This is a genomic window from Flavobacterium anseongense (assembly GCF_021608185.1).
In the GTDB taxonomy this organism is placed as follows: Bacteria; Bacteroidota; Bacteroidia; order Flavobacteriales; family Flavobacteriaceae; genus Flavobacterium; species Flavobacterium anseongense.
In genome coordinates this window covers 1-114576 of the sequence record NZ_JAKIHN010000010.1, presented here as the reverse complement: position 1 = coordinate 114576, position 114576 = coordinate 1, and the positions used below count along the sequence as shown (strand labels likewise).

At 35.6% G+C, this 114576-nt stretch carries 84 protein-coding genes; 44 read left to right on the top strand and 40 right to left on the bottom strand.

What is annotated here, in order from left to right:
• A partial coding sequence (locus tag L1S35_RS12480) for a T9SS type A sorting domain-containing protein (RefSeq protein ID WP_236401191.1) occupies nt 1-1655 on the top strand: 1655 nt, incomplete at its 5' end.
• 192 nt (nt 1656-1847) lie between these two features.
• On the opposite strand, the gene L1S35_RS12475 is transcribed toward L1S35_RS12480, so the two are convergent.
• Both L1S35_RS12475 and L1S35_RS12470 read right to left on the bottom strand, forming a co-directional pair.
• Complete coding sequence (locus L1S35_RS12475; RefSeq protein ID WP_236401189.1) at nt 1848-2792, bottom strand: TerC/Alx family metal homeostasis membrane protein; 945 nt, start codon at nt 2790-2792, stop codon at nt 1848-1850.
• A 146-nt stretch (nt 2793-2938) separates the two neighbouring features.
• A complete protein-coding gene (locus tag L1S35_RS12470) occupies nt 2939-3958 on the bottom strand; it encodes a glutamine synthetase beta-grasp domain-containing protein (protein WP_236401187.1) in 1020 nt (339 codons plus the stop codon).
• A gap of 264 nt (nt 3959-4222) precedes the next feature.
• Between L1S35_RS12470 and L1S35_RS12465 the strand changes: the two genes are divergently transcribed.
• The 5 genes from L1S35_RS12465 (at nt 4223) to L1S35_RS12445 (ending at nt 10450) form a co-directional block, all read left to right on the top strand.
• A complete protein-coding gene (locus L1S35_RS12465) occupies nt 4223-6412 on the top strand; it encodes a glutamine synthetase III family protein (protein WP_236401185.1) in 2190 nt (729 codons plus the stop codon).
• A 199-nt stretch (nt 6413-6611) separates the two neighbouring features.
• The gene (locus L1S35_RS12460) at nt 6612-7499 is read left to right on the top strand and encodes an OmpA family protein (RefSeq protein WP_236401183.1); all 888 of its coding nucleotides are present in this window, start codon (nt 6612-6614) and stop codon (nt 7497-7499) included.
• A 1-nt stretch (nt 7500) separates the two neighbouring features.
• Complete coding sequence (locus L1S35_RS12455) at nt 7501-8406, top strand: OmpA family protein (protein ID WP_236401182.1); 906 nt, start codon at nt 7501-7503, stop codon at nt 8404-8406.
• A complete protein-coding gene (locus L1S35_RS12450; protein ID WP_236401180.1) occupies nt 8406-9176 on the top strand; it encodes an OmpA family protein in 771 nt (256 codons plus the stop codon). The genes L1S35_RS12455 and L1S35_RS12450 overlap by 1 nt, the downstream gene beginning before the upstream one ends.
• A gap of 95 nt (nt 9177-9271) precedes the next feature.
• Nucleotides 9272-10450, top strand: coding sequence for an AIR synthase related protein (locus L1S35_RS12445; protein ID WP_236401178.1), 1179 nt, complete (start codon nt 9272-9274; stop codon nt 10448-10450).
• A gap of 146 nt (nt 10451-10596) precedes the next feature.
• Here the strand turns inward: L1S35_RS12445 and L1S35_RS12440 are convergent, their stop codons facing one another.
• The 5 genes from L1S35_RS12440 to L1S35_RS12420 all read right to left on the bottom strand — a co-directional run bounded on the left by L1S35_RS12440 (nt 10597) and on the right by L1S35_RS12420 (nt 13786).
• Nucleotides 10597-10947 carry a DUF8817 family protein gene (locus tag L1S35_RS12440; protein ID WP_236401176.1) on the bottom strand — a complete coding sequence of 117 codons (351 nt, stop codon included), beginning with the start codon at nt 10945-10947 and terminating at the stop codon, nt 10597-10599.
• Nucleotides 10948-11141: 194 nt separating this feature from the next.
• Nucleotides 11142-11636: a hypothetical protein gene (locus tag L1S35_RS12435; protein ID WP_236401174.1), complete on the bottom strand. Its 495-nt coding sequence runs from the start codon at nt 11634-11636 to the stop codon at nt 11142-11144.
• Between the two features lie 161 nt (nt 11637-11797).
• On the bottom strand, nt 11798-12274 hold the full coding sequence (locus L1S35_RS12430; protein ID WP_236401173.1) for a nuclear transport factor 2 family protein: 477 nt from the start codon (nt 12272-12274) through the stop codon (nt 11798-11800).
• A gap of 122 nt (nt 12275-12396) precedes the next feature.
• Complete coding sequence (ygiD, locus tag L1S35_RS12425) at nt 12397-13227, bottom strand: 4,5-DOPA-extradiol-dioxygenase (RefSeq protein ID WP_236401171.1); 831 nt, start codon at nt 13225-13227, stop codon at nt 12397-12399.
• A gap of 76 nt (nt 13228-13303) precedes the next feature.
• Complete coding sequence (locus tag L1S35_RS12420) at nt 13304-13786, bottom strand: hypothetical protein (protein WP_236401169.1); 483 nt, start codon at nt 13784-13786, stop codon at nt 13304-13306.
• 108 nt (nt 13787-13894) lie between these two features.
• Here L1S35_RS12420 and L1S35_RS12415 point away from each other — a divergent pair, with 108 nt between their 5' ends.
• On the top strand, nt 13895-14320 hold the full coding sequence (locus L1S35_RS12415; protein WP_236401167.1) for a hypothetical protein: 426 nt from the start codon (nt 13895-13897) through the stop codon (nt 14318-14320).
• On the opposite strand, the gene L1S35_RS12410 is transcribed toward L1S35_RS12415, so the two are convergent.
• The 8 genes from L1S35_RS12410 to L1S35_RS12375 form a co-directional block, all read right to left on the bottom strand.
• Nucleotides 14313-14588, bottom strand: a complete 276-nt coding sequence (locus tag L1S35_RS12410; RefSeq protein ID WP_236401165.1) for an ATP-dependent Clp protease adaptor ClpS — start codon at nt 14586-14588, stop codon at nt 14313-14315. The two genes, L1S35_RS12415 and L1S35_RS12410, sit on opposite strands and share 8 nt — an antisense overlap.
• A 36-nt stretch (nt 14589-14624) precedes the next feature.
• A complete protein-coding gene (gene prmA, locus L1S35_RS12405; RefSeq protein ID WP_236401163.1) occupies nt 14625-15458 on the bottom strand; it encodes a 50S ribosomal protein L11 methyltransferase in 834 nt (277 codons plus the stop codon).
• 59 nt (nt 15459-15517) lie between these two features.
• Complete coding sequence (locus L1S35_RS12400) at nt 15518-15988, bottom strand: hypothetical protein (protein WP_236401160.1); 471 nt, start codon at nt 15986-15988, stop codon at nt 15518-15520.
• Between the two features lie 144 nt (nt 15989-16132).
• Nucleotides 16133-16885, bottom strand: coding sequence for a triose-phosphate isomerase (gene tpiA / locus L1S35_RS12395; protein ID WP_236401158.1), 753 nt, complete (start codon nt 16883-16885; stop codon nt 16133-16135).
• Complete coding sequence (locus L1S35_RS12390) at nt 16885-17382, bottom strand: TlpA family protein disulfide reductase (RefSeq protein ID WP_236401156.1); 498 nt, start codon at nt 17380-17382, stop codon at nt 16885-16887. Before L1S35_RS12390 ends, tpiA begins: the two co-directional genes overlap by 1 nt.
• Nucleotides 17383-17411: 29 nt before the next feature.
• On the bottom strand, nt 17412-17717 hold the full coding sequence (locus tag L1S35_RS12385; RefSeq protein ID WP_236401154.1) for a hypothetical protein: 306 nt from the start codon (nt 17715-17717) through the stop codon (nt 17412-17414).
• Between the two features lie 50 nt (nt 17718-17767).
• Nucleotides 17768-18871, bottom strand: a complete 1104-nt coding sequence (locus L1S35_RS12380) for a MauE/DoxX family redox-associated membrane protein (RefSeq protein ID WP_236401151.1) — start codon at nt 18869-18871, stop codon at nt 17768-17770.
• Between the two features lie 36 nt (nt 18872-18907).
• The gene (locus L1S35_RS12375; protein ID WP_236401149.1) at nt 18908-19450 is read right to left on the bottom strand and encodes a DUF1599 domain-containing protein; all 543 of its coding nucleotides are present in this window, start codon (nt 19448-19450) and stop codon (nt 18908-18910) included.
• Between the two features lie 92 nt (nt 19451-19542).
• On the opposite strand from L1S35_RS12375, the gene folP reads away from it, so the two are divergent.
• Both folP and L1S35_RS12365 read left to right on the top strand, forming a co-directional pair.
• Nucleotides 19543-20373 carry a dihydropteroate synthase gene (folP, locus tag L1S35_RS12370; protein ID WP_236401148.1) on the top strand — a complete coding sequence of 277 codons (831 nt, stop codon included), beginning with the start codon at nt 19543-19545 and terminating at the stop codon, nt 20371-20373.
• 18 nt (nt 20374-20391) lie between these two features.
• Nucleotides 20392-21021 carry a hypothetical protein gene (locus L1S35_RS12365; RefSeq protein ID WP_236401146.1) on the top strand — a complete coding sequence of 210 codons (630 nt, stop codon included), beginning with the start codon at nt 20392-20394 and terminating at the stop codon, nt 21019-21021.
• 23 nt (nt 21022-21044) lie between these two features.
• On the opposite strand, the gene rlmH is transcribed toward L1S35_RS12365, so the two are convergent.
• From rlmH to L1S35_RS12340, 5 genes are all read right to left on the bottom strand, one after another.
• Entirely contained in the window at nt 21045-21518 is a 474-nt protein-coding gene (rlmH, locus tag L1S35_RS12360) for a 23S rRNA (pseudouridine(1915)-N(3))-methyltransferase RlmH (RefSeq protein ID WP_236401144.1), read from the bottom strand.
• Between the two features lie 8 nt (nt 21519-21526).
• On the bottom strand, nt 21527-22267 hold the full coding sequence (locus tag L1S35_RS12355) for a shikimate dehydrogenase family protein (protein WP_236401142.1): 741 nt from the start codon (nt 22265-22267) through the stop codon (nt 21527-21529).
• Complete coding sequence (locus L1S35_RS12350; RefSeq protein ID WP_236401140.1) at nt 22268-23668, bottom strand: tetratricopeptide repeat protein; 1401 nt, start codon at nt 23666-23668, stop codon at nt 22268-22270.
• Between the two features lie 88 nt (nt 23669-23756).
• A complete protein-coding gene (locus L1S35_RS12345; RefSeq protein WP_236401195.1) occupies nt 23757-24953 on the bottom strand; it encodes an aspartate aminotransferase family protein in 1197 nt (398 codons plus the stop codon).
• A 90-nt stretch (nt 24954-25043) separates the two neighbouring features.
• Nucleotides 25044-26717 carry an OstA-like protein gene (locus tag L1S35_RS12340; protein ID WP_236401138.1) on the bottom strand — a complete coding sequence of 558 codons (1674 nt, stop codon included), beginning with the start codon at nt 26715-26717 and terminating at the stop codon, nt 25044-25046.
• Between the two features lie 130 nt (nt 26718-26847).
• Between L1S35_RS12340 and L1S35_RS12335 the strand changes: the two genes are divergently transcribed.
• Nucleotides 26848-28719 (top strand): alpha-amylase family protein, encoded by a 1872-nt coding sequence (locus L1S35_RS12335; RefSeq protein WP_370641067.1) that lies wholly within the window; start codon nt 26848-26850, stop codon nt 28717-28719.
• 84 nt (nt 28720-28803) lie between these two features.
• Here the strand turns inward: L1S35_RS12335 and L1S35_RS12330 are convergent, their stop codons facing one another.
• From L1S35_RS12330 to L1S35_RS12290, 9 genes are all read right to left on the bottom strand, one after another.
• Nucleotides 28804-29220 carry a DUF3788 domain-containing protein gene (locus tag L1S35_RS12330; RefSeq protein WP_236401136.1) on the bottom strand — a complete coding sequence of 139 codons (417 nt, stop codon included), beginning with the start codon at nt 29218-29220 and terminating at the stop codon, nt 28804-28806.
• A 34-nt stretch (nt 29221-29254) separates the two neighbouring features.
• Nucleotides 29255-29632: a nuclear transport factor 2 family protein gene (locus L1S35_RS12325; RefSeq protein WP_236401134.1), complete on the bottom strand. Its 378-nt coding sequence runs from the start codon at nt 29630-29632 to the stop codon at nt 29255-29257.
• Nucleotides 29633-29727: 95 nt separating this feature from the next.
• Complete coding sequence (locus L1S35_RS12320; protein ID WP_236401132.1) at nt 29728-30999, bottom strand: adenylosuccinate synthase; 1272 nt, start codon at nt 30997-30999, stop codon at nt 29728-29730.
• 19 nt (nt 31000-31018) lie between these two features.
• On the bottom strand, nt 31019-31903 hold the full coding sequence (locus tag L1S35_RS12315; RefSeq protein WP_236401130.1) for a T9SS type A sorting domain-containing protein: 885 nt from the start codon (nt 31901-31903) through the stop codon (nt 31019-31021).
• 16 nt (nt 31904-31919) lie between these two features.
• Nucleotides 31920-32372 (bottom strand): Fur family transcriptional regulator, encoded by a 453-nt coding sequence (locus L1S35_RS12310; RefSeq protein ID WP_236401128.1) that lies wholly within the window; start codon nt 32370-32372, stop codon nt 31920-31922.
• 58 nt (nt 32373-32430) lie between these two features.
• On the bottom strand, nt 32431-34650 hold the full coding sequence (locus tag L1S35_RS12305) for a RelA/SpoT family protein (protein ID WP_236401126.1): 2220 nt from the start codon (nt 34648-34650) through the stop codon (nt 32431-32433).
• A 60-nt stretch (nt 34651-34710) separates the two neighbouring features.
• Nucleotides 34711-35154 carry a DoxX family protein gene (locus tag L1S35_RS12300; protein ID WP_236401125.1) on the bottom strand — a complete coding sequence of 148 codons (444 nt, stop codon included), beginning with the start codon at nt 35152-35154 and terminating at the stop codon, nt 34711-34713.
• A 39-nt stretch (nt 35155-35193) separates the two neighbouring features.
• Nucleotides 35194-35973 carry a TrmH family RNA methyltransferase gene (locus L1S35_RS12295; RefSeq protein WP_236401123.1) on the bottom strand — a complete coding sequence of 260 codons (780 nt, stop codon included), beginning with the start codon at nt 35971-35973 and terminating at the stop codon, nt 35194-35196.
• 35 nt (nt 35974-36008) lie between these two features.
• Nucleotides 36009-37727 (bottom strand): T9SS type B sorting domain-containing protein, encoded by a 1719-nt coding sequence (locus L1S35_RS12290; RefSeq protein WP_236401121.1) that lies wholly within the window; start codon nt 37725-37727, stop codon nt 36009-36011.
• Nucleotides 37728-37910: 183 nt separating this feature from the next.
• Here L1S35_RS12290 and L1S35_RS12285 point away from each other — a divergent pair, with 183 nt between their 5' ends.
• The 3 genes from L1S35_RS12285 to L1S35_RS12275 are packed head-to-tail and all read left to right on the top strand — an operon-like array spanning nt 37911 to nt 40747.
• Complete coding sequence (locus L1S35_RS12285; RefSeq protein WP_236401119.1) at nt 37911-38888, top strand: GNAT family N-acetyltransferase; 978 nt, start codon at nt 37911-37913, stop codon at nt 38886-38888.
• 10 nt (nt 38889-38898) lie between these two features.
• Nucleotides 38899-39468: an acyltransferase gene (locus L1S35_RS12280; protein ID WP_236401117.1), complete on the top strand. Its 570-nt coding sequence runs from the start codon at nt 38899-38901 to the stop codon at nt 39466-39468.
• A 1-nt stretch (nt 39469) separates the two neighbouring features.
• Nucleotides 39470-40747 carry an O-antigen translocase gene (locus tag L1S35_RS12275; protein ID WP_236401115.1) on the top strand — a complete coding sequence of 426 codons (1278 nt, stop codon included), beginning with the start codon at nt 39470-39472 and terminating at the stop codon, nt 40745-40747.
• Here the strand turns inward: L1S35_RS12275 and L1S35_RS12270 are convergent.
• On the bottom strand, nt 40744-42093 hold the full coding sequence (locus L1S35_RS12270) for a glycosyltransferase family protein (protein ID WP_236401113.1): 1350 nt from the start codon (nt 42091-42093) through the stop codon (nt 40744-40746). The two genes, L1S35_RS12275 and L1S35_RS12270, sit on opposite strands and share 4 nt — an antisense overlap.
• Nucleotides 42090-43220, bottom strand: coding sequence for a glycosyltransferase (locus tag L1S35_RS12265; RefSeq protein WP_236401111.1), 1131 nt, complete (start codon nt 43218-43220; stop codon nt 42090-42092). Before L1S35_RS12265 ends, L1S35_RS12270 begins: the two co-directional genes overlap by 4 nt.
• Before the next feature lie 33 nt (nt 43221-43253).
• On the opposite strand from L1S35_RS12265, the gene L1S35_RS12260 reads away from it, so the two are divergent.
• The gene (locus tag L1S35_RS12260) at nt 43254-44336 is read left to right on the top strand and encodes a glycosyltransferase (RefSeq protein WP_236401108.1); all 1083 of its coding nucleotides are present in this window, start codon (nt 43254-43256) and stop codon (nt 44334-44336) included.
• Nucleotides 44312-44749: a sugar 3,4-ketoisomerase gene (locus L1S35_RS12255; RefSeq protein WP_236401107.1), complete on the top strand. Its 438-nt coding sequence runs from the start codon at nt 44312-44314 to the stop codon at nt 44747-44749. Before L1S35_RS12260 ends, L1S35_RS12255 begins: the two co-directional genes overlap by 25 nt.
• On the opposite strand, the gene L1S35_RS12250 is transcribed toward L1S35_RS12255, so the two are convergent.
• Entirely contained in the window at nt 44726-45652 is a 927-nt protein-coding gene (locus L1S35_RS12250; RefSeq protein ID WP_236401105.1) for a glycosyltransferase family 2 protein, read from the bottom strand. The two genes, L1S35_RS12255 and L1S35_RS12250, sit on opposite strands and share 24 nt — an antisense overlap.
• Before the next feature lie 75 nt (nt 45653-45727).
• Between L1S35_RS12250 and L1S35_RS12245 the strand changes: the two genes are divergently transcribed.
• Genes L1S35_RS12245 through L1S35_RS12235 form a run of 3 tightly spaced genes read left to right on the top strand, consistent with a single transcriptional unit; the run spans nt 45728 to nt 48926 of the window.
• Nucleotides 45728-46846 (top strand): hypothetical protein, encoded by a 1119-nt coding sequence (locus L1S35_RS12245; protein WP_236401103.1) that lies wholly within the window; start codon nt 45728-45730, stop codon nt 46844-46846.
• The gene (locus L1S35_RS12240; protein WP_236401101.1) at nt 46846-47667 is read left to right on the top strand and encodes a 2OG-Fe(II) oxygenase; all 822 of its coding nucleotides are present in this window, start codon (nt 46846-46848) and stop codon (nt 47665-47667) included. The genes L1S35_RS12245 and L1S35_RS12240 overlap by 1 nt, the downstream gene beginning before the upstream one ends.
• Nucleotides 47667-48926 (top strand): glycosyltransferase family protein, encoded by a 1260-nt coding sequence (locus tag L1S35_RS12235; RefSeq protein WP_236401099.1) that lies wholly within the window; start codon nt 47667-47669, stop codon nt 48924-48926. Before L1S35_RS12240 ends, L1S35_RS12235 begins: the two co-directional genes overlap by 1 nt.
• Here L1S35_RS12235 and L1S35_RS12230 read toward each other — a convergent pair.
• Nucleotides 48895-49578: a cell division ATP-binding protein FtsE gene (locus L1S35_RS12230; RefSeq protein WP_236401097.1), complete on the bottom strand. Its 684-nt coding sequence runs from the start codon at nt 49576-49578 to the stop codon at nt 48895-48897. The two genes, L1S35_RS12235 and L1S35_RS12230, sit on opposite strands and share 32 nt — an antisense overlap.
• Before the next feature lie 230 nt (nt 49579-49808).
• On the opposite strand from L1S35_RS12230, the gene L1S35_RS12225 reads away from it, so the two are divergent.
• The 8 genes from L1S35_RS12225 to L1S35_RS12190 all read left to right on the top strand — a co-directional run bounded on the left by L1S35_RS12225 (nt 49809) and on the right by L1S35_RS12190 (nt 63841).
• On the top strand, nt 49809-52823 hold the full coding sequence (locus tag L1S35_RS12225; protein WP_236401095.1) for a tetratricopeptide repeat protein: 3015 nt from the start codon (nt 49809-49811) through the stop codon (nt 52821-52823).
• A 6-nt stretch (nt 52824-52829) separates the two neighbouring features.
• The gene (locus L1S35_RS12220) at nt 52830-54566 is read left to right on the top strand and encodes a TonB-dependent receptor (RefSeq protein ID WP_236401094.1); all 1737 of its coding nucleotides are present in this window, start codon (nt 52830-52832) and stop codon (nt 54564-54566) included.
• 8 nt (nt 54567-54574) lie between these two features.
• Nucleotides 54575-55024, top strand: a complete 450-nt coding sequence (locus L1S35_RS12215; protein WP_236401091.1) for a hypothetical protein — start codon at nt 54575-54577, stop codon at nt 55022-55024.
• Nucleotides 55025-55240: 216 nt separating this feature from the next.
• Nucleotides 55241-56914, top strand: a complete 1674-nt coding sequence (asnB, locus tag L1S35_RS12210; protein ID WP_236401089.1) for an asparagine synthase B — start codon at nt 55241-55243, stop codon at nt 56912-56914.
• A gap of 243 nt (nt 56915-57157) precedes the next feature.
• Nucleotides 57158-59098, top strand: coding sequence for a DNA topoisomerase (ATP-hydrolyzing) subunit B (gyrB, locus tag L1S35_RS12205; protein WP_236401088.1), 1941 nt, complete (start codon nt 57158-57160; stop codon nt 59096-59098).
• Nucleotides 59099-59230: 132 nt separating this feature from the next.
• Nucleotides 59231-60166: a malate dehydrogenase gene (locus tag L1S35_RS12200; RefSeq protein ID WP_236401086.1), complete on the top strand. Its 936-nt coding sequence runs from the start codon at nt 59231-59233 to the stop codon at nt 60164-60166.
• 213 nt (nt 60167-60379) lie between these two features.
• Nucleotides 60380-63346 carry a protein translocase subunit SecDF gene (gene secDF / locus L1S35_RS12195; protein ID WP_236401084.1) on the top strand — a complete coding sequence of 989 codons (2967 nt, stop codon included), beginning with the start codon at nt 60380-60382 and terminating at the stop codon, nt 63344-63346.
• 93 nt (nt 63347-63439) lie between these two features.
• Nucleotides 63440-63841 carry a hypothetical protein gene (locus L1S35_RS12190; protein ID WP_236401082.1) on the top strand — a complete coding sequence of 134 codons (402 nt, stop codon included), beginning with the start codon at nt 63440-63442 and terminating at the stop codon, nt 63839-63841.
• A gap of 202 nt (nt 63842-64043) precedes the next feature.
• On the opposite strand, the gene L1S35_RS12185 is transcribed toward L1S35_RS12190, so the two are convergent.
• The 4 genes from L1S35_RS12185 to porX form a co-directional block, all read right to left on the bottom strand.
• Entirely contained in the window at nt 64044-64430 is a 387-nt protein-coding gene (locus L1S35_RS12185) for a DUF4258 domain-containing protein (RefSeq protein WP_236401080.1), read from the bottom strand.
• Between the two features lie 120 nt (nt 64431-64550).
• Nucleotides 64551-65744, bottom strand: a complete 1194-nt coding sequence (locus L1S35_RS12180) for an alanine dehydrogenase (protein WP_236401078.1) — start codon at nt 65742-65744, stop codon at nt 64551-64553.
• A 45-nt stretch (nt 65745-65789) separates the two neighbouring features.
• A complete protein-coding gene (gene tsaE / locus L1S35_RS12175) occupies nt 65790-66197 on the bottom strand; it encodes a tRNA (adenosine(37)-N6)-threonylcarbamoyltransferase complex ATPase subunit type 1 TsaE (RefSeq protein ID WP_236401075.1) in 408 nt (135 codons plus the stop codon).
• 83 nt (nt 66198-66280) lie between these two features.
• Complete coding sequence (gene porX / locus L1S35_RS12170; protein WP_236401074.1) at nt 66281-67834, bottom strand: T9SS response regulator signal transducer PorX; 1554 nt, start codon at nt 67832-67834, stop codon at nt 66281-66283.
• A 200-nt stretch (nt 67835-68034) separates the two neighbouring features.
• Between porX and L1S35_RS12165 the strand changes: the two genes are divergently transcribed.
• From L1S35_RS12165 to ctlX, 8 genes are all read left to right on the top strand, one after another.
• Nucleotides 68035-68328, top strand: a complete 294-nt coding sequence (locus L1S35_RS12165; protein WP_236401072.1) for a hypothetical protein — start codon at nt 68035-68037, stop codon at nt 68326-68328.
• Nucleotides 68329-68386: 58 nt separating this feature from the next.
• Complete coding sequence (locus tag L1S35_RS12160; RefSeq protein ID WP_236401070.1) at nt 68387-68578, top strand: hypothetical protein; 192 nt, start codon at nt 68387-68389, stop codon at nt 68576-68578.
• Nucleotides 68579-68719: 141 nt separating this feature from the next.
• Nucleotides 68720-70759: a M13 family metallopeptidase gene (locus L1S35_RS12155; protein WP_236401068.1), complete on the top strand. Its 2040-nt coding sequence runs from the start codon at nt 68720-68722 to the stop codon at nt 70757-70759.
• A 371-nt stretch (nt 70760-71130) separates the two neighbouring features.
• Entirely contained in the window at nt 71131-73479 is a 2349-nt protein-coding gene (locus tag L1S35_RS12150) for a hypothetical protein (protein WP_236401065.1), read from the top strand.
• A 58-nt stretch (nt 73480-73537) separates the two neighbouring features.
• Nucleotides 73538-75454: a T9SS type A sorting domain-containing protein gene (locus L1S35_RS12145; protein WP_236401063.1), complete on the top strand. Its 1917-nt coding sequence runs from the start codon at nt 73538-73540 to the stop codon at nt 75452-75454.
• A gap of 148 nt (nt 75455-75602) precedes the next feature.
• Entirely contained in the window at nt 75603-76517 is a 915-nt protein-coding gene (locus L1S35_RS12140) for a dimethylarginine dimethylaminohydrolase family protein (RefSeq protein ID WP_236401061.1), read from the top strand.
• Nucleotides 76518-76560: 43 nt separating this feature from the next.
• Nucleotides 76561-76929 carry a four helix bundle protein gene (locus L1S35_RS12135; protein WP_236401060.1) on the top strand — a complete coding sequence of 123 codons (369 nt, stop codon included), beginning with the start codon at nt 76561-76563 and terminating at the stop codon, nt 76927-76929.
• Between the two features lie 51 nt (nt 76930-76980).
• Nucleotides 76981-77916: a citrulline utilization hydrolase CtlX gene (ctlX, locus tag L1S35_RS12130; RefSeq protein WP_236401058.1), complete on the top strand. Its 936-nt coding sequence runs from the start codon at nt 76981-76983 to the stop codon at nt 77914-77916.
• Between the two features lie 85 nt (nt 77917-78001).
• Here the strand turns inward: ctlX and L1S35_RS12125 are convergent, their stop codons facing one another.
• Nucleotides 78002-78625: a chromophore lyase CpcT/CpeT gene (locus tag L1S35_RS12125; protein ID WP_236401056.1), complete on the bottom strand. Its 624-nt coding sequence runs from the start codon at nt 78623-78625 to the stop codon at nt 78002-78004.
• A gap of 11 nt (nt 78626-78636) precedes the next feature.
• Nucleotides 78637-79260: a MarC family NAAT transporter gene (locus tag L1S35_RS12120; protein ID WP_236401054.1), complete on the bottom strand. Its 624-nt coding sequence runs from the start codon at nt 79258-79260 to the stop codon at nt 78637-78639.
• 111 nt (nt 79261-79371) lie between these two features.
• Here L1S35_RS12120 and L1S35_RS12115 point away from each other — a divergent pair, with 111 nt between their 5' ends.
• Nucleotides 79372-79737 carry a CoA-binding protein gene (locus L1S35_RS12115; protein WP_236401052.1) on the top strand — a complete coding sequence of 122 codons (366 nt, stop codon included), beginning with the start codon at nt 79372-79374 and terminating at the stop codon, nt 79735-79737.
• Here L1S35_RS12115 and L1S35_RS12110 read toward each other — a convergent pair.
• Nucleotides 79734-81230, bottom strand: a complete 1497-nt coding sequence (locus L1S35_RS12110; protein WP_236401050.1) for a sodium:solute symporter — start codon at nt 81228-81230, stop codon at nt 79734-79736. The two genes, L1S35_RS12115 and L1S35_RS12110, sit on opposite strands and share 4 nt — an antisense overlap.
• A gap of 156 nt (nt 81231-81386) precedes the next feature.
• Here L1S35_RS12110 and recR point away from each other — a divergent pair, with 156 nt between their 5' ends.
• From recR to L1S35_RS12065, 9 genes are all read left to right on the top strand, one after another.
• Nucleotides 81387-82007, top strand: a complete 621-nt coding sequence (gene recR, locus L1S35_RS12105; protein WP_236401047.1) for a recombination mediator RecR — start codon at nt 81387-81389, stop codon at nt 82005-82007.
• 77 nt (nt 82008-82084) lie between these two features.
• Entirely contained in the window at nt 82085-82873 is a 789-nt protein-coding gene (locus L1S35_RS12100; RefSeq protein WP_236401045.1) for a polysaccharide biosynthesis/export family protein, read from the top strand.
• 11 nt (nt 82874-82884) lie between these two features.
• A complete protein-coding gene (locus L1S35_RS12095) occupies nt 82885-85365 on the top strand; it encodes a polysaccharide biosynthesis tyrosine autokinase (RefSeq protein ID WP_236401043.1) in 2481 nt (826 codons plus the stop codon).
• Nucleotides 85352-86332, top strand: a complete 981-nt coding sequence (locus L1S35_RS12090) for an SDR family oxidoreductase (protein ID WP_236401041.1) — start codon at nt 85352-85354, stop codon at nt 86330-86332. Before L1S35_RS12095 ends, L1S35_RS12090 begins: the two co-directional genes overlap by 14 nt.
• A gap of 7 nt (nt 86333-86339) precedes the next feature.
• Nucleotides 86340-87731: a UDP-glucose 6-dehydrogenase gene (locus L1S35_RS12085; RefSeq protein ID WP_236401039.1), complete on the top strand. Its 1392-nt coding sequence runs from the start codon at nt 86340-86342 to the stop codon at nt 87729-87731.
• Nucleotides 87732-87786: 55 nt separating this feature from the next.
• On the top strand, nt 87787-89064 hold the full coding sequence (locus L1S35_RS12080) for a nucleotide sugar dehydrogenase (RefSeq protein ID WP_236401036.1): 1278 nt from the start codon (nt 87787-87789) through the stop codon (nt 89062-89064).
• Between the two features lie 46 nt (nt 89065-89110).
• A complete protein-coding gene (rfbB, locus tag L1S35_RS12075; protein WP_236401034.1) occupies nt 89111-90157 on the top strand; it encodes a dTDP-glucose 4,6-dehydratase in 1047 nt (348 codons plus the stop codon).
• 407 nt (nt 90158-90564) lie between these two features.
• Entirely contained in the window at nt 90565-108966 is an 18402-nt protein-coding gene (locus L1S35_RS12070) for an NIDO-like domain-containing protein (protein WP_236401032.1), read from the top strand.
• A gap of 436 nt (nt 108967-109402) precedes the next feature.
• Nucleotides 109403-114576: beta strand repeat-containing protein (locus L1S35_RS12065; RefSeq protein WP_236401030.1), on the top strand; the 5174-nt coding region annotated here is incomplete at its 3' end.

Below are 114576 nucleotides of genomic sequence, written 5' to 3'. Positions count from 1 at the left end.
CAATCACGTTCAGCGCAACAGGCGGAACAGGAGCTAAAACCTATACTGTAAACGGAAACGCAGCTACTTCACCGGCAACGGGATTGGCAGCAGGAGTTTACACTATCGTAGCTACTGACGCTAACGGATGTACTGATACAGAACAAGTAACTATTACCGTTCCAACAGCAGTTAACTTAACCGCTCAAGGAACTAACCCATTATGTTTCGGAGGTACAGGTTCAATCACGTTCAGCGCAACAGGCGGAACAGGAGCTAAAACCTATACTGTAAACGGAAACGCAGCTACTTCACCGGCAACGGGATTGGCAGCAGGAGTTTACACTATCGTGGCTACTGACGCTAACGGATGTACTGATACAGAACAAGTAACTATTACGGTTCCAACAGAAGTTGTATTGTCATTAACATCACAACCTGAAGAATGTGCTGATAGTGGTAATGGTAGTATTGAAGCTACTTTCTCAGGAGGAACAGGTGCATTTACGGTAAGTATAGATGCTGGACCATTTACAGAACAAAGCTCTCCATACACTTTCGCAAATTTAAACAGTGGTTCACATACAGTTACTGTTAGAGATGCAAATGAATGTGAAGCTAGTGCACAAATTAATGTTGAATTAATCCCTTGTGATCAGTTTTGTACTTATACTCAAGGTGCTTATGGTACCGAAGGTGGTGCAATGTGTGATGGAACAACTGGAGGTTATACAACTGCTGGATTTATTGCACAAGTCTTGACTAATTTAGGAGGTACAGTTACTATTGGTAGACCTGGCCGTTCAGTTGTAATGAATTCACCAAGTGCTGTAGATTGTATTATAGACAGATTGCCAGGTGGAGGTAGTGCAAAAGAGCTTAAAGTAGGTGATGTTAATATATGTTCATTACCAGCATCTTATTTACATTCTGGAAGAATTAATAATGTATTACTTTCTCAAACAATTACTTTGGTATTGAATGCAGGTATAGCCTCTGAAGACGCTTCAGACTTAAGTGATTTTGTTCTACAAGCAGGTACTTTTGCAACAGCTGAACCTGAAGGTGGTTGTGGTTCTACTGTAGCTACAGAGAGAGTTTGTGGTCATTATGATGAGTTCGGTGTGTGGATAAATACTACTAACGAATACACTTACAAAACAATTAGTGCTGCTGTAGTCAATGCTATCACTCCAAATGGTAATGGTGACAAAACAGTAGACGGATTGATTGACTTAGCAAACCGTGCTTTAGGAAATGCCGATGGTGTTATAGGTTCAGAAGGTGGGGCAGGTCTTTCAGCTATTAATTCTGCTGTAGATGCAATAAATAGAGGTTTTGATGAATGTAAAATATTCATTGGTTGGGATGTGGCACCTTGCCCAGCTAGACCTGCAGCTTCTAGTAAAAATGAATCTGTAATGATAAGCGGTTTGTCAGTGAAAGCATATCCAAATCCATTTGCAAACAACTTCAAGATTGATGTTAAAACAAGCAATGTTAATGACTTGAATGTGAAAGTTTACGACATGCTAGGAAGATTGTTGCAAACCGATAATGTTAAAGTTACAGATGTTGAAACATTCGAGATAGGTAGTAATTATCCTGTGGGGGTTTACAATGTGATTGTTACACAAGGAACAGAAGTAAAAACTCAAAGAGTAATTAAAAGATAACCAGTAATTTAATTTTAAATAAAAACCCTTTCCATTATTGGAAAGGGTTTTTTGCTTATAATAGTTTTATGAAAATCATCAATTAAACACTGCCAAGTAAATTATTAGAGAAATGGTTTGTATGCTATGGAAAATAATTCAGGCTTAGCTTAAAATGGTTTTTTATCGATTATGATTTCAGATAAAATTTTCTTAATCCTCTACTTGACTTTTCCTAATAGAAATTACTACGCCTATTAAAAGTGATAAAGCAATAAAGCCTAACGAAACCCATTCAGGGAATTTGTAATGATGAACTACCAACATTTTAATTCCAACAAAAGTAAGGATGGCAATTAAGCTATATTCAAGATAGCTAAATTTCTCCAACATATTGGCCAAAAAGAAATACATGGAGCGCAATCCAAGAATCGCAAAAATATTAGAACTAAAGACTAAGAAAGGATCGGATGTAATAGCTAAGATAGCAGGAACACTATCTAAAGCAAATAACATATCCATTACTTCAATTACCAACAAAGCAACAAAAAGAGGCGTTGCGTGATTTACATTATTAATTTTTGTAAAAAAATGTTCTTTCTCCGTATGGCTTGTTATTGGGATAACTTTGCCTATTACTCTGTAAACTACTGATTTTTTTGGATCATATTCTCCTTCGTCTTTTTTGAATAACATTTTAAAAGCAGTGAAGAGTAAGAACGCTCCAAATAAATAAGTCATCCAACTAAATTTATTTATCAATATAACACCAAAGAAAATCATCAATCCTCTAAAACCAATAGCACCCAATATTCCCCAAAACAAAATACGATGCTGGTATTTTTGTGGAATTCTAAACGAAGCAAAAATGATAGCTATAATAAATATGTTATCAATGCTCAATGACAATTCAATAAGATAACCGGTTATGAATTTTATAGTTGCTACAGCCGGTTTAATTTCGGTTGGATTTGCAACGTATTCATTACTGTATAACCAATGTACAACTCCCGAAAAAGCAAAAGAAAGCGTGACCCAGACTCCGGTCCAAATTCCAGCTTCTTTTGAGCTAATAATATGCGGTGTTTTGTTAAATACACCTAAATCTAAAGCAAGAAAAATAAAAATAGCGGTTAAGAACAATATCCAAACAATCATAAAATAAAATATTTATATATTGTCAAAGATACTTTTTTGCTTTTTAGAATTTGAAAGAAATTTAAAGAAAGATATGTTTTAGGTTTTAAGCAAAAAAAAAGTGCCCTCTTTTACGACGGCACTTTTTCATTAAAACTAAACAAATATTATAATGCAGATTTAACAGTTTTTATAATTCTTGAGGCAATTTTGTATGGGTCACCGTTAGATGCAGGTCTTCTGTCTTCAAGATATCCTTTCCATCCTCTTTGAACCGTGGCAATTGGAATTCTAATTGAAGCTCCTCTGTCTGATACACCATAAGAGAAATCGTGAATTGAAGCCGTTTCGTGCTTACCTGTTAATCTTTGATCATTGTAGGCGCCATAAACTGCGATATGCTCTTCAACTACTGGTCTGAAAGCTTCACATATTTTTTCGTAAGTTGCTTTATCTCCACAAGTTCTTAATACAGAATTAGAGAAGTTAGCGTGCATACCGGAACCATTCCAATCCATGTCTTTTCCTAGAGGTTTTGGATGATACTCTATATAATATCCGTATTTTTCAGTCAAACGATCTAACATATATCGTGCAACCCAAATTTCATCTCCTGCTTTTTTGGCTCCTTTAGCAAATAATTGAAACTCCCATTGTCCGCAAGCAACCTCTTGGTTGATACCTTCAAAGTTGATGCCGGCAGCGATACACAAATCAGCGTGCTCTTCAACTAATTTTCTTCCGTGAGTATTTTTTCCGCCAACTGAGCAGTAATACATACCTTGGGGAGCAGGATAGCCTCCAATAGGGAATCCTAATGGTAATTGAGTTTTAGTATCCATAATGAAATACTCTTGTTCGAATCCAAACCAGAAATCATCATTGTCATCATCAATTGTTGCTCTACCGTTAGAAGGGTGTGGCGTTCCATCAGCATTCAGTACTTCACACATCACCAAGTATCCGTTTAGTCGGGTAGGATCAGGATATATAGCTACAGGTACTAAAACACAATCTGATGAACCCCCATCAGCTTGTTTTGTTGATGACCCGTCAAAAGACCAATTCCCAAGTTCTGCTAAAGTTCCTTTAAAATTTTCATGCTCTTCAACTTTAGTCTTGCTTCTTAAATTTTGCGTTGGCTCGTAACCATCTAACCAAAGATATTCTAATTTTATTTTAGCCATATTATATAAATTTATTTGTAATTATAACTCAATAGCAAAAATAGAATAATTTTTTATTCGTCAATTATTGGAGGGTATTTATTATTATAATGGTAATTACTTTTGTTATAACGGTATTTTTTATGGGGGTAAATTATTAAAAAATCAATTTTTTTAGCAAAAAAATATAATTTAATAATGTTGAAGATTTATTTTTAGGAATAGTTTGACTACTTTTGTGCCATAATTTTATAACTATAGTAAAACGATTTAAAATTTTAATTTATGGCAACATTACGTTTTCAAGCATTAAAAGATGCCTCAGGCAGAAAACCAGTAAAATTTGAAGAATCCGGAAGAAAATCAGATCTTTTTGGTTCAAATGTGTTTAATGATAAAGCAATGAAACAGTTCTTAACTGCAGATGCTCACAAAGCTGTAAAAGACGCAGTACAGCACGGAACTAAAATTGATAGAAAACTAGCCGATTACATAGCAATGGGAATGAAAGAATGGGCTTTATCAAAAGGTGTAACGCATTACACACATTGGTTTCAGCCATTGACCGGAACAACTGCTGAAAAACATGATGCCTTTTTTGAAACCTCTTATGATGGTTCTGAAGTTTTTGAAAAATTCGGAGGCGGACAATTAGTACAACAAGAACCGGATGCATCCTCTTTCCCAAATGGCGGAATCAGAAACACATTCGAAGCTCGAGGATATACGGCTTGGGATCCAACTTCTCCGGCATTTATTTTTGGAACAACTTTATGTATTCCAACTGTTTTCATTTCTTATACAGGTGAAGCTTTAGATTATAAAACACCACTTTTACGTGCATTAAATGCTGTGGATGAAGCAGCAACTGATGTGTGCAAATATTTTGATAAGAATGTAAAAAAAGTAACCGCGACTTTAGGTTGGGAACAAGAGTATTTTTTGGTTGATGCATCTTTGGCAAATTCTCGTCCCGATTTGGTTATGACGGGAAGAACTTTACTTGGACATACATCAGCAAAAGGACAACAATTAGACGATCATTATTTTGGTTCAATTCCGTCTCGTGCACTTAATTTTATGAGAGAGTTGGAAGAAGAGTGTATGTTACTCGGAATTCCGGTAAAAACACGCCACAATGAAGTAGCTCCAAACCAATTTGAGTTGGCTCCGATTTTTGAAGAAACCAATTTAGCGGTTGACCATAATTCATTATTAATGGATGTAATGTCAAAAGTAGGTGAGCGTCACGATTTCAAAGTGTTATTCCACGAAAAACCTTTTCAAGGTGTAAATGGTTCAGGAAAACACAACAACTGGTCAATGGCAACGGATACCGGAGTAAACTTGCTTTCTCCGGGAAAAACGCCAATGAGCAACTTACAATTCTTATCGTTTTTTATCAATACAATAAAAGCTGTTCAGGAATACGAAGAATTACTTCGTGCGTCTATTGCAACAGCAAGTAACGATCATAGATTAGGTGCAAATGAAGCACCGCCAGCCATCATTTCAGTTTTCATTGGGCAACAATTAACCAAAGTTTTAGCTGAATTAGAAAGCGTAACCAAAGGCAAATTATCTCCGGAAGAAAAAACCGATTTAAAACTGAATGTTGTTGGTAAAATTCCGGAAGTAATTTTGGATAATACCGACAGAAACAGAACATCGCCTTTTGCCTTTACCGGAAATAAATTTGAGTTCCGCGCTGTAGGTTCATCTGCAAACTGCGCTAATGCGATGACAACTCTGAATTCTATTGTGGCCAAACAATTAATAGATTTCAAAAAAGAAGTAGATGCCTTAATTGAGAAAAAAGATTTAAAGAAAGACGAAGCGATTTTCAATGTATTGAGAGAATATATTAAAGAGACAAAAAATATCCTTTTTGAAGGTGATGGTTATAGCGAAGCTTGGGAAAAAGAAGCCAAGAAACGTGGATTGAGCAATCATAAAACAACACCAACAGCTTTGAAAGCAAAAGTTTCTAAAAAAGCATTGGATTTATTCAAAGATTTGAATGTAATGAATCACGTTGAAGTAGAAGCGCGTTACGAAATCGAATTGGAAGAATACACTAAGAAAATCCAAATAGAAGGAAGAGTTCTTGGAGATATTGCCCGTAATCACGTTATTCCAACAGCCATTCGCTACCAAAATACGTTAATCGAAAATGTTCGTGGATTGAAAGAAATATTCGGAAAAGATTTCGAAAAAACAGCTAAAGAACAAATCTCACTAATCAAAGAAATCTCGGCTCACATCGAAGGAATTAATTCTAATGTTGAAGCCATGACCGAAGCTCGTAAAAAAGCAAATGCCTTAACCGATGCTCAAAAAATGGCAGAATCCTATTGCGACAAAGTAAAACCATACTTTGATGTAATCAGAGCACACTGCGATAAACTGGAACTTTTGGTTGATGACGAAATTTGGACATTGACCAAATACAGAGAGTTATTGTTTACACGATAATTGAATTGGGGCGTTACCCTTCGGGTCAGGCTTTCCGCAGTACACGGTACTCGCTCCAATCCTTAACGCAAAAAAATCCCGTTCATTGAGCGGGATTTTTTTTCATCGTTACTAAATGTAATTTTTTTCTACATATTCTTGGTCTTATTTTTGATTACTCCAAACAATTTTGCGTAACTTTCGATTGTTTTTTTAACCTATGAAAACATATTTTAGCTTCTTTTTCTTTTTAATTTCATTAGTCACTTGTTTTGCTCAGGAGAAATTCACTGTATATTTTGAGAGTAATAAATTTGAATTAAATTCGAAAGAAAACACAAAACTAAGTGACTGGATTTCCGAAAACAAGAACAATAAAATAGTAGCCATCCATGGATTTACAGATGAAGACGGAACGACTGGTTTCAACGATACTTTAGCCCAAAAACGCGTAAATTGTATTTTTAATACGGTTAAAAATCAAATCAAAATCAGAGAAGATTTTAAAACTAGGAGTTTTGGAGAAAGCTTTGTACAATCTAAAAACAAAGCGGAAAATCGTAGAGTTGTCATTTATTATATACTCGAAAAAGATTTACCGCGAGAAGATGAAATCCTCGGAATTAAAAAAGAAATCGTCGAAGAAAAGCCCAAGCCTGAAATAGTTTACCCCGAAAAATTAGTCTTCGAAAATCCAAACGGAACCAAATCTGAATTCAAACTCGACCGCGCTTTTATGAAGAAAGTTGGTGAAGCCAAATCAGGAGAAAAACTCAAAATCGAAAACCTAAATTTTGTAATCAACACCTTTGCCGTTGTTAATGAATCTCGCGGAAAAATGTATGAGTTGCTTTTAGTGCTTCAAAAAAATCCAAATTTAAAAATCGAAATTCATGGACATTTGTGCTGCATGCCTGTTGATAGAGCTGATTTGTCAACACAACGCGCTAAAGCTATTTATAATTTTTTAGTACATAACGAAATCCAAAAAGAACGACTGGCATATAAAGGTTTTGGAAGCTCACAGCCCATTTATCCATTGCCCGAAAAAAATGAAGAAGAACGCGCTGCCAATCGCAGAGTAGAAATTTTAATTGTAGAAAATTAACATGCAAAAGATTTTTATACTTTGTATTTCGCTATTTTCGTTATACGGTTTTGGACAAAATAAGCTTGATGTTTTTTTTGATTTCAATAAAGATGTTCCAAATGAAGCTTCACAAATTAAAATTAATCAGTGGGTTTTGGATAATAAATCAGCTGAAATTATAAAAGTTCTTGGCTATACTGATAGTGTTGATGATAGTAAATATAACAAAGACTTAGCCATGAGAAGAGTAAATTCGATGGTGGAGTTTTTTAATAAAAACAGTATAAAAGTTTCGGATAAAGTAGCACTAAAATCATTTGGCGAGGATTTTAAATATTCCAAAAATCAAAGTGAGAACAGGAAAGTAGAAGTATTTTACAATCTGATAAAAGAAAAAAATCCGGATACGAAAAATGTTCAAACAATACCTGATGGTCCTTTTGGAAGAGGAAGAGTTAAAGAAGCAACAGCTCTGGAAACAAAGGAAGAAGAGGACATATTAGAGGTTGCCGATAAGGTCACACTCGTTGAAGAAGAAAGGTCGGCATTAGAATCAAAATTTGATAAAGCCAAAAAAGGAGATATAGTTAGAATAAATAACATCAATTTTTATTTTAATTCAGAAAGAGTGATGGATGAATCGCTGCCGCTTTTGGATGAATTGCTCGATATTATGATGAATAATCCAAAGCTGAGTATCGAAATTCATGGACATATTTGCTGTAATCCAAACCCTAATGATACCAAGTTATCTTATAGAAGAGCTTTGGTCATTCTGAAATATTTGACAAAATACGGGGTTGATGTAAAAAGATTAGCGTTTAGAGGTTACGGAAGCAGCGATCCGATTTATAAGATTCCCGAAAGAAATTTAAAAGAAAGAGCTGCCAATCGCAGAGTAGAAATCTTAATTGTAAATAAATAATGAAATCAAAAATTGTCATATTGTTTTTTCTGATTTCTCTCAAATCGTTGGGACAAAAACAAGTTGAAGTCTTTTTTGATTTCAATAAAGATTTTCCAAATCCAACTTCTATTTTGTCACTCAACGAATGGATTGCCAAAAGCAAAGAGGTTGAAATCACCAAATTGTTGGGCTTTTGCGATAGTATTGATACCAAAAATTATAACAAACTTTTAGCCGAAAGACGTATCGAGAGTGTGCGCGAACTATTGGAAAAGAGCGGTTTAAAGTTCAGCAGAAACTTAGATAAGATAGCTTACGGTAAAGATTTTAAGCAATCTAAAATTCAGGCAGAAAACAGAAAGGTGACTATTTTTTATTCAGAAATCGCTCCAAAAATTGTCGAAAGCGAATTCACCAAACAAATTCGAAATTCGAAAGTAGGCGAAACCGTTAAGTTACCTAATATTTATTTCTTCAATAATTCGGCGCGTATTGTGCCTAAGTCAGCATCAAGTTTATATGATTTACTTTGTGCTATGCAGGAAAACCCTAAACTTAAAATTGAAATACAAGGCCATATTTGTTGTCAAATGGTTAATGATTTAAACAATATTTCCACGGCTCGAGCCCGGGCAATCTATAATTATCTGTTGCGGAATAAAATCGACAGAAAAAGGATGAAGTTTGTGGGTTATGGTGTGTTGCGACCTATTCATAAAATTCCAGAGCAAAACCAGGCAGAAGAAGATGAAAACCGTCGCGTAGAAATTCTAATCGTTGAGAAATAAAATCGTACTTCGTACTTCGTATTTCGTACTTCAATCCTTATCTTTGCGGCACAACATTTACCCTGAGCTTGTCGAAGGGCAACTAACTACAACACATGAGTTCCGATAACAGTCAACGTTACAATCTTCGTGGGGTTTCGGCTTCCAAAGAAGATGTCCACAATGCTATTAAAAACATCGATAAAGGATTATTCCCCAAAGCCTTCTGCAAAATTGTTCCCGATTATTTGACTAATGATGACAATTACTGTCTCATTATGCATGCCGATGGCGCCGGAACAAAATCGTCTTTAGCGTATATGTATTGGAAAGAAACCGGCGATATTTCCGTTTGGAAAGGCATTGCGCAGGATGCGTTGATTATGAATATTGACGATTTACTTTGCGTTGGCGCTACTGATAATATCATGCTTTCCTCTACCATCGGAAGAAACAAAAACCTGATTCCGGGTGAAGTACTTTCTGCGATTATCAACGGAACCGAAGAATTGATTGCCGAGCTAAAGACTTTTGGTGTAACCATTCATTCAACTGGTGGTGAAACTGCCGATGTTGGCGATTTGGTCAGAACCATAATTGTAGATTCAACCGTTACTGCCCGAATGAAGCGAAGTGATGTGATTGACAATGCCAATATAAAAGCCGGAGATGTGATTGTTGGTTTGGCTTCTTTCGGTCAGGCCAAATATGAAAAAAGTTATAATGGCGGAATGGGAAGCAACGGATTAACATCGGCACGTCATGATGTTTTTGCCAAATATTTAGCTGATAAATATCCGGAAAGTTTTGACAGTTCGGTGCCAACTGATTTGGTGTATTCCGGAAATACAAAACTTACCGAAGAAGTAAAAAATTCCCCAATTGATGCCGGAAAATTAGTGTTATCTCCAACGAGAACTTACGCGCCGATTATCAAAGCGATTTTAAGCAAATACTCTCCAAATGACATTCACGGTATGGTACATTGTTCCGGTGGAGCACAAACCAAAGTGCTGCATTTTGTGGATAATGTTCATGTGATAAAAGACAATTTATTTCCGGTGCCACCACTTTTTAAATTGATACAGGAACAATCAAAAACCGATTGGAAAGAAATGTATCAGGTTTTCAATTGCGGTCACCGAATGGAAATCTATGTTCCAAACGAAATTGCCCAGGACATAATCGAAATCTCAAAATCTTTTAGTGTTGATGCCCAAATTGTGGGTAGAGTAGAAGCCAGTGAAAATAAAAAACTCACTATTGAAAGTGAGTTTGGGAAGTTTGAGTATTAATTCTCCTTAGTCTTGTCATTCGGACAAAGGAGGACACGAGGGCATTGCCCGACCGGCGAAGCAATCTCATAATCTAGTCACAGAATGCAATTCCACGCTATCTGGTGCAATTGTGACAAACTGCTGTTAGCGGTTGTTGCGTTTTTCTATATACTTTGTCCAAAAGTTAATAAATTATTATCTAAATCTAATAGAGAAAATTCTCTTTGTCCCCAAGGTTTGCTTTCTAAATGTCCATTTTGATGAATATTTACTTTTTTGCTTATTAGTTCGTTGTACAAATTTTCAATATTATCTGTTCTTATATATACTTGTCCATAATTATCTTTAGGATTGAGTTCTTTAAACTCAAAAAAATGAATTTCAATATCATCTTTCTCGATTATTAAATAATTTCCATAATCAGCAAGTTCATTAAAATTTAGGTTTTCCAAGTAAAATTTCTTTGTTAAATCCTTATTTCTCATGGGCAATTTTGGATTGATTTTGATAAGCATAATTTAGTTTATTACGTTAAGATTATGATATGGATTAAGTTGGCGAGCAATTACCGCTAATGTGCCGTTGCTTGGCGGCAGTGGTGACAATCTTAACGGTTAGGTGTAAAGATATGTAAATTTCCGCCTTTGATTTTCCATTTTGGGAAATCGATACCAGCCATTGCGACAAACGGCTTTTAGCAGTAGGCATTTTACCAATTTGGTTCAACTTCTGTCAAATTAGCATTTTTTTTAATTTCATATTCTAATTCTGATTTTTTGTTTTTCAAAGCTCCATTTTTGATTACAAATTCCCATATAACTCTGTAGCTTGGTGTATTCAAATTTCCGGTTGGAGTTTCTAATTTCAAAATATTGTCTTCAACAATATAATAGCCAACATAATTAGCTTTATTAAGTTCGTTCAAATTAATATTATCTTCATTACTTGTAAAATATGCATATTGCCCATTTTTAAATAGCTTCAGGTATGAATGTATTTTTCTTTGTGAGTATTCGGAATAATTGTAATAGCAATTTTTGAAGTCAATTTTTTTGTTCATCTCAGGAACGAATTTTTCTTTGAACTTTTTCTTCTTCAGTTCTTTTCTGGCAAAACTATTTTCAGTTACAGAATTTTTATAGCTGTTTAATATTCCACAAGAATTTAAACTAAGAATTATTAATACTAAAATTGCTTTTTTCAAGAGATGGTGTTTGATGTTTACTCCTAGCGTGTTGCTGCTTGTGGTCAGTGGCGACTCTTTTAATAATTTGTTCTAAAGACAACCAAAATTTCAGCTTAATAATTTCCGGCTAATAAAGACAAAACCAGTCATTGCGCCAAACGGCTGTTGTAGTCAGGCGTTTATCTTCTTGTTGAAGCAATACAATCCAAACTCCATCGACCGCTCTGTTTTTTAAAAACTGAAAGCCATGCAAAATTAGTTGTATCAATAACTTTATTTCCCTTCTCATCATTAAATTTTACAATTACTAGTTTGTCGACAGCAACGTACGCAATCGATCCGTCGTCAGAAAATCGGACAATTGGCGGCAAATTGTTATCCCATTTTATAAATTCTACACTCTTAAAGTAAGAATCAAATTTTTTGAAACTTTCGTCGTATGTCGGTTTTTCAATTTTGCCGTTGTTAATTGATATAAAATCTTTAGAAAAGCCGCCTAAGAGTGCTTTTACATTTTTCTTAAAATGATATTCCCTAGCTTTCGCTTCAGCTTTTAGTATTTCCTTAGTTTCACTTTCCAAATCAAATTTATCAGAGTTCTGACATGAAATTGCCAATGCGAATATTAATAAACCTAATGTAATTTTAATTTTCATGATACACATTTTGAAATAAAAGTAAATAATTTTTTTGCAAAGGTTTTTTGCGTAATCTTGGCAGCTTGCTTGTAACTAGAGTATAGCCACTAATCAAAAATATAAAAAATCTAATAAACAGTTCAATCAATCTTCACCGAAGTCATACTCAAACTACCAGCTAAAAGCTTATCATTAAACAACGATAGTTCTTCGTTTTTTTGTTTTAATCCTAAAGTATAAATCAAAGGCAAATAGTGATCTGGTGTTGGAATAGCTAATTGTATTGCTCTCGATTCTTTTTGGTAATCAATCAACGATTGGAAATCACCATCTAAAAGATAATGGTTGAACTTAGCCCGAGCTTCAATCGCCCAATCAAAACCATAATCATCTTTGTGGAAATTATGAAAATCAACCAAACCCAAATTGTGCACAATGTTACCGCTTCCAATAATCAGAATTCCCTTGTTACGCAGTTTACTTAGTTTTTGTGCTAAGTCAAAATGATATTGTGCAGGTTTAGTGTAATCAATACTCAACTGAATTACCGGAATGTCTGCCTTTGGATATAAATGTTTTAAAACCGACCAGGCGCCATGATCCAAACCCCATTTTTCATCAAGTTCAACTAAAGTTGGTTCTAATAATAATCTGGTAGCTTCAGCCAATTCGGGGTTTCCTTTAGCAGGATATTGAACCTCATAAAGTGCTTTTGGAAATCCGCCAAAATCATGAATCGTTTGTGGCATTTCCATAGCCGTAACTTTGGTTCCATTAGTAAACCAATGCGCCGAAATACAAATTATTGCGGTTGGCTTTGGCAGTGTTTTGGCAACGTTTCTAAAACCGGCAACAAACTCATTTTCTTCAATAGCATTCATCGGACTTCCATGACCGAGAAATAACAAAGGCATTCGTTCCTTATTGGGTAAATTGTCTGAAAACTGCTGTAAATTGTTGAGGTTTTGCATAACGTAAAAATAACGAATCTGTTTTCAAATTTGTTTTGGAAATCAATTCATTTTCAATAAAAAAAACTCACTTGTTTTAGTGAGTTTGATTAATGATTCTGTGATGATGACCGCCATCATGATGCGTTTTTCTTTTGCTTCTGTGTCTGAAAAAGATAAATATTCCTGTTGTCAATATGATTATACTTGAAACCCAAAGATAATATCCTAACTCAAAGTGAATTATTTTGGCAGAAATTCCTTTTTCGTCAACCCGAATTTCTTCCCAAGTAGAAAAAATAACAGCTAAAAATGAAGCTAAAAAAGAAGTAATCATTGATAGTTTATAGTGTTTAACAAATAAGATTATAGAAATTATATACAAAGGATTGGCCAACCAGATTAACCATTCTAATACACCACCACCAAAAACAGCGACACTTCCAATGGTTAAATATTGCCAGGAACTTACTGATTCAATGATATCGTAATCAATGGTAACTACAAATTGAGTAAGTGAAATAATGAACACAATCACACTCAACACAATAGTTAATGTTAGTATTTGAATAGATTTCATAAATAAATTATTTAATATAATTTAACTTTGCAAAAGCAACGTAAGTACTAATTTATGAATTTTTTCTAATTCTTTAACATTTACGATTTTTATTATTAAAACGGGACTATGACAATAAATTTAAAAAACGGTGTAGATAAATTGCTTTTTGGAATGAAACAGAAAGATGTTGAGCTACTTTACGGCAAACCAAATAAGCAATATCACGATGAAGATGGCAACGTTATTTGTTTGTATAATAATGAAAAACTGAGTTTAACTTTTTATGAAGATGAAGATTTTCGTTTGGGTTACATCATTTGTTCTCATCACGAGGCAACGATTTTAGATAAAAAAATCATAGGTAGAAATATAGAAGTTGTTAAAAACGAATTGCCATTCAATTCCTGGACAAAAGAAGATTTTGATACAACCGAAAATCATTTCAATGAAAGTAATTGGCTGATTCTGCAATCAGAATACGATGATATTATTCGAATTGAAATTGGCGCCATTATCAACGATAACGACGAGTTTGATTGGAAGTTTAAATAATCTCCGCGCTCAAACCAGCTTCCAAAAGTTGGGTACATTGTGGTTTTAATTCATCAAACGAACCTGTTTTCACGGTACATTTTCCTTTATAGTGAACTAAAATTGCGCATTGTTCGGCTTGTTCAGAAGTATGGTTACAAACACGAATCAGTGTGTCAATCACATGATCAAAAGTGTTGACATCATCGTTATACAATACAATTTCATTGTTGGTTCCGACTTGTTCATCAACTAAAACGTCTTCCTGTATTTTTTCTATCGTACTCATTTTCATTTCGTTTTACAAGTGTAAAATTTTTAGCTGCTAATTTACATATTTAAGCGACGTCCAATTATTCCTTTCAAACTTTTTGACATATGTCAAACCTTTCTCAGTACAAGAAGCATCAATAGCCGGAATATCTTCGGTATAAAATCCGCTTAACAAAAGAATACCGTTTTTGTTTAAACAATCAACGTATTGCTGCATATCGTTTAGCAAAATATTGCGATTAATATTGGCAATTATCAAATCGTATGTTTTGTTTCTCAGTAAAGAAGCATCACCTTCATAAACGGAGATTTCATGGCATTTATTGCGCTCTGCATTTTCAATTGAATTCAAATAACACCAATTGTCAATGTCTATGGCATCAATAGGTTTGGCGCCTTTCATTTCGGCAAGAATAGCTAAAATAGCTGTTCCGCAACCCATGTCTAAGGTTTTCATGTTGGTTACATCTGTTTCTAAAAGATGCTGAATCATCATATGAGTGGTTTCATGATGACCCGTTCCAAAACTCATTTTAGGTTCTATAACAATATCAAATTCGGCGTTAGTTTTTGGGTGAAAAGGTGCGCGAACATGACATTTTCCGTCTACATCAATTGGCTCGAAGTTTTTTTCCCATTCCTCATTCCAATTGACTTGCTCAATTTCTTCGATTGTGTGGGAAATAACGAATTCAGGAGAATGTAACAAATAAATATCATCTAATACATTTTTAGTCCAAAGGTCTTTTTGAATAAAGGCGCTAAATCCGTTTTCGGTTTCTATAAAACTTTCAAAAGGTTTTTCGCCAAGTTCTGCGATTAAAATTTCGGAACCCAATTCTTTTGGTTCAACCGAAAAATGATATGCTAAATAGATGTTTGACATTCTTTTTTTTGCAAAGGTAACAATCGATACCCTTACTGCGAAGTCATTTCATCAAAAAATTAATCATCGGTTTTGGCAACAGTTTTTAGGCTTGCATTTGGGATTTCATCAGGAGTTACACTAAAAATCATCAATTTGCTGTAGCGCTTTCCTTCAGCATCATAAAGATAGGTAATGGTATTTTCTTTTGGATTGTAGATCAATTTTGCTCTCATAAATTTGGAGCGTATCAACCATGTTCCTTCCTCTTCACTGGTTTGGGTAAACTCAAAAATAGAACCGTGATGCAATCGGACTTGCCCATTATCATACATGCTGATTACGATATAACCATTAGTTTTTGAGCCTATTTCACGAATATCGATAATGGTGTTTTCGTATTCGGTTTCCTTGAGTTCGTATTTTTCAAACTCTTTATTCCAAATATAATATTTCCTCGTATCGGATTGAAACCGCTTTTGAATATCGACTTGGGCATTCATATTCCAACCGAATATGAACAAAAATAGTAGGATAAATTTTGTTTTCATTTGTTTTTGACTTTAGGGCGAAGTAAAAATAGTAGAATAATTCGATTAAAAGCAAATAAAATCGATAAAATGCAAATTAAAATTTAAAATATAAAAAAAACCTTTCAAATTAATGAAAGGTTTGTAAATTAAATATTATTTTTCTTATATCGAACTAACGATTGCGGCAAAGTCGGTTGCTTTTAAAGCAGCACCACCAATTAGTCCGCCATCGACATCAGGTTTTGAGAAAATTTCTTTAGCATTTTCAGGTTTAACGCTGCCTCCGTAAAGTATAGAAACATCTTCGGCAACATTACTTCCATAACGCTGTCTTACTGTTTCTCTAATGAATCGATGCATTTCCTGAGCCTGTTCCGGTGAAGCAGTTTCACCGGTTCCGATGGCCCAAACAGGTTCGTATGCCAAAACTATTTGTTCCCAATCTTTGTCTTTAATATGAAACAGACCATCACGAAGTTGGTTTTCGACTACATTGAAATGTTGGTTGTTTTGTCTGTCTTTCAATTCTTCGCCAAAGCAAAAAATTACAGTCATATTGTGAGATAATGCAGTAGTTACTTTATCTGCTAAAATAAAATCGGTTTCATGAAAATAGGCACGTCTTTCAGAATGGCCAATGATAACAATATTTACTCCGACACTTTTAAGCATATCTGCCGAAATTTCACCTGTGTAGGCACCACTTTCAAACTGACTCATATTTTGTGCAGCTACGGCGATATTGGTAAACTCTAAATGATCTACAGCTGAGGCAAGGTTTATAAATGTTGGTGCTACAATGACTTGTGCTTCTACATCATATGGTAATTTATCAATTAATTCATTTAATAAATCTTCTGTTTCTTCTGCATTTTTGTGCATTTTCCAATTGCCTGCAACAATTTTTTGTCTCATTATTCTAGTTTTTTTAATTGCTCGTTAATTTTATCAAAATCGGTTTCAATGGCACGATAAATTACAATTTTACCTTTTTTATCAATAATTATGTATCTCGGAATCCAATCTAAATCTATCGATTTTCCAAATTCACCTTTCATACCATCCGTTGCCCAATAATGGTCGCCTTTTAGTTCATGTTTTTCAATTCCCGCTTGCCATTTATCAAAGGCTTTATCCATTGAAATGAATACATAGTCAACATTCGGATTGTTGGTCTGCATTTCTTTTACTTTTGGCATTGCTTTTACACAATCGCCACACCAAGAAGCCCAAACTTCAATCACGGTAACTTTTCCGTAGTGTTTTTTTAGAATTTCCTTAAATGAAATTTCTTTATTTTCGGTAGTAATTAATTTTTTTGATAATGCTTTTTTCGAAAATTTATCACTCTGAGCAGTAGAAAATGCAAAAGCGACGACTATTATTACTAAAAGCAGAACAGTTTTTTTCATATTTTTTATTGAATTTGGAGCTAAATGAATTATTCAGATTTTTTATCCTTCTGGTCTTTCAGAAAAAATAATTTATGTTTTTTTCTTTTACGTTCTCGTCTTTCTTTTTTCTTTTTATAATCATAAAGATACTTTATAATTAAAATGATGCCTAAGCCTGAAGAAAACACAAGAGCGCTTCCGAGTAGTATGTATATAGTGTTTCCTAATGGTGGATCTTCCATTGTAGAGATATGCTCCAAAACGTAATAACCTATTAAAAAAACTACAACACAAGCGCCAATACCTATGAGCGCACGCTGATGTAATCTTCTAGACATTATATATTTAATCATTACTCTTAATTTTAAGATTTAAAAATAGTAAAAAGATACCTAAAAACTAATTATTTCTTTAGTTCGGAGAAAGGTTTGTTAATTAATTTTTGATAATCAACAGGATCAAATTTATTATCAGTGATTCCCCAATAGTATTTATATTCATTTCCATTCCATAAATACTTTACGCCCGGAGTATCTTTCCCTGATCCCAATACTTTCCAAAAAGGAATAACTTCAATTATTTTATAAGGATATTCAGCTCCGGCGAATTTAAAAAAGTCCGGAATCAAATCGGCTTCCTCATTCATAAAGATAATCGAAATTTCCGGAAAATTTTTATCTTTTTGTTTCAATTCTGTTAATTCTTTTGCCGCTACACGACAATGATCACAACCAGGCACAAAAAAGCAAAGTGTTTTTCTTCCGGTATCAATTTTAGAAAAATAGGATGCATAACCTGATTTGTGTTTTTCAGGTTCATTGATTTCTTGTTTTGCAACCTCTTTTATGGCTTCAACTTTCTTAATCGTATCTTTAGGAACTATAGCTGCAGTGGTATCAATAAGTGCTTCCTGAATGGTGTCATTAATTACTTCTTCCGGTGCCGAAACTTCAAAATTACCTGCCGGCGGTTGTATTGGAGCCAACATAAAAATACCCAAAATTGTAGCAAACAGCACTGTGGTCAAAACCCAAAAGTTTCCGTCTTTAGCTCCTTTAGGTAACAATATGAATAGGTAACCCAAAAGTCCAACTGCGACTATATTTTTAATGATGGCTTCTATTGGAGTCATTGGTAAAAGTTCTCCAAAGCAACCACAGTTTCCACTATTTCCACCACTTAAGAAAGTCACATAACTTAAATGTCCGATGAACACCAGTAACAAAAGGGTTGTAACCGGCACAATGAATTTGCGTAACCAATTGTTTTGTAAAAGCAAAAATCCTAACGCCAATTCAATTCCGATAAGTGTTCGGGAAAAGAATGGCGCAAAACCTTCCGAAAATCCCATAGGATACAATTGCTTAACTTCAAAAGTTGAAATCGCAAAATAGGGTGAGTCTAATAAATGTCCTTTAGACAGTTTTGCTAATGCAGAAAGTATAAACAAAACTGCTACGATAATTCTTAATGACCATGCGATGTAATTTTTAGCTGATGTTGTCATAGTATATTTTTTGTCACCCTGAGCGCATTCGAAGGGTTATTGTCCAAATTTCATTAAAATCAAAGCAAAAACAGAGTAGTTTATCATGTCCTGATAATTGGCATCGATACCTTCAGAAACTAAAGTTTTTCCTTTATTGTCTTCAATTTGCTTTACGCGAAGTAACTTTTGCAGAATCAAATCGGTCAACGAACTCACACGCATCTCACGCCAGGCTTCACCATAATCATGGTTTTTGTCTTCCATTAGTTTTTTGGTTGCTGCTATTTTTTCATCATAAAGCTGTATAGCTCTGGCCGCATCTAAATCAGGTTGGTCCACAACGCCCAAATCCAATTGAATTAAAGCCATTATGGAATAATTGATAATCCCTATGAATTCACCCGTTTCGTCTTCGTCAACTTTACGAACTTCATTTTGTTGCAAACTTCTAATACGTTGGGCTTTGATGAATATTTGATCGGTTAATGATGGCAATCTCAAGATTCTCCAGGCACTTCCATAATCTGTCATTTTATTGGCGTAAAGTTGTCGGCAAATTGCGATAACCTTATCATATTCTTGAGAAGTTTTACTCATTTCAGTGTATATTTGTATCAAATTTGTCCAAAAGTAAAGAATAAAGATTGAAGTACAAAGTGCTAAATCTTATAACTCTATTAAGATTATCAATGACCATTAATTGTCTCGGAAAACTAATCGATTTATCATCTCCTAAAGTGATGGGAATATTGAATGTTACTCCAAATTCGTTCTACGATGGAGGCAAACATTCCGATGTAAAGAGTGTGCTTTTTCAAGTTGAAAAAATGCTTATTGAAGGCGCAACTTTTATCGATATTGGAGCCTATTCCAGCAAGCCAAGTGCTGAATTTGTTTCGGAAGAAGAAGAGATTGAACGATTAATTCCGGTTATACAATTAGTGCTGAAACACTTTCCGGAAACCTTGATTTCTGTTGATACTTTTCGTGCCAAAGTCGCGAAAGCCGGAATTGAAAATGGTGCTTGCATTATCAATGATATTTCGGCAGGAAGTTTGGATGCAGTAATGATGGAAACCGTTGCAAAACTTCAGGTTCCGTATGTTATGATGCACATGAAAGGCAATCCGCAAACGATGCAAAGTATGGCGAACTATGAAAATATTACTAAAGAAATGCTGCTTTACTTTTCTGAAAAAGTGTCACTGGCACGGAGTTTGGGAATCAGCGATTTGCTGATTGATCCCGGTTTTGGCTTTGCTAAAAACAAAGAACAGAATTTTGAAGTTATGAATAATTTAGAGTTGTTTCAAATGCTTGAATTGCCAATATTGGTTGGTGTTTCCAGAAAATCAATGATATACAAAACGCTCGAGACTTCAGCAGATGCCGCACTAAACGGGACAACAGTTTTGAATACGATTGCGTTGCAAAAAGGTGCTAATATTATCAGAGTGCATGATGTAAAAGAAGCTATGGAATGCGTTAAACTATTTGAAAGCTTAAATTCCAAAAATTAAATCCCAAATTCCAAAAAAATGAAAAAAATTGTAGCTGCTTTGTTATTTTCGGTGCTAATTTCCTGCCATGACAAAGAAGTACTATTGTCTCAAGCCAATGAGACAGTTGTGGCTGATGTGAAAGATCATTCTCCGATTTATTTCTTTTTCAAGACCGAAGAAAAAGACACTTTAGTTGATGTGAATAGAAATAATTCAATTAGCTCTACCAATTGGCTTTTTAATATTGATAAGCGTTTGCCGTTGCGAAAAGTAATTTTAGAAATTAAAAAGTTGCAAAGCAAAAAAGCATCAAGCATGCACAAAAGCGAAACATCTGAAAACTATTTTGCTTATACAGATACGGTCAAGAAAACGATGGCTTTTTTACCTTTTACCAAAATTCATTACAAACTGGAAAAGCCAGATTTTAACATAGTATATTTTCATTTAGACCGAAATGATTTGGTGCATTATAATGAATTGGTTTTCTCCAAAAATCAATTGCAGGAGTTTGTAGATAAGTTGCCAATGCATTCCAGAATTTATTTTTCTTTTGATAAAGGCATGTCTTTTGGGAAGTATATTGAATATAAATTCTTTATCAAAAAGCTCGAGATTAAGCAGAAAGGCGTTTCGATAAATAAGAAAAGAGAATACATCTATTAACTGAAAACTGCGACTGTTAACTATTACTGATGATGATACGGTTCATTTCTCAGAATTGTAAATCCACGATACAATTGTTCTATAAAAAATAAACGCACCATTTGATGCGAAAATGTCATCAGTGAAAGCGAAATTTTACCCTGTGCTTTTTGATAGACTTCATCGCTAAAACCATAAGGTCCGCCAATAACAAACACCAAAGTCTTTACGCCGGAATTCATTTTCTTCTGCAGATAATCCGAAAACTTGACGCTTGAAAATGTCGTTCCGTTTTCATCCAATAAAATCAATTGGTCCGTTGGTGTGAGTTTGGATAAAATCAGTTCCCCTTCTTTTTCTTTTTGCTGACTTTCTGAAAGATTTTTGACATTTTTAATATCCGGAATAATTTCCAAATCAAACTTGATATAAAAAGACAAACGCTTCGTGTAATCATCAATTAGTGATTGCAAGGCTTTGTTATCGGTTTTGCCAATAGCTAAAAGTTTGATATTCATAAAACAATTTATTTATTCCAAATCTTCCAGGCTTTTTCCGCCTGAAGCACTAACATTTCATAACCGTTTTTGGTAATTGCGCCTTTCTTTTTGGCTTTTTTTAAAAACTGTGTTTCTTCCGGATTGTATATCAAATCGAAAGCAATATGTTTTTGGGTAAAGAAATTATAAGGAATTGGAGGAAATTCTTTGATATTTGGACTTGTGCCAACAGGTGTACAATTAATAATAATGTGATAATTGTCAAAAGTTGTGGCGTTGATTCGGTTATAATCAATCATGCCTTCTTTTTCTTCTCGAGTTACAAAAGTGTATAGAATTCCGAGTTTGTCTAAGGCAAAAGAAACTCCTTTGGCCGCGCCACCGGTTCCCAGAATTAATGCTTTTTTATGATGCGGTTCTAGTAATGGTTCCAAAGATTTCATAAAACCATAATAATCGGAATTGTATCCTTTTAAGTTTCCCTTCTTTGTTACTCTAATAACATTTACAGCACCAATTTGTGCAGCGTTTTTAGAAAGCTTGTAAAGAAACGGAATTACACTTTCTTTATACGGAATGGTAACGTTTAACCCTTTTAAGTCTGGGATATTGGCGATTATTGCCGGAAATTCTTCAATGCTTTGAATGTCAAAATTCTCATAAGTACAATCGGCTAAATTTCCTAGAGCAAATTTATCAGTGAAGTATTTCTTCGAAAACGAATAAGAAATGTTCTTGCCGAGCAAGCCAAATTGTCTTCGCGACATTTATTCCGGTTTTGTGTGTTTTGCGATATATTCCTGAACTGATTCTCTGTCCCAAACGGTTGGAAATAAATCTTTCAGAATGGTGTTGTGTTTAAAATTAAGACGCAAACCATTACTCAAATGATAGTTTCCTTTCTCTTCTTCGTTCAAAAGCATATGAAAACCTGCCATACGATATTCTATTTCGTAATCATCCGGAAAGTATTCAGCTGCTTGAATTAAAGTTAAAATAGCATTGTTATTTTCGCCCATTATTTGCATAATATCAACCCAAAACAACCAAGTGTCTAATTGATAATCTCCAAATTCTACGGCTTTGCGATAACCAAATTCAGCTTCTTCAAATTGGTCCATTGCTTTGTTAATTGTACCAAAACGTTTCCAGTATAAACGATTTTGGTCATCAATAGCTAGTGCTTTATTGACAAAATACAAGGCCTTTTGGTAATTTTTTTGACGAACATAAAAATCAGTAATGGCAATCCATCCTTTATCTAACAACGGATCTTCGTGTACGGTTTTATTGAAAAATTTTAATGCTTGGACTTTATTGCCAAGTTTTTCATAACATTTACCAATACGCAACAAAGCATAAGATGTTGGGTCATCTAACTCGATAGTTTTGTTATAACTTTCAATGGCGTCTTCATAGCGTTTCAATCGCTCTAAAGCTTTTCCTTTTTCCATGAAAGCACCAACGAATTCTTCGTCTATATAAGTAGCAAACTCAAAAGAACGTACCGCATTTTCATAATCTTTTACACCATAATACAATCTTCCTGACTGATGCCAGGCGATTTCGCTGTATGGGTTTCTATCAATATATGTTTTAAGGTATTCAATGGCTTCAAGATTTTGGTCTAAAAATTCGAAGCAATACACCACATTATATAAGGCGGATTGATCTTCAAAATCTTCTTCCAAACATTTGATAAAGTTCTCTTTTGCCAATTCCAGATTATCCATAAAAAGATATTCCATGCCAATTAAGTTATAGACATCGGCAAAATCTTCGGTATACTTTAGAGCAGTTTGCAAAAGCTCCACGGCTTTTTCGTGGTTGTCTCTTTTGGAATAAATATTAGCTTTTTGTATAAAAATTTCTTCGTTAGTTGGCTCGATGGCATACAATTCATTGAGTAATTTTTCAGCTTGATCGAGTTTGTCATCATACACCAACATTTCTACTTGAACCAATTTTAATCCAGTAGATTTTGGGTGTTGTTCAAGTCCTAATTTTAAGGCTTTCTTAGCTAAAGTAGCTTTTCCTATATCGAGGTAATGCAGAATGATTTCCTCGAATTCCTCTGAGTCGAAAAATAAAACTTTGTTGGTTTTCAACATCGATTCAAATTTCGATAAGGATAAGTTGTAATCTTCTTCGTCGTGATCTAGGTGCATAACAGTAGGTGTTAAAATTATCCTTAATAAAATTAGGGAAACACGTTGCTTTTTTAGTGAGTTGAGATTATTGTTGTAAACAATTTAATTAACAATTTTTTAACTCGTTGAAAATCTCATTCATAGCCTCAATAATGATGGCACAACCTTCTCTGATTTCGTCTTCAGATATTGTTAATGGAGGAGTAATTCGGATAGCGCAACCTTCAAAAAGCAGCCAAAATAAAATCAAGCCTTTTTCCTGGCATTTGAAAATTACTTTATTGGTAATCTCTACATCTTTTGTCATCGCCGCTAACATTAATCCTCTTCCTCGAATTTCTTCTATCAAAGGATGTACCAAAAGGGTCCGAAACAGCTTTTCTTTAGCTAATGATTGTTTGGTGTAGTCTTTTTCCAAAATTTCTTCCAAAGTGGCCAAACAGGCTGCCGCAATGACAGGATGACCGCCAAAAGTAGTAATGTGTCCAAGTTTTGGATCATGGCTTAGTAAATCCATGTGCTTTTCATTAGCAACAAAACCACCAACAGGCATTCCGCCAGCCATTCCTTTTCCTATTATAATTACGTCGGGAACGACATTGTAGTTTTCAAAACCAAACAGTTTTCCGGTACGTCCAAATCCGGGTTGGATTTCGTCGAGAATCAGTAAGGCACCGACTTCTTCACAACGTTTTTTAACTTTGGCTAAGAAATCATTTTTGGGTTCTATAAAACCGGCACCGCCTTGAATGCTTTCTAGTATGATTCCGGCAGTTTTGGTCGTTATTTTTTGGATGTCTTCTTCGTTATTGAATGTGATAAAATCGACATCAGGAATTAATGGGCGAAAGATTTGTTTGCGTTCTTCAAAACCCATTACGCTCATTGAGCCCATAGTATTGCCATGATATGCATTGTGACACGATATCAATTGGCTTCTTCCGGTAACTCTGCGAACGAGTTTTAGCGCACCTTCACAAGCTTCGGTTCCTGAATTGACTAAATAAACTTTGTTTAAACTTGGAGGTAAATTTTCTGTCAATAATTTACAATACGCTACAGCAGGATGTTGGGCATATTCGCCATACACCATCACATGCGAATATTTATCCAACTGATCTTTGATAGCCTGATTGACTCTTGGGTTTTGATGACCCAAACTTGTCGCCGAAACTCCGGCTACAAAATCCAAATATTTTTTGTTATTCGTATCGTAAACATAAGAACCAACCGCATGCGAAACTTCCATACCCAAAGGATAAGGAGACGTTTGTGCTTGGTATTTTAGGAAATTCTCTTTCATTATTGGGTTGTCGGTTGTCAGTTTTCGGTTGTCGGTCATTAGCATATCAAAAGATATTTAAAATCTGCTTACTGTGACTGAATACTGTGACTATTTCACCGTTGGTTTAGATTCTTTTTGTTCGGACTTTGGCTTCGGATTATTCTTGTCGTAGTCCAAAGTTTCTTTGCTTGGTTCTAACGGTAGATTATCTTTAGCCATTTCAGCTTTTCTATCGGCTTGAATTTTGGCATCGAGTTCATTTTCTTCAGGTGGAAAAATATCGTCTTTCGATTTTATCCGTTCATCGCCACGCCACACAAAGCCACGTAGTTTCCTCGCGTTTTCGGGTAAATCCTTTTCGGGATAAATATCGCCATCCGGATTGTTATAGACTGTTATGGTTTCAATCGTATTTTTATCCAAAATCAAATTAATTTTACTGCCGACACTTTTGTTAATTCCGATGAGTTCGTGTTTGTCATTTCGCATATAATAAATGACTTCTGTATTTTTTATAATATCAACTTCGCTTAGTTTATTGTCTTTAAATTTGCCGTAAAGATTTATTCCTTTCACTTGATTATAGCCTGTTCCAGTGGTGTCTTTTGATATGATAAAAGCATTGTTCAGTACTTTGAGCGAATCGAGTTTTTCAGTCTTGTTATTTCCAATGAGATGCATAATGTCGCCAGTCATTTGGTTGTCATAATTCCAAAGTATTGGTCTGCCTATAAGTTTTGTCAGCGCTATTTTTTGATCGGAATGTATAGAATCGCACTTACCACTCATATCTGTTTTATAGAAACGAACATTGTTAAAAGCGCGGATAATGCGTTCACCTGTTTTTCCGGTAATCAACATTTTCTTTCCGTGAATGTACATAGAATCGTTTTCTACCAATGATATAGCAACGGCTCTTTTGGTAATCATCATCGAGTCTTTTTCCGTTTTCAGATTCCGATAAATTTCGGCATAATGCCCTTTGATAATTCCTTTATTGATTGAATCGGTAATCTTTACATTATTGGTTGCTGAGGCATATTCCCGGTTTCGGTCATAGTACAAACTGTCGCCTTCAATTCTCCGGTCTTTGTATTTGATGTAGGACTTTCGAAGAAAATGTGCCAGATTCTTTTTGGTATCGTAAAAACCTTTTTCGGTATAGATGAAATTCTCCTTACTCGTTATGGTCGAAGGCCCAAATAAGTAGGAGTGCCCCGAGTTGGTATAATAATCTAAATGATTCGACTTGATGGTATATTTTGGATTAGTAATGGTAACTGCTGTTAGAAATTTAAACTTCTTTTCATTAGCAAAATACCTTCCGGATTTACTTCTCAGTTTATTCTCTTTGCTCGTAATCGTTCCGTAAGTATTGTAAAAAGCTTCTTGTGTGTTTCTGTCAAAATTTATAGTGTCAGTAACCAAAGTCGATTCGGGTGAACGCATAATTACATTTCCTGTGGCGTAAGCTTGTTTCACTTCGCCATTATATTCTGCATATTTGCTGTTCAGAAAAAGCGTGTCGCCTTGCACCATTTGGACTTCGCCAAAAGCTTTGATATAGTTTTCTTTTTGGAAAAAATAAGCTTTGTTACAAGTAAAAACTACACCTTCGTGGCTCACTCGAACATGGCCAGTAAGTAATAAGGCGTCTGGTATTTCGGTTTGATTGATATCCGCAAAATCGGAATATTCTACGTTTATTTTGGATGATTTTTGCGCATTCACATTGGTTAATGTAAAGAGCAATAATCCGATATAATAAAGTAACTTTTTCAATGAAAATATATTTGGTCCAAATTTAGGAAATTAGAAACAATGAAAATGGTTATTAAGAATTATTTATGTTACTTATATTTCTATATTTGTTGTTACGACTTATTGAACCTATTTTAAGTCGGAAGTAAGTATGAAAACAAGTTTAACATTTGCTGTTATTATGAGTTGTGTTATTGCTAACACGACGATTGCTCAAAAAAAGACCACTATGCCTGCCAAATTCAAAGTAATTACCACACCAAAAAAAGATGTAGTCTATCAAGTTTTTACCCGCTTGTTCGGAAACAAAAATACCACCAACAAACCTTGGGGAACGATTGAAGAAAATGGTGTTGGGAAATTCAATGATTTTACAGATAAAGCCTTGCAGGAAATAAAGAAACTGGGTGTGACTTATATTTGGTACACAGGTGTTCCGCATCATGATGTTATCAGAGATTATACAAAATACGGCATATCCAATGATGATCCTGATGTAGTAAAAGGTCGTGCCGGTTCTCCTTATGCTGTTAAAGATTATTATAATGTAAATCCTGATTTAGCAGTTGACCCAGCCAAACGATTAGAAGAATTTGAAGCATTAATTGCACGAACACATAAGAATGGATTAAAAGTTATTATTGATATAGTGCCAAATCACATTGCCCGAAATTATCATAGCTTAAGCAACCCGAAAGGCGTTCGCGATTTTGGTGCCGATGATGACACTTCCGTGGAATATGCCCGCAATAATAACTTCTATTACATACCGGGAAAAGCCTTTGAAGTACCAACTTCGCCAACATACAAACCTTTAAATGGTGAACAAAATCCTTTAATTGATGGTAAGTTTTCCGAGTTTCCTGCAAAATGGACAGGCAACGGTTCGCGCGAAGCCAAGCCGGATATCAACGATTGGTATGAAACCGTAAAAGTAAATTATGGCATCAAACCTGATGGTTCGAAAGATTTTCCTGAGTTGCCTGAAGGATTTGACAAAAAAGACTGCAAAGCGCATTATGAGTTTTGGAAAGATAAAGATGTGCCAAGTTCATGGAAAAAATTTCGTGATATTGCTTTGTATTGGACAGCAAAAGGCGTGGATGGTTTTCGTTATGATATGGCCGAAATGGTGCCTTATGAGTTTTGGAGTTATATGAATTCGGCTATCAAGATGAAGAATCCGAAAGCATTTTTATTGGCTGAGGTTTATAATCCGAAAGAATACAGAAACTATATTAACCTAGGAAAAATGGATTATCTGTATGACAAAGTAGAAACTTATGATCATTTAAAAGCAATCATTAAAGGAGAAGCTTTACCTGAACCACTTAGCGAAATTCAGGAAGGCATGGCCGATATTGAGCATCATATGCTACACTTTTTGGATAATCACGATGAGCAGCGTTTGGCAAGTCCCGAATTTGCAGGAACTCCCGAAAAAGGGAAACCATTGATGGTTGTTTCGGCAACGATTAGCTCTTCTCCAACGATGATTTATTTTGGACAAGAAGTAGGCGAGGACGGAAAAGAAAATGGTGGTTTCGGAACCCATTCGCGTACCTCTATCTTTGATTATGTTGGCGTTCCGCATCACCAGCGATGGATGAACGATGGTAAATTTGATGGCGGACAATTATCAAAAAGCGAAGCTGACTTACGCGATTTCTATAAACGTTTACTAAACTTCACTTTATATAGCGATGCCCTGACAGGCAAGTTCAAAGAAATACAAACGATTAACCGTAATGAAACCAAACGCTATGGTCCGGGAATGTATTCCTATGTGCGTTGGACAGCCAAAGAAAAATTGATTGTTGTAGTCAATTTCTCTTGGGTAACTACCAGCGATTTTGAGTTAATAGTTCCAGAAGAAGTTATCAAAACCTGGAGCATCAAAGACGGATTATACGACGTAAAAGACCAACTCTACGGAAGTACAGCACAACTAAAAGTAACGGATGGTAAAGGAACTATACGGTTGAGTGTGAAGCCGAGCGAGAGTTTTATATTTAAGCTTTAAAAAGGAAAACCCTTTCAGTGATGAAAGGGTTTTCTTTTGTGATTTATTTTCTTTTTATGGCTAGTTATTTAGTTTTGCTTAAACCTAATTCATAATTTTAATTTTGATCATCTTTTGGATATCCTCAAGATTTGATTTATCTCTAACCTCAATCCTAATTCCTCTTCCTTCAGCATAAACCTTAGCTGCTTTAAGTTCTTGTTTTATAACTTCAGAAATATCACTTTCAAAAATCTGTTCGGTTGCTTTCTGTCCAAAAACAAATGCAGTTTTAAAGAAATTATCTCTCGGAAGTAAATAAATTAAAACCCTTTTAGCATCTTTTACTCTATAGCTCCATCCAAATTTTTCTCCTGAAAAATTCCATTCTGCTTTTGCATTAGGATAGTTTTTTATAGCAAATGCTTCAAAGTTTGTCCAAATATCAAATGTATTGCCTAAACCTTTTTTTAAATCGTCCAATGTAGGCTCATTATTTTTGTCAATAAATATACTTTTCATTTTTGGGGTTATTAAAACTTGATTCCTTCTTTTATCATCCTTTTACATACGCCAGTTTTTCTGCCACTTTGCCGTCAACTATCTTAAAAACATCCACACCTCGTAAATGCCAGGGTTGTCCGTCTTTCATTTTGCGGTAAATCCATCGGACGATACAGCGGTTTCCTGCTGCAAAAATTTCTTCGGCTTCAAAATGAGCATCCGGACTGTTTGTAAAAAACTTTTCCCAGAATTCGCGCACCGCTGCAGCACCTTCCAAACGGGTGCCATCGGGCATTGGTGCCGTATTTTCAAATACACAATCTTCGGTCATTAAATTCATAACCGCCTCAACATCATGATTGTTAAAGGCCGTATTGAAATTTTCTACTACACTAAGGGTAAGCGATGTTTTTTTTTCATAATCATTCATCGGTATTGATTTTAGTTTATGCTATTACTAAATTATGAAAAAATCGCCAGTTAATTTAAATAAAAAACCCTCTCATCACTGAAAGGGTTTCATTTTTATCTTGTTATCGTTTGCTTTCTATCAGGTCCAACAGAGACAATTTTTATCGGTACTTCTAGCTCACGTTCTATAAACTCGATGTAGTCTTTTAGTTCTTTTGGTAAACTTTCAAAAGAGGTCAAACCTGTTAAATCCTGTTTCCAGCCTTTAAATTCGGTGTAAATTGGCTTGATGTTTTCTTCTTCGATATTGTAGGGTAAATGATGAATTACTTCGCCTTTATAAGTGTAACCTGTACACACTTTCAAAGTTTCAAAGCCCGAAAGCACATCGCCTTTCATCATCATCAGTTGGGTTACGCCGTTTATTTGTACAGCATATTTCAACGCTACCAAATCTAACCAGCCACAGCGTCTTTTTCTTCCGGTAACTGAACCAAACTCGTTACCTACTTTTGCCATAACATCGCCTGCCTCGTCAAAATCTTCAGTAGGAAATGGTCCCGAACCAACACGAGTCGTATAGGCCTTAAAAATTCCGAAAACTTCTTTGATTTTATTTGGTGCGATTCCTAAACCGGTACAAGCACCAGCTGCAGTTGTATTAGATGAAGTTACAAACGGATAGGTTCCAAAGTCAACATCCAGTAACGAGCCTTGTGCGCCTTCACATAGGATTGATTTTCCTGCTTTTTGGGCTTGTGCCAAATATTCTTCGCTGTCAATGAAATCCAATTTCTTTAAGTCTTCAATTGCTTCAAAAAATTCTTTTTCCAGTTCAGCTAAATTGTATTGAAGTTCCACACCATAAAAAGCAATCATCGATTCGTGTTTGTCGGCTAATGCTCTGTAACGTTCTTCAAAATCAGCTAATTCAATATCGCCTACACGGATTCCGTTTCTACCGGTTTTGTCCATATAGGTCGGCCCAATACCTTTTAGCGTCGAACCAATTTTGCCTTTGCCTTTGGCAATTTCAGAAGCTGCGTCAAGCAAACGATGCGTAGGTAAAATCAAATGTGCTTTTCTTGAAATAAACAATTTTGATTTCAAATCAAGATTGAATTTAGCCAAACCATCAATCTCACTTTTGAAAACTACCGGGTCAATCACGACACCGTTTCCGATAAGGTTGATGTTGTTACCATGAAAAATACCCGAAGGAATGGTTCTTAAAACATGTTTGATTCCGTCAAATTCTAAAGTGTGTCCGGCATTTGGTCCGCCCTGAAATCTAGCGATGATGTCATATTTTGAGGTAAGAACGTCTACGATTTTTCCTTTTCCTTCGTCGCCCCATTGCAATCCGAGTAGTAAATCTACAGTCATTGTGTGTTGTGTTGTTGTATTATTGTTTTATAATTTTTTTGGTTACCATACCAATATTGTTAGTGATGTTCAGAATGTAAACACCACTGGAGACATCTGACAAATCAATAGACATGGTATTATTTAAGTATCCTTTTTTTACTACTAAACCGACAAGGTTTGTAATTGAATATTTCTTTTCTGAGTTATCCCAATTTGTTACTATGTTAAAAACTCCATTGGAAGGATTCGGGAAAACCGCAAAAGTATTTTCGGTATTTTCGATAATACTTAAGCTGGACCTGTTTGGGACAGGATATAAACTACAATCGGAATTACCAAATGATATGGTGTTTCCGTCTTTAGTATAACAAGCCATATAGCTTGTAAATTCATAACCGGCACTGCATACCATACCAATATCACCGACACCTTCCATACTTCCGGTACATCCAGTTGTATATTGTCCGCAAATTCTTTTCAGTGTCCGTGAACCTAGAGGATAATTTACAATATTTTCAATGACACAGTTAGCTCCAGTAAAGTTATATGTATCACCAATGTTAGCGTTTATAACCGGTTGATTATCGAACCACAAAGTTTCAGTATTAGTTTCAGGATCATAAAACCAAAATTTACCATTGCTATCCTCTCTGAGGTAACCTGGTCCATATACTGTATCGGTAATGGTTGTACCTCCAAAGTAAATGTTGGTTTCTATTTTGTGTTCACTTCTGTAAAAATTGTAATAAGTGATAGACCCAAAAGTTTGATCTCCGTCTAAATAATAAGTATTATAACCCGTTTCTCCCAAACCACCACGGTATTGTCTCCATTCAGAAGTGTAGTTGAGGTAATTGAAAAAAGTAATTTGCGTAAAGCCAACATTGACAAACATCAGCAGTAAAAACGTAAATTTTTTCATCAAAAAGGGTATTAAATTATTCTTTCTTATTCGCGTAGAAATACAACGAGTGGTTATGGATTTCAATCCCAAATATTTCTTCGATGGTTTGTTTAATAGTTTGGATGCGTGGGTCACAAAACTCAATTACTTCGCCGCTATCGGTCATGATGATATGATCGTGTTGTTTGTCGAAATACGATTTCTCATAATGCGCCTGATTTTGTCCAAACTGATGTTTGCGCACCAAACCACAATCTAATAAAAGTTCGATGGTATTGTACAAGGTAGCACGTGACACGCGATAGTTTTTGTTTTTCATTTTAATATACAAATTCTCGATATCGAAATGCTCTGAACTATCATAAATTTCCTGAAGAATAGCATAGCGTTCAGGTGTTTTGCGGTGACCTTTGTTTTCAAGATAGAGTGTAAAAACGTTTTTTACGGTCTCTTGATTTTTAGTATTATCTGATGCAATTAGTGTCATGTGGCAAAGGTAATTTTTTTGTTTTAAGTGGCAAAGTTTTAAAGTTTATAACTCAAACTTAATTCGTATAAACTCTCGTGACTTTATCAATACCATCAATTTTTTTGATGTTATCGATGAGTTTTTTCAGAATCGCATTATTTTGAACAATAACGGCTACTTGTCCATAAAACATTCCGGCTTCACCGCTGAGGGAAATACTCTGGATATTCACATGCATATTATTTGAAATCACTTTAGTTAATTCATTGGTTAATCCTAAACTATCCATTCCCGTAATTTTCAAAACAGCTTTGAATTCTTGCTGTGAGGAATCAATCCATTTGGCCAGCATAATTCGGTATGCATAATTGGACTGTAATGCGATGGCATTCGGACAATCTTTTTTGTGCACTTTTATACCTTCGTTGATCGTAATAAAACCGAACACATCATCACCTGGAATTGGATTGCAACAGGAAGACAATTTATAATCGAGTTTATCTTGTTCCGGACCAAAAACGAGCATGTCGTAATTGCTGTTCAATACCGGTTTGTTAATTTCTTCCGGATTAGCATTCGGAGAACGCTTGATTTTGTTTTTGAAGAAATTCATCAGGGTATTGCTTTTTTGAGCAGCAAAATCCTTGAGTTGTTGGTTTTCTATAGAGCCAATTCCGGCGCGATAAAATAAATCTAAACTGGTTTTTAGCTTAAAATAGTTCACCAATTCATTGACTACATTTTCGTTGATGGTAATTTTTAAATGCTTCAGTTTTCGGGTTAATAACTCTCTTCCGTCTTCGGCAATTTTCTTGGTGTTTTCGTTGAGAACGTTTCTGATTTTATTTTTAGCTCTCGAAGTCGTTACATAATCCAGCCAGTTTATCGTTGGTTTTTGATGTACAGAAGTTATGATTTCAACCTGATCACCACTTTTTAATTCATGATTGAGAGGCACTAATTTTCCGTTAACACGTGTTCCGCGGGTTTTAATTCCGATTTCGGAGTGAATGCTGAAAGCGAAGTCGAGCGAAGTGGCTCCTTTGGGCAATGATTTGATTTCACCTTTTGGTGTAAAGACAAAGATTTCTTTGGCATACAAATTCATTTTGAAATCTTCTACAAAATCGACCGCATTGGTTTCTGAACTTTCCAAAGCTTCTTTTAAAAGATTTAGCCAGGTGTCTAAACCGCTTTCTTCAGTAGCACCTTGTTTGTATTTGTAGTGTGCAGCATATCCTTTTTCTGCAATTTCATCCATGCGTTCGCTTCGCACCTGAATTTCTACCCAACGACCTTTTGGTCCCATGACGGTAATGTGCAAGGCTTCATAACCGGTAGATTTTGGCGACGAAATCCAGTCGCGCAAACGACTTGGACTTGGGCGATAATGATCAGTAACGATAGAATAAATTTTCCAGGCAAGGAATTTTTCGTCGTGAAGATTGGATTTGTATATAATTCGGAGGGCAAATTTGTCATAGACTTCATCAAAAGTTACGTTTTGTGCCGCCATTTTTCTTCGAATGGAATAGATAGATTTTGGTCGGCCTTTCATGGTATACTCAACACCTTCTGTATCCAAGGATTTTTTTAAAACTTCAGAAATCGTTTTGATGTATTCGTCCTGTTCTTCTTTGGTTTCTTTTATTTTGCTGACAATATCCTTGTAAATTTCGGGCTCGGTATATTTTAAACCTAAGTCTTCTAATTTCGTTTTGATGTTATACAATCCCAAACGATGCGCAAGTGGAGCATAGATATATAAGGTTTCCGATGCGATTTTTACTTGTTTGTAGTCGGGCATCGAATCCATTGTCTGCATATTGTGCAAACGGTCAGCGATTTTAATCAAAATCACACGAACATCATCATTTAAAGTCAATAGCATTTTACGGAAATTTTCCGCCTGCATCGAGATGTTCATGTCTTTTTTAACCTGGGAAATTTTGGTCAGACCTTCGACCAAATGCGCAATTTTTGGATTGAATTTTTTTTCGATGTCTTCAATAGTTACATCGGTATCTTCAACTACATCATGCATCAAGGCAGCGGCTATGCTTGTGGCACCAAGACCAATTTCAGAAGCTACAATTTTGGCAACGCCAATAGGGTGAAAAATATAAGCTTCACCCGATTTACGACGTTGGTCTTTATGAGCTTCAACGGCAACATCAAAGGCTTTTCGAATGAGTTTTTTATCAGAATCGGTTAAGGTTTGATAACTTATCCGAAGTAATTCCTTGTATTCTCGGGCAATAGCTTTTTTTTCTTCTTCTAAATCTATTTCAATCATAGCATGTTCAATCAATTCCTAAAATTAGAAATAACAAACGAGATGTGCAACTGAATTGTGTTATCGATTGGCAATTTTATAATCCAAACTATAATTTCCCGGACCAGTAAGATAAATACCCAGATAAATTACGAAATACACAAAAGCATTGTTGACTTCAATACCATTGTCGCCTGAATAGATTACTTCAAATTTGGCAGTAAAGGCAATTATATATCCCATGCAGATAAGCAATGGAATTAAGGACAGCCTGGTAAATAAGCCAACTATTAATAATAAACTGCAGAAGAATTCAGCAAAAATGGTCAGTGCCAATGGTGTTTTTCCGGTCATGCCCAGAAAGCTAACTTCCTTAGCCCAAAAGTCGGAAGCTGCCATAGTTTCGAAATTTATGAGTTTTTGATACCCGTAAAAAGCCATAAGAACTCCAATGATAACTCTGACAAGTAAAATACCTAAAGATAAATTGATTGGTTGGAACGAGATGAATAGATTTTTTTTCATTTGATTTTGGTTTGATGGTTAATTATTAAATTGTATTACTTAAAATCCGCGTTGTCGTTTAGCTTCAAAAAGCAAAATAGCTGCAGCAACCGAAACATTCATACTGTCTATTTCTCCTTGCATCGGAATGATGATGTTTTGTGTCGCTTTTTCTCGCCAAAGTTCAGTTAGACCTGTAGCTTCTGTGCCAACAACCAAAGCGGTTGGCGTAGTGTAATCTTGCGTATGATATGATGTTGAATTTTGTAAAGTCGCACTATAGAAATTGATATGGTTTTGAATCAAAAAATCAATCACTTCTTCGGTTGAACCTGTTGCGATTTGGTTGGTAAACAAGCAGCCAACACTGGAACGCACAATATTCGGATTGTATAAATCAGTTTTTGGATTGGCGATAATTACGGCATCGACTTTCGCAGCATCACAAGTTCGCAAAACGGCACCAATATTTCCCGGTTTTTCTATGGCTTCCATTACTAGAATCAACGGATTTTCAGGAAGTTTTAAATCGGATAATTGTAATGATTTTGTTTTGGCTACAGCCAGAATTCCTTCAGTAGTATCGCGATACGCTAGTTTTTGATAGACTTCTTTTGAAATCTCAATAGGGTTATTCGATAATTTGGTTATTTGGTTATTTGAAACCAATTCGGGAAGAAATAAAACGGTTTCTATTTCATATTTTCCCTTAATGGCTAACTCAATTTCGCGTATTCCTTCAATCAAAAAAGTACCGGATTGTTTTCGGGCTTTCGCTTTTTCCTGAAGCTGCACCAACGATTTTACAAACGGATTTTGAGCAGAAGTAATTTGTTTCATAGGGCTAATTGACTAGTCAAATATACAGCGTTTTTTTAATGATTTAAATATAAAAATCCACTCAAAGGCTCGGGATAATCAATATCATTTAAAAAAAGCAAATAAAAATAAGTGCCATCAGGAGCATTTTTACTTTCAATACCATCATTGACATAACCATTCCAATCTTCGGTATTTTGATTTCCTGTCCAAAGCAATCTTCCCCAACGACTGTAGATTTCTATTTTGAAATCCAGAAAAATATCGCGCAAGCCACCAATAAAAAAGTTGTCATTATAAGTATCGTTATTGGCAGAAACAAAGTTGTAAACGGTTGGAGGACAATTTCTGGTTGTCAATAGAAATGAAGTAACACTAAAACAATTATCGTTAAAAACGCGAACAAAAATTTCTTTTGGTGTTGGCATTGCCTGGTAATTGGTTGTATTTAAAATTGGGTTTACATCGGCAGTTGCATCTTCAAATGTTTCATAAAAACGAACACTATCTTCGGGATTTGTTTTAACCAAATCTTCATAAGACGAAAAGTCAAAAGTGCCACGAGTAAAGCCTTCATTACAAGCAACCAAATTTTCTAAAGGATTGAAAGCTGGTGAAATCCAGAGCGAATCGTTTGTGATATCAGTATTGTTATTTTCGATTAATTCGGTCACAATTCCGGTTCCATTTCCAATATCATCAACCCTAATTTTTAGTTCAAAATCTATCGGAATCGTATCTGGAATTACAATTGATATTTGAAAACTCATACTTTCATCAATTCCTATCGGAAGTGTTGTTTCATCATAATCAATAAAAACGCCATTTACATATATCGAAATTGGCGTTCCTGCCGGTAAAGGATTTGTTGAATTTAAATTGGATACCGTATAATTTACCACAATGGTTCTCGAATTACATTGCTTTTCTACCGAATCGATTGTAACGGTTGCATCGGGTAATTGACTGTTTAATTTCGTAACAACCGTATTGATCATTACAAAATCCTGAAATGAAGTAAGTGAAATTTCGGCAGTTGTATCGCCAATGGCAATATTGTTTTGAATATCATAGATGTCCAAATCCATATTATACAAAGTATTGCTTCCTGTTATAGAATTCGTCCCGTTAAAAACATTATTTGGCGGATTCGAAGCATTGCTTAATATGGTTCCGTTCATTCTGAATTCTTCAGTTGCCAAACCCGAATCGCCTTCCCAGGCAATAAAACCTACTTTGGAATTATTGTCATCTATAACATTTAAACTACTCAACGTAATGGATAATTCATCCGGAACTCCTTGTAAACCATCGTAAACGTTGATTTGATTTAATGGTAACGCATCATTTTTATAAATAATTACAATTGCCCAACCGGCAAAATTGGTTCTTCGTTGAATATGTAACGCATCAAATGCCGAATTATCTAAATTGGATAGCGTATAATCGCCGTTTCCTGTAGTTTGAATTAGAGCAGTAACATCTTTAAAAGCACTAAAATAAGTTAAAGTCAGACCGGGAAATTCCCTAACAAGAGAGAAAGTTCTATCCGGAGTTATGACCTCTGAGTTTAAATTGACTTCAAAATCTCCATCGCCACTGCCGGCCCAGTATAAATAGGCTTTTTCAATTACATCACTAGTATTTAAAGAAAGTGTTGCTGTAGAAGAAGTGGTTGTTACGAAATCAAGAGTTGTATTGTTTTCAGCAATATTCATCGTGTTACCAATGAAAGTAAAATCATAACGACCATTAAACTGGTTGTACAATGACACATTTTGTCCATTAGTTTTAAGAATGAAACAAACAAGAATAATAAAAAGGAAAAAATGTCGTTTTAATTTCAAAGCAAAACGGTTAAGAAGATAAAATTAAACAATATTTTTGGAAATTGAATTTTTAATAAGAACGACTTTTTTAAAATAAATGTTTAATTTTCCGATGTTTAAAAGCAACTTGTGAAAAACTATTCTATTCGACTTTATACTTCAGACGATTATGCTATTTGGAACGACTTTATAAGTAGTGCCAAAAATGCAACGTTTCTGTTTCACCGCGATTTTATGGAATACCATTCCGATAGATTTCAGGATTTTTCGTTGCTTGTTTTTGAAGGAGAAGAATTGGTTTCGGTTCTTCCTGCCAATCGGGTAAAAGATAGTGTTTTTTCGCATCAAGGCTTGACTTATGGTGGAGTTGTTTTGCAGCCAAAATCTAAATTATACGATACTATTTTTGTTTTTAGAGCAATTTTAAAATTTCTTAATGACAATAATGTTTCTAAACTATTTTTAAAACAAATTCCAACTATTTACTGTGATTATTCTTCGGATGAAATCAACTATTTATCACACATTTGTAAAGGAAATGTAGTAATGAAGCACAATGTTTCAGTTATAACGCTTAATCAAAAGCGGTTGATTTCAAAATCAAGAAGAGAATGTATAAACAGAGGAAAAAAACTGGAATTAGATATAAGAGAAGATAATAAAATGGAATTGTTTTGGAACGATTTATTAATTCCGAATTTAAGAGATAAATACAATTCAAAACCAGTTCATTCTGCAGAAGAAATTATAGCATTAAAAAATAAATTTCCGCATAACATAAGACATTTTAATGTTTATAAGGATGATAAATTGGTATGCGGGACTACACTTTTCATTACAAAAAGAGTAGTTAAGCCACAATATATTGCAGGAAGTGAAAGTAATAACGAATTGGGAAGTATCGATTTTTTATATGATTTTCTAATTAATGAAGTTGCCAAATCACATGACTATTTCGACTTTGGTCCGTCACATGAAAATAACGGTTTGCAAATAGTAAAAAACATTAATTTTTGGAAGGAAAGTTTTGGAGCACATTCCTTAATCCAGGATTTTTATGAGGTTGAGACAGCTAATTTCGAATTGTTAGACTCGATTTTAATTTAAAAATGGCATTGTGAAAAGTAGTGATAAAATAAAATTTTTCTTTTTTGGTATTCTAAGAAATTGGAAGTACAAACTCCTGTCAGACTGTGCCAATGTTTCGGGAAAACCAAAGTTGTTTCATCCTTTGCTCTTGAAAGGAAAAGGCAAAATATCCTTTGGCAAAAATGTCCAAATGGGAGTTGTTGCTTCTCCGAATTTTTATTCGCATTATGCTTATTTGGAAGTTCGAAATTCAGACAGTGAAATTACCATTGGTGATAATGTTTCGATTAACAATGCCTTTTCAGCTGTGGCTTTTTCAAAAATAACCATTCAAAGCAATGTTTTAATCGGAGTAAATTGTGCCATAATTGATAATGACGGACATAATCTTGAAATTGACAAGCGGAATGATAATGAACTGAAATCGGAACCTGTTTTTATTGCCGAAAATGTGTTTTTGGGAGATGATGTGACCATTTTAAAAGGGGTAACGATTGGTAAAAATTCCGTTATTGGAAATGGTTCTATTGTTACTAAAAGCATTCCGGAAAATGTAATTGCTGCCGGAAATCCGGCGCGAGTCATAAGAAATCTCTAAATTGAAAATTTTAAAGCAAAATACCTTACTAAAAGTTTTGTCGCTGAATTCAATTTCGGTAGCAGTGAGTTTTGTTTTGGGTATTTTCTCTTCTAAAATTATTTCAGTTTTTCTTGGTACATCGGGCATGGCCTTGATGGGAAGTTTCAGAAACTTTGCCTTAATGCTAAAATCAGTTGCCACGCTTGGTATCAGCAACTCGATTGTCAAATTGTTTGTCGAAAACAAAGAAGATAAAAAGGAGCTTTCGGTTATTTATTCTACATTTTTTTGGGTTTTTCTAATCATTTCCAGCGTGATGGCATTGCTGGTTTTGTTGTTTGCTTCTCCAATTTCAAGCTTTCTTTTTTTTACTGATAAGTACACAAGTCCAATTCGCTTTTTTGGATTATTGCTGCCGTTTATGGTGATTAATACGTTTTGGTTGGCCATTTATAATGGTTTGGAAAAGTTTAAAAGAATAATGATTATCCAAATTATATCGAATGTTTTGGTTTTTGGTTTAACGGCTTTGTTAATCTGGAAAGAAAATATTTTCGGTGGACTTTTATCTATTGCCATTGCTGAGGTTTTGATGGTTTTGGTGACCTTTATTTTTGTTCGAAAGCATGCTGATTATTTCAAATTTGATCTTCAAAAATTGATTAGTAAAAAGTATTTCAACATTATTAAACGGTTTTCCGTAATGGCATTGCTAACCGCTATAATTGCTCCGTTGACCTTGCTTTTTATTAGAAATTTGATTGTAGAAAAATACTCCATCCAAGAAGCCGGAATTTGGGATGCAGTCAACAGATTGTCGAGTTTTTATATGATTTTTTTCAGCTCCGGATTGTCTTTATATTATATGCCAAAACTGGCGTCAATTCATACTGAAAGCGAATTTAAAGCCGAACTAAAATCCTATTTCAAAGTTTTTGTTCCTTTGTTTTTGACGATGTTGGTTGTGATTTATATTGCCAAAGGAATTATTTTGAAGTTAGCTTTTACTGCCGAATTTTCACCGGTTGAAAATATTTTAATTTGGCAGCTTTTAGGAGATTTTTTCCGAATAATGACCTTGGCATTTGGCTTTCAGATTTTGGTAAAAACCATGATGAAGCGCTACTTTTTAGTAGAAATAGTTTTTAATTTAATGTACTTTTTGCTTTCTTTTTATTTGATAAAACAAAGCGCAACCGAGGGTGTTTTACAGGCTTATTTTTACGCCAATCTAATTTGTTTTGTATTGGTTTTGGTTATGTTCAGAAAGCTCTTCTTCAAACCAAAAGACAGCTAATTTTTATAAACCGAATAGTAGTCAGTTCGTATTATAGGCTTTTTCGCGACAGTTTTATCAGCTTCTTTATTGATGATAACATAATCAAATTTCGAAATGGTATCAGCACTTATTTCGTTGTATTCAACTTCTTTTATCCGATAGTTTTTATAGCCTTTTGAAATCAATTCAAATTCTAAATTGTAGGTCAACAATGAGTGATTTGACAAGTATTTTTTATTGCCGATTATCTTTGGAATTATTTTACCAGCCGTAATGTTTATTGCTTGATCTTTATTTTCATAAGCATAGATTCTCGAATTAAAATTCAGCAATAGTAATAATTGAATGCTTAATAAAACCGGAAGTAAATAGGTGAGATTTAATGCTTCTATTTTATCTTTAAATGGTAATAAAATCAACAAGATTATCACAAAACTATAATAATTGAAAACTCTGGCAAACGGTATTACACATTGCAAACTTAACAGTATCATTGGTGCTAAAATAAAAGTCACAGCAAAAACAATATCCAGCTTATTTTTAGACTTCAGAATCAAATAAATCGAGATCGAAAGCATCAAAATAAATATACTCCAATGAATTCCGGTAATTTCCTGAATGCTGTACAAATAAAATAATGGCAATGATTTTATTGTTTGTAAAAAACTAATCGACTTTACATAAGGATTAGCTGTAATCGCTGCCAGACCCTCATTTATAATGATTGGTAAATACAACAAATAAACAATCAAGACAACAACAAGACCGAACAAAAATTGCTTCCAAATATACTTTGGCTGCAAAACAAAAATAAAAGCGTTTAAAGTTAAAAACGGATACAAATAGGATGGAATCGTGTAAAAACCAAGGATTGAAAACAGACTAAATAATACCCAATTCTTTGTTGTATTTTCTCCTTTGATAAGATTGAACGAAAGAAATAGGTTGCAGATAAAAAACAAATTCACCAGCGAATAACCTCTCGACATATAGCTGTAATAAATGTTTAAAAAAAGCATTGAACTCAGCACCAAAACCAGTAATGCTGTCTTCTTTCCGAAATGTGTCGAGACAAATTTATAGAGTGCGATTAAGGTTGTAATATGAACCAGTAAGGCTGAAATTCGGAGTTTTACTAAGTCAGAAAGACATGGAAAATATTTGGTTATATTGGTTATTACAGAGTGCAAAACATGATTATTCGGCGCGGGATAATGCGAAACAGTTTCGGCAAAACCTTTATTGGTGAATAGCAAAAAAGTAGCTGCTTCATCAAAAGAAACGGGTAACGTCAGCATATAAAAAACCGCAGCCATTATCGGTAATAAAAATAGTAATCCGATATTGTTCAGTAGCTTTTTCATTTCCAAATAGCCAAATACTGTTGGGCAATTTTTATATAATCGTGTTCCTTTTCTATAAATCTTCTTGCCCGTTTTCCAATTGCTATTATTTCGGTTGGATTTTCGATTAAAAATGATAGTTCGTTAACCAAATAATCAACATCGGGCAAACCATTAATCGCGACTTTTTCAGTCAAATTGTAGTGCTTTTCAAAGACATTACTCGCATTGGTAAAAACCACTTTGCCTTTTGCCATAGCTTCTAATCCGTTGCTTCCCTGATCATGTCCATACAATTGATCAAGCAAAATATGCGCCTGATTATAGCGGCTGATATAATCATTATAAGGAACATTTTCGGTGACAAAAACATCAATTTTATCATCGTATTTTTTCTTTATGATTTCCAATGCTTTCTCAAAAAAATCATTTCCTTTCTTGAAATAACTTTCCCGATTGATGCCATGAAAAATGACAATTCTCTCGTTGATTACTAATTCCTTTTTTGGAAATTTATCAACATTCATTGGACTTGGAATCAAACCTAAATACTTCGGATGATTTTGCAACGGTACATGGTAATCTAAATCGGTTGCAATAACACCTTGAATATTTTCATAAATATATTGATGTAGTTTTTTAAATGATTTGGTTCTGAATTTTAAAACATTAGAAAATGCTTTATCCGCAATTTTTCCGGCTAAATAAGGTTGCACAATCGATGGGTTTTCAGGATGTTCAAAGTTGTAATTAACATACATATAATCATCACCTGCCGAAAGCAAAAACACCTTTTTGTTCTGCTTGAAAAGATATTTCAAAATCTTTTTCTCATGTGTGTAATCACAAAAAAAGCTATTCTCATTTATCAATTGAACAACATCAAAACCTTTGAATTGATTGCTGTTTTTCCGAAATTGGCGATAGGTTAAATAGGAAGTAATATCAAAACCGCTAAGTCTTAAAACGGCTATTTTTATTTTTTTCAGCAAGCCCGAATCCCATTTTTTCTCCAAAGGAAAATCAACCGGAAAATCTTTGAAACCATCTTTAAAACCCAAAATGGTCACATCGTTTCCAAGCTTTTGCAACCCTTCTTTTAAGGAATTATGCAATCGGCTGTATTCTCCAATGAGTAAAATCTTCATTTCTTACTATATTTGATGCAATATAAGTAAGAAATGAAAAACAACAACAAAATTGCCATAGTTTCCGCTTCACTTGGTGTTGGCGGTGCAGAGCGTTTTGCGGGTTTGTTGAGTTTTATGTTACACGACTTAGGTTATGAAGTGCATCACATCATTATTTTGGATTTTGTTGATTATGATTATAAAGGAACTTTAGTCAATTTAGGGAAATTATTTTCCGAGGAGAAAGGTGTTTTTAGAGCAGTAAAAAAAGGAAAACACATTGCCAAATACCTGCATGAAAATGATATTCAAACGGTAATTGACAATCGTTCCAGACCATTTTTTATCCGTGAGGTTTTTACCAAATGGATTTACGGCAATCGAAAAAGCTATTTTATGATTCACAGTTCGAATCTTGAAATGTATTTTTCTAAGTTTTCTTTTGGCGTCAATTTTCTATATCAAAAAGCGACCAAATTGGTTTGTGTTTCGAAAGATATAGAGGAAAAAATTCAGGAGAAATACAATCTCAAAAACACGATAACAATTCATAATCCGGTTGATTTTCCGGATAAAATGTATCAGTTACCTAATCTTATACCGAAGAGTTATATTTTGTTTTTTGGCAGATTTGAAGAAGAAATCAAAAATTTTACTTTGCTGCTCAACGCTTTTAAACAGTCAAAAGTTTATAGTAAAGGAACGATGCTGTTGCTTGTTGGCGATGGTTCGGACAAGGATTTTATTCAGGCAAAAATTGCGGAACTGCAATTAGAACCTTTTGTTCTGGTTTTGCCATTTCAAAAGAACATTACCGCTTTTATCCAAAATGCAAAATGCACGATTCTGACCAGTCGTTTTGAAGGTTTTCCAATGAGTTTGGTTGAATCGTTAGCTGCCGGAACTCCGGTTATTTCGGTCGATTGCGAAACTGGCCCGAGTGAAATCATCCAAAATAATTTCAACGGATTATTGGTAGAAAATCACAATGAGATTGCTTTGTCTGAAGCTATAAAAAGTATGATTGAAGACGAAAATTTACATCAAACCTGTAAAAATAATGCACAAAAAAGCGTAGAACACTTATCTTTGAAAACCATTGCGCAACAATGGAAACAATTATTAGAGGCATAATGACAACAATACACGACGCAATAACGCTTGATATTACCAAAGTTCAAGATACACGTGGTAATCTTTCAGTGCTTGAAGGAAATGCAGTTCCGTTTGAAATGAAACGCGTTTACTATCTTTATGATATACCAAGCGGAGGCAGACGTGGCGGACATTCGCACAAAATGCAACAGGAATTGTTGATAGCTTTGAGCGGTAGTTTTGATGTGATTTTGAATGATGGTAATGAGCAAAAAACAGTTACGCTCAACAAGCCTAATGTTGGATTAGTTATTCCAAACGGCATTTGGCGTGAATTGGAGAATTTTTCTTCGGGTTCTGTTTGCTTGGTTTTGGCTTCAGATGTTTTTGAGGAAGCAGATTATATCCGTGATTTTGCCGATTTCAAATTATCTAAAAACGGAGTTTCCTAAACCAATATTTGTCATAAAGACTTTCAACTTCAGAAGTATTTTTAACATAATTGATGGCAATTGAAGCAGTGTTTTTTTCTTACTGTTTAGATTCTTCAAATCAATTTCAGCATAAATTTTCTGTGCCTGTTCATTATTTTCATTGAGTTTATGTTTTATCACAGTCGAAAACCGATTCAAATCCATATACTTTTTTAAGGCCTGATTTTTCTTTTCTTCCAAAACATATTTTTCAAAAAAGACATCTTCGAAAATATAGTTTAGGTTTCTGGAAATGCTGTTTTCATCAAAAACATAGCGTGCTAAAATGGACCAAATAAAGACCACTTGATACTGCAAACCAATTCGTATCCACAAATCAGTGTCTTCGGAAATTTTCAATTGCTCATCAAAAGTGCCGCATTTTTCAAAAACTTCTTTGTGAATACAGACCGAAGATGTCCACAAAACGGCTTCTTTTTGACTGGCTTCAAAGTAATTTACAATTTCATAATCACCTTTTTGCTGAAAAGAATATTGTGCGCGAATTATCTTTTTACCGGTTTCAATTTCAATCGCGCTGGCAAAGACTTTTTCATTCGGAAGCTTTTGAATGTATTGATTCATCGTTTCTAAAAAGTTGTCATACCAATAATCATCGGCATCAAGAAAACAAAGATATTCGCCTGTTGCTTTTTCAATTCCGAAGTTTCTTGCCTTGGCTACACCTTCATTTTGTTTGAAAAAATAATGAATTCTTTCATTGGTAACTGATAGAATCTCCTGCTCACTTTTATCCGTCGAACCGTCATTTAAAATAATAATTTCAAAGTCGGTAAAAGTCTGCGACAAAACACTTTTTATTGTTTTGGCAACAAATTTTTCTTTGTTAAAAACCGGAATTATTACTGAAAAGCGAGGCATATTATTTTTTTGATGCTCAAATATACTTAAAACAAGGTTTTATGTTTCTTGAAAATAGTATTTTTGTAAACATCAATGCAAAAAAAAGAGCTTCATATCGTTAGTTTTGAGAATCCGTTTCCTCCAGATTTTGGAGGTGTAATAGATGTTTTTTATAAAGTAAAAGCATTACATTCTTTGGGTTTCAGTATTTATCTGCATTGTTATTATGAAGATAGAAGTGAGGTTTCTCAGGAACTAAAAGCAATAGCAGAAAAAGTATATTTATACAAAAAAAATAAGAATCCTTTTTTCGTTTTTTCGAAGTATCCATTGCCAGTTATCTGCAGGTTTGATAAAGATTTAATAGAAAATATCAGGAAGCATGATGCTCCGATTCTGTTCGAAGGTTTGCACTCAACAATGATATTGCGCAAGGCAAAATTGGATAATAAAAAATACCTGCGTCTGCATAATATTGAATCCAACTTTTATTCGGGAATGAGTAAGAGTGAAACTAGTCTGGTAAAAAAAATATTGTATTATTTTGTAGCCAAAAAGTATTTGAGTTACCAAAAAACGATAGCCGATTTCGATTTTACCTTTGCTCTTTCGTGTTATGAATTGGATGAAGCAAGAAAGCTAAGCGTCAATTGTATGTACGTTCCTGTTTTTCATGGAAATGAAATCAATAGTCAGCTATCAGAGTATGGGAAATATGCTTTTTATCACGGAGATTTGCGATTGGCAGATAACAAAAGAGCTGCGCAGTTTTTGATTGAAGTTTTTAAAGAAATTCCTGATTATGAGTTAATTATTGCTTCTTCAAATGGGAAACAGCTTATTGAAAACAAAATTAAGAATGTTCCCAATGTTAAGTTTGTCGAGATTCAAAGCTTTGCGCATTTAAGCGAACTATTTGAAAATGCTCACATAAACACGATGTTGTCTTTTCAGGAATCGGGAACTAAATTAAAAGTGATTAATTCATTATTTAAAAGTAGATTTTGCCTGATAAATAAGAATATGGTTGACGATGTCAATCTTCTTTCGCTATGCGAAACTGCTGAAAGTAAGATGGAATTTGTAAACAAGATTAAGTTTTTAAAAGACAAACCATACACCCAAAATGATAAAAGAAAAGCGGTTTTGTTAAAAGTGCTGAACGACACAGAAAATGCAAAACTAATTGAGGAAAAAATAGAATACTACTAATGAACAGAACAGAAATAGCCGATTTAATCTTAAACAGACTCGTTTCTGAAAAAGAAAAGCTCAAAACCGAATTTCAAAATTCAGATTCCGGCATTAGCTATTTTTTTCTGGATGATTTGTTACCTAATGCTATTGCGTTGCAAATTCACGATGTTTTTCCAAAATCAGAACAAATGGTTTTGAAGAAAAGTCTGCGCGAAGACAAGTATGTTGCGGCTCAAATGAATTTGTATCATCCGTTCTTAGAAGAAGTAATCTATGCTTTTCAGGATGAAAGAGTTGTTAAGATTGTTGGCGAAATTTGTGATATAGAGAATCCAATTGCGGATGAACATTTATATGCTGGTGGAATTTCGATGATGGGAAACAAACAGTTTCTGAATCCACATTTAGACAATTCGCATGACAAAGACCGCAATTTATGGCGTGTGTTGAATTTGTTATACTATGTAACGCCGGATTGGAAAGAAGAGTATGGTGGCAATTTAGAACTTTGGCCAAATGGTTTAAAAAATAAGCAAATCACCATTCACAGTAAATTTAATAGATTGGCAGTGATGGCTACACATGATGAATCGCTGCATTCGGTTTCTCCTGTTGCTTTTGATGGTTATCGTCGCTGTGTTTCCAATTATTATTTTTCGGAATCGCCGTTGCGTGATTCGGATCGATTTCATGTAACTTCTTTTCGAGGCCGGCCTGAGAATAAATTCTCCGATTTAGTTTTGCAGGTAGACACTTTTTTGCGAATGACTTTGCGGAAAGTTTTCAAAAAAGGTATCAAGGAAAATCCACATGTTTATAAAAAAGATAAGCTTTAATGAAATCTTTTTTGCTAAAATATAAATACCATTTCCTTATCATTTTTGTGGGTTTGTGTTGTTTGGAATTATTGAATTTCCTTCTGCAATTAGACAAACAAACCTTGATTTATCCTGATTGCTCCAACTATTTAGAATCGGCTCAAAAACTATATCTGAAATTCACCGGTCATTATTACCGTCCGATGCTGATGGCGTTTATTACCGGAATTCCGTATTTATTCGGCAGTTCTGATGCAAGCATTTTTGAATGGATTTTTGTTGTAAACGTGTTTTGTTGGCTGGGAGCATCGATCATTTTATTTGAAATTCTCAAGAATTTTGTCAAAGAAAAAGTGGCTTTTTGGTTTGCGATTATTCCTTTTTTAATTTTTGGAAACCTCATTTTGAATTATCATTTACTGACTGAAAACATCTTTGTATTCTTTACTGTTCTTGCTTTTTATTTATTGTTTCAATATTATAAAACAAGCCAGTTTTGGTACTTGTCGTTGTCGTTGTCATTGCTATTGTCAAGCATGCTGATAAAACCCAGCGCCAAGTTTTTTGGGATTGTTATGCTGTTGTTTTTTGTCAAAGAAATTCTAAAAAACTACAAGCATAAAAGCATGATTTTCATTTATGGAAGTTTGTTGATGATTACTATTCAGGTTGTTGGAATGAAGGTGCAATACGGCGATTTTACGATTAGTTATATTGATGGCGTAACTTATCACAACTACATTTGCAGCAAAGCCGAATGTTTTAAAAACGGAAAAGAATACAACCAAATCAACAATCCAAGAGCAGAATATTTATTTAGTTTGGATTTTAAAGACCAAAAGAAAGCAGCATTAGAAGATTTAAAGCATCAAATCAGAACTAATTTTCCTAACTTTATAAAAGCATATTTTTCGGATGTGATAGAGAATTCTAAAACCGGAAATGCCTGCATCCAAGATTTAAAGAATTACGAAAATAAAACCGATTTTCCTTTTTGGAAAAAACTCATTTTTAACATTACCAAATGGCAAAACAGAATCTTTACGGTGTTGGCAGTTTTGCTGTCAGCTTTATTTTTATTTAAAGGATATAAAAAAGAAAAAGCTACTTTTTTTGTAGCTTTCTTTATTTCGTATATCATTATTTTATCCGGAATTTCATGCGGTCAGGGCGATAGATTTCACCTCGTGACTTTTCCTTTTGTAATTGTGCTTTTGGTGAAATATTTATCGGAAACAAAACGATTTAAACCGTTTTTTGAACCACTTCAAAAATAGTGCTGTCTTCGCACTTCAATGTTTTGGCCGGGAATTTCATAATCACAGCATAATCGTGAGTTGCCATGATAACTGTTTTTCCGTTATCATTGATTTTTTTCAAAACGCCTAAAACTTCAGCGCTCGTTTGTGGGTCAAGGTTTCCGGTTGGTTCGTCAGCCAAAATTAATTCGGGATCGTTCAATAAAGCACGGGCAATAGCCACTCTTTGTTGTTCACCGCCCGAAAGTTGGTGTGGCATTTTATTCGTCAAACCAATCATACCAACGCGTTGCAACACATCGTCAATTTTGACCTGCATTTCAGTTTTGTCTGTCCAGCCGGTTGCTTTTAAAACAAACAGCATATTTTCGTTTACGCTTCTGTCCGGTAACAATTGAAAATCCTGAAAAACAATCCCAATTTTTCTTCTCAAAAACGGAATTTCATTTTCTTTCAAATTCAATAAATCATAGCCAACAATGTTTCCCGAACCAACAGTCAAAGGCAAATCACCATAGAGCGTTTTCATAAAACTACTTTTTCCGGTTCCGGTTTTACCAATAATATAAAGGAATTCACCTTGTTTAACATCAAGATTTATTTGTGATAAAATCACTTTATTTTCCTGGTAAATCGTTACATTTTTTAGAGATAAAACAGTTTCTGACATGGGTTATTTGTTTATTGGGTAAATGTAACAAATAAAATTTCCAAATTCCAAAATCCAAAATCCAATTTCAGTAAGCAGTTAAAAAAATGATAAAATTTAATCCTAAAAGCCTAATTCCCATAACGTACACTCATTTGTTAAAATTGTTTAAAAGAATGTTTATAATAAATGGCGCGGTTTTTACGTTATAGAGTTGAGGATACTATTTTTGATAAATTAAAATAAAAACTATGCGCAACGTTTTAATGTTATTTTTTGTGTTTTTTATGGCCGGAATTCCGCAAGTTTCGGGACAACAATCTGCCATTTACACTAATAGTCTGTCTGAATTTGACAACGCACTTAAATTGTTTAAGGACAAGCAGTATCAGTCGGCTCAAATTTTATTCGAAAAGGTAAAGCAAAACGATAATTCGCAAGATGTTCAGGCTGATTGCGCTTATTATATAGGGATTTGCGCTATTCACCTGAATCAGAATAATGCGGATGAACTTATTGAAAAATTCATCTCGGATTATCCAACAAGTTCTAAAACAAATCAAGCCTACATTGAAGTAGCGCAATATTATTTTGAACAGGGGAAGTTTCCGCAGGCATTGCAATATTTTGACAAAGTCGATGAAAATGCATTGACTTACGAGCAAACTGAAAAATTCACCTTCCAAAAAGGTTATGCTTATTTCACCGCTGGCGATAAAAAAGCAGCTGCAGATTACTTTAATAAAGTGGTTAATTCCAAAGAATATGGAACACAGGCCAATTATTACTTAGGTTTCATGCAATATGAAGGAAACAATTATCAGGAAGCTAATAAGTATTTCGAAAAAGTAGAAGGCGAAGAAAAGTATTCTGATAAACTATCTTATTTCAAAGCCGATATGGCTTTTAAGGAAGGCAACTTTCAAAAAGCGATTGATGCCGGACTTGCAGCGATGCCAAAATCAAACGCTTCGGAGAAATCAGAATTGAATAAAATCATTGGTGAAAGCTATTTCAACCTGCAGCAATACGACAAAGCCTTGCCTTATTTAAAAGAATACAAAGGCAAAAAAGGGAAGTGGAACAACACCGATTTTTACCAATTGGGTTACACGTATTACAAACAAAAAGATTATGAAAATGCTATTTCGCAATTCAACAAAATCATTGACGGAAAAGATTCGGTAGCGCAGAATGCGTATTATCATTTGGGTGAATGCTATTTCAAAACCGATAAAAAACAGCAGGCATTAAACGCATTTAAAAGTGCGTCGGAAATGGATTTTGACAAAAAAATTCAGGAAGATGCTAATTTGAATTATGCCAAACTGAGCTACGAAATCGGGAACTCTTACCAATCTGTGCCGGATGTTTTGTCTGCTTTTTTAGCTAAATATCCAAATACGCCAAGCAAAACGGAAATCGAAACTTTGTTGATTAACTCTTATATCACTTCTAAGAATTATAAAGATGCTTTGACTTTATTGGAAAAAAATAATACTCCGGAAAACAAAGTAGCGTATCAAAAAGTGTTGTTCTACAGAGGAATTGAATTGTATACTGACGGAAATTATCAGGAAGCTTTGAGCATGTTTAAGAAATCAATTGCCAATCCGCGAAACGAAAAAATAACGGCTCGTGCTACTTTTTGGAGAGGCGAAACGGAATATGTTTTAGATAATTTCAGCGATGCAACTTTGAGCTTTAAACAATTTGAAAGTTCGGCTGAAGCCAAATCAACTCCGGAAAACAAGAACATTAATTACAATATTGCTTATGCTTATTTCAAGCAAAAGGAATACGATCAGGCGGGAAATTATTTCCAAAAATATGTTGACGGAGCGAAAGATGACAGAGTTCGTTTGAATGATGCTTATCTACGATTAGGTGATTCACGATTTGTTACTGCTAAGTATTGGCCGGCAATGGATGCCTATAACAAAGCCATCGATATGAAAGGAATTGACGCAGATTATGCTGCTTTCCAAAAAGCATTGAGCTACGGATTTGTGGGTAAAAACGATAAGAAAATTGATGACTTCAATTCGTTTTTGGCAAAATTCAAAACGTCGCAATATCGCGATGATGCTTTGTTCGAATTAGGAAATACATATGTTACCGAAAATAAAACCGATTTGGCGATTAAAACCTATGACCAATTGTTGAGCGAGTTCAGAAATGGTTCGTTTGCTTCCAAAGCGATTCTACGTCAGGGATTGATTTACTATAACGCTCAAAAAGATGAATCGGCTATTGCCAAGTTCAAAGAAGTGGCTGCTAAGTATCCAAGAACTCCTGAAGCTTTAGAAGCAGTTTCGACAGCGAGATTGATTTATATGGATAACGGAAAAGTGAATGAATACGCGGCTTGGGTAAAAACATTAGATTTTGTTGAAGTGTCTGATGCCGATTTGGACAACGATACTTATGAATCAGCCGAAAAACAATATCTGCAAAACAATACGAAGCAGGCTATTACTAGTTTAAGTGGTTATGTTAAACAATTTCCAAACGGGATTCATGCTTTGAAAGCCAACTTCTATTTGGCACAATCACTTTACACTGACGGAAAAGAAGCCAGCGCTGTTCCGAATTATGAGTTTGTAATTAGCAAACCAAGAAACGAATTTACCGAGCAATCGTTGGCGCGTTTGGCTGAAATCCATTTGAAAAAAGACGATTATGCGAAAGCGGTTCCGGTATTACAACGACTAGAAACTGAGGCTGATTTTCCACAAAACGTAACTTTCGCGCAAGCCAATCTGATGCGTGCGTATTACGACCAAAAAGATTACGCCAATGCAGTTGTTTATGCTGATAAGGTTTTGGCAAATCCAAAAACAGATAACAAAATAAAAAGTGATGCACAGATTATTGTTGCCCGCGCTGCGATAAAAGTGAATGACGAGCAAAAAGCGAGAACAGCTTACGCAAAATTGTTGACCATTGCCAAAGGTGAATTAGCAGCGGAAGCATTGTATTATGATGCTTATTTCAAAAATAAAGATGGCAAGTATGAAGATTCCAATAAAACAGTTCAAAAATTAGCCAGGGATTATTCGGGTTATAAATATTTTGGAGCCAAAGGTTTGATTGTAATGGCGAAAAACTATTACCAGTTGAAAGACAATTTTAGTGCTACTTCTATTTTAGACAGCGTTATCAAAAATTTCAAAGAATTCGATGATGTTGTTGCTGAAGCGCAAACCGAATTAAATATTGTCAAAGGCGAAGCAGCTAAAACAAATTCTTCTATCCAAAATTAAAATCAAATGAAAAAGACATTTCAATATACTATAGCAGCCTTTTTGTTTTTGGGAAGTTTCCAAAAGACAACCGCACAAAAGAAAGACGACAACATTGGAACCGAAGTAGTGAATGTAGTAAAACCTTATACGCCTTCAATTTCGGATGCTTTTAAAGTAAAAGAAACACCAACGTTGGACGATGAAGAAACTTCTAAAAAAGAGAACATTCAATACAATATCTTTTCGTTTCCGGTAGCTTCGACTTTTGCACCGGCCAAAGGAAAAGCGGCAAATGTGGATAAAAGTGCGGAAGAGAAAATATTCAGTAATTACATGACGCTGGCAGCAGGAAATTATGGTGCCGTTAATGCCGAACTTTTCATCACGGAAAACGTTAGCAATACGGATTATTTTGGTGGAATGCTGCGTCACAGTTCGGCTCAGGGCGGAATAAAAGAGGTGACTTTGGATGATAAGTTCATGAATACGGCTTTGGATTTAACCTACGGAAGCAGAACAAAATCAATGTCATGGAATGCCGATTTGGGTTACAAAAATCAAGTATACAATTGGTACGGAATTTATCCTGGTCTATTGTCTGATGCAACGATAGAAACCATTGACGAAAGGCAAACGTATCATACGTTATATGTTGGCGGAAGATTAGGATTGAGCAATGTTCTTAAAGAAAGCACATTAAAATTCAGCCGTTTTTGGGATGCTTTTGGTTCGGCAGAAAATCGTTTTGTAGCAAAACCTTCATTGGAATTTGATATTGTGGAGCAAAAAATAAAAGCCGATTTTGTATTAGATTACATCAGCGGTACATTCGATCAGAATTTTAACAAAACAGCTTCCATAAAATATGGTTTTACCAATGTTGGATTTCAGCCAAGCATAAAAATTCATAAAGATGATTTGACAATAAATGCCGGAGTTGGTTTCTTCTACAGCGCAGCGCAGGAAGCCGGAGAAAGCAAATTCTTTATTTATCCGCAGGTTACAGGTGCCTATAAAATAGTGGGTGATTTGATGATTTTTTATGCAGGTTTGGAAGGAACATTACAACAAAACTCCTATCATGATTTTGTACAGGAAAATTTCTTTGTTTCGCCAACACTTGGAATTGCTCCAACAGATCAAAAGTTTGATATCTATGCCGGTTTAAAAGGAAAGTTGGCAAGCAGCATTAGCTATAACATTCGTGGGTCATACAAAAACGAAGAGGGTAAAGCACTTTTCAAAAGCAATATCTACGATCATTTTAATGCAAATACTGATGGTTATACTTTCGGAAATTCATTTGATGTTGTTTATGACAAAGTTAAAACGGTAAGTTTCTTCGGTGAATTAAAAGCTGATTTCTCCAAGAATGTTTCTTTTGGAATCAACGGAACATTTAGCAGTTATTCAACCGATATTGAAAAAGAAGCATGGAATTTACCAGCAATAAAATTGGCTACAACGCTTGATGTTAACATTACACCAAAATGGTACGCAGGAACAAGTTTGTTCTTTGTAGGCGAAAGAAAAGATATTTTCAGACAAGCTACAGTAACGCTGCCTTTTCCTCCGGATGAAAACATTACACTAAAAAGCTATTTCGATTTGAATGCGCATGTTGGTTATAAATTCAGCGAGCGTATGACCTTCTTCTTAAAAGGAAACAATTTAGCCAATCAGGATTACCAAAGATGGTTAAATTATCCGGTGTATGGATTGCAGATTATGGGTGGCGCGAGTTATAAATTTGATTTTTAGATGCTGAAATGTCTCTAAAACAACAAATTCTACAACGCTACAAAGAAATGCTTCAGGATCGAATTGATGTTTTCCAGGACATGATTTCAGGTCTCACTATCGATGCGCAGAATGATGCCAAAGGTTCGGCTGGAGATAAGCATGAAACAGCACTTTCAATGATGCATTTAGAGCAGGAAAAGCTAAATCATAAGCTGAAAGAAATCCTTGAGCAAAAAGCCATACTCGACAAAATTGACGCTTCTCAAACGCACAAAAAAGTAGCTTTAGGAAGTTTGGTAAAAGCCAATGGAATGTTATTATTCGTAAGCACCGCTTTGCCAAAATTAAGTATTGAAGACAAAACCATTTTCGCACTTTCGCCACAATCTCCGCTTGGAAGTAAATTGATGGGAAATGAAGGTGGTTTTTCATTTGATATGAATGGGAAACAATATACCATTGAAAGTGTTTTGTAACACTTTTAAAGTGAAAACTCCGTTTTTTAATTTTTTAAATTTCATATTTAAATCTTATTTAGTTTTTTAGTTATAATTTATAACTAAATGGTTTATTATGTTTTTCATTTATAACTATTATTCCATCTTTGCCCTACTAAAATAAATAATATCACCCTGAGATGTCTATACTGAGCGAAGTCGAAATACAGTCAAAGGGAAAATAAAATATAGATTATGTGTGGAATTGTATGTGCTTTTGATTTAAAACAAAAAGCAGAAGTCTTAAGACCAAAAGTGTTGGAAATGTCGAAAATCATTCGTCATCGCGGGCCGGATTGGAGCGGAATTTTCAGTAATGAAAAAGCAATCTTATCGCATGAACGTTTGGCTATTGTTGACCCGGCTTCAGGAAAACAACCGTTGTTTAGCGAAGATAAAAGTTTGGTTTTGGCAGCCAATGGCGAGATATACAATCACAGAGATTTACGCAAACAATTTGAAGGAAAATATAAATTCCAAACCGAAAGCGATTGTGAAGTTATTTTGGCTTTATACAAAGAAAAAGGCGTTCATTTTCTTGATGAGATGAATGGTATTTTCGGATTTGCAATTTATGATGTAGAAAAAGATGAATACTTTATTGCCCGCGATCATATGGGAATTATTCCGTTATACATTGGTTGGGACCAAAACGGAACGTTCTATGTAGCATCAGAATTAAAAGCTTTAGAAGGATATTGCACTAAAATCCTGTTGTTTCCTCCCGGACATTATATGTCGAGCAAAGACGGCGAATTTGTGCAATGGTACAAAAGAGAATGGGTAGATTATGATGCCGTAAAAGAAAATGCAACCAGCATTGCCGAAATCAAAAAAGCATTAGAAGCAGCTGTTCACCGTCAACTGATGAGTGATGTTCCTTATGGTGTGTTGCTTTCAGGTGGATTGGATTCTTCGATTACTTCGGCTATAGCCAAAAAATATGCGCAAAAAAGAATTGAATCCGGTGACACTGTCGATGCCTGGTATCCACAATTGCACTCGTTTGCTGTTGGTTTAGAAGGGTCACCCGATTTGGCTGCAGCTCAAAAAGTAGCAGATCATTTAGGAACGATTCACCACGAAATTAAATTTACCATTCAGGAAGGTTTAGATGCTGTCCGCGATGTAATTTACAATATTGAAACTTACGATGTAACGACAATCAGAGCATCAACACCAATGTATTTGATGGCAAGGGTTATCAAATCGATGGGAATAAAAATGGTATTGTCTGGCGAAGGTTCAGATGAATTGTTTGGAGGTTATTTGTATTTCCACAAAGCACCAAATGCAAGAGAATTCCATGAAGAAACGGTTCGTAAATTAAGCAAATTACACATGTACGATTGCCTACGTGCAAACAAAAGTTTAGCCGCTTGGGGAATTGAAGGGCGTGTGCCATTTTTGGATAAAGAATTTATGGATGTTGCGATGCGAATCAATCCGCAGGACAAAATGATAAACGGCGAAAGAATGGAAAAATGGGTAATTCGTAAAGCATTCGAAGACATGTTGCCGGCAAGTGTAGCGTGGAGACAAAAAGAACAATTTAGCGATGGCGTCGGCTACAGTTGGATTGATACTTTGAAAGCGATGGTTGCCAAAGAAATTTCGGATGAACAATTGGCGAATGCGAAATACAAATTCCCGATTCAAACACCAACATCTAAAGAAGAATATTTCTACCGTTCTATTTTTCATGAACATTTCCCGAGCGATGCGGCTGCTTTAAGCGTTCCTCAGGAAGCAAGTGTAGCTTGTAGTACCAAAATTGCATTAGAGTGGGATGAGGCGTTTAAAAACCTCAATGATCCATCAGGAAGAGCTGTGGCAAATGTCCACGATGACGCCTATGTGAAAGCCTAAAAAGTATTTTAAAGAGATAAGGACAACCTTAAAAAGTAAACTCAAGGGTAGTAGCTTGAGTTTTGTTTGAAGATTAGTTTGTTTGTAAAAACGTTCGTCATTTTTGGCGGACGTTTTTTTGTTGAAATCATGCTAAAAATGTTAATAACTTAAGGGTTTTAAACCCAATTTTCAATAGGAAATCCTATGTGCTTTTGTATATTTGCTCGTTAGACAAAAATAGATTTTTTACCATAAAATAATATGAGCGACGAGATTAAAAAGAACAGTTATTCGGCCGATAGTATTCAGGCGTTAGAAGGAATGGAGCACGTAAGAATGCGTCCTTCCATGTACATTGGAGATACTGGAGTCAGAGGTTTACATCACTTGGTTTACGAGGTAGTAGACAACTCTATCGATGAGGCTTTAGCTGGACATTGTGACACCATTGGTGTTATTATAAACGAAGATAATTCGGTTACAGTAGAAGATAACGGACGTGGAATCCCGGTTGACATTCACAAAAAAGAAGGAGTCTCTGCACTTGAGGTTGTAATGACCAAGATTGGAGCCGGAGGTAAATTCGATAAGGATTCGTATAAAGTTTCGGGTGGACTTCACGGTGTTGGGGTTTCCTGTGTGAATGCTTTGTCGGATCATTTAAGAGCTACGGTTTACAGAGAAGGAAAAGTATATGAGCAAGAGTATGAAAAAGGGAAAGCGATGTATCCTGTTAAGCAAATTGGCGAAACAGATAAACGCGGAACAATGGTTACTTTCCATCCGGATAGAACCATCTTTACTCAAACAATAGAATATTCATACGATACACTTGCAGGACGTATGCGTGAGTTGTCTTTCCTAAACAAAGGAATTACGATTACACTTACCGACAGAAGAGATGTAAACGAAAAAGGCGAATTTGCTTCAGAAGTTTTTCATTCAAAAGAAGGATTAAAAGAATTCGTTCGCTTTTTAGATAAAGGCCGTGAAGCTATAATCACGCATGTGATTAGCATGGAGCACGAAAAAGGAGAAGTTCCTGTTGAAGTGGCTTTGGTTTATAATACAAGTTACTCTGAAAATATTTTCTCTTATGTGAATAACATCAACACACACGAAGGAGGAACGCATTTACAAGGTTTCCGTATGGGATTAACGCGTACGCTGAAAAAATATGCTGATTCCTCAGGTTTGTTAGATAAATTAAAATTCGAAATCACTGGAGACGATTTCCGTGAAGGATTGACTGCAATTATTTCGGTAAAAGTTGCCGAGCCACAGTTTGAAGGACAAACTAAAACCAAATTAGGAAACAGAGAAGTAGTTTCTCCGGTTTCACAGGCGGTTGCTGAAATGCTGGAAAATTATTTGGAAGAAAATCCAAATGATGCTAAAATCATTGTGCAAAAAGTAATTCTGGCTGCTCAGGCACGTCATGCTGCTAAGAAAGCACGTGAAATGGTGCAACGTAAAACCGTTCTTGGTGGCGGTGGTTTACCAGGAAAATTATCGGATTGTTCTGAACAAGATCCGGCAAGATGTGAGGTTTACTTAGTCGAGGGAGATTCGGCAGGTGGAACTGCAAAGCAAGGGCGTGACCGAAATTTTCAGGCGATTTTACCATTGAGAGGTAAGATTCTGAATGTTGAAAAAGCAATGCATCACAAAGTTTTTGAAAACGAAGAGATTCGAAATATATTCACCGCATTGGGTGTAACCGTCGGTACAGAAGATGACAGCAAAGCATTGAACTTAGAAAAGCTTCGTTACCACAAAGTAATCATCATGTGTGATGCCGACGTTGACGGTAGCCACATTTCGACTTTGATTTTGACCTTCTTCTTCCGTTTTATGAAAGAACTAATCGAAGGCGGACACGTTTATATCGCTGCGCCACCTTTGTATTTAGTAAAGAAAGGAAATAAGAAAGAATATGCATGGAACGATGATCAACGTGATGCTGCGAACGAAAGAATGGGTGGAAGCGCCGCTATTCAGCGTTATAAAGGTCTTGGTGAAATGAACGCAGAACAATTGTGGGAAACAACCATGGATCCAAACTTCAGAACCTTACGTCAGGTTACGATTGATAGTTTGGCTGAAGCTGACCGTGTGTTCTCGATGTTGATGGGTGATGAAGTTCCGCCAAGAAGAGAGTTCATCGAGAAGAATGCGGTGTATGCTAAAATCGACGCGTAACTAGCCCCGATTGCAGTGAAAATCCTTTTTTGAATAGCCGCGGGTTTTAACCAGTGGAAATTTAAAAAAGATTGAAACGGAAAGCGGGATTAGCTTCAAATAAATAAAAACAACAACAATAAATATAAAAGAATGAAAGTTACGATTGTAGGAGCAGGAAACGTTGGAGCTTCTTGTGCAGATGTTATCTCTTATAGAGGAATAGCAAGTGAAGTAGTAATATTAGATATCAAAGAAGGTTTTGCTGAAGGTAAAGCTATGGATTTGATGCAATGTGCAACTAATACAGGGTTTAATACTCAGATCACAGGTGTTACAAATGATTATTCTAAAACAGCAAATAGTGAAGTAGTAGTTATCACTTCCGGGATACCTAGAAAACCAGGAATGACGCGAGAAGAATTAATAGGTATCAATGCTGGAATTGTAAAGTCAGTTGCAGAAAACTTGTTGCAACATTCTCCAAAAGCTACTTTTGTAATTGTATCTAATCCAATGGATACCATGACCTATTTAGCATTCAAATCATTAGGTTTACCAAAAAATAAAATTATAGGAATGGGTGGTGCTTTAGATAGTTCTCGTTTTAGATATTATTTATCAAAAGAACTAGACATTCCATCTAATGATGTTTCAGCTATGGTAATTGGAGGTCATGGTGATACCACAATGATTCCATTAACACGTTTGGCTTCTTATAATGGAATTCCGGTTTCGGAGTTTTTGTCACAAGAGAAATTAGATAAAGTAGCAGCTGACACAATGGTTGGTGGTGCTACTTTAACTGGGCTTTTGGGAACTTCGGCTTGGTATGCTCCAGGGGCATCTGTGGCTTATTTGGTTGATAGTATATTAAATAACCAAAAGAAAATGATAGCCTGTTCGGTATTCTTAGAAGGTGAATATGGACAAAGCGATATCTGCATCGGAGTGCCATGTATTATTGGTAAAAACGGTGTAGAAAAAATAGTTGATGTTGCCCTAAATGCTGATGAAAAAGCAAAATTTGCAAAGAGTGCTGATGCGGTTCGAGCGATGAACGGTGACCTGAAATCGATATTAGGATAATATTTAGTATAGGTATTTATAAAAGGCTGCATAATAGCAGTCTTTTTTTTGATATTAATCAGTAAAATATTGGTTAATCTTATCTATAATTATATATTTGCACGTTTCAAAAAAAATGAGATTGTTGTAAATTCGAATAGTTAGCTTCTAATGTTTTGAATTTCAATAGGTTTCATGAATAACAAAAACAAAAATTAATTAATTTTAGTAATAATGCAGAATAAAGGACTAGTTAAATTTTTCGCAATACTATTTGCATTGGTGAGTATCTATTCACTTTCGTTCACATTTGTGGCCAATAAAGTAAAAGAGGACGCCAAAAACTTCGCTGGAGGAAATCCGGTAAAAGAACTTAAATATCTTGACTCTATTGGAAAAGAGAAAGTATTTCTTGACTTTTTTACCTACAATGAAGTAAAAGACAAACAAATCAATAAAGGTCTTGACCTTGAAGGTGGAATCAACGTAATTCTTCAGATATCGGTGAAAGATGTTTTGAAACAATTATCTAACAATTCCAAAAACCCTATTTTCAACAAATCATTGGAAGATGCAAAGTTGAATCAAGTAGGTAATCAATCTTATTTGGATGCGTTTTTCGTAGCTTTCGATAACAACTCAAATGGTACAGTAAAACTAGCTTCTCCTGATATTTTTGCAAACAGAAATCTTCAGGGACAAATCGATTTCAATATGACCGATGACCAAGTGAAAAAAGTCTTGGTTAAAAAAATCGATGAGTCAGTTGAATCGGCTTTTGGTGTATTGAGAAGCCGTATCGATAAATTTGGTGTAACGCAACCAAACATTGTTAAACTTGGACAAACAGGAAGAATCCTTATCGAATTGCCAGGTGCAAAAGATGTGGATCGTATCAAAAAATTAGTTTCAAGCAAAGCGGAATTAGAGTTCTGGGAAACCTACAAAGCAGAAGAATTAATGGGCTTTTTGCAGGCTGCAAACGAAGCCTTGAAAGCTACTGTTAAAAATGAGGAGAAAGCTGTAGCTGCAAAGCCAGCTGATACGTTAACTAAATTGTTAACTGATAAAGACAAAGATACAGCTGCTGTTAAAAAAGGAAACAATCCATTATTTGACAAATTCATTTCTCAAGGTGGTGGTCCTGTTTTAGTAATTGCTTCTCCAAAAGATACAGCAACAATCAACTCTTATTTAAGAAGACCAGAAATCCGTAATTTATTACCGGCTGACAAGCGTTATGTAAAATTTGCTTGGGGAAAACCGACAGTAAATGTTGACGAAAAAACCAAAAAAGAAACTGAAACAGTTGATTTATATGCGCTGAAAGGAAACAGAGATAATGCAGCTCCAATGAGCGGAGGTGTTATTGTTGACGCCAGAGATACATTTGACCAAATGGGTAAACCAGCGGTTACCATGCAAATGAATGGTGCCGGAGCAAGAGTTTGGGAAGAATTAACAGGAAGAGCATATACACAAAAAAGCTTTATAGCCATTGCTTTAGATAATGTTGTGTATTCTGCGCCTGGAGTAACATCAGGACCAATTTCAGGAGGAAGATCAGAAATTACAGGAAGCTTTGAAGTAGCTGAAACTAAAGATTTAGCCAACGTTTTAAGAGCCGGTAAATTACCAGCTGCTGCAGAGATTATTCAATCAGAAGTGGTTGGACCATCTTTGGGAGAAATCGCAATTCACGCCGGTTTGATTTCTTCTATTGTTGGATTCCTTATGGTATGTTTATGGATGGTTTTCTACTACGGAAGAGCAGGTTGGTATGCTAATGCGGCCTTGATATTAAACTTACTTTTCTTGTTTGGTGTGATGGCAAGCTTCGGTTTCGTATTAACATTACCTGGAATTGCAGGTATCGTTTTAACATTAGGAACTGCCGTAGATGCGAACATCATTATATATGAAAGAGCAAAAGAAGAACTCCGCGAAGGAAAATCACTTGGTGATGCTGTTGTTTCTTCTTACGGATGGAAAGGTGCTATGCGTTCAATCATTGATGCTAACGTAACTCACGTATTAACCGGGACTATATTATATGTATTCGGAACCGGATTGGTACAAGGATTTGCTTTGACACTTTTAATTGGTATCGTAACCTCATTGTTTACATCAATTTTTATCGCCAGAATTTTTATCGATAGAGATATTGCTAACAATAAGAACTTAACATTTACAACCGGAATCACTAAAAATTGGTTTACAGGTTTCCACTTCGATTTCATCGGAGTTAAAAAATGGACATACATATTCTCATCTACAGTTGTAGTAGTTAGTTTGGTTTCTATTTTCTTTATTAACGGATTAGATCAAGGTGTTGATTTTGTTGGAGGAAGAACGTTCCAGGTGAAATTCGAGAAACCGGTTGAACCTACTAAAGTTTCGGAAGAATTATCAGCAGCGTTTGGTACTACTGTTGAAGCGAAAGTTTTTGGTAGCGATGATCAATTGAAACTTACGACTAAATACAAAATCCAGGAAGAAGGTGTTGAGGTTGATAAAGAAGTAAATGAGAAATTATTCGCTGCTTTGCAAAAGTATTATAACCCAGGTTTGACTTATGAAAAATTCATCAACTCTTACGACGGAAAAACATTTGGAGTATTGCAGTCTTCTAAAGTAGGCGCAGCGATTTCTGCAGATATTAAAACGAACTCGTTCTGGGCAGTTATAGGTGCAATGTTAGTTGTTGCTTTATATCTTGTGATTTCGTTCCGTAAATGGCAATATTCACTTGGAGCTTTAGCAGCAGTTGCCCATGACGTAATTTTTGTATTGGGAATCTACTCTTTATTATACAAATACATGCCTTTCCATATGGAAATGGATCAACACTTTATTGCGGCTATCCTAACGGTTATCGGATACTCTATGAACGATACGGTAATCGTTTTCGACAGAATTAGAGAGTTCCTTGCCGGAGACAGAAAAGGTCACTTTAAAGATGTAGTAAACGCATCTATTAACACTACACTTTCAAGAACATTGAATACGTCGTTGACGATGATTTTGGTATTGTTAATCATGTTCATCTTTGGTGGAGATTCGATCAGAGGATTCATCTTCGCGATGTTAGTAGGTATCATCGTTGGAACCTATTCTTCATTGTTTATTGCGACTCCTGTATTGGTTGACTCAATGGGCAAAAAAGATATTGCAGATATCGAAAAAAGACACGGTAACTAATTTACCAGGTTTATAAAATAGAAAAGGGTTGTCAGTTTGGCAACCCTTTTTTTGTTAGCTTTGTTTGGAAGAAATGAACAATATTCATTAGTAATGAAAAGCAAAATTTTAAATCTACTGCTAATACTTACTTCGCTTTTAGGTTTTTTAGAGTGGGGAAAAACAAACCATCTTTTTTTGTTTCAGGCAGAAGCCGAAATAATTTTAAAAATGTTTACAAATCCAAGCTCAGTAATGCACCCATTTGTATTGCTGCCGTTGTTTGGACAATTACTATTATTGGGAACACTTTTTCAGCAGCGTCCAAATAGAATGTTGACTTTTATAGGTATTGCTTCGCTTGCATTATTGCTTGTTTTTATGTTTGTGATTGGTGCTCTAAGTTTGAATCTTAAAATAATAGGTCCTACAATTCCGTTTTTGGTAACCGCTGTTTTAACTGTCAGACATTATAAGTATAACTCAAAAAAAACATTAGATAGTGCGGATTTGTAATCCTTACCTTAAAGCAAAACAAATTTATGGGTAAGAAATGACAAGCGTAGTCATCAGCCCCGATTCCTTTGGCAGTCGCTTCGCTCGTGTGGAGCGAGTCTCGTCTATTTTGACGAGACGCGGATAGCGGGTGTGAAAGTTCAAAGGAAGAAGATAGTTGTGCTGCCATACCTAATCAATTTCAAACAAAAAAGCCAAACTCTTAGTTTGGCTTATCATTTTTAATAATATTTCGCAACACCGCTTTATCTGGATAATTGATGACTTCTAAAGTGATATCTTTATTCTTTGATGTTTTCCCATAAATGATATAGAGTTTTCCGCCTTCTTCTTTGATATTGCTTTTATCAAAATCGACATCACCATAGGTTAAAACGTTTTTGATATCGGTAGTATCAACCCAGTCTTCTGATAGTCTTCGAGAAGCTTCAATATCATACAAAAATGGTTTGTTTCTGATGTCATTTAAAACTCTGGCATTCGGAAAATAATTGCAACGTGTATCTTTTCCACTCCATACAGCGGCAACAACAAAACAGCCCATAACCAATCCTACTAAATAGTAGGCAAAACGTTGGTAAAACTTCATAGTAAATTAATTTTCGGCAAAAGTAATCAAATGTTTGGGTAACACTAAAATTTATTTAAAGTATAATTTGAGATGATGGATTTCCGCCTTCGCGGAAATGACAATGCGCCTTCGCGGAAATCAAAAAACAATCAAATTAATATCATTATCCGGAAGATTGAACCAATCGCCAATGGCTTTGTTGGTCAGAATGCCATGATACAAATACACACCGTTTTTCAATCCTTTGTTGCAGCGAATGGCACTTTCTAAACCGCCATCTTCGGCTATTTGTAGTAAGTAAGGCGTAATGATATTGCTGATGGAAAGCGAAGCCGTTTTAGAATAACGCGAGGGAATATTCGGCACGCAATAGTGAATGACATTATTTTTAATAAAAGTTGGGTTTTCGTGTGTTGTCACTTCCGAAGTTTCAAAACAACCGCCTGTATCAATGCTTACATCTACAATCACGGCACCTTTTTTCATGTGCTCTACCATGGTTTCGGTAACGACAACCGGACAACGCTCTTTGCCTCGAAGTGCTCCAATCGCAACATCGCATCGGCGCAAAGCTTTTAATAATGATTTGGGTTGTATAGTTGATGTAAATATTCTTTGGTTTAAATTGTTTTGCAGTCGGCGCAATTTGGTAATCGAATTGTCAAAAACTTTGACATTGGCTCCTAAACCTAAAGCCGTTTTTGCGGCAAATTCCCCTGCAGTTCCGGCACCGAGAATCACCACATCGGTAGGAGGAACGCCTGTAATATTGCCAAGCAATAATCCTTTTCCGAATTCGTTGTTAATCATCAGTTCGGCCGCAATCAAAACTGAGGCTGTTCCTGCAATTTCGCTTAACGATTTTACAGCAGGATACGAACCATCTTCATCTTTGATGTATTCGAAAGCAAGAGCGGTGATTTTTTTTCTTGATAAGGCTTCGAAGTATTCTTTTTTTCTGGTCTTTAATTGAATGGCAGAAATCACAATCGCATTTGTATTTACTAATGCAATTTCTTCCATAGTTAAAGGTTCTACCTTAAGAATTATTGGGCAACTTAGTACTTTCTTAGTGTCTTTGGAAATGGTTGCGCCTGCATCACTAAATTCTTTATCGGTATAACTCGAACTCAATCCGGCACCCGATTCAATCATTACTTTGTGTCCGTGTGACGTAAGCGAGTTGACAGCATCAGGCGTTAAACAAATACGTCTTTCCTGATAAGAAGTTTCTTTTGGAATTCCGATAAAGAGTTCGCTTTTATGACGATATACTTCTAATTTTTCCTCTTGAGGTAAAAGTTGCTGCTTAGTGAAAGGTGTAATAGCCATGCTGCACAATTGTAATTTTGCTCCAAATTACAAAAAAATATTCAATTACGTCAATCTTAGATTTCTTTTACCATCAGCAGTTTGAGACAAAATTATGGTCGTAAAATCATCCGGAAGCAAATTCGGAATTTTTTCTGCCCATTCAATGAAGCACCAATTTCCGGAATATAAATAATCTTCTATTCCCATATCTAACGCCTCAATTTCCGATTTTAATCGGTACATGTCAAAGTGATATACTTTCATATTATCTTCGGCTTCATATTCATTTACCAAAGAAAATGTTGGACTGCTGGTCGCATCGGTTACGCCTAATTCTTTCGCCAAAGCTTTAATTAAAGTTGTTTTTCCAACGCCCATATTGCCATGAAAAAGAATGACTTTATAGGGTTTCTCGGCAAGGATTTTTTTGGCTACTTGTTTTAGTTCGTCAATTGAAAAGATGATTTCCATAAATTTAGTGTTCAGTGTTCAGAATTTAGTGTTCAGGATTTAGCTTTAACTGATGACTAATTATTGAACACTGTTTACTTTTTTTACTTTGGATTAAAAACTAAAAAGGGAACGATCATTTCTTCTAATGAAATTCCTCCGTGTTGATATGTATTTCGGTAATAACTTACGTAATGATTATAGTTGTTGACATACGCCAAAAACAAATCATTCTTTGCAAAAATATAAGAGCTGCTCATATTGATGGTTGGTAACCCAATTTTCTTTGGATCTCTAACGGCATACACATCTCTGTCTTCATAAGTCAGACTTCTTCCTGTTTTGTAGCGCAAGTTTAAACTGGTGTTTTTGTCTCCGATAACTTTCGAAGGATTTTTTACATTTATCGTTCCGTGGTCTGTGGTGATTATCAATTTGAAGCCTAATTTTTGTGCTTGTTGGATAATTTCCAGTAGCGGTGAATTTTTAAACCAGCTCAAGGTTAACGAACGATAGGCTTTATCATCGGAAGCTAATTCTTTTACCACATCCATTTCGGTTTTGGCATGCGAAAGCATATCTACAAAGTTGTAAACCACAGTAACCAGATTATTGTCTCTTAATCCTCGGAAGTTTTCAGCTAACTTTCTACCGCTTGACAGATTGGTTATTTTGAAATAATCCTGTTTGATATTCAAGCCCAATCGTTTCAAATGTGCTGTTAAAAACTCGGCTTCATATAGATTTTTTCCGCCGTCTTCTACATCGTTTTTCCAGTATTGCGGGAATTGCTTTTCCATTTCGATCGGCAATAATCCGGAGAAGATTGCATTTCGGGCATATTGTGTTGCGGTTGGTAAAATAGCGTAATAAGGAACTTCTTTTTCCAATTTATAATGATTGCTAACCACACTTTCCATGGCTTTCCATTGGTCATAACGAAGATTATCGATTACAACAAAAAGTACAGGTTTATCTTTTTTGACCAATTCAGGAACTACTAATTCTCTGAAAAGGGTATGAGACTGAACAGGTTTATCGGCTTTTGGTTCGAACCAGTCTTCGTAGTTGCGTTCGATGAATTTGCTGAACTGCGCGTTGGCTTCTACCTTCTGACTTTCGAGGATTTCAAACATACTTTGGTCGTTGATATTCTCTAATTCCAATTCCCAGAAAATAAGTTTTTTATAGAGCTCAACCCAATCTTCATAGCTGTTTACCATGGCCATTTCCATAGCAATTTTGCGAAATTCTTTTTGATAATCTAAAGTCGTTTTTTCAGAAATCAATCGGGAATGGTCTAAGTTTTTTTTCAAACTCAACAATATCTGATTTGGATTTACGGGTTTTATCAAATAGTCTGCAATCTTAGAGCCTATGGCTTCTTCCATGATATATTCTTCTTCGCTTTTGGTAATCATAATCATTGGCGTAGAAGATTTTTTTTCTTTCATTTCCGAAAGTGTTTCCAAACCACTCATTCCGGGCATATTTTCATCCAAAAAAACAATATCAAAGTTACCATCTTCAAAAGCATCAACAGCATCGCGACCATTGTTGAAAGTAGTTACTTTGTAGTTTTTCTTTTCCAGAAATAAAATATGTGGTTTAAGTAAATCAATCTCATCATCTACCCACAGAATTTTGATAGTATCCATATTAATCATATTGTTTGGTGCAAATTACTACATTATAGAACGCAGTAATATTAAAATTATTATAAATGTTTAAATAAATTTCAACTCTCAAAAGAATGTTAAATTGTATTTGACTTTGATAAAAAGATTTACATTTGATTCACAATTTTTAAAAGAAGCTATTGAAGTTTTTGGCCATCATAGTGTGTTTTTATATCAATATGCTACCTGTATTACCAACGGTAAAAGTAGTTAAGATGACTATGGAGTTAAAATGCCACGATGCTTGTTGTGGTAAACCCTTAAAAGAAATTCCAAATGGCTGTCAAAAAGAAAAATGCCTGATTAGCCATAATTTTCACAGTGGTCCTTTTTTAGTCTTTGAAGCCGATTATAAGATGCAAAACTTCTTTTCAGAATCTTCGGTTAAACAAAAGACGCATTATAGCACTACTTTAATTCCAAATTTTAGTGTTGTCATTTGGCAGCCGCCGGAGTTTACCTGCACTACTTAAAAATCATCAGTCAAACTTTAATAATTAAAAAATAATAACATTTAAAAAATATAAAATCATGAAAAAATTAGTTTCAATAGCAGCAATAGTAGCCTTTTTATTCTCAGTGAATGTAAATGCTGCCCCGGATCCAAAAGCAAAAAAGAAAGAAGCCAAAACAGAAAAATCCTGTACAACTGCAGAAAAAAAAGAATGCAGTACAGCTAAAAAAGCATGTTGCGCTTCTAAAAAAGCAGAAGAGAAAAAATAGTTTAACCAAATTATTTTTGAAAGGTGCTCTGATTTTCAGGGCACTTTTTTTGTTTAAACACTTTTAAATTTAACATAATGCCATACATTTGGTAACTTTTATATTTTTTTAAGACCAACTGATTATCAAAACAATAAACTTATGCAATTAAGAAACAAACTTACCCTAAGCATGCTATCGGCCTTATTCGCGATAAGCTGCAGTCAAAAAGAAATTCAATACGAAGATCCTTTACTTACCAACCGAGATACAACGGTTAATCCGGGCGACGATTTTTTTCATTATGCCAATGGAGGTTGGTTTAAAAAACATCCTATTCCAAGCACGGAAAGCAGCAACGGAATTTTTAGAACTATAGGAGATACAATTAATGCTCAGATTAAAAGCATTTGTGAAAAATCAGCCAAAAACAGCGATGCAGTAAAAGGAAGCAACGAACAAAAGATAGGTGATTTTTATGCTTCAGGAATGGATACATTATCCATTGAAAAAGCTGGATTGAAACCATTAGCAGCTGCTTTATCAAAAATCGAAGCCATTACAGATGTTCCAACTTTGATGAATACTATTGGGTATCTTCATACGATTGGTTCCGGTCCGGCGTTTTCTTTTTATGTTGGGCAGGATGATAAAATAAGTTCAAAAAATGCTTTGTTCTTTGGGCAAGGCGGTTTGGGTTTAGGCAACAGAGATTACTATTTTAATACTGATGCCGATGCAGTTAAAATCAGATCTGAATATATAAAGCATTTGGGAGCAATGTTCCGTTTAATGGGAGACGATGCAGCGACAGCAAAGACTGCTGCGATTACGGTTATGAAATTGGAAACGGATTTAGCTAAAAACAGTAGAAAATTAGAAGCACTTCGTGACCCAATAAAGAATTACAACAAGATGAGTTTGGCGCAATTCAAATTATCAACTCCTTCAATTGCATGGGATAATGTTTTGCCACAATTGGGCATTACAAAAGCAGATACGGTTATTGTAGGACAACCTGAATTTTACAAAGGATTGGATAAGATTGTTACTTCATATAGTATTGCCGATTGGAAGACGTATTTGAAGTGGGATTTGGTTAACTCTTATGCTTCATATTTGAATAATGCTATCGAAAAGCAAAACTTTGCTTTTTATTCAACAGTATTGAATGGTGTAAAAGAGCAAAAACCAAGATGGAAACGAATCGTAGAACAAACTGACGGTTCATTGGGAGAATTGATAGGCCAAGTATATGTTGCAGATTATTTGCCAAAAGGTTCAAAGGAAAAGCTATTAGAAATAGGAAATAACATTCGTGATGTATATGCAGAGCACATCAAGAAATTAGATTGGATGAGCGAGGAAACCAAGAAAAAAGCACTTTTCAAGTTGAGTAAAATAGTGATGAAAGTAGGTTATCCTGATAAATGGAAAGATATGAGTAGTGTTACCATTAACAGAAGTACCTATTGTGCCAATGTTATGGCTGTCAATAAATGGTCATATGATTATATGATTAAAAAGTATGGCAATCCGGTTGACAGAACCGAATGGGGAATGTATCCACAAACATACAATGCCTATTACAATCCGAGCAATAATGAAATTTGTGTTCCGGCGTGTAACATTTTGGTTCCCGGATTTGAAGGAAGAATGCCCGATGATGCTATTTTGTATGGTATAATTGGAGGTTCTACTTTTGGTCACGAAATTACACATGGTTTTGATGATCAGGGAAGTCAGTACGATGACAAAGGCAATCTGAAAGACTGGTGGACAACAGAAGATAAAGCAAAGTTTACTCAAAAAACTAAAGCAATTGTGGCGCAATTCAACAAGTTTGAACCGCTTAAAGGTAAGTTTGTGAATGGTGATGCAACACAAGGTGAAAACATCGCGGATTTAGGTGGTGTTGTTATGGGATATGAAGCTTTCAAAAAAACAGCTCAATACAAGAATAATGAAAAAATAAGCAATTTTACGCCCGACCAAAGGTACTTTCTGGCTTATGGTTATGCTTGGATGGTACAAGCTAAAGATGAAGCAATATCGAGACAAATTATGTCGGATGTTCATTCACCTGCACAATTCAGAATCAATGGACCATTAATGAATATTCCTGAATTCTATAAAGCATTCAACATAAAACCGGGTGATAAAATGTATCTGCCTGAAAAAGAAAGAGTAGTCATTTGGTAATGGCTAAAACAAAAAAATCCCTATCAATTGATAGGGATTTTTTTTTGAATATACTTTTTTTATGCCTTAAAAGTAGGTGTATAAAATCATTTATTTTAAAATTAAATTATGTAAGATAAATTAATTAGTATTTGTAAAAAACATGCATTTCATCGATTATATATGTATTTAATGGATTTATTTTATTTAAACAATATATATTTGGATATAAGATTTCGAATATCAAATTCTAAAAAGTAATTCGATATTTAAAATTTTAATCCCTACCCCCTAAAAGATTAAAATTGGTTTTATACCAGTTTGTTATTAAGAAACAAAAAAAATTAAAATAACATTTTAATTAAATTATTAACGTATTAAATCTTTTAGTTATGAAAATGAAATTTACTCTTCTATTTACAGTATTATTTATTGCTGGAATCAATTTTGAAGCCAAAGGCCAAGTTGATAATACTTTTACAGGTGAAAACGCTGGCGTTAATAATACAGGGAACTATAATACAGGATATGGACTTAACTCATTAATTAATAATAACAGCCATAGTAATAGTGCTTTTGGAATAGAAACATTAAGTTCTTCTTCAGGGGGATTTAATTGTGCTTTCGGAAATTGGTCACTAGCTTTGAATGGAAGCGGGAGTTTAAATTGTTCATTAGGAACCAGAACTTTATATAATAATGTTACTGGTTCATCTAATATTGCGATTGGGCATAGATCGTTAGAAGCTAATATATCCGGAAATAACAATACAGCAGTTGGTTATGCAGCATTATTGACTAATGTAGGTAGTTCCAACACGACAATAGGAAGTTATAGCCCAAGAAGTTTGCTGTCCGGAGATTCTAATATTTTTATAGGAGCAGAGACAGCAATCAACTTATTGAGTGGTAGCAATAATGTTTTTTTTGGAAATAGAATAGCTGTTTCAAAATTTCCATCCACACCATTCTTAGCTGGAAATGATACCAATCAATCGATAATTATTGCTGATGGTTTAGGAAATCAGAGAATTTTTATTCAAAAAAATGGCAATACGGGAATTGGTTTGGGTAATAATGTCATTCCGGTTAACAAATTAGATATTAAAGGTGGTGTTGCTATTGGTAGAAACTTCACACCAGACGGGGTAACACCGGGAATTTCAGCTCCGGCGAATGGTTTAATGGTCGAAGGACGCGTAGGGATAGGAACCACTTCGCCAAACAATAAAATGGAAATCACACATGGAGTAGAAGGTAATTCAGGACTTCGCTTTACAAATTTAACCAGCAATTATACCCCACCAACATCTCAAGTGTCTAATAGGTTTTTAACGGTTAATCAAAATGGTGATGTTGTTTTAAATAAAATGAGCAATGCTGTTGAAACTAACGTTCTATCATCAAACGCTAATTTAATGACCAGTAATGTTAATAGTGTTTCGTCATCATCAACGATTATTAATTCTATTTCTAATACTGTAAATAATAATCAATTAGTTACTACCGTAAATGGTGTTGCCAGTGCTCCGGTAAACTTAACCGATATTTCAGGGCTTGACGCCAGTGCTACTAACGAGTTGCAAACACTTTCACAATCAGGAAATACAATTACACTTTCAAATGGTGGTGGTTCATTCACATTACCATCATTTACAGATATTCCTCAAACCATTTCACAATCAGGAAATACAGTTACACTTTCTAATGGCGGCGGTTCATTTACACTACCATCATTTACAGATACTGATGCCCAATCATTAGCGTTAACGGGCAATACGTTATCTATTTCAAATGGAAATAGTGTGACACTTCCAACTTATGTTGAAACACCACAAACGCTTTCACAAACAGGAAATACTGTAACGCTTTCTAACGGCGGAGGTTCTTTCACACTTCCATCACCTCAAGCCCCACAGACACTTTCACAAACAGGAAACACGGTTACACTTTCTAATGGCGGAGGTTCATTTACTTTACCAACATTAGTTGACAGAGATGAACAAACCTTATCGCTTACAGGAAATGTATTGCATATCTCTAACGGGAATAGTGTAGTATTGCCTAATCACGGACCGCAATCTATCACTCAAAACGGAGCTATAGTAACTCTTTCTAATGGTGGAGGTTCAATAACGCTTCAATCGACCATTGTAACAGCAGGAAATAATGTGTCTATATTAGGAAACGGAACAGCAGGTACACCTTATGTGGTAAGTTCTACGGATACCAGTCTGTATGCAGACAATGGAAATATCAATCCGGCCACAACCGTTAACGGTAACAGAGTTGTATCAATGAACGGTAGCAACATTTGGTTTAATAGTGCACCTACTGAGCCAAACGGAAAAATTTACATTGGTTCAAATGCTTCATATCCATCTACAACCGGAAATTATAAGCTGTTTGTTGAAGGCGGAATCTTAACCGAAAAAGTAAAAGTAGCTTTGAGAAGTACAGCCAATTGGGCAGATTATGTTTTTGAAAAGAATTATGACTTAATGCCTTTGAAAAATGTAGAAGAATATATTGCTAAGCATAAACATTTACCTGGAATTGATTCTGCAAGTGAATTGGCTAAAAACGGACTTGATTTAGCAGAAATGCAAGCCAAACATATGGCTAAAATTGAAGAGATGATGCTTTATATTATTGAGCAAAATAAAACTATTGAAAAAAACATCAAGGATATTGAAGCATTAAAAAAACAAGTAGAAACACTAACAGCTAACGAAGATTGATATGTATAAGATACTAAAAACAGTAATAGTTTGTGCTATTTGTTTTAACTCTTATAACATGTCAGCACAACTTAGTGAGTACTTGAATTCTGAAGAAAGAAGAATTTCAAGTGCCAATAAAATAGAGGTAGAAATTCAGAAGTTCATTGATGATAACTATAACAATTATGTATTGTCAAAAGAAGTCACTGACGATGTAATTAATCATCTAAGAAGTGAAGAAGAATTTACGGATGCTGAACTGCAAAACGCCATTAAAAAAACAAAAATTTACGAATTAAGAAAGTTGTTTTTTACCCAAAATCCGGATAAAAAAGAAAGCTATTTTGCACGACCTATGCCCGTTGCAGTGCAGCAAACATGTGTGAATGGTGATTTTGAAAATGGGACAGCAGGGTATTCTTTTTGGTCAGATGCACATCCACAGCCTGCTTCTGGAACTGCATTTTTTTTATCGTGTGCTACTCCAACAGCACCTACCATTTTTAATGCTGTAACGCCAGCAGTCAATGATCTAAATGCTGCTGTAACATTGATTGATAATACAAGTCCGAGTTACCAACAATACGACCCAGTATTAGCGGGTTTAGGAGTAAACGTTCCGACTCTGTTTCCAAGCGGTGGTAACAAATGCATTAAGCTAAACAATGAAATGGGTTTTGGTTCTTCTGATATCACAACGGTTTCACGTTATTTTCCAGTTATAAATCAGGAAACAATTGATTTTAATTTTTCGTTGGTAATGGATAACAAGCCGGCACACGGACAACCAATTCAACCTTTTTTCAGGGTTAGGGTTTTAGACCGATTTAATAATGTTGTAGATGAAATTTGTATCGTTGCCGATCCTGATAACTGCTTGTTTAACGTTATTTATGTTAGTAGAAGCAGAAGAGTGCTTTACACCGATTGGATTTGTGCCCGATTGAATGTAGGTGAAATTTTAGGTCAACCCGGAACAATCGAATTTACGGTAAGTGACTGCCAGCCTTCAGCACATTTTGGAACAGTTTATATCGATAATATTTGCGGTTCTGTTTGTGCTTCTCCTAAACTTGGAGCGCTAAATACAAATGCAACTAATATTAATTGCCCTGATACTATTGGGAATACACCAATTCAGGTTTGTGGTACGTATCAACCGCCTTATAATGCAACCTTGAGTTCTATCACATTAGATATTACTCAAAACGGAACAGTTGTAGGGACGCTAAGTGCTCCAACACAACTTACCTCGAATACGTTTTGTTTTACCGTCTTGCCAAGTATGTTCGGAGTAAGCCCAACAGGAAATTTTGAATTTCAGATTGATGCCAATTTTAATGTAAACTGCCCCGCCGGAACATTTATTTATACCATTTCAGACAACTCGGCTGGCGTTGGACCCGATGTAACTTTTATAGATTGCTGTTTGCCAACATTAACATTAACATCTCCTGCAGATAATCTTAATAATTTGGCTACAGTAGCTTTAAAAGAAAAGGAAAGGTCGGATTGGATTAAGGCAGCAAATATAGTATCAGTCGGAAACAATGCTGTGGCAAATGGAGTAGTGTATCACGCTGCAAATTATGTCGAATTAAATCCGGGTTTTGAGGCTTTATTTGGAGCTCAATTTTCAGCTTATCCCGAAGGATGTACAGCAAGTTATGCGTATAAAACGCAACTGCCAAATGCAAATCCGAGAACGGACGAAACTTCAAGTGTTGATGAAACAATCAATCTGATAAAAGTGTCAAAAGATTTTGCCATAGTGCCAAATCCGTCAAGCAGTTTTATCGAAATCATAATGAAAGATGCCAAATTCTTTAAGTTCAGCATTACAACCATTGATGGTAAGATTGTAAATGAAAGAAACATCGAGAAAACAGATAAAACCATAATTGATGTGAGCCGCTATGCAAATGGCATCTACATAATAAATGTCACAGCCGAAGATGGGCAATTGTACACCAAAAAACTGATTAAGAATTAATTTCAACCTACTTTAAATACTTATAAAAAAAGCTTCTCATAATCGGGAAGCTTTTTTTATGAAATCGTTAAATTAAAAACTTAAAATTAAGAATAATTTATATTTCAACTTGCTTTCTATATATTTGCTCATTGCCAAAAGCTATTTTATGCTACAATTAAATGTAAAAGACGAAACATCACGACTAAGGGCTGTTGTGCTTGGTTCAGCTATAAATAATGGACCAACTCCAACTGCCGATGAAGCCTATGACCCAAAATCTTTAGAACACATTCTCGCCGGAACTTATCCTGTCGAAGCCGATATGGTTAAAGAAATGGAAGCTTTCAATCAGGTTTTTCAAAAGTATGACGTAAAAGTCTTTCGTCCACAAATGATTGAGAATTACAATCAGATTTTTGCACGCGACATAGGTTTTGTGATTGATGATATTTTTATAAAATCGAATATTCTTCCTGATAGAGAACGTGAATTAGATGCGATACAATACATTATAGACCAAATAAATCCGGCAAAAGTGGTTCGTCCACCCGAAGAGGTACATATAGAAGGCGGCGATGTGATGCTTTGGAACGATTATATTTTTATCGGAACTTATAAAGGTTCGGATTATAAAGATTACATTACAGCGCGAACAAATATCCAAGGCGTAAACTATATAAAAGAATTATTCCCGAATAAAAAAGTAAAAGAGTTTGATTTAGTAAAATCAAAACTGGAAGCTCGTGACAATGCATTGCATCTTGACTGCTGTTTTCAGCCTGTTGGAAAAAACAAAGGAATAATTTATAAAAGCGGTTTCCGCGAAGAAGCTGATTATGTTTTTTTAGTCAACCTTTTTGGTAAAGAAAACCTTTTTCACATCACTCGTGAAGAAATGTATAATATGAATTCCAATGTGTTTTCTATTGCTGAAAATGTAGTGGTTTCTGAACAAAATTTTACCCGATTAAACAATTGGCTCCGCGATAATGACTTCATCGTTGAAGAAATTCCGTATGCCGAAATAGCAAAGCAGGAAGGACTTTTGCGATGTTCAACTTTACCTTTAATTCGGGATTAGTTGTCTGTTCTCTGTTCTCGGTTCTTCGTTAAGTATAAATGATATGAATAGTTATAAAGATTTAGATATTTATAAAATGGCTTTGGATTTATTTTATCAAGTCCATCCAGCATCATTGATTTTACCAAAGTATGAGCTTTATGAGTTAGGGAGTCAGTTAAGAAGATCGTCTGATTCTGTTCTTTCAAATATTGTGGAAGGTTATGGGAGAAAAAGATATAAAGCAGAATTTATTAGATTTTTAGTTTTTAGTCATGCCAGTTGCTTGGAAACAAAAGCACATTTAGAGAAAATCAATCATTTGTATGGAGGGCTAATTCCTGACAATTTAAAATGGATTAATGAATATGATATATTGGGAGCAAAAATTTTTACTTTTATAAAATATGTCGAAGATAATTGGAAAACATAATTCCACAAAACAAAACCGAGGACAGACAACTGATAACCGATAACACAAACAATGAAACAAACTACCAACTCCATATTGATGATTCGTCCTGTGGCTTTTCGCATGAACGAACAAACTGCGGTGAATAATTATTACCAAAAAGTACTTGACGGACTTTCTCCTGAAACGGTGAATGCCAAAGCGCAAAAAGAGTTCGATACTTTTGTGGCCAAATTGCGAAAAGTTGGCGTAAATGTGATTGTTGTTGAAGATACTTTGGAGCCAAATACACCAGACAGTATTTTCCCGAATAACTGGATTTCATTTCACGAAAGTGGCGATGTTGCTTTGTATCCCATGTTTGCCGAAAACCGCCGCGCCGAAAGAAGAGAAGATATCCTTGATATTCTCGAAGATGAAGGTTTTCAAATCAACCAAATTGTAGATTATACTTCAGCAGAAGAAGATAATGTGTTCTTAGAAGGAACAGGAAGTTTGCTGTTAGACCGAGAAAACGGAAAAGCTTATTGCGCGCTTTCGCCAAGAGCTGACGAAGAAGTAATGATTGAGTTTTGTGAAGATTTCGAATTAACTCCGGTTATTTTTGAAGCTTTTCAAACAGTAAATGGCGAACGAAAACTGATTTATCATACCAATGTGATGATGTGTCTTGGCGATACATTTGCCGTAATTTGCGCCGATTGTATTGATGACAAAAAAGAACGCAAAATGGTGCTTGACAGCCTTCGTGGTGATGACAAAGAAATCATCTTAATTACCGAAGAACAAGTCAATAATTTCGCCGGAAACATGCTCGAAGTTAAAGGTAAAAACGATGAACGATTTTTAGTAATGAGTGAGTCAGCCTATAAGAGTTTAACTAAAAAACAAATCGCGCAACTCGAAGCTCACGTCGAAATAATCCACTCCAGTTTAGACACAATTGAAGCCTGCGGCGGAGGAAGTGCCCGTTGCATGATGGCAGAAATTTTTCTTCCGAAAAATTAAATTTCAAATTTCAAATTTCAAATCCCAAATTCCAAACTATAATTATTTGGAATTTGGGATTTTCTTTTTTGGAATTTGAATTTTTTTATTGGATTTTTATGAATTCATAACCACCTTTGGTAGCACCCCAAACTTGTTTTCCGTCTTTATCAAAACCTTGATCCCAAGATAAAATTTCGTTTTTGGTTACAGTTACTTTTGAATTCGCCCAACTGGCACCACGTAATTCACTTGGACAAGTTTTATTACCGGTTGCACCTTCAAATTGGTTTTTACCAGTGCGTTTCAATACTACTTCACAACCTTGTTTTAATTCGATGTCAGCTTCGGTTAATTGGTCATAAACTTCCGGAGTTGCCCATTTGCCAATCCAAGCTTTTTCATCTTTTAGGGTATAAATTTCACTGATAAAATTATCGCCTCTTTGTGATACTTTATAAATTCTCACACGATAAGGTTTATCTTGCTTGTCAAAAATAGCCTGTTCTACAAAAAGGTAATGGCCCTTGGTTTTCCAAATTGGTGTCATTCTTAAAGAAATATTGAAATAGTCTTTATCCGCTAAAGATTGTTTTTCCGAAGAATAATGTCCTTGCATAACAGTTACTAATTCTTGTAATTCCTTGCTGCTTTTTAATGATTGATTTTGGGTTGATTTGCAACCGATGAATAGCATAATAACTGCTAAAAAAGATAGTGTTTTCTTCATAAATAATTTGATTAAATTCCTCTGATAATACTCAAAACCGAGCTAATAATATATTGAATCCCGATGGCAATAGTCAGAAAACCAACAATTCTCGAAATCGCTACAATTCCTGAAGCACCAAGATATTTTGCCAAATAATGCGCACTGCGCAGAATTAAAAAAACAACAATGGCAACAGCTAAAATGGCAAGCGTTGAAAGTATAATTTCATTAGCTGTATTGTGTTCCTGGTAAAAAGCAATCAATAACGATATAGAACCCGGACCGGCAAGCATAGGCATCGCTAACGGTGTTAAAGCTATATCGTTTCTGTTTTCAATGTCTTGTTGTACTTTTTTGTCGATTCCGCGATTTTTCTTGAATTTTCCGTTTAGTAATCCAAATCCTGAACTTGCTATAATGATTCCGCCTGCAATTCGAAGAGCCGGAATGGTTATCCCAAAAAAGGTTAAAACATATTGCCCGATAAAAAACGAAATAATCAGAATAATGAAGACATTAATAGCAGTCCAAAGCGAAACACGAGAGCGTTCTTTTTTGGTATAACCTTGTGTTAAACCAACAAATATAGGCACTGTCCCAATTGGATTCAGAACCGAAAATAGCGCTGCGAACAGAAAAATAAAAAGCTCCATAGTTTTTTTGCAAAGATAAAACGGCAGTTTCACTTTAATTATTAAATAGAAGTTAAATAAAACTACCGAAACATAAAGTTACTATTATCTTTGACACCAAGAAATGAAATCATGAAAAACAAAAAGACTTTAGTGCTAGGTGCCACAACAAAACCTGAAAAATATGCTTTTATCGCTATCAATAAATTAGTAGAAAAAGGACATAGTGTTTTGGCAATTGGGCAAAATTCAGGCGAAGTTGCCGGCGTTAAAATTCATACCAAACAAATTCCACTTGCCAATATCGATACGGTAACTTTGTACTTAAATCCAAAACGCCAGATAGACTATTATAATTATATTATCGAAACCAAACCCAAACGTGTCATCTTCAATCCGGGAACGGAAAATCCACTGTTTTATCAACTGTTGCAAAGCAATGGTATCAAAGTAGAAGTAGCTTGTACGTTGGTTTTGTTGGCTACGAATCAGTATTAATATCGGGTATTTTCAGTCGCAGGTTTACTAATCAAAAGTAATCCAACAAACGTAATCAATCCGTTTACAATAATCAGTTCGTTATCAATTACATAATTTCCAAAAAGCGCAGCTGAATTTTTGCTAATCAAAAAGCAAATCGCCGGTGAAAGCAGACAAATAAAAGGAACAAACTTGTCGTGCACTGTTTTCGATTTCATAAACAATCCAAATGCATACAATCCCAAAAGTGGTCCATAAGTGTAACTCGCCACTTTAAAAATCATCGTAACTACGGATTTGTCATTCAGCGAATTAAAAATTATAATCACCAAAAACATTAATGCTGAAAAACCAACATGCACGAAATGACGTGTTCTGACAATGTTGGGTTTGTTCTGATTTTCGGTTTTATCCATACCTAAAAAATCGACGCAAAAAGAAGTTGTCAAGGCGGTCAAAGCCGAATCAGTTGTAGCAAATGTAGCTGCGGTTAAACCCAATAAAAAGATGATTGCCGGAACAATACTCAAATGTTTAAAGGCAATTTCTGGAAATAAATAATCGGTTCTTGCAACGCCATCAACCATTGGAATTGCAATGCCATTTTTTTCGGCATACAAGTACAATAATGCGCCAACACTCAAAAAGAAAATATTAATAATCACAAAAACCGTAGTAAACGTAAACATGTTCTTTTGTGCTTCGCCAATGTTTTTGCAACTCAAATTCTTTTGCATCAAATCCTGGTCAAGTCCGACCATCGCTATAGTCACAAATATTCCACCCAAAATTTGTTTCAATACAAAGTTCCCTTTCAGATAATCTTCATAGAAAAAGACTTTAGAATAATTACTTTTTTTCACTGCTTCAAAAGCTTCAACTGCGCCAAAATCGAGACTATGGCAAACGAAAATTATGGTTAGAAATACCGAAGAAACTAAGAAGAAAGTTTGCAATGTGTCGGTAATAATAATGGTTTTCAATCCGCCACGATAGGTGTAGGCAAAGATTAGTCCCAATGAAATCAAAACCGTTAAAGCAAACGGAACATCAAACGCATCAAACACATAACGCTGCAATACAATCACCACCAAATACAATCTAAATGATGAACCAATTGTTCGGCTGATTAGAAAAATTGTTGCAGCAGTTTTATAACTTATAACACCCAAACGCTGTTCAATATAACTATAAATTGACGTCAGATTCATACGGTAATACAACGGAAGCAACACTTTGGCAATGATTAAAAAACCAATTGCATTTCCGAGAACAAATTGAAAATATTTGAACTGCAAATCGGGATTGCCAACTTCGCCCGGAACCGAAATAAATGTCACTCCGGACAGCGCTGTTCCTATCATTCCGAAGGCAACCAAATACCATTTTGAGTTTTTATTGGCTTTGAAAAACGTATCGTTATCAGAGCTTTTTTTGCTGACCAAATTGGAAATCAAAATCAGTAATCCGAAATAAATGACGATGATAATAAGAATGGTTGTTGGCGACATAAGTTTGGTTTTTACTGTTGCCAAATTAGTAAAAATTGTGGATGTGGTTATTCGGTGATTTGGTTATTTGTAAAGAAATAGATGTTAATAAAAAATATCTTTTCTAACATTCTAAAAATCTAGTAATCTAACAGTCTATTTTGCTATTTTTGCCACATGGAATTTTCTTCAAAACTGCTCGAAAAAGCGGTAAACGAAATGGCGCAATTACCAGGAATCGGAAAGCGGACTGCTTTGCGGTTGGTTTTGCATTTGTTAAAACAGCCTTCTGAGCATACTCAGTTTTTGTCACAAGCGTTAACAACTATGCGTGAGGAAATTAAGTTTTGTAGCAGTTGTCACAACATTTCTGATGTTGAAGTGTGTGAAATCTGCAATAATCCAAATCGAAATCACAAAATTATTTGTGTTGTAGAAGATGTCCGCGATGTCATGGCTATTGAAAATACCAATCAGTTTAAAGGAATTTATCATGTTTTAGGTGGAAAAATTTCTCCGATTGATGGCGTTGGTCCAAGCCAATTAAACATAGATTCTTTAGTCGAAAAAGTAAAATCGGGAGAGATCGAAGAATTAATTTTTGCGCTAAGCTCAACTATGGAAGGCGATACAACGAATTTCTATATCTTCAAAAGAATCAAAGACTATACGATAAAGACATCAACCATTGCCAGAGGAATTGCAGTTGGCGATGAATTAGAATATGCCGATGAGGTTACTTTGGGAAGAAGTATCTTGAACCGAGTACCTTTTGAAAATACCCTTAAAAACATATAACAAAATAATAGCAGACTACATTTTTGTAATTTAGAATTGAAAAACTATCTTTGTTTGCTAATTTTTTTAAAAAAATAATGAACCAACCCAAAATATATTTACTACTACTGCTGAGCGTTTTAGTTACTTCCTGCATACCAAAAAAAGATTTGATTTATCTGCAAGATAAAAAAGGTGTTGCCAATGAGGTAGTTACTCCTTCAAATCAAAACCCTTATCGTCTCCAATCAAATGACATTTTGAGTATTACTATAAAAGCTATAGACTCAAAGTTAGTTGGAATATTTAATAATACAGATGGACAAATAGGAGGAGTTGTTAACGAGCAGAGTAATTATTTTACAGGTTATTCGGTTGATGATCATGGTAACATCAGATTACCAATACTTGGAGAAATTAATGTTCTAGGATTTACTGTCGAGGAAGTTAGAATTAAAATTGAGAAGATACTTCTCGAAAAATATTTTAAAGAAGAAGCCGGAATTTATGTTCTTGTGAAATTAGCAGGTTTTAGATATACTATAAATGGAGAAGTTGGTAATACTGGAACAAAGACACTATACCAAGATAAGGTAAATATAATGGAAGCTATAGCTAATTCAGGTGATATTACAGTGACAGGTGACAGAAAGGATGTAAAAGTAATACGAAGATTTCCACATGGGAATGAGACTTTTAGTATTGATTTGACAGATGCTAATGCCGTAAATTCTCCCTGTTTTTACCTACAACCAAATGATTATATATTGGTTAATCCATTGAAACAAAAAACATGGGGAACCGGAAAAACGGGAATAGAATCTCTATCTACCATTATTACGCTATTATCATTAGCAACAACGACTTATTTGCTACTTAGAAATTAACACCATTTTTCATGCTAGACGTAAAAGATTTTACTTTTTTTGATAAACAAAACAGCTTTGATTTTAAAGGTTTTCTAATTAAAACTTTAAGTTATTGGAAGTGGTTTGTGATTGGATTAATTATTACTTTTTCTATCGCTCACCAAGTTAATGTCAGAAAGCAAAAGATTTATGGAATTGAAACTACTATAGCAGTTCAGGAAGAGAACAATCCTTTTTTTACTTCAAATACAAGCTTGGTCTTTAATTGGGGAGGAACTTCTGATAAAGTCCAAATGATTTCTACTACACTAAAATCAAGGTCACACAACGAATTAGTGGTAGATAGATTGCAATTTTATGTCGATTATTATAAACAAACAAAATATTTTTTACAAGATGTTTATGGTCAGGTGCCATTTAAAGTAATTATAGATAAAAGCCAGAACCAATTATTTGACCAATTTATAAAAGTAAAAATGGTTTCTAATAATTCGTATCAAATTACTATTCCATTTCAAGCCAGCAATGCTGCAGTCATCAGATATATTGATAATAAGAAATCAACTATTCCTATAGATAATAAAGAATTCAAAGAAGTATATAAAATAGGGGAAGATGTCAACCTGCCTTTCCTTCACTGGAAATTAGAGTTGTCAGATTTTGATGAAAAAAACTTTAATGAAGAAATATTAGTTAGGTTCAACTCTTTTGATAATACGGTCTCAGCGTGTATGGGTTTAAACGTAGTAATTGATGAAAAAGCAGGATCCATTTTAAAAATTGGAGTGCAGGGAACCAATAAGAACAGAATGGTTGATTTTCTTAATACCACTGTCGATGTGTTAATTAAAAAACAACTAGCTAATAAAAATAAATTTGCTGAAAACACTATAAACTTCATTGATGAAACTTTAGGTTCAATGGAGAAACAATTAAAAGATTCAGGTGATGAATTAAAGGATTTTGGTAAAAACAATAATATACTTGATATTGAAGAAGGAGGTTCAAGTTTCAAGACACAACTGATAGATTTTGATACAAAAAAAGATGCCGTAGAAAGGAAAATAGCTTATTTAAATTCATTAAGAAAGTATTTGAAAGAAAGTGTTGACTTCTCAAAATTACCTGCGCCAACGGTTGCAGGAATTGAAGAACCTAATATCAATACCAATGTTGCTAAAATAATTGCACTATCAATACAGCGATCAGAGTTAGCCTACTCGGTAAAAGGTTCGTTTTCCTACGAAAGATTAGATAATGAGATACAGTCGGTTAAAAAGGTATTGTTGGAAAATGAGTCTACTTATAGAAATTCTTTACTATATGACTTAAATATTGCCAATCAAAAAATCGCAAAAATTGAAAGTGAAATTAGCAGATTACCGGAAAACAAACAGGAATGGTTGAAGTTATCCAGAAAGTATAATTTAAGTGATAATATTTACAATACATTTTTGCAAAAAAGAAGTGAAGCATCTATTGTAAAGGAAGCCAATGTATCGGATATTCAATTTATTGATCCTGCCAAAGATGTTGGTGGTGGGTTATTAGGTCCAAAAACGAGCGTAAACTATGTGTTGGCTTTTTTTATGGGATTGTTAATTCCGTTAATTCTGGTTTTCTTTATTTTCTTTATTAGTAATTCAGTTCAAAATATTGAAGATATTTCTGCACAAACTCAATTACCGCTAATAGGTATTGTTGGGGTTAAACATTCTGAAAGTAATTTATCAGTGTTTGAAAGACCAAAATCAGCTCTTTCCGAATCATTCAGGGCTATTCGTTCTTCTTTACAATTTTTATATAAAAAGCAAAGCGTTGATGGTTCTAAAACACTGATGCTGACATCCTCTGTCAGTGGTGAAGGAAAAACGTTTTGTTCCTTAAACATTGCAACGGTGTTTGCACTTAGCGAAAAGAAAACGATAATTCTGGGATTGGATTTAAGAAAACCAAAAATCTTTGATGATTTTAATATCAAAAATGAATTCGGAGCAGTCAATTTTTTAATAGGGCAAAAATCGTTGGACGAGGTTATACAAAAAACACATATTCCCTATCTTGATGTTATAACGTCAGGACCAATTCCTCCCAATCCTTCAGAGTTAATCCTTGGAGATTCGATGAAAGAGATGATGGAGCAATTAAAGGGAAAATATGATTACATTATACTAGATACACCGCCTGTTGGATTGGTTTCTGACGCTTTAGAATTATCCCAATTCTGCGATGTTACCTTATATGTAATAAGACAAAATTTCACCAAAAAAGAAATGTTGACCTTATTGAATAACAGAACAAAACGTGGCGAACTTATTAACGTGAGCATTATTTTTAATGGTTATGAAAATAAAGCCAAATATGGTGTTGGTTATGGCTATGGTTATGGCTATGGCTATGGATATGGATATGGCTACGGAAGTGGCTATCATGAAGAGGAAGAACCAAAAGAGTTTTTTGCCAAATGGAAATACCGAATATTGAAAAAAATTAAGGATGGCAGAAAATAAAGAAACAATATTAATTACCGGTGGTGCCGGATTTATTGGTACTAATTTGTGTGAATATTTTTTGTCAAAGGGATATTTTGTTATTTGCTTTGATAATTTCGCAACAGGTCATAAACATAATATTGCCGAATTTCTGAAACAAGAAAATTTTAAATTAATAGAAGGCGATATTAGAGATTTAACACAATGTAAAAATGCCGTTATCGGAGTCGATTATGTATTGCATCAAGCAGCATTGGGTTCTGTTCCCCGTTCTATAAACGATCCGATCACGAGTAACGAGGTCAATGTTTCCGGATTTTTAAATATGCTTGTTGCTTCGAGAGATGCTGGCGTTAAAAGATTTGTTTATGCCGCAAGTTCATCAACTTATGGTGACTCTGAAGCCTTGCCAAAAGTAGAAGACAAAATTGGGAAACCTCTTTCGCCTTACGCTATTACAAAATATGTAAATGAGTTATATGCCGAAATTTTCAGCAATACATATGGTCTTGAAACAATAGGTTTACGTTATTTCAATGTCTATGGAAGAAGGCAAGATCCAAACGGAGCTTATGCCGCAGTAATCCCAAAGTTTGTGCAGCAATTGATGAAACATGAAAGTCCAATTATTAATGGAGACGGAAATTTTTCAAGAGATTTTACCTATATAGATAATGTGATTCAAATGAATGAGTTAGCGATGCTGACTCAAAATCCGGAAGCCGTTAATACAGTTTACAACACCGCTTTTGGAGATAGAACAACACTAAACGATATGGTTTCTTATTTAAAAGAATACCTGTCCGAATTTGATGAAACTATTTCAACTGTTGATGTCGTCCATGGTCCAAATAGAGCAGGTGATATCCCGCATTCTTTGGCAAGTATTGATAAAGCAAAAAGATTATTAAACTATACTCCCAAATACTCTTTTCAAGATGGTTTGAAAGAAGCCGTAAAATGGTATTGGAAAAATCTAAAATAAAATTAGCATGAAGATTAAAAATATTTGTTGTATTGGAGCTGGATATGTTGGTGGACCAACGATGACAGTCATCGCCCAAAAATGCCCTAATATTAAAGTTACAGTAGTCGATTTAAACGAAGACCGAATAGCAGCTTGGAATGATAAAGACGTAAATAATATACCAATATACGAACCGGGATTAAATGAAATGGTTGGCAATGTTCGTGGAAAGAATTTGTTTTTTTCTACCGAAGTTGACAAAGCCATTGATGAAGCAGATTTGATTTTTATATCCGTAAATACACCAACCAAAACCTATGGCACAGGAAAAGGTATGGCAGCCGATTTAAAACACATAGAACTTTGCGCCAGACAAATTGCCAAAGTAGCCAAAGACAATAAAATTATAGTTGAAAAATCAACCTTGCCTGTTAGAACAGCAGAAGCTTTGAAAAGCATTTTAGATAATACCGGAAACGGCGTGCAGTTTCAAATACTTTCAAATCCGGAATTCCTGGCCGAAGGAACAGCTGTTGAAGATTTGCTAAGTCCGGACAGAGTTTTAATAGGTGGAGAAACTACTCCCGAAGGTCAGGAAGCTATAAAAGCATTGGTTGATGTTTATGCCAACTGGGTTCCAAGAGAACGAATTCTAACCACCAATGTTTGGTCTTCAGAATTGTCAAAATTGGTTGCTAACGCCTTTTTAGCGCAACGTGTTTCTTCTATTAATGCAATTTCAGAATTATGCGAAAAAACAGAAGCCAATGTCAGCGAAGTAGCTAAAGCTATCGGAATGGACAGTAGAATTGGACCAAAGTTTTTGAAAGCCTCCGTTGGATTTGGAGGTTCTTGTTTTCAAAAGGATATTTTGAATTTGGTCTACATATCAAAAGCATTCGGTTTAAATGAAGTAGCCGATTATTGGGAACAGGTTATCATTATGAATGATCATCAAAAAAGACGTTTCTCCAAAAATATCGTACAAACACTATACAATACGGTTTCAGGAAAAAAGATAACCTTTTTAGGTTGGGCATTTAAAAAAGACACTAATGATACGCGAGAATCAGCTGCAATTTATGTAGCCGATGATTTAATAAATGAGCAAGCTAAGATAGCTTTGTTTGACCCAAAAGTATCACAAAAACAAGTGTTGTCTGATTTGGATTATCTTGCTACCAGAAAACCAGCAGATAACGAAAAACATATTACATCTTATGACAATCCTTATGATGCTTGTAAAAATGCACATGCCATTGCTATATTAACTGAATGGGATGAATTTAAAGAATACGATTGGCAGAAAATTTATGATAGCATGCTGAAACCGGCTTTTGTATTTGATGGCAGAAACCTTTTAGATGGTGAAAAGTTAAAAGCGATTGGGTTTCATTTTCAATCGATCGGTTCTTAGTTAAATAAATTTATATTTGCTCCCGCTTTTAAGATTAATTAGTTAAATAAGTCACATGAATATTAAAATTGCCGTTATTGGATTGGGATATGTTGGTTTACCACTGGCGAGATTATTTGCTACCAAATATCCGGTTGTTGGATTTGACATTAATACCAATAGGATTCAAGAATTAAATGCAGGTGTCGATTCGACTTTGGAGATTGATTCGGAAACCTTGAATAATGTACTTGTTTCATCGCTAACTGACTCAAATGGTTTGTTATGCAGTAGCGCTTTAGAAGATATAACAACCTGCAATTATTATATAGTAACGGTTCCAACTCCGGTTGATAAAAATAATCGTCCCGATTTGACTCCGCTATATAAATCGAGTGAAACTGTTGGAAAAGTATTGAAAAAAGGAGATATTGTAATTTATGAATCTACTGTTTATCCCGGAGTGACCGAAGACGAATGTATTCCTGTTTTGGAAAAAGTGAGCGGTTTGAAATTCAATGTTGATTTCTTTGCAGGTTATTCTCCTGAAAGAATCAATCCGGGAGATAAAGAACACACAGTTGAAAAGATTTTAAAAGTAACTTCAGGTTCTACTCCCGAAATAGGTCAAAAAGTAAATGACTTATATAAATCAGTTATTACAGCAGGAACGCATTTAGCGCCTTCAATTAAAGTCGCCGAAGCTGCTAAAGTTATCGAGAATTCACAACGAGACATCAATATTGCTTTCGTAAACGAATTGGCTAAGATTTTTAATTTATTAGAAATAGATACACATGCCGTATTAGAAGCTGCAGGAACCAAATGGAATTTTTTGCCATTCAAACCGGGATTAGTTGGTGGACATTGCATAGGTGTTGATCCATATTATTTGGCGCAAAAAGCACAGGAAAAAGGATATCATCCCGAAATTATTTTGGCAGGAAGACGATTGAATGATAGTATGGGCGAATATGTAGCTTCTCAAGTTGTGAAGCTAATGATTAAGAAAGGTATAGCCATAAATGGTGCCGGATTATTAATGTTGGGCATCACTTTTAAAGAAAATTGTCCCGATGTTCGAAACACAAAAATTGTAGATGTAGTTCATGCTTTGCAGGATTACGGAATCGAAGTTACCATTTTTGATCCTTGGGCAAAACCAGCAGAGGTACAACATGAATATAGATTAACAACTACCGACAAATTGCCATCAGCTACTTTTGATGCTATCGTTTTAGGAGTTGCACATAATGAATTTAAAGCGATTGATTTATCTAAATTAAAAAAATCAAACGGGGTTTTATTCGATGTCAAAGGAATTTTAAACGAAAAAGCTGACGGAAGGTTGTGATAATTAGGAATTTAGATTTAGGAATAAGGAATTAAAGACAAGAAAAATGAAAAAGATTTTAATTACAGGTGGAGCAGGATTTATTGGTTCTCATGTAGTGAGACGATTTGTTACTAAATATCCCAATTATCAAATTTTTAATTTGGATGCTTTGACCTATGCAGGCAATCTGGAAAATATTGCAGATATCGACAAATCACCCAATTATACTTTTGTAAAAGGCGATATAGTCGATGCCGATTTTATCACTGATTTATTTCAAAAGCATCAATTTGATGGGGTTTTGCATTTGGCAGCTGAGTCACATGTTGACCGATCTATTACCGATCCATTGGCATTTGTGAAAACCAATGTTATTGGAACGATGAACCTGTTGAATGCTGCAAAAATGATCTGGGCAAACAACTTTGAAGGCAAGCGATTTTATCATATTTCTACCGATGAGGTTTATGGTTCTTTAGGTGCCGAAGGCTTGTTTACCGAAACTACACCTTATGATCCTAATTCACCTTATTCTGCTTCGAAAGCAAGCTCAGACCATTTTGTAAGAGCTTATGGTGAGACATACGGATTGCCTTATGTGATTACAAACTGTTCCAATAATTATGGCCCAAATCATTTTCCTGAAAAGTTAGTCCCTTTGTTTATTCATAATATTATCAATAACAAACCGTTACCGGTTTATGGTGATGGGAAATACACTCGTGATTGGTTGTTTGTTATTGACCACGCAATAGCTATTGATTTAGTTTTCCATGAAGGGAAGAATCACGAGACCTATAACATTGGAGGCTTCAACGAATGGCAAAATATTGATTTGGTTAAATTACTGTGTAGACAAATGGATGCCAAATTAGGTAGGGTAGCAGGCGAGTCTGAAAAGTTGATTACTTATGTAAAAGACCGACCGGGGCATGACTTACGTTATGCTATTGATGCTTCTAAAATAAACAAAGAACTCGGTTGGAAACCTTCAGTGACTTTTGAGCAAGGTTTAGAAAAAACTATTGATTGGTACTTATCCAATGAAGATTGGTTGCAGCATGTTACTTCGGGTGCTTATCAGGAGTATTATCAGAAGCAGTATTCTTAAATTATCAGTTTTCTGTTATCAGTTTTTATAAAAAGACTTTCAAGTAATTGAGGGTCTTTTTTCTATTTGTCACAGATGTGAATATTTCATTTTTTTCAACAGAAATCGCAATGTCTGACGTGTTTACCTAACAATTCTTCAAAAAAAGCCTACGTAATCCTATGTTTATTAGATAATTGTGTTTGATTTTCTGAAAAATGCATTGCTTTTTTCATAATAAAATAATTGATATTGATAAACCGAAAGTCTTTTTTTAAGATTTCTTTAAGAAATTAATAATAAATAGTCATTACGTGTGAAAAAATGATAAAAATATGAAAAGGCAATAAAATTTAATATTCGTTATAGTTATTATTTGAAAAAGTCATCCTATTTTGCCAGGCTAAAGTCAATCCAATTTTTAGATTATGATGAATCATTACACCACTTCGATTATTAGTAAAGCAGTTGCCATTACTAACAGCAATTTAAAAACAAAAAATACAAAAAGTTCAAATACCATAAAGTCCTCATGGATGGTTGGTGTGTTGCTTATGGTTTTTGGAGTAATTAATGTTAATGCACAGGTAGGTTTAACTGCAACGGCAGGAACAGCTACAGGTTCTTTTACAACATTAGGAGCAGCATTTACTGCAATTAATGCCGGAACACATAGGGGAGATATTGTAATTTCCATTAGTGCAAATACAACAGAGACTGCAGCTTGTGTTTTAAATAGCTCTGGAGCGGGCTCAGCTGTTTATACGTCAATAAATATACGCCCAACTACAGACGGAGTAACTATTTCGGGACCAACTGTAACAGGGCGTGGTTTGATAGAGCTTAATGGAGCAGATAATGTTACTATAGACGGTGATAATCCAAATACAGGAGGTACAAATCGAAATTTAACTATAACCAATACGGCTGCGACCACAGTTACTTATACATCTGTAATTCGTATTGCGTTATCAACTTTGATAACGAGTGCAGACAATGTTATTGTTAGAAACTGTATTATTAATGGTAATGCAACAGCTCAAATTACAAGTAGTAATACTTCGGCAACTACTGGTTCTGTAGGTTCATCTCACGGGATTCTACTTTCGGGGGGAGCTAGTACGGCGGCTGTAACCACTGCGCCTTCGGCAATTTCAAGTAATTCAACTACAACAGGTAGTACTGTGACTGCTTTGAATTTTACTGCCACAAACAATCAAATTTCTGCTTGTGGGAAAGGTATTTATATTACCGGTTCAGCAACTACAGTTATTCCAACTCTTACCATTAGTAACAATACAATAGGGAATGCAACAGCTGGTGCAACAACCGGTGTGGCTTGGAGGGGTATTTCTGCTCAAGGTTTTGGAGGTGGAACCATTAGTGGTAACACTATTTATGTAGAAAGTTGGATTGGATCTACAACTGCACCATTTACTTCTATTGTAGGGATTGATTTAGGGGTTATTAGTTCAAGTGGAACCAATATGGTTGTTGAGAAAAATACAATAGGTAGAGTGTATCAAAATAATACAGGTGGTTATGGTGCAATTGGGATTACACTTGATGCTGGAAATGCAAATACCGTTAGGAATAATTTCATATATAATGTTAAGAATATTGGTTCTTCAAGTTTTAGCACAACATATGGAGCACAAGGTATTAGAATCAATACAGGTTTAAATCATAAAATATATCACAATACTGTAAGTTTGACAGGTTCCGATGCAGGAACTGCAAATTTGCAAACTTGTTTATCAATTTCTGGAACAGGACTTACAGGTATTGATGTTAGAAATAACATTTTCTCAAATACAATGACTTCTTCCAGTACATCAAGTGCTTTTACTTGTTTGTATTTGCCAAGTGGAGGAACTTCCACCATGAATCTTATTTTGAATAATAATGCTTACTATACGGGAAGTACTGCTAATTTAAGTGCAATAGCTCAAGTTGGGACTACTTTTGGCACAGGTGTTTACACAGTAGCTAATTTCAACCCGGCTGCTACAACAGGTTCAACTAATTTACGTACTTATACCAGTACTTTGTTAGCGGCAAATACTAACAATGATAATGCCTCAAAAGGTTTTACTACTGCAGCACCATTTAATAGCGCTACTAATTTACATATAAATACAGGGGTTTCAATTACACCATTAGAGTCGACAGGAGTTAGTACAGCTACAACAGGTGTAACAACAGATTTTGATGGAGATGCGCGTCCGGGGCCATCGGGTTCTGTAAATGGAGGAGCTTCTGCTCCCGATTTAGGAGCTGATGAGTTTGATGGTGTGCCACTTAATAACATGGCCTATAGCTCATCAACCACAGAACAGCCAACTACTACCAATGTTGCTGCAGGATCAAATAATAATTCGGTTATTCGTGTTAAAGTGGTTACTACGGGTTCAACAAGCCCTTTGTCTTTAACCAGTTTGACTTTAAATGCAAACGGAACTACAGCAATCGCTAACATAAATGCAACAACAGCTAAGGTTTATTATACAGGTTCATCAACCACTTTTGCTACCACGACTTTATTTGGTAGTGCTACACCAACTATTGCCAGCTTTAATGTTACGGGAACTCAAGCACTTTTGGAAGGTGACAACTATTTTTGGTTAGCTTACGACGTAGTAGCCGGTTCACCAACTGGTAATGTAATTGATGGTGAATGTACCAGTATAACTGTTGGTAGTCCTCAAACACCAACGGTTACTGCACCATCAGGAAGCAGAACTATTGTAGGTACAATGTCAGGGACCTATTTGGTGGGAGCCGGTAAATCTTACCCTAACTTTACTACTATTACCAGTGCAATATCTGATTTGAATTCGCGCGGGGTTTCAGGGGCGGTAACTTTATCATTAGATACAGATTATGTTAGTACAAGTGAAACTTTTCCATTAACATTTGGAACTGTTGCCGGAGTTTCGGCAACAAACACTATAACTGTTAAACCTGCAACCGGTGCTACACCAACAATAAGTGGCTCAAATGCAACAACTATATTCGATTTATCTGCTGGCAAATATGTAACTATTGACGGTTCAAATACTGTAGGCGGTACTACTAAAAACTTAACCATTAGTAACACCAACACTTCAGGTTCTGTTTTCAGGTTTGTTAACGATGCCACAAATAATACAATAAAGAATAGTATTTTAACGGGGGTGTCAACTTCTTCAGGAAATGGTGTAATAACTTTTTCAGTGGGAGCAACTACAGGTAATGATACAAATATAATTCAGAATAATGATATTTCGGGTGGTGCAACTGCTACTGCAAACGGAATTTACAATTCGGGTTCTACATCCTCTACTGCAATTAAAAATTCTGGAATACAAATTACCGGGAACAATATTTTTAATTTTTCTGCTACAGGTATTACCGATGTTGGTGGTTCGGTAGGAACAGTCTATTCAGGAAATAACATCTATGAGGTAGCTACACAAACAACCACTTTGGCTGGTATTCTTATAAATTCTACAAGTATAGAAGGATTTACAGCAACTGCCAATAAAATTTATGACCTAAAAACTACTAGTACAGGAACTGTTTACGGAATTCAAATGGTTGATACTATTACTGGTATTGCGAGTTTACTAGCCAACAATATGATAGTGATCGATGCAACAGCACCTCTTACTGCTTATGGAATTTACGATAATACTAATACTAGTGAAATCTTTAATATTTATCACAATAGTGTATCCTTGTCAGGCTCAGTATCTGGGTTGAGTAACTCTTATGCCTATTACAGAAATCAGGCAAGTACAAGTGATCTTAAAAACAACATCTTCTCTAATACCAGAGCAGGTGGTACAGGAAAGCATTATGCTATAAGAACAATTGCCAGTGTTGGAGCTCTAACTTCAAATTATAACGCTTTTTATATTGGTGGAGGAACAGGAAATACAATTTTAGGGAATAATGTTACTAGCGACACAGCAGATCTTGCTGCTTGGAGAACAGCTACCTCAAAAGATGCTAATTCTGTATTTGGAAATCCACAATTTATTTCGGCAACAGATCTTCATATTAACACGTCAATTCCAACTCAAGTTGAGTCGAAAGGAACTCCAATTGCTGGAGTTACAACTGACTTTGATGGAGATACAAGAAATGCTACTACACCTGATATTGGTGCAGATGAAGGAACCTTTACGCCTCCGGCGACTAACGATATCGCAGCTACCGCTTTTTCAAACCCTGCTAATGGCGGAACAAATACAGTTGGTGTTGCGTTTTCACCACAGGCAACTTTCACTAATATAGGTTCAGCAGATCAGACAAATATACCTGTTCGTTATAGAATAGTTGGTCCGTCACCGGCTGTTACCGAAGTTTATAATAGCACAAAAACTATTGCAAGTTTAGCTTCAGGAATTACAAGTTCAGCTGTTAGTTTCGATTCTCCTCAGGCTACTATTGCTGCTACAGGTACTTATACTATTTATGCTAAAGCTGAAAATCCTGGAGATGCACTGTCAACCAATGATGAAATAAGCGGTACGATTACAGTAACAGATCCTTATACTTCATCAACTACAACACAAACCGATGTAAGTTCGCTTGGTGCAAATACACAAAACAAACAAATTATAGGAGTACAAGTTGTTACAGGTGCTGCTTCCGGTTTAGTAACATCTTTTACCTTTAATACTAACGGTTCTACTAATGCAAATAATGATATTAGTAATGCTAAAGTATTTTATACAACTAACAGTAGTACTTTTGCAACCGGAACACAATTTGGTTCTACTTCAGTTTCTCCAAACGGTACTTTCACTATAACAGGTTCTCAGACATTAGCTAGTGCAGGGACTTATTATTTTTGGTTGACTTATGATGTGTCATCTAATGCAATAGGTGGTAATGTGCTTGATGCTGAATGTACGAGTATAACGGTTAATGGTATAACTCGTACACCAACTGTAACGATACCAAGTGGTAGCCGATCTATTGTTGGCCCAATGGCAGGACCCTATACAATTGGTGCTTCAGGTGCTAATTACATTACATTAACAGGTGCAAACGGGGCTTTAGCTGATTTATCACTTCGTGGTGTTAGCGCTCCGGTATCATTTGTATTGCAATCAGATTACGCTTCTGCTGGCGAGACTTACCCTATTAATATACCGGGGAATGTACCAGGTGTTTCTTCTACCAATACGGTTACCCTTATGCCGGCAACTGGTGTTACAGCAACTATTACAGGGGCAGGAACATCAATTTTCAATCTTAATGGAACTCAGAATTTTATAATTGACGGACGTCAAAATGGAACAGGTTCAACTAATTCGTTGACTGTTACCAATACAAATACTACAGGAACTGCTATCACCTTTATTAATGAAGCTTCTAATAATACTGTAAAGTATACTAATTTAAAAAGTGATAATACTTCTACCACCAGTGGTGTAGTATTGTTTAGTACTACAACTGGAGCGAACGGTAATGATGGTAATACCATTACTAATTGTAATATAGGACCGAATATCGCCAGCCCAACTAATGGGGTTTATTCAGTAGGTACTACTACAACAGCAGCTACAAATAATAGCGGCAATACAATTTCAAATAATAATATTTTTGATTATTTCAATGCTACTGCTGATTGTAACGGAGTCTTTTTAGGTGCCGGTAATACAGATTGGATTATTAGTGGAAATAGTTTTTACCAAACGGCTACCAGAACGTTTACAACATCAGGTTCTGTTTTCCACGGAATTCAAGTTACCAACTCATCCGGAAATAATTTTGCAGTTACAGGAAATTATGTTGGAGGTTCTCAGGCATCATGTGCTGGTAGTCCTTTAACAATTGCAGGTAATGGAGTTATTAGATTGTTGAGATTAACCGTTGGAACTACAACTCCAACTTCAGTACAAGGAAATACTATTCAAAATATTTCGTTTACTTCTTCTAGTACAAGTACAGCTCAATCATTAATTGGTGCTGTAACGGGTTCGTTTAACATTGGAAATGTGACAGGAAACATATTAGGAAGTCAATCAACGACAGGAAGTATTACTATTTCTATTTCAGGTTCAGCTGCTATTTTCTCATCGATTTTGGCAGGTACGGGTACTCCGGGAGCATTAAATATTTCTAATAATACTATTGGCGGTATTTCAGTTTCTAATACAGGTTCTCCGACTACAGGCACAAGTGTTAGAGGTATTGGAGTTCAAAGTACTCCAACTTCTTTGACAGTATCTAACAATACAATTGGTAGTACTACAACAGCTAATAGTCTTACTAGTTCAACTACTAGTAGTTTATTAGGTATATTTTTGTCAACAACCAATACTGGCAGTGTAGTTAGCAATAATACTATTGCCAACTTAAGCAGTACAAGTACCAGTTCATCTGCCACAGTGCTAGGAATATCAACACCAGGAAGTACAGGAGGATCATTTTCAATTACAGGAAATACAGTTAGAAATTTAACTTCATCATCTACCAATGTAGGTACAGGTTCAGCAGCTTCTATCATAGGTATTTCTCTGACAGCGGCTACTACAGCCGGTCAAACGGTATCTCAAAATACGGTTTATGGTCTGTCAAGTACAGATACTACTCTTGCTTCGGCAGTGACAGGTATTTATTATGCAGGACCAACAAGTGGTACCAATTTAATTGAAAGAAACTTAATATATTCATTGGTTGTAGCTTCGAGCAGTCCTTCTGCTACTATTAGAGGAATCCAATTTAACAGCGGTTTGGCCAATGTGCAAAACAATATGATTCGCTTAGGACAGACTGTTGCCAATGGGAATACTATTGTAGGTTTATATGAAGTTGGTAGTAGTGCAAACAGTGGTATCTATTTTAATAGCATATATATTGGTGGGTCAGGTGTTGGTATCCAAACCGGAAATACTTTTGCTTTCCAGACTGACCAAACAACGAATACCCGTACTTTCCAAAATAATATTTTTGTAAATGCCCGTTCTAATGCATCAACAGGTGGAAAACACTATGCTGTAAGAATTGCTGGTACTACGGCTAATCCTGCCGGATTGACACTTAATTATAACGATTATCTTGTAACAGGAACTGGTGGTGTGTTTGGATTGTTCAACTCTATAGACAGAGTGGACTTTGCAGCTTGGAAATTGGCTACCGGACAGGATGCAAACAGTATAAATGCTGATCCTCAGTTTATTGATGCTACCGGAACTACACCTAATTTACATATTAGTACAACACTTTCATCTCCAATTGAGTCTGCAGGATTAGCTGTGGCAGCTGTTACTAATGATTACGATGGTCAAACCCGATCAGGATTATCACCTACAGATATTGGTGCTGATGCAGGTGATTTTGCTTCTTTAGATTTAGTTCCTCCAACCATTACTTATACTCCTTTGGCTAACTTTTGTGGTTCAGGAACAAGAGTATTATCGGCAACAATTACTGATCTTAGCGGAGTTCCAACTTCGGGAGCAGGTTTGCCTGTTTTGTATTGGAAGATAGGAGCAGGTGCTTATGCTGCTAGTACAGGTACTCATATTTCAGGTAACCAATATGACTTTACTATTGGTACAGGTTCTTTAGCTAATGATGTAATTTCTTATTATATAGTGGCTCAGGATAATGTTGCTACACCAAACGTTTCGGTTTCACCTTCAGTTGGAGCAGCAGGCTTGACAGCTAATCCGCCGTCAGCAGCAACACCACCAACCACGCCAAGTACTTATACTAATTTGCCTGCTTTAGGAGGCACATACACTGTTGGGTCTGGAGGGAATTATGCAACTTTAACAGCTGCAGTTACGGCTTATAACAACTCTTGCTTAACAGGTGCTGTAGTATTCACTTTAACTGATGCTGCTTATGGATCTGAAACATTCCCAATTACAATTAATGCAAATGCAACTGCAAATGCAACTAATACATTAACTATAAAACCAATTAGTGGTGTTACACCAACTATTTCAGGAAGCTTAGCTTCTGGTGCTCTTATCAAATTAAATGGTGCCGATTATGTAACCATTGATGGTAGTAACATCAACGGTGGTACAGATAGAAGTTTAACCATAACAAATTCCGCTACAACTGCACCATCAGTAATTTGGTTAGCGAGTCAAGGTACAGGAGCCGGTGCAATTAATAATACTATTAAAAATTGTAATTTAAGTACAGGTGTTCAAACATCATTAGGTTATGGTATTTGTATAGGTGGTTCAACGCTACCATCACAAGGTGCCGATAATGATAACGTTACTATCCAAAATAATAATATTACTGCTTGTGGTGTTGGTATTTATGCTAATGGTACTGCTTCAGTAAGTTCAGGAGGAAATGATAATTTAGCAATAACAAGAAATACAATAGATTATAATGGTTCACTTTCTTCTGTTGTAGGTATACAAGTTGGTAATGGACTTGTTAGTACTATTGACCAAAACTCAATAACGGAGCAAACATCTGCAGGAACAACACCTGTTGGTATTTCGATTGAATCAGGATTTGTTTCTTCTTCAATTGTAAGAAATACTATTTCTAAGGTTAACGTAACTGCATCAAATGGTTGGGGTGGACGTGGTATCACTGTTGGAACAGGTACTGCAACCAGTGCCTTGACCATAGCTAACAACTTTATTAGTGGCGTAACTGGTTCTAACTATACATCATTTGGCAGTTCTTCCGCATTAGGTATAGGTATTGGTATGGTAGGAGGGTCTAGTACTCTATCAACAACTACTGGAGGTGTTAATTTATACTATAATACTATTTATCTTTCTGGCAGCCATAGTTATTCTAGCGCCACAATAACTGCAGGTTTATATGTTGGAAGTGGTGCTACTACTTTAGATATTAGAAATAATATTTTTGCCAATTCATTAAACAATGCAGGAACTTCAGGTTCTAAAAACTATGGTATTTATAGTGCAGCAGCAAATACTGCATTTACAAATATTAACTATAATGACTATCATGGTGTGTCATCATCTAATTCTACATTTATTGTAGGTTACTTGGGATCAGACCGTTCCGATATAGTAGCCTGGAGAACTGCCAGTGCACAAGATGCGCAATCTTTTAGTCAAAATCCACAGTTCTTATCGACTTCAGATCTCCATATCAATACTAGTGTAGCAACATTTGTTGAGGCAGCAGGTACACCAATTGCCGGAATTACTAATGATATTGATGGTGATACACGAAATGCTTCTACACCAGATGTTGGAGCAGATGAAGGAATCTTTATTGCACCGGTTAATAATGATATAGCAGCAACTGCTTTTATAAACCCTGCTACTGCCAGTTCAAAAACGGTAGGAGTTGCATTTGCACCTCAGGCTTCTTTCACTAATCCTGGTATTAATACTCAGACAAATGTACCAGTGCGTTATAGAATAGTAAACTCCAGTTTAGTGGAGGTGTATAATAATACCGCGACGATTGCTTCTATTGCCAATGGAGTTACAACTACAGTAACATTCCCATCAGGAACAGTTGCTGTTGCAGGATCTTATACTATTTACGCTAAGGCCGAACTGGTAGGAGATTCAATGTCAGCAAATGACGAAATAAGCGGAACTTTAACTATTACTGACCCTTTTACTTCTTCAACTACAACTCAAAATACCAATAGTGTTACTACTAATACTACCAATCAACAGGTTATAGGAATACAAGTAGTAACATCAGCAGCAACAGCTACTGTTACATCAATTGATTTTAACACAACAGGAACTAGTGCTCCTTTAACCGACATTACAAATGCAAAAATTTTCTACACTGGAACTTCGAGTACTTTCTCTGCTGTAGGACAGTTTGGTGGTAGTGGAGCTACAGTAGCATCTCCAAATGGTAGTCATACAGTAACAGGAACTCAGGCTTTAGCTTTGGGGACAAATTATTTCTGGTTGACCTATGACGTGACAGGAGGTGCAACTAACGGAAATGTACTTGATGCAGAATGCACTGGTTTAACAGTAAACGGAATTGTTCGTACGCCATCAATTACTGCTCCAACCGGAGTTAGAAATATTGTTGCTCCAATGTCAGGTACTTATTTAATTGGTGCTTCACAAACATTCCCTAACTTCACCACATTAACAGCTGCTAATTTTGATTTGAGCTTCCGTGGTGTAAGTGGTGCTGTTCTTTTAGAATTGCAAAGTGATTATTCGGGAACAGAAACATTACCAATTGCAATGGGTGCTGTAGCAGGAGTAAGTGCTACAAACACTGTTACAATTAAGCCAGGTGCAGGAGTTACTAAGACTATTAGTGGAAGTAATGCAACTGCAATATTTAACTTGAACGGAGCACAATATGTAACTATTGATGGTTCTAATACGGTTGGTGGTACAACTAAAAATCTAACTATTGGTAATACTAATACCTCAGGAACTGTAGTTACATTCATTAATGATGCTTCTAACAATACTATAAAAAATACAGTATTGAATGGAGTAGGTACCGCAACCACATCCGGAGTTGTCCTTTTAAGTTCAGGTACAACTAACGGTAATGATAATAATATCATCCAAAACAATGATATATCAGGAGGAGCTACTGCTACTGGAATTGGTGTAAATAACAATAGTTCAACAACGACTACTGCGATTAAAAATTCAGGAAATATTATTTCTAATAATAATATTTTTAATTTTTCTATCGCTGGTATTAGAGAAAGTAGTGGAGCAGGAACAGTATATTCAGGAAATAAAATCTATGAGGTCACAACGCAATCTACAGCACTTACAGGTATTATTGTTCGAACAGCAACACAAGAAGGATTTACTTTCTCAGGAAATAAAATTTATGATTTAAAAACGACTTCCACAGGATCCGTATACGGTATAGATTTGGTTAATATGCAAACTGCGACTACTGGTATTATAACCAATAATATGATTTCGCTTGATGCTCCTACTGCGCTAACTGTATATGGTATTTTTGATGAAGCAGGTACGGGAAGACTATTTGATATTTATTATAATACAGTATCTATTACAGGAACAGTTACGGGTTCTAGTAACTCAGCAGCTTATTATTATAGTATAGCTTCTACAACAAACTTTAAGAACAATATTATAAGCAATACCAGAACTGGTGGAACAGGGAAACATTATGCTTACAGAACGATAGCATCATTAACTTCCTTGACTTCTGATTATAATGATATTTATGCCAGTGGAGGAACAGCAAATGTCTTAGCTAGTAATGCCACCGACCAAGCTACTCTTTCTGCTTGGCAATCTGCTACAGGAAAAGATTCAAACTCTTTGAGTACATTGCCAATTTTTACCTCTACAACTGATTTACACATTACAAATGCAAATATTACCTTAGATAACTTAGGAACGCCAATTGCAAATGTTACAGTTGATTATGATGGAGAAACCAGAAGCGCAACAACACCTGATTTAGGTGCTGATGAATTTACTATTCCGAATTGTGTAGCTGCTGTGGGTGGAACTGCATCAGGAAGTGCTACTTATTGTGCTTCAGGAACGCCTACTATTACGGCGACAGGTTTTTCCGATGGAATTGGTACAACTTACCAATGGTATTCATCAACAAATTCTGGTGATTATCCAAATGCCGGTAGCCCGGTTGTAGGACAATCTAATCCTACGGCTTTAGTTACCGGAGCTGTAAATGCTACTACTTATTATTGGTTACGAGTTACTTGTGCTACGAATTCTTCTACCGATAATTCTTCTTTGGTTACGATTACAATTAATCCGACACCAACTGCAACGCCATCAAGTAACAGCCCCGTTTGTTCAGGAACTACTTTAAATTTATCAAGTGGTGCTCCTGTTGCTAATACAACTTACAGTTGGACAGGTCCAAATAGCTTTGCTTCATCTGACCAAAATCCATCCTTTAGTGCTCTTATAGCTTCTGCAGGGACTTATTCATTAGTTGTTACAACCAATGGTTGTCCATCAGCAGCGGCTACTACGACAGTTTCAATTAATCAATCACCATCTGCAGTTACAGTTAATGCTTCTGCATCAACAGTATGTTATGGTTCAGCGGTTACTTTGAGTGCCACAGGAGGAACTCTCTCACCTCTTGTTGATAGTACAGTTTTTAGTGAGAGTTTTAATAGTGGTATTGGTACCTTTACAACTGTTAACGCTTCTTCATCTGCTTCAATTAATTGGGCACCACAAGCTAATGGTTACATTTATGGTTTAACCACATTCAGTGGTTCTACCGGTGGATTTATGATGGCGAATTCAGATGTTACAGGTGATACTAATACTACTAATACCCAATTAGTATCTCCTTCTTTCAGTACTATCGGTTATTCAAATTTAACATTGCAACTAAAGGAATATTTAAATAATACTACAACAACAGCTGCAGCTATTGAAATTTCTGATGATGATTTTAGTACTTCTACTGAGTTGAGAAATAATATTACTACTGATATTGGTTCGGCATCCACATTTGCATCAACTACAATTTCTATCCCTTCACAATTTCAAAATAAATCAAATGTTAAAATAAGATTTAGATATGTGGGTAATTATGATTGGTATTGGGCAGTTGATGAGGTTCAGCTTAAAGGCGATTTAATTGTAAATCCAACCATTACATGGTCAGCTAGCTCAGGTGTATTGTATACAGAAATTTCTCCTTCGGATGTTACATATACTAATCAGCAGGTTTCTCAGGTATATTCAAGACCTACAGTTCAAACAACTTATACTTTCACGGCTAGTAATGGTACTTGTAGTACACCGGGAAGTACAATTGTTGCGGTTAATCCTTTACCAACATTTACTGTATCTCCAATTACTATTTGTAATGGCTCTTCTGGAATACTAAGTGCTGTATCTGCAGAAAACAATTCGTATAGTTGGACAGGAGGTTTATCGGGACAATCTGTTTCGGTTAGTCCTACAGTTGATACCACTTATCAAGTTGTGGCTACAAGTAACACTACTACTCCTGCATGTTCTTCAGCTCCAGTTTCAGTACTTGTTAGTGTAAATAATCAAGGAAGTATTACGCAACAGCCTACAAATCAAATCGCCGCAACAACATTTGGCGCTACTTTCACAGTGGCAGGAACACTATCACCAGTTCCGGTTCCATATACATATCAATGGCAAATAAGAACTTCTACGACACCATCCCCTCCTGAAAATGACCCTACAGGCACATGGAGTAATGTAGTAAGTTCTTCTAATTACAGTGGTGAAACTACCAATACATTAACGATTTCTAATGCAAGCACTGCAATAAACGGCACTGTTTATAGATGTATCTTAACACCATTGTCACCTTGTGCTCCATTGGTTTCCAGTTCTGCAACATTGACTGTTACTAGTGTTGGAACTACAAATCCTCAAAATTTGTCAATTTGTTTACCAGCTTCTACTAATCCACTTCCACAATTTAATGTGGTTACTAGTGGTTCGGGAACAATACTGAGAGCTCAGTGGGAGGTAAGTACAAACAATTTTGCAACTACCACGGTTATTCCTTTATACTTAACCAATGGTAATCTTATATCTAGTGGATACACTGGTCCGAATACGACTGCTGTACCAGGCTTAACATTTGAGTTTCCATTAGTATTAGGTGTGAGAGATTATAAAACACTTATGATATCGGGCATAGACGCTACTACAGCAAACAACTATAGATTCAGAGTTAAATTTGGTGTAAGTGGTGCTAATGTTTTACCTATAGTGAGTCAATCAGCTTCATTAACTATAAACAGTCCAGTTGTTATTTCAACTGATTTGAATTCGACTCCAATAGTACGTTGTCAAGAACCGGCTTCGGTTTTACCTACTGTATTGTCAATTAGCACTACTGGGACTGTTCAAAGCGTAGTTTGGAAATATGCTACCACTGCTGGTGCTTCAGATGCCAGTTATAGTGCTGTGACTGATGGTGTTCCAGCCGGAGCGACTTATTCAAGTTCAAATCCTTCAACTGGTGTGTATCAATTGAGTGTTACCACTACATCTGCGACACCACTGGGTAATTATTACTATAAAGCTTTCTTAACAGGAGTTAGTCCATGTTCTGATAGTAAATCTGCAGAAGCGACAATTTCTGTTACCAGACCAACAGTTACTGTTCCGTCTTCAACGGCAGCATATTGTACACCTGGTCCAGCAGTTACTTTATCGGCTAGTGGTGCTTCAACGTATGCTTGGACTCCAACTACAAGTTTAAGCCCAGCAGATGGTCTTGCTGCTTCAGTTTCTGCATCTCCAAGCTCGACTACTTTATATACAGTTACTGGAACTGACGGTAATGGTTGTACCAATACTGCAACTGTTAATGTAACCACAGGAAGTTCATTAACTGCTACTGCAACCAATGCTAGTGTATTATCTTGTCCTAACACTTCTATTGCGTTAACAGGAACTGCCGTTTCAGCAGATCCAATTTACTCAATTAATACGGGAGGTTATAAGTTTAGTGCCAATAGTGGAACCTTTACACCATTAAGTGGGGGTACTGCAGCGCCTTCTATTACTACTACATCTGATGATGCCTTGTCCAATTCTATTCCAATAGGATTTAACTTCAATTATGGTGGTACTAGTTATGCTAACTTTAAAGTAAGTTCTAATGGTTTATTGACCTTTAATACTACAGGTGATTCTACAAACTCAAATGATTTAGCATCAGCTGCGAATGTTAGACCGGGTCTTGCACCACTTTGGGATGATTTACAACCTACAGCTGGCGTAACTTATCAAGTAAGTGGTTCAGTTGGAAGTAGAGTATTAACAGTTGAATGGTTAAACATGGAGTGGAATTTTCAGTCAGCAACGGCTGTAATTTCTTTCCAAGCCAAATTGTATGAAACAACCAATATTATAGAATATGTTTACAGACAAGATGCTACAGCATATAACGCTGGTTCAAGTGGTGGTGCTACGATTGGTTTAATGGGTACTTCTACTTCTAATTTTATTTCGTTGCAAAATGTTAGTGCGAGTCCAACTATCAGTACTTCTGCTTCAACAAATAACATTGCTACAAAACCTGCGACCGGTCAAGTTTATCGATTTACACCAGCTATACCAATTACGTATAGTTATGCTTGGACTTCTACTCCTAGCAGTACTATTGCAAGCGTTGCTTCGCCAACGGTTACTCCAAGTGTAGCTACTACTTATAATTTGACTGTAACCTCTTCAGAAGGTTGTTCAGCTTCAGCGTCGCCTCTTTTGGTTAACGTTCAAGCGGCACCGGCTATAACAGCGCATCCACAACCAACGACAAAATGTTCGGGAACTACCGCAACATTTAGTGTTACTGCAACCAGTACTGCTGCTATGAGTTATCAATGGTTTAGAGTGGGAACACCAGATGTGCAATTAGCTAATTCGGCAGGTGTTATTACAGGCGCAACAAGTGCAACATTAAATTTAATAGGTGTAACAACAGCAAATAACGGTGAGCAATACTATGTAAGAGTGACTAATTGTAGTACACAAACTACTACTAGTAATCCTGCAACATTAATTGTAAACCCTTTGCCAGCGGTTACTTTATCACCATCAACAGCTACTTATTGTTCGCCGGGAGGTACAGCAGTAGCATTGACTGCGGGAGGAGCAGGAACTTCTAACTATACTTATACAAATAATACGTCATTAAGTCCTACAACTGGGGCTAATGTGTCAGCAACTCCATTAACTACAACTACATATACAGTTACTGGTACTGATGTTAATGGTTGTACTAATACCGCCTCATCTACTATTACTGTAGCTCCGGCTGTATTAATGCAAAGTATAACTGCTACTCCTAGTTCAGTTTGTTCAGGCTCAAGTTCACAATTGAACGTGGTAGCCGGAACAACTGCTGCTTATACTATGACGGCTGGGACTTTTGGTTTATTAACGCCTACCGGAACAGTAACGAATACAGCTACTGGTGATGATGCATTGTTAAACACAGTGTCATTACCGTTTAATGTTTCCTTTTTTGGTGTAAACTATTCAAATATTTTGATTTATTCTAATGGGTATGCTGCTTTCCAAACAGGAGTTACCGGTTCGCCTTATGTACAGGCTATTCCAAATACCACTTCACCGGATAACTTTATAGCTATCAGTCATGATGATTTGAATGTAACTGTTGCTGGTCAGGTTAGCTACTTTACTAATGGAACAGCTCCAAACAGAATATTTGTAATTAATTACAATGGAGTTAAATATTATAATAGTGCAGCTAATAATGGAAATCTTACTGGCCAGATACAGATATTTGAAGCCGACCAGCATATAGAGATACATGTTCAAAATAGTGTCGATCCGACTTTATCAGCTAAATCGTTAGGTATTGAAAATGTTGGAGGAACATTAGGTTATGCTCCGGCATCACGTAATAACACATCTTATGATATTACTATTCCTGAAGCATGGAAATTTAATCCTTCTGGAGGTACCTTAAGCTATGCTTGGACAGAAAGTCCGACTTTGCCAACAACATTATCGGCTACTAATATTGTAAACCCTATGGCAAATGGTATTACCTCTGCTAAAACATACTCTGTTACGGTTTCGGGTGGAGGTTGTTCTGCAACAGGAGGTGTAACACCTAACGTTAACGCTTTACCAACAGCATCAATTAGTGGTAACACTTCTTTCTGTCCTGGAGGAAGTACCCTTCTTAATTCAAATGCTACTGCAGGAAGTGGTACAATTTCTACTTACCAATGGAAAGTTGGAGGCGTTAATGTTGCTTCTGCTGGAACAAGTGCCACTTATACAGCAACAGCAGCAGGAAGTTATACTGTTACTGTGACAAATAGTAATGGTTGTTCGTTTACTTCAGCTCCATATGTGGTTACAATAAATCCTTTACCAACTGTTACTGCAGCTAACGTAAGTGGTTGTACAGGAAATGCTATTGCATTATCAGGAACACCTGCAGGTGGAACATATAGTGTTGCAAATCCTTATACAGGACCGAGCACTACCTATACCTATACTTACACGGATGGAAACGGATGTACAGCTACCAGTTCATCAGCAAATATTACTGTTTCTACCAATGTAACATGGTATCCTGATGGAGATCATGATGGTTATGGTACCAATAGTGTAGGTGCAACAACTATAGTTTCATGTAATGATCCATCTTCGGTTGGTAACTACTACGCATCTAATAATATAGATTGTGTAGATAGCAACGCAGCTATTAATCCTGGCGTTGTAGAAACTAACTTTGATAGTATTGATAATAACTGTAGCGGCTCTATATTTGAAGGTCACGCACCTGTAGTTGTAGATGTTACTACCGCAAGTGGTCCTTTGGCAACTATGACGGCTACTATCAATAGCTCAACGGCTACTAATACGTCTCCGTATTCAGGAGCTCAGGTTACTTATATTTTCAAGGTTACTAAAACCAATGCACCAACTTCGGTTGCCTATGTAAGTAGTAGCACCACAAGTTTTGTATTCTCGTCAGCTTCTAATGCGGCACATTCTTCTACATATGATGTACAAGCTACGGCTATTGTTAACGGAGAAGAACAGCCATATAACGGTAATACTCAGAGCTATACTACACCTGCAGCACCAACATTGCCAAATCCGCCAACCCAGGCTGGACCGCCTAATGTTGCATGTGCTTATACAATAGCGAGAATCGATTCCTATATTTATGCTAATAACAGTACCACTTACGGTGCTAATCGCTATGAGTTTTTGATAGAGCGTATGGATAATGGAAATCCTGTTCAAACGATAAGTGTTGCTACAACAGTGCCTTATTTTAAACTGACTAATATTGCCGGTATTCCGTCAACGTTGCAGGTTACTTATGGTACTACATACAGAATCAGTGTTAGATACGGTTATGGTGCTACGAGTTTTGGTTCACAGATTTATACAGCTTATGGAACCCCATGTTTAGTATCTACACCGGCCTTGCCTGTAGCGAGTATTCCATGCGGTACGACTTTGGCTTCAGTAAATGCTTATATTTATGCCAGTGGTTATGCAGGAGGAGCGAATCAGTTTGAGTTTAAAGTTACGCGAATTTCTACGCAACAGCCGGGAGAATTACCAATAACGGTAACAGAGGAAACAGCCACGCGTAATGTTGCTAACTTTAGGTTAACGATGTTGAATCAATTATTGATTGGATTACAGAAAGAGTATTCGGTATCTGTTAGATACAGAGTTACGGCTTACGGAATGGATAACTACTCGGCGTGGAGTTCACCAACAACACCATGTTCAGTTTTCACCCCTGATTTCCCGGAGACACAGATAGTTGAAGCTCAATGTGGAGTAGAAGGTGTTCCAAGTACGGTAAATGAGTATGTTTATGCTGATGCTGTTGCTGGTGCTACCCAGTATCAATTTAGATTGTATAATTCGGTTGATTTGCCTTATACTGAAGAGAATCCATATGATTATACTGTTTATAGTCCGGGTAAATATGTGAAACTAAATCAATTCCCTGGTTTAATAGCCGGAGTCGATTATAAGATAACAGTAGTGGCACAATTGTATGGCGAGTATCCTAACATTGACCTTGCTAAGGATTGTTCAATAACAGCCCCGGCTTCAACGCCATCAGGACCTGCAAAAGTAGTTGCCGATGTATTCAAAGCTACAGCTTATCCGAATCCGTTTGCGAACAACTTTATGATTGACGTTAAAACGGAAAGTCAATCGGTAGTGAACTTGAAAGTTTATGATATGATTGGCAGATTGATAGAGCAACGTGAGGCTAGAGTATCCGATTTAGAAACAACGACAATTGGAGATCGTTATCCGAGTGGTGTATACAATGTAGTTGTATCACAGGATGAAGAGGTTCAGACAGTGCGTGTTGTTAAACGATAAAACAGGTTTCGCCTTCGTATTTATAAAAAGGACCCTCGAGCAATTGAGGGTCTTTTTTTGTTATTAGTTACTAGTTGTTGTTAATGGTTTACCGTCCGCCTGAGAATGAAAAAGTTGTTTTTAGTTTTCTGCCTTTTCCTAGTTATCGGAGAATGACAATAGTTATTTGTATTGATTTGATACTTTCTGAAATGTGTTGAGATATCTTAATCGATTTTTTATACAATCGGTTGCATTTTTTCTGCTACTTTGAGGCAATACATTTTAAAGTAAATACTGATATATTTTTAACAATAAAAGGACTAACCGCACCGATTAAATGCTAATAAAATCGATAAAATGCTTATTAACTATTGTATAACAATTAGTTAATATCTTTTTCTTGCAGTTTGCTTTTTAAGTATTAGATTTGAGACTGATAAAAAATTAATTAGTTATGAAAAGAACCTCTACTATTTTAAGATTGAGCGAGTTTGTAAATGCTACCTTTAGCTTTGACTCTTTGAAAAAAACTAAAACAACCTTACTATTATTCGCCGTCTTTTTGATGGGATGGAATATGAGTTGGGGGCAGTTAAGTATTACAGGAACAGGTTCGGGTAATACTTATACCCAAACATTTAACAGTTTTGCTGGAACTTTAGCCACTGTTCCTTCAAATTGGGCAATAGCGGGAACCGTAACCTCTTTTAGTGGTACAAACCCCATCATAACAGCAGGAACAACTACTTTTTCTAATGTATCCGGAAATAATTGGTATGCGGCTCGCCCAAATGGCTCAAGTAGTGATTATGCTATAGTAATGAAGCATTCGACGTCAGGGTCTTCAACATTAATATTTTCTATTAAGAATGATACCGGTTCCACGGTTGATGGATTTGTTATTGGTTGGAATTCTGAACAATATTCGACAGCAAATAGACCAACAACATTGAATTTTAGTTATCGTTTGGGAGCTGGTGCATACGGAACTACTGGGGTTACAGGCACAACATTGACTAATGGTACAACTGGAGCTGATGCTGTTGTTGCTGCAAATGCTGTCATATCTAATTCTAGAAGCATTACAATAACAGGAATTTCACTTGCAGCAGGTAGTACTGCAGATTTTAGATTTACAATTGCGAATGCAGGCACTTCGGGGAGTAATGTTCATATAGGAATAGATGACTTTACGTTATATGCGACAAAATGTACCTCTCAAACAATTACAGCTTTAGCCTCACCAGTTACTAAAAGTTTTGGTGAGACACATAGTATTGCTACTACGGCAAGTTCGGGATTGGCTGTAACTTATAGTTCGAGCAATAATGGTGTTGCTTCAGTAGATGGCAGTGGAAACGTTTCTATAAACGGTATTGGAGGTCCTATTACTTTAACTGCTTCTCAAGCGGGTAATGGTACTTATTGTGCGGCTACTTCAGTTACCCAATCGTTAACTGTAATCAAAGCTACGCCTACAATTAGTGTTTCTCCAACGGCAACAGCAATTACTTATGGACAAACCTTGGCATCTTCTAATTTATCAGGAGGAACTGCCAGCGTGACTGGAACTTTTACATTCACAACACCTTCAACAGTACCTGCTGCTGGGACAGCATTGTATAGTGTAACCTTTACACCGGATGATGCTACAAATTATAATACTGCCACAGGAACGGCAAGTGTTCTTGTAAATCCAAAAGCACTTACGATTACTGCTAATGATGTTACTAAGCCTGAAGGTACTACTATTACCGGTGGTTCGGGTTCTACTGCATTTACTAGTAGTGGGTTACTACCGGGAGAGACTATTGGTTCGGTAACGATTACCTATGGTAGTGGTGCTGATTCGGCTGATTCGGCAGGAAGTTATCCGGGTTCTGTAGTTGCATCAGCCGCAACAGGAGGTTCTTTTACTGCTTCAAACTATAATATTACATATTTACCTGGTACTATTACTGTTAGTGCAGGTGCTTTAATTACGGGTTCAGCTGCTACAACACCAACTTTTGTTTCAGCTACTTACGGAACTGTTTCGGGAGAAGCTAGTTTTACCATAGCAGGTAATAATATGTCCGAAGGTATTTTGGTTACACCACCTAATACTAATTTTGAAGTAAGTCTTACTTCGGGAGGAACTTTTACAGATACCGTAACTGTTGGTGGAGCAGGAAGTATTCCAAGCACAACAGTTTATATTAGATTAAAGGATACTGCTCCGGTAAATACTTATTCAGGAAATATTGCCTTAACTTCTAGTGGCGCCACAGCTGTTTCAGTTGCTATTGCTAATAGTGCTGTTTCTAAAGCTACTCCAACAATTATAACTTCTCCAACGGCAGCAACGATTACTTATGGGCAAACTTTAGCAGATGCTACTTTGAGTGGTGGTTCCGCTAGTGTTGGGGGAAATTTTGCTTTTACATCACCGGCAACTGTTCCTACTGGAGGAACAGCGCTGTATAGCGTTACTTTTACTCCAACTGATAGTAACAACTATAACAATGCTATAGGAACTGCCAGCGTTACCGTTAACCAAGCTAGTTCCAGTATAAGTGTTACCGGTTTACAAACGTTTACTTATACAGGTTCTCCACAAGGGCCTGATACTTCAAGTGTTACAGGTTCTACAGGAATCGTTACCTATACTTATTCAGGAGTAAGTCCAACAAGCTATGGACCAAGCACCACAAAACCAACAGTTGTTGGTACCTATAAAGTAGTAGCAGACGTTGCTGCTGATACTAATTATTTGGCTGCCTCATCAGTAGATTATACTTTTGATATAACAAAAGCTAATCAGGTCATTACTGGTTTGCCTTCAACAGATACTCGAATTTTTGGCGCTGCAAACTATAATTTAACAGCAACTGCGCCCGGAGGAGCTGTAACTTATTCTATTACTCCTCCTTCTTCTGTTGCCAGTGTAACATCAGGGGGTGAAGTGACTATTGGTACAGTTGGAGTAACTACAATAACTGCTTCACAAGCCGGAAATAGTAATTATAATGCGGCACCAGATGTTACACAGACATTGACTGTTACTTACCCTGTTTTAGCAGGTTGGAGTTTTTTCGGTATTCTTTCTACTGATACTCCTGCAACATATACTGCTACAACATTTAATAGTAGTTTAGTTTCAACATCAGGTGCTAATAATATTACTCGTGGTGCCGGAGCTACAGCAAGCCAGGCTGCAAATTCATTTAGAACTACAGGTTTTCAAAGTAATGGAATCGCTACAACGAATACAGACTATTTTCAAACTACATTAACTCCATCTACAGGAAATATCCTTAATATAGCTAGTATTACAGCAAATTTGGCAGGAACAGGTACTTTTGCTGCGACTCCTGGAGTTAGCTCACAGTTTGCTTACAGTTTAAACGGAACTACTTTTACCCTTATTGGTTCACCAACTATTACTATTGGAACTCCAGCTACTTTATCAATTGATGTATCAGGGGTTTCAGCTTTGCAAAATGTTCCGGCCGGTACAACCGTTACTTTTCGTTATTATGCCAGTGGACAAACTACAACAGGTGGATGGGGTTTTAATTCTCCTACTGCCGGTACCAATGGTCTTGCTTTTACGGGTTTAATTACCAAAGTTCCTCCAACGGTTACGACCAATGCTGCTACAGTTTTAAGCAGTACTTCTGCTGTTTTGAATGGTATGGTTAATGCCAATGGTAATGCTACCACTGCAAGTTTTGAATATCCAACTGCTGTTACGGCTACTACTCCGGTATCAGGAGCGGTAACAGGTACTTTAAATACTGCTACTTCAGCAACTATATCAGGACTTTCTGTTAATACACAATACATCTATAAAGCTGTAGCTTCGGGAGGGACCGGAGGAACTACAAATGGTAGTAACGTCTCTTTTTATACCTTTGCAAATACACCAACTGCGCCAGTACTAACCAATGCTACTGAGACTAGTATTGATGTTGCCATAGGCAGTGGAGATGGAAACCCATCCGGAACTTTATATGCTATTCAATTGAATGATGGAAGTTATGTTCAGCCGGGAGGTGCTACTTTAGGTTCTGCTGTATGGCAGACTGCTGCTATTTGGGGTACTACAACAGTTTCTAACTTAAATTGCGGAGCTAGCAATAGTTTCAAAGTATATGCTAAAAATGGTGATGATGTTGTTACTTCAGGAACTTCAGCTAGTTTGTCTACAACAGCTTGTACAAATCCTTCGTTACAGGCAGATCCTTTAGCAGCTTTTAACGGTGTATGTATTACTACTTCAAGTACTAATAATTTTGGTTTGTTAGGATTGAATTTAACAGGTGATGTTGCTGTCAACAGTTTGGAAGGATTCACTTTTTCAACAGATGACAGTACTTATTCTAATTCGTTAACATTAACACCTGTTGACGGAGAAATTTTAGAAACTATTTATGTGAAATTTACTCCAACATTAGTTCAGTCTTATAGTGGTTCTATCTCTATAACAGGTGGAGGGACTTCAGGAATAACTGTTGCGGTAACAGCTTCAGGAATTAATTCAGCGGTTTCTTCTATAGTGGCTGGAGCTACTTCGGGAATAACAGCTGTTAGTATTACTTTTGGAGCTACTACCTATACGCAAGGTTGTTCTACTGTTACAGCATCTGGAATTCAATATAGCACGGATAATTCTTTTAGCAGTTCTTCTGCTACTAATGGTTCATCTGTCACTATAAGTGGCTTAGCACCTAATACCTTATATAATTACAGAGCCTATGCTATTGATGGTACAGGTACAGTTACTGGTACAGCATCAACTTTTACGACTCTGGGAATTGGTGTGCCAACAGTTAGTGCTGGTAGTGACATTACTTGTAATTCATTTAAGGCTAATTGGGGAAGCGTTGCCGGTGCCACTGAGTATAGATTAGATGTGACTACTTCCACTATTCCATATGCTACAGATTTATTTTTCTCTGAATATATTGAAGGATCTTCTAATAATAAATATATAGAGATATATAATGGCACTGGATCTACAGTAAATTTATCTGATTATCAAGTTTTATTATTTACCAATGGAGCTACAAGTGCATCCAATACAGAAAATTTAACAGGAACTTTAGCCCATGGCGCTACTCTGGTTTTTAGAAATTCTGGGGCAACTCTTGTTGGTACCACTGGTTATGCTTCTTCGTCAGTTACTAATTTTAATGGAGATGATGCTATTGCCTTGAAAAAAATATCTACAGATAGTTATGTGGATATTTTTGGTAGAATTGGGAATGATCCGGGAGCAGCATGGACTTCAGCTTCAAATTCAACTGTAGATAAAACACTCACAAGAAAACCAACTGTAATTACAGGGATTACTTCAAGTCCAACAGGAACCGGTGCAAGTGCATTTACTACACTAGAGTCAGAATGGACGGTATCAGCTATAGATAATGTAACTGGATTAGGTTCTCATACGTTTACACCAGCAAGTGTTAATTCATTTGTTCCAGGTTATGAAAACAAACAAGTTATTCCAGTAGAAGGACCTAATCAATCTCAAGTGGTTACAGGTTTAACCGGTGCTACAAACTATCAATACAGAGTACGAGCAGTAAGTGCTAATAGTACTTCTGCTAGCAGTACTCCAGTAAGTGTTACAACTACTAC

Bases quoted from the DNA above. Each gene is read 5' to 3' on its own strand.
- porX (WP_236401074.1), bottom strand. From the start codon at position 67,834: ATGGATACTATCAAAATTCTGTGGGTAGATGATGAGATTGATTTACTT.
- prmA (WP_236401163.1), bottom strand. From the start codon at position 15,458: ATGTCAAACATCTATTTAGCATATCATTTTTCGGTTGAACCAAAAGAA.
- L1S35_RS12090 (WP_236401041.1), top strand. From the start codon at position 85,352: ATGGCAGAAAATAAAGAAACAATATTAATTACCGGTGGTGCCGGATTT.
- L1S35_RS12315 (WP_236401130.1), bottom strand. From the start codon at position 31,903: ATGAAAAAATTTACGTTTTTACTGCTGATGTTTGTCAATGTTGGCTTT.
- recR (WP_236401047.1), top strand. From the start codon at position 81,387: ATGGAATTTTCTTCAAAACTGCTCGAAAAAGCGGTAAACGAAATGGCG.
- L1S35_RS12125 (WP_236401056.1), bottom strand. From the start codon at position 78,625: ATGAAGAAAACACTATCTTTTTTAGCAGTTATTATGCTATTCATCGGT.
- L1S35_RS12345 (WP_236401195.1), bottom strand. From the start codon at position 24,953: ATGAAAGAGAATTTCCTAAAATACCAAGCACAAACGTCTCCTTATCCT.
- L1S35_RS12235 (WP_236401099.1), top strand. From the start codon at position 47,667: ATGAAATCTTTTTTGCTAAAATATAAATACCATTTCCTTATCATTTTT.
- L1S35_RS12240 (WP_236401101.1), top strand. From the start codon at position 46,846: ATGAACAGAACAGAAATAGCCGATTTAATCTTAAACAGACTCGTTTCT.
- L1S35_RS12120 (WP_236401054.1), bottom strand. From the start codon at position 79,260: ATGGAGCTTTTTATTTTTCTGTTCGCAGCGCTATTTTCGGTTCTGAAT.
- L1S35_RS12465 (WP_236401185.1), top strand. From the start codon at position 4,223: ATGGCAACATTACGTTTTCAAGCATTAAAAGATGCCTCAGGCAGAAAA.
- L1S35_RS12215 (WP_236401091.1), top strand. From the start codon at position 54,575: ATGTCTCTAAAACAACAAATTCTACAACGCTACAAAGAAATGCTTCAG.
- L1S35_RS12255 (WP_236401107.1), top strand. From the start codon at position 44,312: ATGGAAACAATTATTAGAGGCATAATGACAACAATACACGACGCAATA.
- L1S35_RS12450 (WP_236401180.1), top strand. From the start codon at position 8,406: ATGAAATCAAAAATTGTCATATTGTTTTTTCTGATTTCTCTCAAATCG.
- L1S35_RS12375 (WP_236401149.1), bottom strand. From the start codon at position 19,450: ATGAGTAAAACTTCTCAAGAATATGATAAGGTTATCGCAATTTGCCGA.
- L1S35_RS12260 (WP_236401108.1), top strand. From the start codon at position 43,254: ATGAAAAACAACAACAAAATTGCCATAGTTTCCGCTTCACTTGGTGTT.
- L1S35_RS12455 (WP_236401182.1), top strand. From the start codon at position 7,501: ATGCAAAAGATTTTTATACTTTGTATTTCGCTATTTTCGTTATACGGT.
- L1S35_RS12080 (WP_236401036.1), top strand. From the start codon at position 87,787: ATGAATATTAAAATTGCCGTTATTGGATTGGGATATGTTGGTTTACCA.
- L1S35_RS12250 (WP_236401105.1), bottom strand. From the start codon at position 45,652: ATGCCTCGCTTTTCAGTAATAATTCCGGTTTTTAACAAAGAAAAATTT.
- L1S35_RS12355 (WP_236401142.1), bottom strand. From the start codon at position 22,267: ATGTCGCGAAGACAATTTGGCTTGCTCGGCAAGAACATTTCTTATTCG.
- L1S35_RS12400 (WP_236401160.1), bottom strand. From the start codon at position 15,988: ATGAAAACAAAATTTATCCTACTATTTTTGTTCATATTCGGTTGGAAT.
- tpiA (WP_236401158.1), bottom strand. From the start codon at position 16,885: ATGAGACAAAAAATTGTTGCAGGCAATTGGAAAATGCACAAAAATGCA.
- L1S35_RS12085 (WP_236401039.1), top strand. From the start codon at position 86,340: ATGAAGATTAAAAATATTTGTTGTATTGGAGCTGGATATGTTGGTGGA.
- L1S35_RS12115 (WP_236401052.1), top strand. From the start codon at position 79,372: ATGAAAAACAAAAAGACTTTAGTGCTAGGTGCCACAACAAAACCTGAA.
- L1S35_RS12350 (WP_236401140.1), bottom strand. From the start codon at position 23,668: ATGCACCTAGATCACGACGAAGAAGATTACAACTTATCCTTATCGAAA.
- L1S35_RS12380 (WP_236401151.1), bottom strand. From the start codon at position 18,871: ATGACAACATCAGCTAAAAATTACATCGCATGGTCATTAAGAATTATC.
- gyrB (WP_236401088.1), top strand. From the start codon at position 57,158: ATGAGCGACGAGATTAAAAAGAACAGTTATTCGGCCGATAGTATTCAG.
- L1S35_RS12135 (WP_236401060.1), top strand. From the start codon at position 76,561: ATGAATAGTTATAAAGATTTAGATATTTATAAAATGGCTTTGGATTTA.
- L1S35_RS12460 (WP_236401183.1), top strand. From the start codon at position 6,612: ATGAAAACATATTTTAGCTTCTTTTTCTTTTTAATTTCATTAGTCACT.
- L1S35_RS12365 (WP_236401146.1), top strand. From the start codon at position 20,392: ATGAAAAAAATTGTAGCTGCTTTGTTATTTTCGGTGCTAATTTCCTGC.
- secDF (WP_236401084.1), top strand. From the start codon at position 60,380: ATGCAGAATAAAGGACTAGTTAAATTTTTCGCAATACTATTTGCATTG.
- L1S35_RS12390 (WP_236401156.1), bottom strand. From the start codon at position 17,382: ATGAAAAAAACTGTTCTGCTTTTAGTAATAATAGTCGTCGCTTTTGCA.
- L1S35_RS12295 (WP_236401123.1), bottom strand. From the start codon at position 35,973: ATGAAACAAATTACTTCTGCTCAAAATCCGTTTGTAAAATCGTTGGTG.
- L1S35_RS12095 (WP_236401043.1), top strand. From the start codon at position 82,885: ATGCTAGACGTAAAAGATTTTACTTTTTTTGATAAACAAAACAGCTTT.
- L1S35_RS12200 (WP_236401086.1), top strand. From the start codon at position 59,231: ATGAAAGTTACGATTGTAGGAGCAGGAAACGTTGGAGCTTCTTGTGCA.
- L1S35_RS12445 (WP_236401178.1), top strand. From the start codon at position 9,272: ATGAGTTCCGATAACAGTCAACGTTACAATCTTCGTGGGGTTTCGGCT.
- L1S35_RS12475 (WP_236401189.1), bottom strand. From the start codon at position 2,792: ATGATTGTTTGGATATTGTTCTTAACCGCTATTTTTATTTTTCTTGCT.
- L1S35_RS12160 (WP_236401070.1), top strand. From the start codon at position 68,387: ATGAAAAAATTAGTTTCAATAGCAGCAATAGTAGCCTTTTTATTCTCA.
- L1S35_RS12430 (WP_236401173.1), bottom strand. From the start codon at position 12,274: ATGAAAATTAAAATTACATTAGGTTTATTAATATTCGCATTGGCAATT.
- L1S35_RS12320 (WP_236401132.1), bottom strand. From the start codon at position 30,999: ATGACTGTAGATTTACTACTCGGATTGCAATGGGGCGACGAAGGAAAA.
- L1S35_RS12325 (WP_236401134.1), bottom strand. From the start codon at position 29,632: ATGAATGATTATGAAAAAAAAACATCGCTTACCCTTAGTGTAGTAGAA.
- L1S35_RS12150 (WP_236401065.1), top strand. From the start codon at position 71,131: ATGAAAATGAAATTTACTCTTCTATTTACAGTATTATTTATTGCTGGA.
- L1S35_RS12415 (WP_236401167.1), top strand. From the start codon at position 13,895: ATGACAATAAATTTAAAAAACGGTGTAGATAAATTGCTTTTTGGAATG.
- L1S35_RS12310 (WP_236401128.1), bottom strand. From the start codon at position 32,372: ATGACACTAATTGCATCAGATAATACTAAAAATCAAGAGACCGTAAAA.
- L1S35_RS12140 (WP_236401061.1), top strand. From the start codon at position 75,603: ATGCTACAATTAAATGTAAAAGACGAAACATCACGACTAAGGGCTGTT.
- L1S35_RS12145 (WP_236401063.1), top strand. From the start codon at position 73,538: ATGTCAGCACAACTTAGTGAGTACTTGAATTCTGAAGAAAGAAGAATT.
- L1S35_RS12225 (WP_236401095.1), top strand. From the start codon at position 49,809: ATGCGCAACGTTTTAATGTTATTTTTTGTGTTTTTTATGGCCGGAATT.
- L1S35_RS12230 (WP_236401097.1), bottom strand. From the start codon at position 49,578: ATGTCAGAAACTGTTTTATCTCTAAAAAATGTAACGATTTACCAGGAA.
- L1S35_RS12180 (WP_236401078.1), bottom strand. From the start codon at position 65,744: ATGGCTATTACACCTTTCACTAAGCAGCAACTTTTACCTCAAGAGGAA.
- L1S35_RS12190 (WP_236401082.1), top strand. From the start codon at position 63,440: ATGAAAAGCAAAATTTTAAATCTACTGCTAATACTTACTTCGCTTTTA.
- L1S35_RS12070 (WP_236401032.1), top strand. From the start codon at position 90,565: ATGATGAATCATTACACCACTTCGATTATTAGTAAAGCAGTTGCCATT.
- L1S35_RS12330 (WP_236401136.1), bottom strand. From the start codon at position 29,220: ATGAAAAGTATATTTATTGACAAAAATAATGAGCCTACATTGGACGAT.
- ygiD (WP_236401171.1), bottom strand. From the start codon at position 13,227: ATGCAAAACCTCAACAATTTACAGCAGTTTTCAGACAATTTACCCAAT.
- L1S35_RS12165 (WP_236401072.1), top strand. From the start codon at position 68,035: ATGCTACCTGTATTACCAACGGTAAAAGTAGTTAAGATGACTATGGAG.
- L1S35_RS12440 (WP_236401176.1), bottom strand. From the start codon at position 10,947: ATGCTTATCAAAATCAATCCAAAATTGCCCATGAGAAATAAGGATTTA.
- L1S35_RS12270 (WP_236401113.1), bottom strand. From the start codon at position 42,093: ATGAAAAAGCTACTGAACAATATCGGATTACTATTTTTATTACCGATA.
- ctlX (WP_236401058.1), top strand. From the start codon at position 76,981: ATGAAACAAACTACCAACTCCATATTGATGATTCGTCCTGTGGCTTTT.
- L1S35_RS12385 (WP_236401154.1), bottom strand. From the start codon at position 17,717: ATGATTAAATATATAATGTCTAGAAGATTACATCAGCGTGCGCTCATA.
- L1S35_RS12110 (WP_236401050.1), bottom strand. From the start codon at position 81,230: ATGTCGCCAACAACCATTCTTATTATCATCGTCATTTATTTCGGATTA.
- L1S35_RS12335 (WP_370641067.1), top strand. From the start codon at position 26,848: ATGAAAACAAGTTTAACATTTGCTGTTATTATGAGTTGTGTTATTGCT.
- rlmH (WP_236401144.1), bottom strand. From the start codon at position 21,518: ATGAATATCAAACTTTTAGCTATTGGCAAAACCGATAACAAAGCCTTG.
- L1S35_RS12420 (WP_236401169.1), bottom strand. From the start codon at position 13,786: ATGAAATCTATTCAAATACTAACATTAACTATTGTGTTGAGTGTGATT.
- L1S35_RS12155 (WP_236401068.1), top strand. From the start codon at position 68,720: ATGCAATTAAGAAACAAACTTACCCTAAGCATGCTATCGGCCTTATTC.
- L1S35_RS12300 (WP_236401125.1), bottom strand. From the start codon at position 35,154: ATGAAAAAAAATCTATTCATCTCGTTCCAACCAATCAATTTATCTTTA.
- L1S35_RS12265 (WP_236401111.1), bottom strand. From the start codon at position 43,220: ATGAAGATTTTACTCATTGGAGAATACAGCCGATTGCATAATTCCTTA.
- L1S35_RS12100 (WP_236401045.1), top strand. From the start codon at position 82,085: ATGAACCAACCCAAAATATATTTACTACTACTGCTGAGCGTTTTAGTT.
- L1S35_RS12245 (WP_236401103.1), top strand. From the start codon at position 45,728: ATGCAAAAAAAAGAGCTTCATATCGTTAGTTTTGAGAATCCGTTTCCT.
- rfbB (WP_236401034.1), top strand. From the start codon at position 89,111: ATGAAAAAGATTTTAATTACAGGTGGAGCAGGATTTATTGGTTCTCAT.
- L1S35_RS12220 (WP_236401094.1), top strand. From the start codon at position 52,830: ATGAAAAAGACATTTCAATATACTATAGCAGCCTTTTTGTTTTTGGGA.
- folP (WP_236401148.1), top strand. From the start codon at position 19,543: ATGACCATTAATTGTCTCGGAAAACTAATCGATTTATCATCTCCTAAA.
- L1S35_RS12305 (WP_236401126.1), bottom strand. From the start codon at position 34,650: ATGATTGAAATAGATTTAGAAGAAGAAAAAAAAGCTATTGCCCGAGAA.
- asnB (WP_236401089.1), top strand. From the start codon at position 55,241: ATGTGTGGAATTGTATGTGCTTTTGATTTAAAACAAAAAGCAGAAGTC.
- L1S35_RS12185 (WP_236401080.1), bottom strand. From the start codon at position 64,430: ATGAAGTTTTACCAACGTTTTGCCTACTATTTAGTAGGATTGGTTATG.
- L1S35_RS12470 (WP_236401187.1), bottom strand. From the start codon at position 3,958: ATGGCTAAAATAAAATTAGAATATCTTTGGTTAGATGGTTACGAGCCA.
- tsaE (WP_236401075.1), bottom strand. From the start codon at position 66,197: ATGGAAATCATCTTTTCAATTGACGAACTAAAACAAGTAGCCAAAAAA.
- L1S35_RS12410 (WP_236401165.1), bottom strand. From the start codon at position 14,588: ATGAGTACGATAGAAAAAATACAGGAAGACGTTTTAGTTGATGAACAA.